This is a genomic window from Bifidobacterium imperatoris, assembly GCF_002860405.1.
In the GTDB taxonomy this organism is placed as follows: Bacteria; Actinomycetota; Actinomycetes; order Actinomycetales; family Bifidobacteriaceae; genus Bifidobacterium; species Bifidobacterium imperatoris.
On record NZ_NMWV01000011.1, the window covers coordinates 111,255 to 212,523 of the forward strand.

General features: G+C 55.4%; 101 protein-coding genes and 5 tRNA genes (1 of these 106 running past the window's edge). 94 read left to right on the top strand and 12 right to left on the bottom strand.

Annotated features, from left to right (window positions below; genetic code table 11):
- The 7 genes from Tam1G_RS04695 to Tam1G_RS04725 all read left to right on the top strand — a co-directional run.
- On the top strand, positions 1-479 hold the final stretch of the coding sequence (locus Tam1G_RS04695) for a taurine ABC transporter substrate-binding protein (RefSeq protein WP_165781906.1). It extends 610 nt beyond the left edge of the window; the window shows 479 of its 1,089 coding nt (coding positions 611-1,089); the start codon falls outside the window, past its left edge; it ends in the stop codon at positions 477-479.
- 12 nt (positions 480-491) lie between these two features.
- Positions 492-1,340, top strand: a complete 849-nt coding sequence (locus Tam1G_RS04700; protein ID WP_207553097.1) for an ABC transporter ATP-binding protein — start codon at positions 492-494, stop codon at positions 1,338-1,340.
- A gap of 87 nt (positions 1,341-1,427) precedes the next feature.
- Positions 1,428-2,045 (top strand): 16S rRNA (guanine(966)-N(2))-methyltransferase RsmD, encoded by a 618-nt coding sequence (gene rsmD / locus Tam1G_RS04705; protein WP_165781907.1) that lies wholly within the window; start codon positions 1,428-1,430, stop codon positions 2,043-2,045.
- A 4-nt stretch (positions 2,046-2,049) separates the two neighbouring features.
- On the top strand, positions 2,050-2,982 hold the full coding sequence (locus Tam1G_RS04710; protein ID WP_242689706.1) for an AraC family transcriptional regulator: 933 nt from the start codon (positions 2,050-2,052) through the stop codon (positions 2,980-2,982).
- A gap of 188 nt (positions 2,983-3,170) precedes the next feature.
- On the top strand, positions 3,171-4,439 hold the full coding sequence (locus Tam1G_RS04715) for an MFS transporter (protein WP_242689707.1): 1,269 nt from the start codon (positions 3,171-3,173) through the stop codon (positions 4,437-4,439).
- A gap of 154 nt (positions 4,440-4,593) precedes the next feature.
- The gene (locus Tam1G_RS04720; protein WP_101625646.1) at positions 4,594-5,619 is read left to right on the top strand and encodes an alpha/beta hydrolase; all 1,026 of its coding nucleotides are present in this window, start codon (positions 4,594-4,596) and stop codon (positions 5,617-5,619) included.
- Between the two features lie 55 nt (positions 5,620-5,674).
- Positions 5,675-6,682 (top strand): alpha/beta hydrolase, encoded by a 1,008-nt coding sequence (locus Tam1G_RS04725; RefSeq protein WP_101625647.1) that lies wholly within the window; start codon positions 5,675-5,677, stop codon positions 6,680-6,682.
- 85 nt (positions 6,683-6,767) lie between these two features.
- On the opposite strand, the gene Tam1G_RS04730 is transcribed toward Tam1G_RS04725, so the two are convergent.
- Positions 6,768-7,790, bottom strand: coding sequence for a tRNA (guanine(37)-N(1))-methyltransferase (locus Tam1G_RS04730; RefSeq protein ID WP_101625648.1), 1,023 nt, complete (start codon positions 7,788-7,790; stop codon positions 6,768-6,770).
- A 98-nt stretch (positions 7,791-7,888) separates the two neighbouring features.
- Between Tam1G_RS04730 and Tam1G_RS11650 the strand changes: the two genes are divergently transcribed.
- From Tam1G_RS11650 to Tam1G_RS04835, 22 genes are all read left to right on the top strand, one after another.
- On the top strand, positions 7,889-8,065 hold the full coding sequence (locus Tam1G_RS11650; RefSeq protein ID WP_165781908.1) for a hypothetical protein: 177 nt from the start codon (positions 7,889-7,891) through the stop codon (positions 8,063-8,065).
- 81 nt (positions 8,066-8,146) lie between these two features.
- Positions 8,147-9,706, top strand: coding sequence for a peptidase U32 family protein (locus tag Tam1G_RS04735; protein WP_165781910.1), 1,560 nt, complete (start codon positions 8,147-8,149; stop codon positions 9,704-9,706).
- Between the two features lie 242 nt (positions 9,707-9,948).
- Positions 9,949-10,929 carry a purine nucleoside phosphorylase YfiH/LACC1 family protein gene (locus tag Tam1G_RS04740; protein WP_101625650.1) on the top strand — a complete coding sequence of 327 codons (981 nt, stop codon included), beginning with the start codon at positions 9,949-9,951 and terminating at the stop codon, positions 10,927-10,929.
- 102 nt (positions 10,930-11,031) lie between these two features.
- Positions 11,032-11,856, top strand: coding sequence for an IspD/TarI family cytidylyltransferase (locus tag Tam1G_RS04745; RefSeq protein WP_242689708.1), 825 nt, complete (start codon positions 11,032-11,034; stop codon positions 11,854-11,856).
- A gap of 43 nt (positions 11,857-11,899) precedes the next feature.
- The gene (locus Tam1G_RS04750) at positions 11,900-12,577 is read left to right on the top strand and encodes a pyroglutamyl-peptidase I (RefSeq protein WP_101625652.1); all 678 of its coding nucleotides are present in this window, start codon (positions 11,900-11,902) and stop codon (positions 12,575-12,577) included.
- A gap of 173 nt (positions 12,578-12,750) precedes the next feature.
- Entirely contained in the window at positions 12,751-14,163 is a 1,413-nt protein-coding gene (locus Tam1G_RS04755; RefSeq protein ID WP_101625653.1) for a cell division protein, read from the top strand.
- A gap of 126 nt (positions 14,164-14,289) precedes the next feature.
- Complete coding sequence (locus Tam1G_RS04760) at positions 14,290-15,636, top strand: C1 family peptidase (RefSeq protein ID WP_101625654.1); 1,347 nt, start codon at positions 14,290-14,292, stop codon at positions 15,634-15,636.
- A 223-nt stretch (positions 15,637-15,859) separates the two neighbouring features.
- Positions 15,860-16,996, top strand: coding sequence for a 3-deoxy-7-phosphoheptulonate synthase (locus tag Tam1G_RS04765; RefSeq protein ID WP_101625655.1), 1,137 nt, complete (start codon positions 15,860-15,862; stop codon positions 16,994-16,996).
- Between the two features lie 91 nt (positions 16,997-17,087).
- Positions 17,088-18,311, top strand: coding sequence for a 3-deoxy-7-phosphoheptulonate synthase (locus tag Tam1G_RS04770; RefSeq protein ID WP_101625656.1), 1,224 nt, complete (start codon positions 17,088-17,090; stop codon positions 18,309-18,311).
- Positions 18,312-18,333: 22 nt separating this feature from the next.
- The gene (gene mtnN / locus Tam1G_RS04775; protein WP_101625657.1) at positions 18,334-19,047 is read left to right on the top strand and encodes a 5'-methylthioadenosine/S-adenosylhomocysteine nucleosidase; all 714 of its coding nucleotides are present in this window, start codon (positions 18,334-18,336) and stop codon (positions 19,045-19,047) included.
- A 327-nt stretch (positions 19,048-19,374) separates the two neighbouring features.
- The gene (locus Tam1G_RS04780; RefSeq protein WP_101625658.1) at positions 19,375-20,688 is read left to right on the top strand and encodes an MFS transporter; all 1,314 of its coding nucleotides are present in this window, start codon (positions 19,375-19,377) and stop codon (positions 20,686-20,688) included.
- A gap of 176 nt (positions 20,689-20,864) precedes the next feature.
- Positions 20,865-22,160 carry a sensor histidine kinase gene (locus Tam1G_RS04785; protein ID WP_101625659.1) on the top strand — a complete coding sequence of 432 codons (1,296 nt, stop codon included), beginning with the start codon at positions 20,865-20,867 and terminating at the stop codon, positions 22,158-22,160.
- 213 nt (positions 22,161-22,373) lie between these two features.
- Positions 22,374-23,078 carry a response regulator transcription factor gene (locus tag Tam1G_RS04790; RefSeq protein ID WP_033890565.1) on the top strand — a complete coding sequence of 235 codons (705 nt, stop codon included), beginning with the start codon at positions 22,374-22,376 and terminating at the stop codon, positions 23,076-23,078.
- A 352-nt stretch (positions 23,079-23,430) separates the two neighbouring features.
- Complete coding sequence (gene pstS / locus Tam1G_RS04795) at positions 23,431-24,558, top strand: phosphate ABC transporter substrate-binding protein PstS (RefSeq protein WP_101625661.1); 1,128 nt, start codon at positions 23,431-23,433, stop codon at positions 24,556-24,558.
- A 190-nt stretch (positions 24,559-24,748) separates the two neighbouring features.
- The gene (gene pstC, locus Tam1G_RS04800; protein ID WP_101625662.1) at positions 24,749-25,702 is read left to right on the top strand and encodes a phosphate ABC transporter permease subunit PstC; all 954 of its coding nucleotides are present in this window, start codon (positions 24,749-24,751) and stop codon (positions 25,700-25,702) included.
- The gene (gene pstA / locus Tam1G_RS04805) at positions 25,702-26,694 is read left to right on the top strand and encodes a phosphate ABC transporter permease PstA (RefSeq protein WP_101625663.1); all 993 of its coding nucleotides are present in this window, start codon (positions 25,702-25,704) and stop codon (positions 26,692-26,694) included. The genes pstC and pstA overlap by 1 nt, the downstream gene beginning before the upstream one ends.
- Before the next feature lie 47 nt (positions 26,695-26,741).
- A complete protein-coding gene (pstB, locus tag Tam1G_RS04810; protein WP_100493425.1) occupies positions 26,742-27,521 on the top strand; it encodes a phosphate ABC transporter ATP-binding protein PstB in 780 nt (259 codons plus the stop codon).
- 98 nt (positions 27,522-27,619) lie between these two features.
- Positions 27,620-28,939, top strand: coding sequence for a tyrosine-type recombinase/integrase (locus Tam1G_RS04815; RefSeq protein WP_101625664.1), 1,320 nt, complete (start codon positions 27,620-27,622; stop codon positions 28,937-28,939).
- Between the two features lie 1,027 nt (positions 28,940-29,966).
- Entirely contained in the window at positions 29,967-30,590 is a 624-nt protein-coding gene (locus Tam1G_RS04820; RefSeq protein WP_101625665.1) for a recombinase family protein, read from the top strand.
- Positions 30,587-30,841 (top strand): hypothetical protein, encoded by a 255-nt coding sequence (locus Tam1G_RS04825; RefSeq protein ID WP_101625666.1) that lies wholly within the window; start codon positions 30,587-30,589, stop codon positions 30,839-30,841. The genes Tam1G_RS04820 and Tam1G_RS04825 overlap by 4 nt, the downstream gene beginning before the upstream one ends.
- A 12-nt stretch (positions 30,842-30,853) precedes the next feature.
- Complete coding sequence (locus Tam1G_RS04830; protein ID WP_101625667.1) at positions 30,854-31,549, top strand: hypothetical protein; 696 nt, start codon at positions 30,854-30,856, stop codon at positions 31,547-31,549.
- 139 nt (positions 31,550-31,688) lie between these two features.
- On the top strand, positions 31,689-32,087 hold the full coding sequence (locus Tam1G_RS04835; RefSeq protein ID WP_033889589.1) for a hypothetical protein: 399 nt from the start codon (positions 31,689-31,691) through the stop codon (positions 32,085-32,087).
- Between the two features lie 1,371 nt (positions 32,088-33,458).
- On the opposite strand, the gene Tam1G_RS04840 is transcribed toward Tam1G_RS04835, so the two are convergent.
- Positions 33,459-34,853, bottom strand: a complete 1,395-nt coding sequence (locus Tam1G_RS04840; protein WP_101625668.1) for an NCS2 family permease — start codon at positions 34,851-34,853, stop codon at positions 33,459-33,461.
- A 251-nt stretch (positions 34,854-35,104) separates the two neighbouring features.
- On the opposite strand from Tam1G_RS04840, the gene Tam1G_RS04845 reads away from it, so the two are divergent.
- From Tam1G_RS04845 to Tam1G_RS04875, 6 genes are all read left to right on the top strand, one after another.
- Complete coding sequence (locus tag Tam1G_RS04845) at positions 35,105-35,821, top strand: hypothetical protein (RefSeq protein WP_033890557.1); 717 nt, start codon at positions 35,105-35,107, stop codon at positions 35,819-35,821.
- A gap of 327 nt (positions 35,822-36,148) precedes the next feature.
- Complete coding sequence (gene rplJ / locus Tam1G_RS04855; RefSeq protein ID WP_033890556.1) at positions 36,149-36,670, top strand: 50S ribosomal protein L10; 522 nt, start codon at positions 36,149-36,151, stop codon at positions 36,668-36,670.
- A gap of 105 nt (positions 36,671-36,775) precedes the next feature.
- Positions 36,776-37,159, top strand: a complete 384-nt coding sequence (rplL, locus tag Tam1G_RS04860) for a 50S ribosomal protein L7/L12 (RefSeq protein ID WP_033890555.1) — start codon at positions 36,776-36,778, stop codon at positions 37,157-37,159.
- 256 nt (positions 37,160-37,415) lie between these two features.
- On the top strand, positions 37,416-38,876 hold the full coding sequence (locus tag Tam1G_RS04865) for a variant leucine-rich repeat-containing protein (protein WP_101625669.1): 1,461 nt from the start codon (positions 37,416-37,418) through the stop codon (positions 38,874-38,876).
- An 8-nt stretch (positions 38,877-38,884) separates the two neighbouring features.
- Positions 38,885-42,520, top strand: coding sequence for a helicase (locus tag Tam1G_RS04870; RefSeq protein ID WP_101625670.1), 3,636 nt, complete (start codon positions 38,885-38,887; stop codon positions 42,518-42,520).
- Positions 42,521-42,522: 2 nt separating this feature from the next.
- Entirely contained in the window at positions 42,523-42,723 is a 201-nt protein-coding gene (locus Tam1G_RS04875) for a hypothetical protein (RefSeq protein ID WP_033890552.1), read from the top strand.
- Positions 42,724-42,737: 14 nt separating this feature from the next.
- On the opposite strand, the gene Tam1G_RS04880 is transcribed toward Tam1G_RS04875, so the two are convergent.
- The 3 genes from Tam1G_RS04880 to Tam1G_RS04890 form a co-directional block, all read right to left on the bottom strand.
- Complete coding sequence (locus tag Tam1G_RS04880; protein WP_101625671.1) at positions 42,738-43,433, bottom strand: SAF domain-containing protein; 696 nt, start codon at positions 43,431-43,433, stop codon at positions 42,738-42,740.
- A 190-nt stretch (positions 43,434-43,623) separates the two neighbouring features.
- On the bottom strand, positions 43,624-43,809 hold the full coding sequence (locus Tam1G_RS04885) for an FmdB family zinc ribbon protein (RefSeq protein WP_033890549.1): 186 nt from the start codon (positions 43,807-43,809) through the stop codon (positions 43,624-43,626).
- A gap of 100 nt (positions 43,810-43,909) precedes the next feature.
- The gene (locus Tam1G_RS04890) at positions 43,910-44,599 is read right to left on the bottom strand and encodes a 5-formyltetrahydrofolate cyclo-ligase (RefSeq protein ID WP_101625697.1); all 690 of its coding nucleotides are present in this window, start codon (positions 44,597-44,599) and stop codon (positions 43,910-43,912) included.
- A gap of 34 nt (positions 44,600-44,633) precedes the next feature.
- Between Tam1G_RS04890 and Tam1G_RS04895 the strand changes: the two genes are divergently transcribed.
- The 14 genes from Tam1G_RS04895 to dapC all read left to right on the top strand — a co-directional run bounded on the left by Tam1G_RS04895 (position 44,634) and on the right by dapC (position 58,758).
- On the top strand, positions 44,634-45,299 hold the full coding sequence (locus tag Tam1G_RS04895) for a GNAT family N-acetyltransferase (protein WP_033890548.1): 666 nt from the start codon (positions 44,634-44,636) through the stop codon (positions 45,297-45,299).
- Between the two features lie 38 nt (positions 45,300-45,337).
- Positions 45,338-46,642, top strand: a complete 1,305-nt coding sequence (locus Tam1G_RS04900; protein WP_033890547.1) for a hypothetical protein — start codon at positions 45,338-45,340, stop codon at positions 46,640-46,642.
- A 160-nt stretch (positions 46,643-46,802) separates the two neighbouring features.
- On the top strand, positions 46,803-47,096 hold the full coding sequence (groES, locus tag Tam1G_RS04905) for a co-chaperone GroES (RefSeq protein WP_033890546.1): 294 nt from the start codon (positions 46,803-46,805) through the stop codon (positions 47,094-47,096).
- A 223-nt stretch (positions 47,097-47,319) separates the two neighbouring features.
- Positions 47,320-48,339 carry an AAA family ATPase gene (locus Tam1G_RS04910; RefSeq protein WP_101625673.1) on the top strand — a complete coding sequence of 340 codons (1,020 nt, stop codon included), beginning with the start codon at positions 47,320-47,322 and terminating at the stop codon, positions 48,337-48,339.
- Positions 48,340-48,355: 16 nt separating this feature from the next.
- Positions 48,356-52,366: a transglutaminaseTgpA domain-containing protein gene (locus tag Tam1G_RS04915; RefSeq protein ID WP_101625674.1), complete on the top strand. Its 4,011-nt coding sequence runs from the start codon at positions 48,356-48,358 to the stop codon at positions 52,364-52,366.
- Between the two features lie 34 nt (positions 52,367-52,400).
- A complete protein-coding gene (locus Tam1G_RS04920; RefSeq protein WP_033890544.1) occupies positions 52,401-53,480 on the top strand; it encodes a histidinol-phosphate transaminase in 1,080 nt (359 codons plus the stop codon).
- 159 nt (positions 53,481-53,639) lie between these two features.
- Positions 53,640-53,721 (top strand) — tRNA-Tyr (locus tag Tam1G_RS04925).
- Between the two features lies 1 nt (position 53,722).
- Positions 53,723-53,794 (top strand) — tRNA-Thr (locus Tam1G_RS04930).
- A gap of 4 nt (positions 53,795-53,798) precedes the next feature.
- Positions 53,799-53,872 (top strand) — tRNA-Met (locus tag Tam1G_RS04935).
- A gap of 62 nt (positions 53,873-53,934) precedes the next feature.
- Positions 53,935-54,102 (top strand): 50S ribosomal protein L33, encoded by a 168-nt coding sequence (rpmG, locus tag Tam1G_RS04940; protein ID WP_007053013.1) that lies wholly within the window; start codon positions 53,935-53,937, stop codon positions 54,100-54,102.
- A 94-nt stretch (positions 54,103-54,196) separates the two neighbouring features.
- Positions 54,197-55,426 (top strand): UDP-N-acetylmuramate dehydrogenase, encoded by a 1,230-nt coding sequence (locus Tam1G_RS04945; RefSeq protein ID WP_033890543.1) that lies wholly within the window; start codon positions 54,197-54,199, stop codon positions 55,424-55,426.
- A gap of 107 nt (positions 55,427-55,533) precedes the next feature.
- A complete protein-coding gene (locus tag Tam1G_RS04950) occupies positions 55,534-57,060 on the top strand; it encodes an amino acid permease (RefSeq protein ID WP_101625675.1) in 1,527 nt (508 codons plus the stop codon).
- Between the two features lie 77 nt (positions 57,061-57,137).
- Positions 57,138-57,458 carry a ferredoxin gene (fdxA, locus tag Tam1G_RS04955; RefSeq protein WP_033890541.1) on the top strand — a complete coding sequence of 107 codons (321 nt, stop codon included), beginning with the start codon at positions 57,138-57,140 and terminating at the stop codon, positions 57,456-57,458.
- Between the two features lie 97 nt (positions 57,459-57,555).
- Positions 57,556-58,758, top strand: coding sequence for a succinyldiaminopimelate transaminase (dapC, locus tag Tam1G_RS04960; protein ID WP_033890540.1), 1,203 nt, complete (start codon positions 57,556-57,558; stop codon positions 58,756-58,758).
- A gap of 4 nt (positions 58,759-58,762) precedes the next feature.
- Here the strand turns inward: dapC and dinB are convergent, their stop codons facing one another.
- Positions 58,763-60,037 carry a DNA polymerase IV gene (dinB, locus tag Tam1G_RS04965; protein WP_033890539.1) on the bottom strand — a complete coding sequence of 425 codons (1,275 nt, stop codon included), beginning with the start codon at positions 60,035-60,037 and terminating at the stop codon, positions 58,763-58,765.
- A 143-nt stretch (positions 60,038-60,180) separates the two neighbouring features.
- On the opposite strand from dinB, the gene Tam1G_RS04970 reads away from it, so the two are divergent.
- The 9 genes from Tam1G_RS04970 to rpsI all read left to right on the top strand — a co-directional run bounded on the left by Tam1G_RS04970 (position 60,181) and on the right by rpsI (position 69,163).
- Positions 60,181-61,128: an EamA family transporter gene (locus Tam1G_RS04970; protein WP_033890538.1), complete on the top strand. Its 948-nt coding sequence runs from the start codon at positions 60,181-60,183 to the stop codon at positions 61,126-61,128.
- 78 nt (positions 61,129-61,206) lie between these two features.
- Positions 61,207-61,293 (top strand) — tRNA-Ser (locus Tam1G_RS04975).
- A gap of 442 nt (positions 61,294-61,735) precedes the next feature.
- Positions 61,736-63,022, top strand: a complete 1,287-nt coding sequence (locus Tam1G_RS04980) for a CapA family protein (RefSeq protein ID WP_423220481.1) — start codon at positions 61,736-61,738, stop codon at positions 63,020-63,022.
- Between the two features lie 117 nt (positions 63,023-63,139).
- Positions 63,140-64,159, top strand: coding sequence for a D-2-hydroxyacid dehydrogenase family protein (locus Tam1G_RS04985; RefSeq protein WP_101625676.1), 1,020 nt, complete (start codon positions 63,140-63,142; stop codon positions 64,157-64,159).
- Positions 64,160-64,180: 21 nt separating this feature from the next.
- Positions 64,181-64,825, top strand: coding sequence for an IMPACT family protein (locus tag Tam1G_RS04990; protein ID WP_033890535.1), 645 nt, complete (start codon positions 64,181-64,183; stop codon positions 64,823-64,825).
- A 21-nt stretch (positions 64,826-64,846) separates the two neighbouring features.
- Positions 64,847-65,491 (top strand): AbrB family transcriptional regulator, encoded by a 645-nt coding sequence (locus Tam1G_RS04995; RefSeq protein WP_033890534.1) that lies wholly within the window; start codon positions 64,847-64,849, stop codon positions 65,489-65,491.
- Positions 65,492-65,584: 93 nt separating this feature from the next.
- A complete protein-coding gene (malQ, locus tag Tam1G_RS05000) occupies positions 65,585-67,750 on the top strand; it encodes a 4-alpha-glucanotransferase (protein ID WP_033890533.1) in 2,166 nt (721 codons plus the stop codon).
- Between the two features lie 449 nt (positions 67,751-68,199).
- Positions 68,200-68,649, top strand: coding sequence for a 50S ribosomal protein L13 (gene rplM, locus Tam1G_RS05005; protein ID WP_033890532.1), 450 nt, complete (start codon positions 68,200-68,202; stop codon positions 68,647-68,649).
- 22 nt (positions 68,650-68,671) lie between these two features.
- Positions 68,672-69,163 (top strand): 30S ribosomal protein S9, encoded by a 492-nt coding sequence (gene rpsI / locus Tam1G_RS05010; protein ID WP_034534726.1) that lies wholly within the window; start codon positions 68,672-68,674, stop codon positions 69,161-69,163.
- 136 nt (positions 69,164-69,299) lie between these two features.
- On the opposite strand, the gene glgX is transcribed toward rpsI, so the two are convergent.
- Positions 69,300-71,990, bottom strand: a complete 2,691-nt coding sequence (gene glgX, locus Tam1G_RS05015) for a glycogen debranching protein GlgX (protein ID WP_101625677.1) — start codon at positions 71,988-71,990, stop codon at positions 69,300-69,302.
- Positions 71,991-72,106: 116 nt separating this feature from the next.
- Here glgX and Tam1G_RS05020 point away from each other — a divergent pair, with 116 nt between their 5' ends.
- Positions 72,107-72,508: a VOC family protein gene (locus Tam1G_RS05020; RefSeq protein WP_101625678.1), complete on the top strand. Its 402-nt coding sequence runs from the start codon at positions 72,107-72,109 to the stop codon at positions 72,506-72,508.
- Here Tam1G_RS05020 and Tam1G_RS05025 read toward each other — a convergent pair.
- Complete coding sequence (locus Tam1G_RS05025) at positions 72,493-73,635, bottom strand: ROK family protein (protein ID WP_101625679.1); 1,143 nt, start codon at positions 73,633-73,635, stop codon at positions 72,493-72,495. The two genes, Tam1G_RS05020 and Tam1G_RS05025, sit on opposite strands and share 16 nt — an antisense overlap.
- A gap of 432 nt (positions 73,636-74,067) precedes the next feature.
- Between Tam1G_RS05025 and adhE the strand changes: the two genes are divergently transcribed.
- The gene (gene adhE, locus Tam1G_RS05030; RefSeq protein WP_101625680.1) at positions 74,068-76,797 is read left to right on the top strand and encodes a bifunctional acetaldehyde-CoA/alcohol dehydrogenase; all 2,730 of its coding nucleotides are present in this window, start codon (positions 74,068-74,070) and stop codon (positions 76,795-76,797) included.
- Positions 76,798-76,881: 84 nt separating this feature from the next.
- Here the strand turns inward: adhE and Tam1G_RS05035 are convergent, their stop codons facing one another.
- Both Tam1G_RS05035 and budA read right to left on the bottom strand, forming a co-directional pair.
- A complete protein-coding gene (locus tag Tam1G_RS05035) occupies positions 76,882-77,742 on the bottom strand; it encodes a YwiC-like family protein (RefSeq protein ID WP_242689584.1) in 861 nt (286 codons plus the stop codon).
- A 73-nt stretch (positions 77,743-77,815) separates the two neighbouring features.
- Positions 77,816-78,583 (bottom strand): acetolactate decarboxylase, encoded by a 768-nt coding sequence (gene budA / locus Tam1G_RS05040; protein ID WP_101625698.1) that lies wholly within the window; start codon positions 78,581-78,583, stop codon positions 77,816-77,818.
- 18 nt (positions 78,584-78,601) lie between these two features.
- Here budA and Tam1G_RS05045 point away from each other — a divergent pair, with 18 nt between their 5' ends.
- The 30 genes from Tam1G_RS05045 (at position 78,602) to rplQ (ending at position 94,827) form a co-directional block, all read left to right on the top strand.
- The gene (locus Tam1G_RS05045) at positions 78,602-79,162 is read left to right on the top strand and encodes a hypothetical protein (RefSeq protein WP_165781909.1); all 561 of its coding nucleotides are present in this window, start codon (positions 78,602-78,604) and stop codon (positions 79,160-79,162) included.
- 734 nt (positions 79,163-79,896) lie between these two features.
- Positions 79,897-80,205, top strand: coding sequence for a 30S ribosomal protein S10 (rpsJ, locus tag Tam1G_RS05050; protein WP_003808013.1), 309 nt, complete (start codon positions 79,897-79,899; stop codon positions 80,203-80,205).
- Positions 80,206-80,222: 17 nt separating this feature from the next.
- Positions 80,223-80,864: a 50S ribosomal protein L3 gene (gene rplC / locus Tam1G_RS05055; protein WP_033890520.1), complete on the top strand. Its 642-nt coding sequence runs from the start codon at positions 80,223-80,225 to the stop codon at positions 80,862-80,864.
- Positions 80,865-80,870: 6 nt separating this feature from the next.
- Positions 80,871-81,530: a 50S ribosomal protein L4 gene (gene rplD, locus Tam1G_RS05060; RefSeq protein ID WP_033890519.1), complete on the top strand. Its 660-nt coding sequence runs from the start codon at positions 80,871-80,873 to the stop codon at positions 81,528-81,530.
- A 5-nt stretch (positions 81,531-81,535) separates the two neighbouring features.
- Complete coding sequence (rplW, locus tag Tam1G_RS05065; protein WP_033890518.1) at positions 81,536-81,832, top strand: 50S ribosomal protein L23; 297 nt, start codon at positions 81,536-81,538, stop codon at positions 81,830-81,832.
- A gap of 36 nt (positions 81,833-81,868) precedes the next feature.
- Complete coding sequence (gene rplB, locus Tam1G_RS05070) at positions 81,869-82,699, top strand: 50S ribosomal protein L2 (RefSeq protein WP_033890516.1); 831 nt, start codon at positions 81,869-81,871, stop codon at positions 82,697-82,699.
- Between the two features lie 15 nt (positions 82,700-82,714).
- The gene (rpsS, locus tag Tam1G_RS05075) at positions 82,715-82,993 is read left to right on the top strand and encodes a 30S ribosomal protein S19 (protein WP_003814508.1); all 279 of its coding nucleotides are present in this window, start codon (positions 82,715-82,717) and stop codon (positions 82,991-82,993) included.
- A 17-nt stretch (positions 82,994-83,010) separates the two neighbouring features.
- On the top strand, positions 83,011-83,370 hold the full coding sequence (gene rplV / locus Tam1G_RS05080; protein WP_100493466.1) for a 50S ribosomal protein L22: 360 nt from the start codon (positions 83,011-83,013) through the stop codon (positions 83,368-83,370).
- A 2-nt stretch (positions 83,371-83,372) separates the two neighbouring features.
- Positions 83,373-84,173, top strand: coding sequence for a 30S ribosomal protein S3 (rpsC, locus tag Tam1G_RS05085; protein ID WP_033890513.1), 801 nt, complete (start codon positions 83,373-83,375; stop codon positions 84,171-84,173).
- A gap of 6 nt (positions 84,174-84,179) precedes the next feature.
- A complete protein-coding gene (gene rplP, locus Tam1G_RS05090; RefSeq protein WP_033890511.1) occupies positions 84,180-84,599 on the top strand; it encodes a 50S ribosomal protein L16 in 420 nt (139 codons plus the stop codon).
- The gene (gene rpmC / locus Tam1G_RS05095) at positions 84,599-84,850 is read left to right on the top strand and encodes a 50S ribosomal protein L29 (protein ID WP_033890510.1); all 252 of its coding nucleotides are present in this window, start codon (positions 84,599-84,601) and stop codon (positions 84,848-84,850) included. Before rplP ends, rpmC begins: the two co-directional genes overlap by 1 nt.
- Positions 84,851-84,852: 2 nt before the next feature.
- Complete coding sequence (gene rpsQ, locus Tam1G_RS05100) at positions 84,853-85,113, top strand: 30S ribosomal protein S17 (RefSeq protein WP_007055338.1); 261 nt, start codon at positions 84,853-84,855, stop codon at positions 85,111-85,113.
- Between the two features lie 94 nt (positions 85,114-85,207).
- Positions 85,208-85,576 carry a 50S ribosomal protein L14 gene (rplN, locus tag Tam1G_RS05105; RefSeq protein ID WP_003829893.1) on the top strand — a complete coding sequence of 123 codons (369 nt, stop codon included), beginning with the start codon at positions 85,208-85,210 and terminating at the stop codon, positions 85,574-85,576.
- Position 85,577: 1 nt separating this feature from the next.
- Positions 85,578-85,913 (top strand): 50S ribosomal protein L24, encoded by a 336-nt coding sequence (gene rplX, locus Tam1G_RS05110; protein WP_033890508.1) that lies wholly within the window; start codon positions 85,578-85,580, stop codon positions 85,911-85,913.
- On the top strand, positions 85,910-86,482 hold the full coding sequence (gene rplE, locus Tam1G_RS05115; protein WP_007053039.1) for a 50S ribosomal protein L5: 573 nt from the start codon (positions 85,910-85,912) through the stop codon (positions 86,480-86,482). The genes rplX and rplE overlap by 4 nt, the downstream gene beginning before the upstream one ends.
- A 1-nt stretch (position 86,483) precedes the next feature.
- Positions 86,484-86,669 (top strand): type Z 30S ribosomal protein S14, encoded by a 186-nt coding sequence (locus tag Tam1G_RS05120; RefSeq protein ID WP_003814530.1) that lies wholly within the window; start codon positions 86,484-86,486, stop codon positions 86,667-86,669.
- Between the two features lie 88 nt (positions 86,670-86,757).
- Complete coding sequence (rpsH, locus tag Tam1G_RS05130) at positions 86,758-87,156, top strand: 30S ribosomal protein S8 (RefSeq protein ID WP_003829896.1); 399 nt, start codon at positions 86,758-86,760, stop codon at positions 87,154-87,156.
- A gap of 17 nt (positions 87,157-87,173) precedes the next feature.
- Positions 87,174-87,713, top strand: a complete 540-nt coding sequence (gene rplF / locus Tam1G_RS05135) for a 50S ribosomal protein L6 (protein ID WP_033890506.1) — start codon at positions 87,174-87,176, stop codon at positions 87,711-87,713.
- 1 nt (position 87,714) lies between these two features.
- On the top strand, positions 87,715-88,086 hold the full coding sequence (rplR, locus tag Tam1G_RS05140; protein WP_033890505.1) for a 50S ribosomal protein L18: 372 nt from the start codon (positions 87,715-87,717) through the stop codon (positions 88,084-88,086).
- A complete protein-coding gene (gene rpsE / locus Tam1G_RS05145; protein ID WP_034534734.1) occupies positions 88,083-88,811 on the top strand; it encodes a 30S ribosomal protein S5 in 729 nt (242 codons plus the stop codon). Before rplR ends, rpsE begins: the two co-directional genes overlap by 4 nt.
- Positions 88,812-88,816: 5 nt before the next feature.
- On the top strand, positions 88,817-89,002 hold the full coding sequence (rpmD, locus tag Tam1G_RS05150; protein ID WP_033890761.1) for a 50S ribosomal protein L30: 186 nt from the start codon (positions 88,817-88,819) through the stop codon (positions 89,000-89,002).
- A gap of 2 nt (positions 89,003-89,004) precedes the next feature.
- Complete coding sequence (gene rplO, locus Tam1G_RS05155) at positions 89,005-89,457, top strand: 50S ribosomal protein L15 (protein WP_034534735.1); 453 nt, start codon at positions 89,005-89,007, stop codon at positions 89,455-89,457.
- 191 nt (positions 89,458-89,648) lie between these two features.
- Positions 89,649-90,989 carry a preprotein translocase subunit SecY gene (gene secY, locus Tam1G_RS05160; protein WP_033890504.1) on the top strand — a complete coding sequence of 447 codons (1,341 nt, stop codon included), beginning with the start codon at positions 89,649-89,651 and terminating at the stop codon, positions 90,987-90,989.
- Between the two features lie 90 nt (positions 90,990-91,079).
- On the top strand, positions 91,080-91,640 hold the full coding sequence (locus Tam1G_RS05165) for an adenylate kinase (RefSeq protein WP_033890502.1): 561 nt from the start codon (positions 91,080-91,082) through the stop codon (positions 91,638-91,640).
- 157 nt (positions 91,641-91,797) lie between these two features.
- Complete coding sequence (gene infA / locus Tam1G_RS05170) at positions 91,798-92,016, top strand: translation initiation factor IF-1 (RefSeq protein WP_003808114.1); 219 nt, start codon at positions 91,798-91,800, stop codon at positions 92,014-92,016.
- Positions 92,017-92,037: 21 nt separating this feature from the next.
- Entirely contained in the window at positions 92,038-92,151 is a 114-nt protein-coding gene (rpmJ, locus tag Tam1G_RS05175; RefSeq protein ID WP_003814578.1) for a 50S ribosomal protein L36, read from the top strand.
- A 147-nt stretch (positions 92,152-92,298) separates the two neighbouring features.
- The gene (gene rpsM / locus Tam1G_RS05180) at positions 92,299-92,676 is read left to right on the top strand and encodes a 30S ribosomal protein S13 (protein ID WP_014484255.1); all 378 of its coding nucleotides are present in this window, start codon (positions 92,299-92,301) and stop codon (positions 92,674-92,676) included.
- A gap of 86 nt (positions 92,677-92,762) precedes the next feature.
- On the top strand, positions 92,763-93,161 hold the full coding sequence (rpsK, locus tag Tam1G_RS05185) for a 30S ribosomal protein S11 (protein ID WP_003829907.1): 399 nt from the start codon (positions 92,763-92,765) through the stop codon (positions 93,159-93,161).
- An 80-nt stretch (positions 93,162-93,241) separates the two neighbouring features.
- A complete protein-coding gene (locus tag Tam1G_RS05190; RefSeq protein ID WP_033890500.1) occupies positions 93,242-94,237 on the top strand; it encodes a DNA-directed RNA polymerase subunit alpha in 996 nt (331 codons plus the stop codon).
- A 92-nt stretch (positions 94,238-94,329) separates the two neighbouring features.
- Positions 94,330-94,827 (top strand): 50S ribosomal protein L17, encoded by a 498-nt coding sequence (gene rplQ, locus Tam1G_RS05195; RefSeq protein WP_033890498.1) that lies wholly within the window; start codon positions 94,330-94,332, stop codon positions 94,825-94,827.
- Positions 94,828-95,042: 215 nt separating this feature from the next.
- On the opposite strand, the gene truA is transcribed toward rplQ, so the two are convergent.
- The gene (gene truA / locus Tam1G_RS05200) at positions 95,043-95,957 is read right to left on the bottom strand and encodes a tRNA pseudouridine(38-40) synthase TruA (protein WP_101625683.1); all 915 of its coding nucleotides are present in this window, start codon (positions 95,955-95,957) and stop codon (positions 95,043-95,045) included.
- 160 nt (positions 95,958-96,117) lie between these two features.
- Here truA and Tam1G_RS05205 point away from each other — a divergent pair, with 160 nt between their 5' ends.
- From Tam1G_RS05205 to Tam1G_RS05215, 3 genes are all read left to right on the top strand, one after another.
- Positions 96,118-98,298 carry a circularly permuted type 2 ATP-grasp protein gene (locus tag Tam1G_RS05205; protein WP_101625684.1) on the top strand — a complete coding sequence of 727 codons (2,181 nt, stop codon included), beginning with the start codon at positions 96,118-96,120 and terminating at the stop codon, positions 98,296-98,298.
- Between the two features lie 116 nt (positions 98,299-98,414).
- Positions 98,415-99,215, top strand: coding sequence for a transglutaminase family protein (locus tag Tam1G_RS05210; RefSeq protein ID WP_101625685.1), 801 nt, complete (start codon positions 98,415-98,417; stop codon positions 99,213-99,215).
- 71 nt (positions 99,216-99,286) lie between these two features.
- A tRNA-Ser gene (locus tag Tam1G_RS05215) sits at positions 99,287-99,371 on the top strand.
- A 37-nt stretch (positions 99,372-99,408) separates the two neighbouring features.
- On the opposite strand, the gene Tam1G_RS05220 is transcribed toward Tam1G_RS05215, so the two are convergent.
- Positions 99,409-100,164 (bottom strand): hypothetical protein, encoded by a 756-nt coding sequence (locus Tam1G_RS05220; protein ID WP_101625700.1) that lies wholly within the window; start codon positions 100,162-100,164, stop codon positions 99,409-99,411.
- 254 nt (positions 100,165-100,418) lie between these two features.
- Here Tam1G_RS05220 and nusA point away from each other — a divergent pair.
- On the top strand, positions 100,419-101,269 hold an 851-nt coding region (gene nusA / locus Tam1G_RS05225; protein ID WP_101625686.1), incomplete at its 3' end, for a transcription termination factor NusA.

Consider the following 101,269-nt stretch of genomic DNA (forward strand, 5'->3'; position numbering starts at 1 on the left):
CCGCCGCGTGGACCCGCGGCGAAATCGATGCGGCCTGGGTGTGGGATCCGGTCTTGAGCAAGCTGAAGGCGGACGGCGGCGCCATCGTGACCTCCAGCGCGGCCACTGCAAAATCCGGTTCCGCCACATACGATATGGAGCTTGCTACCGACGCGTTCATCAAGGCCAATCCGAAGGTGATGGAGACCTGGACCGCCGTGGAGAATTATGCGGCTGGGCTGATCTCCAGCAAAGAGGCGGACTCCGCGGAATCTATTTCCACGATTCTCGGCAACTCGGTGGCTGATGTGAAAAAGCAGTTCAAGGGCTACACCTACCCGCAGGCCAAGGATCAAAGCGATATCTTCCACGGCCAGCTGCCAGGCATCTTCAAGGACACCGCCGAATTCCTCAAGACCCAAGGCAGTCTGGACAAGGTAAGCGACGACTACTCCAGCGTGCTGTACACCGATGCCATCGACCAAGTGGCCAAGCAGTAGAAAGGACTTATCATGGCGAACGACAACGTACTCACCTGGGGTGAGCTCACCGAGAAGAAGACGATGGATGACCAGGGCGTGGCCGTGGATATCCGCGGTGTCAATAAGCGCTTCGTTACCCAGCAGGGCGACCATGTGACTGCTCTGCACGATATCAATCTGACCATCAACAAACACGACTTCATTTGTGTGGTCGGTCGTTCCGGTTGCGGCAAAACCACGCTGCTTAACATGCTGGCCGGATTTGAAAAGCCATCAGACGGCGAACTGATCTCCGGTGGCGTGGCCATCAACGGCCCCAGCCCGAAGCGTGGTGTGGTCTTCCAGAAGCCGCCGCTCTACCCGTGGCTCACCGTGCGCAAGAATGTGGAATTCGGCATGAAAATGCAAGGTGTTCCGGCGGGCGAGCGCAAAGAGAAGGCTGATCACTTCCTTGACTTGGTGGGGCTGGCCTCCGCTGCCGACCGCCGTCCATACGAACTCTCCGGCGGCATGCAGCAGCGTGCGCAAATTGCCCGCGTGCTCGCCACCGAGCCGGACCTGATTCTGATGGACGAACCCTATGGTGCACTGGACGCCTTGACCCGCGAGAAGCTGCAGAACGAGCTGCTGCGCATCTGGCGCGAACGTCACAGCACGGTGTTCTTCATCACCCACAGCGTGGACGAGGCCATTTTCCTGGCCACTCGCGTGATTGTGATGAGCGCGCATCCGGGAACCGTGAAAATGGATATTCCGATTACGCTCCCGCGCGACCCTGATGATCCGGACAATATGGAGAAAGTGCGTGCCATGCCGGAATTCGTGAAGCTGCGGGAGGAAATCACCCAAGCCATCTACGTCCAGGACGATCAGGAGTAGTTCACGGCACTGCGTGGGCTCCTCTTGTCAGGGGAGCTGGCGGCGAAGCTGACTGAGGGGTAGTCTTCTCGCGCTAAGCTGGTGACCATGCGCGTAATTTCAGGACGATTCAAAGGTATGGCACTCGCCACCCCGAAAACCGGTACCCGGCCCACCACCGACCGCACTAAGGAAGCCATCTTCTCCCACTTGGACTCATGGGGAGTCTTGGATGAGGCTCGGGTTTTGGACCTGTTCGCTGGCACGGGCGCGCTTGGCATCGAAGCGTTAAGCCGCGGTGCTCGCGAACTGGTGGCTGTGGAAAGCTCCCGTCCGGCAGCTGCATTGATTGCCAAAACGCTGGCCGACCTCAAGAAGAACCGTTCATGGAGCGCCGATTTGCGCGCCCGCGTGCTGGTGAAGAAGGCCGAAGCAGTGGCAGACGGCTTTGGCGAGCCGTTCGATGTGATTTTCATCGACCCGCCATACGCCTATGAAACCGCGGCATGCGATCAGCTGCTCGCCGACTTGGCGGTTGGCAGCGCCACCCACGAGAGCACGGTGATTATGCTCGAACGCTCGATTCGCTCCGATGATCCCACTGCGCCAGAAGGCTGGGAGATCACCGAGCATCGCAACTACGGCGAAACTGCCGTGTTCTATATCGAACCGATTGCTGAATCTGCTGAGTTCGCTGAATCTGCGCCAGCCGAGCAAGGCGAGTGACACCATGTTTACTCCCGAAGCATCGCAGCGGATGTTCCATGTCGATCAAGACCTTGATTACGACTCGGTCATCGACGACGACCATCACGAATCATGGGGATGCTCGCCCATCTGCCCGGCCATTGTGCGCGTCCATACGGAAATGCCGGCACAGGATGTGCCATTGCATTGGCATCTGGGCAGTGAACTGATCTACTCCCGTCATGGGCGAGTGCACATATTCATCGACGGCGAAGAAACCACCATCGATGATGGACAGATATGCTTGATGAGTCCTAAAAGTCTGCATTCCATTCATCCCGACCCATACAAGGACGGGCAATGCTGCCTGTCCATCACCTTCGATGGTGAATATCTTTCCCGGTTGAACGCAGGCCTATCAAACCGCCATCTCGTGCAAGGTGTGCCGCTGGGGCGCGGCTGCGAACACACTGCCGACGAATTGGTGGATTTGTGCGAGCGCATGATCGACTGCGTATTCAGTGAATCGGACATGCAGCTCATCTGCATGAATGCCCTCCTGTATACCATCCTGAATCATCTCGATAAGGAATGGACGCTTGACAATGCTTCACAGCAGACCGCAACGGCTTTGGGAGAAATCCAGAACATCACCGACTATATGAGCACGCACTTCGCCAGCGATATCACCATTGCTCAGATTGCACAACGTTTCGGGTATTCACGCGAATACTTCTCCCGACTGTTCAAACGCTGCTCCGGCGTGACCCCAGACCAGTACCTGACCGAAATTCGTCTGCAGTCATCAGTGGATGATCTATTGAACGGCGACTTCACCATCGCGCAAATTGCCGAGCGCAACGGATTCTCCCATCCGCGCTCGCTGGCCCGCGCGTTTGCCGCCAGATTCGGCATGACTCCGGCCGCATTCCGCAGACATTATCGCGGGAGCGGCAACGCGGTCGGCGAACACTGATGTTGCAGTCATTTGATGATTGCGCTTTATGACACTGAAATGGTTACCCTCAAGTATGTCTTGATGGAACACGTCACAATGTGACGGATAAGGGTCAATTTTTTGACCAGTTGGCACTTCGTGTGCTCCGTATGCTGAAGACACATTTGCGAACGAGGCAAATCAATCACAAGCAAAGGAGCTTCAACATGAGCAACGAACCCGTGATCTCCGGTACTCAGGATGCCGTAGCATCACTGCCACAAAGTGGCGGTGCGCGAACCTTACTGAAAAGCGCAATCCTGTCGCTGTCCCTGCTGCTGTGCAGCGTTTCGGTGACGATGGCCGTGGTCTCCAGCCTCAAGCAGGACTTCCCGAATGCCTCCACTATGGAGCTGCAGTCATTCGTGAACGTGCCGGTGATCGGTGGCATCATCGCTACGCTGATTGGCGGTTTCCTGGCCAACAAGGTCGGTAAGAAGAACCTGTGCCTGTTGGGAACCCTGCTGTGCTTCGCCGGTGGTTTCCTGCCTATGTTCGTGCCGTCGCTTGCCTTCAAGATCGTGCTTCGTGTGATTTGTGGCTTCGGAGTCGGCCTGATTCAGCCGCTTTCCGCCTCTCTGATCGTCGACTGCTTCAAGGGGCGCGAAGCCGACACGATGATGGGTATTCAGTCCGCTATGGTGGGCTTGGGCGCCACAATCTTCTCCTCCGCCATCGCCGGCATCATGACCTTCGATTGGCACTACTTCTACTTCGTCTACTTCATTGCTCTCCTTGTGTTCTTCATTGTGCTCGTTTTCGTGCCGAACAGTGTGAACGAAATCGGCAAGGTGCACAAGGATGAGCAGTCTACCTCCGACAAGCCGAAGCGCACCAAGATGCCGTTCGGCGCTTACTTCGGCATGATTCTGCAGATCGTATTCGCCACCGGTTACGGCTTCTACACCGTGAACCTGTCCTTGGCTGCCGAGGAGACCGGTGTCATCACCGCTGTTCAGGCCGCCACCGTTATGACCGTTGTCTCCATCTCCTCCTTCATCGGCGGTTTCCTGTTCGGTTTCGTCAAGCGCTTCACCGGCATGTTCATCGGCATCATCGCCATCGCTATGGAGGCAGCAGGCTTGTTCCTGTGGGCTAACACCGCTTCTCTGGGCACATGGTATGTTGCAGGCGTGCTCTTCGGCGTCGGCTTCTGCTGGTTCATGCCGTACGTGAACTTCCTGGTCAATGAGCACACCGATCCGACCATCTCCGCACAGGCCACCTCTTATGCCTTCTTCGGTAACTCGGTCGGTTCCTTCCTGCCCACCTATGCGTTCGCGGCACTCGGTGCCATCACCGGGCTGACCAGCACCTGGAAGTCCCTGAACGAAGCCGGCGTCATGATGATTATCTGCATTGTGATGGTGCTTGTTTTCAACGCCTTCGACAAGAAGAAGCCGGCTGCTGAAGTTTCCGCCGAAGCCGCCAAGTAGGCCCGACTGGCAGAAGCTCACAATCAAATCAACGCTTGTGGCAGCAATGCCTCACCATTGAATTCCCAACCAGTGGCGGTCATTATGGCCGCCACCGTCATAACCACATTCTCATTTGTTCCCCATCCAAGCACTGAAGCTAAGGAAGACTACTATGAATAGTCCGCTGAATGGTTACGCAGCCCCTGATATCTCCTCCATGATTGCGCCGCCCTCTCCGCAACCGCTCGCCCCCGTTCCCACACCGATTCCGGAAACCAAGTACTTCCAACACACCGATGAAGTGCCGGAAGGCTGCATCGTACTCGATGAGCCCACTGAGGATTCCTTCGGCTACCCGGTGGATATGGAACAAGTCACCTATGTAACGCGCCAATTGGCGGACGGCACCTCCGTGGATCTGCCGCTGTGGGTGTTCACGCCGGGCGTGGACAACATGCCGGAAGGCGAGATCCCGGAAGGTGGTTGGCCGGTGATCGTGTTCGTACGCGGTTCGGCCTTCCATGAGCAGAATGTGCTCGACTACCTTAATTACTATGTGCGCATTGCTGAACGTGGTTATGTGGTGGCTGCCGTGAAATATCGTGCCAGCGACGACGCTCCGTTCCCGGCGCAGATGCAGGATTGCAAGACCGCGGTTCGCTTCATGCGCACCAATGCCGAACGCTTCCACGCCAATAAGGATCGTGTGGCACTCTGGGGCGACTCCTCCGGCGGCCACACCGTGCTGATGGCCGGTTTCACAGGTGATACTGTGCCGGATACGTCGGATTATCAGCCGGTGAGTGCTGAAGTGAAGTGCATTGTGGACTGGTACGGCCCGACCGACTTCGCCATGATGAACCATTACCCGAGTTCGCAGAACCATCATGTGCCTGAATGCCCGGAAGGTGTGGAAATCGGTGGCGTGGATGTGCTCGAACATCCAGACCTGAACAAGGCGGCTTCGCCGATGACCTACCTAAGCGCAGACCGTCCGACGCCGCCGACGCTGATCATGCACGGTGGTCGCGATCAGCTGGTGCCATTCAATCAGAGCTGCCGTCTGTATGCCACGATGAGGGCGTTGGGCAAGGATGTGACCTTCTACAAGCTCGATAATTCCTGCCATGCCTGCTACGGTTTCCGCAGCGACGCCGCGCTGAACATCGTGTTTGACTGGCTTACGAATCGTCTATAAACCGTTGTGCCAACTGGGAAAGTTGAGCCGACCCACACTGTAAAGAAGAAACACTATGACCACTATTGACATTGAATCCCAGGTTGCGCCGCCTGCCGCCCATCCTCTAGCCCCCATTCCGACACCGCCCAGCCAAGTGGCACAGTTCCCTCGCACCGAGGAACTGCCGGAAGGCTGCATCGTCATCGATGACCTCGATACCGACGATTTCCTCTACTCCACGTACATCACCCAGGAAACCTATGTGACCCGTACGCTCGGCGACGGCAGCGAACTGCCGCTCGGCGTGGATATCTACACGCCGTTCCACGACGACGGCAATATGCCGGATGGCAAGCCCGAATCCGGTTGGCCAGTCATCGTCTATATGCGCGGTGCCGCGTTCCACAAGCCAAATCCGTCCAGCTTCAACAGTCTGTACATCCGTCTGGCGGAAAAAGGATACGTAGTAGTTGTTCCCGAATACCGTCCGAGCGATATCGCTCCGTTTCCGGCACAGATGCAGGATTGCAAAACCGCCGTGCGCTACGTGCGAGCCAGCGCCGAACGTCTTGGCGTAGACCCCAATCGCATCGGCCTGTTCGGTGACTCCGCAGGCGGTCACACGGTGCTGATGGCCGGTTTCACAGGTGATACTGTGCCGGATACGTCGGATTATCAGCCGGTGAGTGCTGAAGTGAAGTGCATTGTGGACTGGTACGGCCCGACCGACTTCGCCATGATGAACTACTATCCGAGCTCCCAGAACCATGCGCCGGCCGAATGCCCGGAAGGCATGGAAATCGGTGGCGTGAACGTGCTGGAACACCCGGAGCTGAGCCGCAACGCATCGCCGATGAGTTATCTCGATGCCGACCGCGCGACGCCACCGACGCTCATCATGCACGGTGGTCGCGATTTGCTGGTGCCGTTCAACCAGAGTTGCCGTCTCTACGCCACAATGAAGGCCTTGAACAAGGACGTGACCTTCTACAAGCTCGGCAACGCCAGCCATGCCGCCTACGGTTTCCGCAGCGACCGTGCGGTCGGTCTGGTGCTGGACTGGCTTGCAGAGCGGCTGTAAACAGTAGTTGTTATTACAAGCAAGTGCGGTTCTCCCTGGTTGTTGGGAGAACCGCACTTGTTGTATGTATCGGCTTTGATCAATATCAGTTCAGCCTGCGCGGATGAGCGGCGGAAACCTCCCAGCCTAACGCCATCAACGTTTTACGGTCGGCCTTATCTAAAGCCTTGCAATCCAAGGCTTCGATAAGGTCCGGCCGTATTTCGTTGGTGCGAGTCAACGCTTCATCACGGCGGAAACGATCCACATTGCCGTGGTCGCCGGAAAGCAGCACATCCGGCACCTTTAGGCCGCGCCACACTGCCGGCTTCGTGTACTGGCGATGCTCCAACAACGCGCCTTCGCCGGTGTAGGATTCCTCCACAATCGAATCCGGGTTGCCCATGAATCCCGGCATCAGGCGGGTAATGGCCTCAAGCATCACGGAAACCGCCACTTCGCCACCGTTCAACACATAATCGCCAATAGAATACTCACGTACATCAACGCCTTGCGCGCGGTAGTAATCAGGAATGCGGGAGTCATAGCCCTCATATCGACCGCAGCCGAATAGCAGATGCTCGGCATGGCTCAGCTCAGTGGCATCACGCTGAGTGAACAGGGGAGCGGACGGGTTCGGGAAGATTAATACCGGGGCAACATGTGAGGTTTCAGACTCATCTGCCGGCAAGGAGGTTGCCTCGGCGTCCCCGGGCTTGTTCTCACTGCCGTCAACGATATCGGCGATTTCGCCGGCGTTTTCGGCATCTTCAATATCGTCATCGAAGGTGGCATCATCATGAATCTCGGAAAAGTCAAGTGCTTCCTCAACGGGGGAGTCCGCAAATTCAGAAGTGGGGAAAACGAGCTCGTCTGGGGAGTCGTCTTCGTTCGGGGTTGGCAAGCCGAGCAGCTCATCCAAGCATTCGGCCCATACTTCAGGCTTCATCACCATGCCAGCGCCGCCGCCGACCGGAGTGTCATCCACCGAATGGTGCACATCATGGGTCCAGTCACGCAGATTGTGTGCGGTGATTTCCAGCAGACCCTTGGACTGGGCCTTGCCCATCAGGCTCAGGTTCAGCACTTCAAAGTATTCGGGGAATACGCTCACGATATCGATCTTCATGCAACATAAGCCTACCGATACCCCTCCCGTTGCATGTGCCTCTTTCCGGTGCGATAATTGACAAGTCAGACAGTGTTGTCGAACAAGCGGAGGGTTACATGAACAACAATCGTTACAACTGGAAGCTGAGATTATTGCTGACCATCATGCTGATCGCGAATTTGGCTGCGGTGGTTGTGCTGGGACGAATCACCGGAAACTATCTAGTATGGCTTGCATTCGTTGTATCTGCGATATGTGCAGTGTTGATTGTTACTGACAAGTCAGCGTGGTAGCAATTGAGATAATAATCAGAAATCAGCTAGATAAAACGCATTACAGGCTTGTCGTTACACTATTGCGTGATGAATACGACGATGAGAATCCCCACACGCAAGAAGCCGGAAGTACTGTCTCCGGCCGGCAATTTGCGCGGTCTGAAGGCTGCGGTTGATTATGGTGCCGATGCCGTTTACTGCGGCGGCAAGGCTTTCGGGATGCGCTCGGCGCCAAAGAACCTGAGCCTTGAGGACTTCGAGGAAGGCTCCCGTTACGCGCATGAGCGTGGTGCCCGCGTGTACGTGACCTGCAACGTCCTGCCGCGCAACAATGAGATCGAGGCGATGCGCGAATACGTGGGTCAGCTCAAAGATACCGGTGTGGATGCGCTGATTGTTTCCGATATCGGCGTGATGATGATGGCCCGCCAAGTAGCACCGAATCTGGAACTGCACGTTTCCACTCAGGCCGGCGTGACCAATTATCAGGCCGCTAACGCATTCTATGAACTTGGCGCTCGCCGCGTGGTGCTGGCTCGTGAGATGGATTTGCAGGCCGTGCGCGACATCCGCGCGAACATTCCGGACGACCTCGATATCGAATGCTTCGTGCATGGTGCGATGTGCATGGCCTTCTCCGGCCGTTGCCTGTTCTCCAATTACCTGACCGGACGCGACGGCAATCATGGCGAATGCGCGCAGCCATGCCGTTGGAAGTATTCGATTGTGGAGGAGAAGCGCCCCGGCCAGTATTTCCCGATTGAACAGACCGAGGATGGAGCCTACCTGTTCAACTCGCAGGATATGAACATGCTCGGCCACTTGGATGATCTGATCGATTCCGGTGCCACGAGCCTCAAAATCGAAGGTCGTGCGAAGAGCGCTTACTATATTGCCGCCATGACCAACGCCTATAAGACCGCGGTGAACGAATACATGATTCAGCGAGGCTTCGAGGATGCCGATGGCATGGTGCTGAAGCCCTTCCATGATCAGGTGATTCGTCCGGGCGACCCGGACTTCGGCAAGTCCGATGAGGCGGATGCGATCATGCGCAACGCTGATAAGGCGTTTGCCGGAGTTGCCGATGAGGGCTATGAGCGTGTTGAAGCTGTTGATGCCGCCACTAGGCCGGAGCCGGATGGCATGAGCGCCCACGCTCGCTCAACCCGCCGCAAATCCAATACCGCAGCGGAAATCATCGAAAGCGACTGGAAACATGCGGCGGTACGCCCTGCTCCGCACGTCGAGCTGCCCGAATGGCTGCTTGAGGAGACCGACAAGGTGGCCCACCGTGACTATTCCACCGGTTTCTACTATCCGGAACACAAGGTGACGCAGAACACTGACCGTTCCGCCTACTTCCGTTCATGGTTGGTGGTCGGTGAAGTGCTGAGCTGGAGCGCCGATGAAGGCGGTCGTGTGACTTTGATGAGCCGAAACAAGATTGAGCCCGGTCAGGAGGTTGAATTCCTGCTGCCAGGTGAGCGCCCACTGGTGTTCACCGTGCCGGAAGACGGCTTAAGGGATGCCGAAGGATTGCCGGTGCCGGCCATCAACAATCCAGCGCATGTGTTCTCCATGCCTTGCCCGCATCAGGTGCCGGTCAATGCAGCTATCCGTTCCCGCACCAAAAAGCCCACATTGAAAGCCGAATAGTCGCATCCAATCAGCGTCCTGTTTTTCAGCGCAAATATCTTAGGAAATAATCCCACACATCCCGAATTTCTTGCACTGAGATGATGTCAGCGCAAGAATTTCGGGGAAACAACCTTGTTTTCCGGAAATACTTGTACTGACGAACACTCAGTGCAAGAAATTCGGGAGGATTGGGTTGTTCTCCGGAATTACTTGCGCTGAATTACGGTAGACATGGTTGTGACAACAGAGAAAGTACGGAAATGACCGAATACAGTGACGAAATCCTTGACTCCAGTGCCATGAGCTCCACTGACCGCAATGGCCGACCGATTCCGGTAACCATTCCTATCGCATTGGCCCCTGGCATTACCGTGGTCTACACCACGCGCCTCGGCGGCCTTTCCACCGGAGACTATGGCAACCTGAACTTGGGCGGTAAGTCTGGCGACGATCCAGAAGCCGTGCTCTCCAATCGCATTGCTCTGTCCGAAGCAATACATGCGCCGCTGTCCCTGGTCAGCCAAGTGCATTCCGGCATCGCCGTTGATATTGATGAACCGGGTCATGAGTCCAACACGGAGTTCGGTTTTGACGCTTCCGGCACTCACGGCGAAGAGCCTAGCACGGTTATCGAAGCAGACGGCCAGGTGACCTCCCGTCCGGACATCGCCCTCGGCATGTTCGCCGCCGACTGCCTGCCAGTATTGATGGCCGATCCCGAAACCGGCATCATCGGAGCCGCACATTGTGGCCGCCGTGGACTGGAACGTGGCATTATCGGGGCCACAGTGGAATTGATGCAGAGCAAAGGTGCCGATCCGAGCCGCATCATTGCCACCCTCGGCCCACGCATCTGCGGCGATTGCTATGAAGTGGGCGACGAAATCGCCGACACCTTTATCAAGCGATTCCCACTGACCAAAACCCAGACCCGCTTCGGCGGTGCAGGCATCGATATCGCCGAAGCAGCAATGATCGATCTGGCATTCGCTGGCGTACATCAGGTAGTTGATTCGATGCCACGCGTGCATGCCGCCACCGAATACCTTGAGGAAGACGCGGAACTCGCCGAACTGTGTCGTACCGACGGCGAAGGCCCCGCTGAACTGGCCGAACGCATCGGTAACATCAGCCGCAGCACGTGCACGCTGGAGAATCCGCTCTGGTATTCGCATCGCCGTGCCGCGCTCGCCGGCAAGACCCACGAAGGCCGCCTGCTCGCCCTCATCGTGCGTCACTAGCGCGCACATTCCGTGGAGAAGATGTGAGGCAGGTCACGAACGGGCATGCCTCACCCTACGGTGGAGCCTATGACTGAGACTGAGAGAGCAAACGAGACTGCAATGAATACGACAGTTGGCGAGCCCAAGCCGCAAACCATGCCCGTGGTTGCCGTGGTGCTGGCTGCAGGATTCGGTACCCGATTCGATCCGGAGAATCCCAAGCAGCTGGTGTCCGTTGGTGGCAAGCCAATAGTGTGCTGGAGCATCGAGGCGTTCGAACGTTGTGCACGCGTCAGTGACATCGTTGTGGTGGTCAATAGTAAGGTTCGCGAAGAAGTCGAATCATTGATTGATCAACAAGGCTACGGCAAAGTGCGCGTAGTCATCGACGGTGGCGCCGAACGTGTGGATAGCACTGCTGCCGCTTTGGATACCTTGGTTCAAGCTGGTATTCCGGATGATGCCAAGATTCTCATCCATGATGCTGTTCGCCCGTTTGTCGCCCAGTCTGCCATCGATGGATCCATCGATGCGCTCGACCAGTTCCAGGCAGCCACCGTGGCCTATGCGTCCACGGATACAGTGTTGCTTACCCAGGATCTCGGTGATTTGAAAGTCGTCAAATCGGTGCCTGACCGTCCGAATACATTCCGTGCACAGACCCCGCAATCCTTCCGTTTCGCTACGATTCGCAAGGCGTACGAGCTGGCTGCTGAAGACCCTGACTTCCACCCCACGGACGATACGCGAGTGGTGGTGGATTATCTGCCGGATGTGCCGGTGGCCATTGTTTCAGGCGCGGAAACCAACTTGAAGATCACTACGCTGGAAGATATTCCTACCGCTGAGCGCATTGCGGAGCAGTTGGAGGGCTTCAATCCCAAGGAAGCCGCTCGTGCGCGCATGCATGCCCTGCTTGCTCAGGCTGCCGGTCAGATGCGCTAATTACTAATGCTAAGGGCTGAGCTCAGGCGTTAGACTAGGCATTATGCGTGAACTCAATGTGGTGATTTCCGGATTCGACCATTATGATGGCGTGGACGTCAACCCGGCATATGAAGTGCCCAAAGCTATTGCCGAGCAAGGCTTAGGCGCGTCCGCGGGAGCCGATGATCCGTTGAATGACGTCCATGTCACCATTCATGCCGTACAGCTTCCGGTGAGTTTTGCGAATGCTTGGCCCACGTTGAAGGAGGCTATCGAGGCCGCAAAGCCGGATATCGTTATTGCTACCGGGCTTAAGCATTCGGCGCGTAGCGTCATGCTGGAGCGTTGCGCCACGAATCTGATGGATGCCGAACGCCCGGATGCGGACAATGTGATTCCTCGTCGCAAACCGATTGACCCGAATGGTCCGGCCGCGTATTGGACTCGCTTGCCATTGCGTTCGATTCTGCAGGATTTCACCGATGATTCGATTGCGGCATCCTTAAGTTCGGATGCCGGTACCTTTGTGTGCAACTCGCTGTTCTATAACCTGCTTAATTGGACTGCTACGCAAGAGCGTGTGCTGGCTGGATTCGTGAGTTTTCCGCCCGTGCGACCAGCCGGCTCCACCCAGCATGGTTTGACGCTTGACCAGCAGATTGCTGCTGGGCGAGATGTGGTGCGCGAGGCCGTGCGTTACTATCTCAAACCTTCCAGCTCTGACATTCTCATTGCGTAGCTTCCATGAGCTGTCCGCATTGCGGACTGGGAGGCGCGTCAACAAGCGCAAAACTAGAACATCATTCGCACGCATTGTAACGATTGCATATCAATGGGTGTCTCTATTACGCTCATGCGCTACAGTGCATGAGGACATGCCAAAGGCTTATGGATGTGAAAGGATATTCAGCCATGGTGGATCGTTTCCCGGTGGTGCTGCGAGGATATGACAAAGAGAAGGTCGATTTAGCGTTCGATGCCGCCCAGGACAGCTTGAATCAAGCTCAGAAGACGCTGGCCAGCATGCGTGAGCAGATTGCCGCGGATGATGATCGCATTTTGCAGTTGCAGGCTCAGTTGCAGGAAGAGCGCAACAAGAAGCCGCAGAACAACAGCTTCGCATCGCTGGGTGCCAACGCTCAGCAGATGTTGGCCTCCGCTGAGCAGACCAGCACCGAGCTGCTCAACCGTGCCAAGCAGGATGCCTCCGCAACCCGCATGGCTGCGCAGGCTCAGGCGGAAACTTTGATTAATAACGCCAAGCTGGATGCCCGCCATATTCTCGACGACGCCAACGCCAAGGCTTCCTCCATCCTGCAGAACGCGAATAATCAGGCTGATTCTCTGACTTCTTCCGCTAAGGAGGAAACCGATCAGCTGCGTTCCGAGACCACTAAGAACATCACCGAGCAGCGTCAGGCCGTTGAACTTGAGCTCAGCAACGCCCGTGAAGAGCACAACAAGAAGCTCTCCTCCGAGCGTGCCACCCAGGAACGTGAGCTCGCCGAGATGAAGGCCGAAGCCACCGCTAAGATCGCCGAGCAGCGCAAGAGCGCCAACGAAGAGATTTCCAAGCTGAAGTCCGACTCCAATGACCAGATTGAAGCTGCTCTGGCCGAGGCCAACAAGAAGCTTGCGGATGTGCGCGAGCAGGTTTCCAAGATGATGACTGAGGCGCAGCGCAAGGCCGGTGAAATCATCGACACCGCCAAGTCCAAGGCTCAGGAAATCACCGACGAGGCTGAAGTCAACCGCACGAACACCATCAGCCAGGTGAGCGCCGAGGTGGAGCAGATTCGCTCCGATATTGCCGCACAGCAGGATGAGGCCACTAAGAAGGTCAACGAACTGCTCGCTCATCTTGAGGAACGCCGCCAGGCTGCCAAGAAGGAAGCCGATGAGCTGGTCAGCCAGGCCAAGACCACTCGTGAAGAAGCTGATTCCTACGCTGCCAACAAGCGTCAGGAGGCGGATGCTCAGGCTGCTGCCATCGTGCATAAGGCTGGTGAGGATGCGGATGCTCAGGTTGAGGAGCGTCGCGCTGCCGCTCAGAGCGAACTTGACAGCTTGAGCAAGCACATCGCTGATCTTCAGGAGCGTGAGGCCACCATCACTCAGCGTGTTTCCGAGTTGCGTTCCATGTTCGCTCAGGCCTTCTCCGGCTTTGCATTCGACGCGGTCAAGAACGAGAACGCCCAGTCGCTGCCGGTTGTCAACCCTGTTCCTGAACAGCATGAGGCTGAAGCCGAGTCCGATGAATCGGCGGAAGATACGGAATCCACGCAAGCCATTGAACAGCAGTCTGAGGGTGAATCCGAAAACTAAGGATTAATGACAAGCCCTCGACTACACTGCTAGAGGCAAAAGAACTGCGGCACCTGTGCACTTTCGCCAGGTGCCGCGTTCATTGTAATTGCGCCACAAGCGCACCTATCCGAAGAAGGAGTAGACATGAGTGAACTGACGCCGTTGACTGGCGAAGCGCTGAACGCTCTGCGTGACGAGTTTGATGCTGATGGCACCAGCCGTCTGGCCATGAACGCCGTGACCGCAGCCGGCATCGAAAAGGTGGCCCGCAACTATGATCGAGCCCGCCTGCTGCAGCGCCGCTTCTCCACCGTGGTCGACAACGGCGAAGCCACCCACCAGGATCGTTCCGGTCGCTGCTGGTTGTTCAGCTCCCTGAACGTGGCTCGTTTCATCGCCAAGAAGAACATGAACCTGAAGGAGTTCGAGTTCTCCCAGAACTACGCGATGTACTACGACAAGCTGGAGCGCGTCAACTACTTCCTGAAGGATATGGCTGCGCTGGTTGAGGCTGGTGAGCCGTCTGATTCCCGCTTGGTGCAGCACCTGCTCGCCGATGTGATGGGTGACGGCGGCCAGTGGACTATGGCCATGAACGTGTACAAGAAGTACGGTGCCGTGCCGAAGGACCTGTTCCCGGAGACCGAATCCTCCAAGAACACCCGTGAAATGAATGTGCAACTGCGCGCTCTGCTGCACACCGCAGTGGCGCACATGTATGCCGTAGCTGGCGATCAGGCTGCCATCGACCAGATTGTTGCCGATACCACCGCTGCCGGCCACCGTATTCTTACCATTCACTTGGGTGAGCCGCCGGTCTCCTTCGACTGGGAGTGGACCGACAAGGACGGTGAATTCCATCGTGACGGCGAGATCACGCCGGTTGAGTTCTGGAAGAAGTACGTGGGCCCGGCTGGTCTCGAGGATTACGTGTGCCTCGTGGACGATCCGCGTGCCGAGCATGCCAAGGGCAAGAAGATCGGCATCGAGCACTTGGGCAACGTGGCTGGCGGCGACGCCACCGAGTACCTCAACGTGCCGAACCAGTTCATGAAGGACTGCGTCAAGCAGATTTTGGTCGAGCAGGGCATCCCGGTATGGTTCGGTGCTGACTGCCACCCGTTCATGGATCGTGAGAATGGTGCCTGGGCCACCGACCTGTTCGAGTACGGCAAGGTCTATGACTTCGACTTCGACCTCGATAAGGAAGCTCGCGTGCGTTTCGGCGATTCCGCCATGAACCACGCTATGGCTTTCGCCGGCGTTGATGTGGCTGACGACGGTTCCACCCGCCGCTGGCGTGTGGAGAACTCCTGGGGCTCCAAGATCGCTGACAAGGGCTACTTCACCATGTCCGACGATTGGTTCACCGAGTACGTCTACGAGGTGGCCGTCCCGAAGACCATGCTCCCGGCCGAATATCAGAAGGCCCTCGAGGAGCCGGCAACCATGCTCCCCGCATGGGATCCGATGGGCGCATTGGCCAAGTAGCACGCGAAGCGTGCGTCGGCCAATGCGAGAAGCCGGAAATAGAAAACAGTCCAGTGGACTGTTTTCCCGGCTTCCGGCCGACAGGCCGACTATGGAGCGCCTGATAAGCAATCACGCCCGACCGTCCATAAAACGGCCGGGCGTTTCCATATCTACCTGCGCGCAGGTAGACTTACCATTCCGCATGCTTACATCAATCAAGAGATAAGAGAGGAGAGTCGGCATGGCAGCACTTCGTGGTCCGGATAGTTCCGAGGACGAACGTCGTTTGGGGGAGCAGGCCGTCTTTCCTGAGACGGTTGATGTCAATATTCGTCAGCTTGACCCGATCCCCGCGCCTCGCGCATTCCTGAAGGAGCAACCGCTCACCGATGAGATGAGCAATCTCGTGCTGCACTCCCGCCAGGAGATTCGCGACGTGCTCAATGGCCGCGACGATCGTCTACTCGTCATCGTGGGTCCGTGCTCCATTCACGATCCCAAGGCAGCTCACGAATATGCCGAAAAGTTGGCTGCCGTCAAGCGCGAGCTGGAAGACCGCCTCGTCATCGTGATGCGTGTGTACTTCGAAAAGCCGCGCACCACCATTGGCTGGAAGGGTCTGATCAACGACCCTGATTTGGATGGTCGCTTCAATATTCGTAAAGGTATGTGGCTGGCCCGCAAGGTGCTGACCGACGTACTGAGCCTTGGCTTGCCTGCCGCTACCGAATGGCTCGACCCCATCACCCCGCAATATATCTGCGATGCGATCAGCTGGGGTGCCATTGGCGCGCGCAACACTGAGAGCCAGGTCCACCGCGAGCTGGCCAGCGGCCTATCCATGCCGGTTGGTTTCAAGAACTCTACCGACGGCTCCATCAAAGCCGCCGCTGACTCCTGCTACACCGCAGGTTTTGAACATCATTTCCTGTCTATTAACCTGGACGGCCGTGTTATTTCCGCTGAAACCAAGGGCAATCCGGATTGCCATTTGGTGCTGCGCGGTTCCAGTTCCGGCCCGAACTACGATGCCGAGTCGGTGCGTAAGGCTCTGGAAGCATTGAAGGCATCCAAGGCCTCCGGTCCGAGCCGGTACGGTTTGGTCATCGATGCCGCGCATGGCAACTGCGGCAAGGACGAGGTTCGTGAGGCCGAAGTCGTTGAGGAGATTGCCGAGCGTCTTGCCAAGGGTGAGCAGGGCATTACCGGTGTGATGATGGAAAGCTTCCTTGTGGGCGGCCATCAGAAGCCGGCGCCGCTCGATCAGCTGGTCTATGGCCAGTCCGTTACCGATTCCTGCGTACCGTGGGATCGTACGAACGAGCTGCTGCACACGCTGGCCGACGCCGTCACTGCTCGTCGCGCGTTGCGGCAGTAGCACGATACGTTATCGATTGATTCTGTTCTTGCCGCTGTTGCCGCTATGGTTAGGTATCCTTGGTGTGGATTAGTCACAAGGAGTACAAGACATGCAGCAGCAGCAAGGCGCAGCCAACCCATTGCAGGTTGGGCCGCAGCCGTTGAATACGCCTGAAGAGCTTCGCGCGATTCGTCAGGCTATGGGCGAGGGCAAGAACCCTCTTATTGCTACGGACGTGCCGCGTTGGGAAGACCAGGTCGGTGTTAGTCGCATCATCAACCGTCGAGTTTTGGAGCTTGAGCCGCTGCCAACTCCGGCCCAGGTGCTTGCCGAGCTGCCGCTAACCCCTGAAGCTCAGGAGATCGTCGCTTATTCGCGTGACGAGATTCGCGCATGCCTCTACGGCCAGGATGATCGTCTGCTGGTGATTGTCGGCCCCTGTTCGGTGCACGACCCCAAGGCGGCACTCGATTATGCGCATCGTCTAGCCAAAGTGATGAAGGAAACTGAGCGTGAGCTGCTCATTGTGATGCGTGTGTACTTTGAGAAGCCGCGCACCACTGTAGGCTGGAAGGGCTTGATTAACGACCCGGACATCGACGGTAGCCACCATATCAAGAAGGGTTTGTTGCTGGCGCGCAAGACACTGCTTGGTGTGCTCGGCGAAGGTTTGGCTGCGGCCACCGAATTCCTCGAGCCGACGAGCCCGCAGTTCATCGCCGACGCAGTGAGCTGGGGTGCTATTGGTGCGCGTAACACCGAAAGTCAGGTGCATCGTCAGCTGGCCAGTGGTTTGTCGATGCCGGTGGGTTTCAAGAATGCAACTGATGGTTCGGTAAAGGCTGCGGTCAACGGCTGTTTTGCCGCGGCTCAGCAGCACACGTTCTTCGGCATCGACCATTTGGGACGCGCTTGCGCCGTAGAAACGCTCGGCAATCCCGATTGCCATGTGGTGTTGCGCGGCTCGATTCATGGACCGAACTATGACGCTGAATCCGTGACCAAGGCTATGGAAACGATTCGCGATGAGATGCCGGCCGAATCTGCTGCCGCTCACGGTTTGATTGTGGACTGCTCGCATGGTAACTCCGGCAAGGATGAGCATCGTCAGGCTGAAGTTGTGCGTGATATCGCCCGACGAATCGCAAACGGGGAACGCGGCATCACCGGCATCATGATGGAAAGCTTCATCGAAGGCGGCAATCAGAAGGCCGCACCGCTCGATCAGCTGGTGTACGGCAAGTCCATCACCGATAAGTGCATCAGCTGGCCTGATACCGAGGCGTTGCTGCATGAACTAGCCGAAGCCGTGGCCGCACGCCGCTGGAAGTAGAAACGTAAGGAAGGAGCCTAGTATGGGCATGAAAACCGTTGCAATCATTGGTGCTCTCAATGAGGAAGTGGCGCTGATCGCCAAGTCCCTAACGCATGTCACCCACGTCAACAAGGGTAGCCTTGATATTGCCGTAGGCACTGTGGACTCCTTTGGAGCTGACGTGATTAAGGTTGCGGCGACTGTGGGCGGTATGGGCTTGGTTAATGCCGCCGCCACCGCTCAGCTGTTGATTGATGAGTTCAATCCTGATGCCGTGATTTTCAGCGGTATCGCTGGCAATCTGAACAAGCATCTGCACATCAATGATGTGGTGCTTGGTGGCACGTTGCGTTACCTCGACACTGACATGCGCTTGGTGGGGCAGTGGAAGCCCGGCACTGAAGACAAGCCGGTCACGGAGTTCTTCTCCGATCCGAAGCTGCTGGAGGTTGCCGATCAGGCACTGAGCAATGCCGGCATTACGCATATCACAGGCATTATTGCGTCCGGCAATTACTTTGTGGATACTCCAGAAAAGGTGGAGGAAGTCATTCGACTGACCGGTGCCGATGCTGTGGAGATGGAAGGTGCCGCTGTGGCGCAGGTCGCCGCACGCAACGAGGTGCCCGCGCTGATCATTCGTGCGCTGTCTGATAACGCGGATACGGATTACGAGGTATTCAAGGAATTCGATATTTCCGAATACGCAAATACCGCTGCAGGCCTTGCCGTGGATATCGTCAAGCGTCTGTAGTTTTCGAAACGTATCTGCTTCTCTTCGATGAGAAGCCAACCGATGGAATGATGAGAGGCTCACATAGCAGTGGGCCTCTTTTGATATGGATGACCATCTCACCGATTTCACTATGTGAACTCTCTCGCCTTCCTTGCCGGCATGTGGGCCATACTCGAGCATCAGGCACAGCGATGTGTGGAGAACGTTGCTGTGGCCACAAGCCGTAATAGCTCTTCTTCCACTTGCCTGTCGTTGTGCTCAATGCTTTGAGCCAAGCAATACATCGATTGCGAAGGCCATGCTGCACGAAAGATATGTACTCGCAGCATGATGAAGAGAGGGATTATGTCTGCAACTGCTACTGCGGCCACCAAGGAACCGGTGAAGAAGGATTCGGTTCCTGAGATCATCGCCGCATCTATGGTCGGTACGGCCATCGAATTCTACGATAACTACTGTTACTCCATCGCAGCCGCCAGCTACTTCGGCATGGTGTTCTTCACCGAGGTCGCCAAGTCCAACCAGGCGCTGGCCACGCTGATGGCATTCGTCACCTTCGCTGTCTCCTTCCTCGCCCGCCCGTTCGGCTCCATGCTGTTCGGCCACTTTGGCGACAAGATGGGTCGTAAGAAGACGCTGGTCATCGCCCTGATGACTATGGGTATTGCCACCTTCCTGGTCGGCTGCCTGCCGGGTTACGACCAGATTGGCGCTTGGTCCGTGGTGATTCTGTGCATCTGCCGTGCATGCCAAGGCGTCGGCCTCGCCGGCGAATGGTCCGGTGCTGCACTGGTGGCCACCGAGAACGCTCCTGCCGATAAGCGCGCCCTCTACGGTTCCTTCCCGAACCTCGGCGCCCCGATTGGCTTCTTCTGCGCCTATGGCCTGAACCTGCTGCTCGAATCCAACTTGAGCCAGGAACAGATGGTGGCTTTCGGCTGGCGTATCCCGTTCCTGTGCTCCGCAGTGCTCGTGGCCATCGGCCTGTACGTGCGTGCCCGCATGTCTGAGACCCCGGTGTTCCAGAAGGCTTCCGATGAGAAGCGTACCTCTAAGCACCCGCTCACCGATTTGCTGCCGTACTGGAAGGAAGTACTCCTCGGCACCGTGGCTATGGGCATCACCTACACCCTGTTCTACATCCTCGGCACCTGGTCTCTGGCTTACGGCGTCAAGGGCCTGAAGTTCACTCAGGGCGAGTACCTGCTCATGCAGATGACCTCCGTGATCTTCTTCGCAATCTTCATCATCATCTCCTGCGTGTACGCCGATAAGATTGGCCGTAAGAAGGTGCTCATCGCAGCAACCTTCTGCACGCTGGTCTTCAGCTTCTTCACCCCGCTGCTGCTTGTTCACTCCGCTGCTCACATCATGATCTTCCTGTGCGTCGGCTTCGTGTTCATGGGTAGCCTCTTCGGACCGTGCGGCGCTTACCTGCCTGAGCTCTTCCCGGTGCATGTGCGTTACTCCGGCGCAGGCTTGAGCTACAACCTGGCCGCCATCTTCGGTGGTGCTTTCGCCCCGACCATCGCCCAGGCTCTGGTTACCTCCAAGTTCGGTGTTGCCGGTGTGGGCTGGTACATGGCCATCATGGCTGCTCTCGCATTGCTTGCCCTCTTCCTGATCAAGGAGAGCAAGGACAAGGATTACGAGCTGTGATCGCTCAATACTGACGAATTCCCGTTGAACAGGAATCTCTGCAATGGCGTCATCCCCTTCGGATGGCGCCATTTTTTATGAAACATCGGCAATTGAGCCGAGCGGCAAATGAACAATAGGCGAACTTACGTAGTTTGCATGGCAAGCTACGCCTACCTCGTTTTACTCTAGAAACCATGAATGTCTGGCAGATCATCATTGTTGTGGCGATTGTTGCGCTGGCGTTAGCGTGGGCCATCGTCATCGCATACGGCAAAGGGCGCGCAGCTGGTCGCGTGGCAGCGCAGGAGGCTATGGCTGCGGATGAGGACGCTAAATCTCTGTTTGGCGATGATATTCCCGTGCGTCCTACCGAACGACGCCTGATTGAAGTGCTGCCAGAAGCGGTTATTGTCACGAATCGCAATGGTCTCGTGTATTATGCCAGCCCCGGCTCGGTGCCGTTTGGACTTGTGTCCGGCAAACGCATCAATTCGCGTGAAGTCGAGGATATTCTTACCCAAGCCGCATCCGATGGCGGTGTCCGCGAACGTGAAGTTCAGCTGCCTTTGGATCGTGGCCCGTTCCCTTCGCTGACCGGAAAAGGTATTGAAGCTGGTCAGCTGAGGCCGTCGAATACCTTGTATTTGCGTGTGCGTATTGGCGATATTGGTGATGATCTGTACGCCATTTTTATCAGTGATATGTCCGAGCAGCGCCGTTTTGAAGCGGTTCGCCGTGACTTTGTGACCAATGTGTCCCATGAGCTGAAAACTCCGGCTGGTGCTATCTCACTGTTGGCTGAAACCATTACTGATGCGGCTGATGATCCGGATGCGGTGCGTTACTTCTCCGGGCGCGTTTCCAAAGAATCCGCTCGCCTTACTGAATTGGTGCATCATCTGATTGATTTGCAGAGAGCACAGAGTTCTCAAGGCGAGGTGAACGCCAAGCGTATTTCCGCATTGGCTGTGGCGCGTGCGGCCATCGCTGACAACCAAGTGCAAGCCGAAGCCCATCATGTTGAGATTCGCTTGAACGCAAACGGTAAGCCCGAGCCTATCGACTCCAGTGACGAAACACCTGAAGATGCGGAGCATGCTAAGAATCTGACGATTCTGGCTGATGCTGATGCCATGCAAACTGCGGTAAAGAATTTGGTGGAAAACGCCATCCATTATTCTCCCGAGCACACCACTGTGGCAGTTGACGTAGGCCAGCGCGACGGCAAAGTCACCATTCGCGTGGTCGATCAGGGCATCGGCATTCCCGAAGAATCATTGGATCGTATTTTCGAGCGCTTCTACCGCGTCGATCCTGCGCGTTCGCGCCAAACCGGTGGTTCGGGTCTGGGGCTTGCCATCACCAAACATTGTGTGCAGGAGAACGGCGGGCGTATCTCGGTATGGTCGCGCCAAGGCGAAGGTTCAACCTTTACTATCGAACTGCCTGCCGCGCCGGAGAGCGGCACATCCGAGTCACATAGTGAATAGCAGCTGATCATTTCGATGGACATTGCTTGGGGTGCTGACAGGCATGCAACCGACTGTGATGATTGGTGTTTGCGCCATTGCGCTCAGTGCGTAGCGCAAACCAATAAATTACGTACTTTAGGCAAACAGCAGGCTAACAGGGAATAGATGGTTACGATGGTATCTGAGATTTTTGCGCCGACTCGAACGGGCACTTACCCGAGAAAGGCAACTATGACACGTATTCTTATCGTCGAAGACGAAGAATCCTATCGCGAACCACTGGTCTACCAACTTACACGCGAGGGGTATGACGTGTCTGCTGCAGCCACCGGCGAAGAAGGCTTGGAGCTTTTCACCAAGGGCGGCATTGATCTGGTGCTTCTTGATTTGATGCTGCCGGGCATTGACGGCACGGCTTTGTGCCGCCGCATTCGTGAGCAAAGTCGCGTGCCGATTATCATGCTCACCGCCAAAAGTGCTGAAATCGATAAGGTGGTTGGTCTGGAAATCGGCGCCGATGATTATGTCACCAAGCCGTACTCCTTCCGTGAGTTGCTGGCTCGCATTCGTGCCGTGCTACGCCGCAATCAGGCCACCGCGCAGGCAGCGGGTTCAGTAGATGATGATATTCCGCTGGTGTGTGGCGACATTTCCATGCAGGTAGGTCAGCATCAGGTCACGGTGCGCGGCGAAACTGTTTTCTTCCCTCTGAAGGAATTCGAGCTGCTGGAATACCTGATGCAGAACAAGGGTCGTGTAATGACCCGTCATCAGCTGATTGATCGTATTTGGGGCTCCGATTATGTGGGCGATACCAAGACTCTGGATGTGCATGTCAAGCGCGTGCGCTCCAAAATCGAGGAGGATCCGGCACATCCCAAATACCTGACCACCGTGCGTGGCTTGGGATACAAAATCGATACTCCTGCTGAGTAATCAGGATTACTATTTCTACTCAGTGCTACTTAAGAAAAGCGGCCTTTATCGGCCGCTTTTTTCGTAGTACATCAGCGCTTTGATTTCTCTATCGAGGGACCGGCTGAGAGGTAGTTACATCAGATGACATATCAATTCGCCGCTAATCGCTGTGCACAACTGCAAACTACGTAGTATTTACGTAGTTTCATATATCAGCAAGTGTTCATCTTCTGTTTACTGATTTCGTTCTGTAGCCCCCGAAATCGCCAATACGCTTGTAGTTGTCACAAAAGACCGGGTGATGTGCGGCAATTCAAACATCGCTAAACATTGGCCCGAGATTTATTGATAGAGGGAATAAGAAATAATCATGCAGAAGAACATTTTCGTTCGCTCCCTTGCCGCTCTGTCCGGCATCGCGATGCTCGCCACCGTCGCTGCCTGCGGCGATAACACCGCTTCTAACACTAACTCTTCTACCGAGTCGACCACCAAGGCCGCTCCGATTTCCGGCGACTTCCAGGGCGCTGGCGCTACCTCTCAGCAGGCTGCTGTTGAGGCTTGGATCGCTGGCTTCCAGAGCACCAACCCGGATGCCAAGATTGCTTACAACCCGACTGGTTCTGGCGCTGGCGTGACCACCTTCCTGACCGGTGCTACCGCTTGGGCTGGTTCCGATAAGGCTCTGTCCGATGACGATATCGCCAAGTCCAAGGCTGTCTGCGCTTCCGGCCAGGCCTTCGACGTGCCGGTTTACATTTCCCCGATTGCTATCGTCTTCAACCTGAAGGGCGTTTCCGACGCTGGCAAGCACATCAACCTTGATGCCACCACCGCTGCCAAGATCTTCGACGGCAAGATCACCACTTGGAACGACCCGGCCATTCAGGAACAGAACAAGGACCTGACCCTGCCGAGCACCCCGATCACCGTGGTTCACCGTTCCGATAAGTCCGGCACCACCCAGAACTTCGTCTCCTACTTCAAGGATCAGGCTCCTGACGCTTGGACCTACGACCTGTCCGAGAACTGGCCGAACGAAGTTGGCCAGGGCGCTAAGGGTACTTCCGGCGTGATCTCCACCGTCAAGCAGGCTGATGGCACCATCGGCTATGCTGACTTCTCCCAGGTTGGCGACCTCGGTACTGCTGCTATCAAGGTTGGCGACTCCTACAACGAGATCTCCGCTGAGGCTGGCTCCAAGGTTATTGAGGATTCCCAGCTCGACGAAACCGCTACCGGTGAGAACCGTGTGGTCGTCAAGATCAACCACGCCACTGAGGCTAAGGGCGCTTACCCGATCGTGCTGGTCTCCTACGACATCGTCTGCCCGGCATACAAGGACACCAAGCAGGCTGAGTTCGCCAAGGCTTGGCTGACCTACGTCACCTCCGACGAAGGCCAGAAGGCTGCTCAGGATGCCGCTGGTTCCGCTCCGCTGCCGTCCAGCCTGACCTCCAAGATCAGCAAGTCCATCGAAGCCATCAAGACCAAGTGAGCCACGCGGGTTCCATCCGCATGAATCATTGATCCGATAACTGAATAAGACCACAATGGTCTAAACTTTGAGCCGCAGTCGTAAGTATCACGGCTGCGGCTCAAAGCGGGTCAAGGGGCATGCGCCTCGCGCGAACCCTGACCGACCTCATCCTTATCAATTTCCTTCGTTCATTCGCTAAGGAGAATCCGTGAGTTCGCAAGACAAAACGGCTCTCGCACCATCGGGCGGCAAAACTGCCGACAAGGTGTTCCGCGGTGTGGCATACGCCTGCGGCATCCTGATCCTTGTGGTGCTTGCCGCCGTGTTCCTCTTCCTCTTCTTCCGCGCGTGGCCGCTGATTGGCGGTGACCAGGCTGCCAACAGTGAGACCATCTCCAGCTTTACCGGTGGCAAGGCTTCCAACTTCTGGGGCTATGTGCTGCCGCTGCTCTTCGGTACGGTGCTTGTTTCCCTGCTGGCCCTGCTGATCGCATTCTTTGTCTCCATCGGCATTGCACTGTTCATCTCCCACTACGCCCCCAAGAAGATTGCTACCGGTTTGAGCTACGTCATCGACCTGCTCGCCGCAATTCCTTCCGTTATCTACGGTCTGTGGGGTGGCTTGATTCTGGTGCCGGCCATCTACCCGTTCTGGAACTGGGTAGCCAACCATCTGGGCTTCATCCCGCTGTTTGAAGGCCCGGCCGCCAATCCACAGCGCACCGTTGCCACCGTTGCCGTGGTGCTCGCCGTTATGGTGCTGCCGATTATCACCTCCATGTCCCGCGACATCTTCCTCCAGACCCCGACCCTCCAGCAGGAAGCCGCTTACGGTCTGGGCGCAACCAAGTGGGAAATGATCAAGCTGGCCGTAATTCCATTCGGCAAGTCCGGCATCGTTTCCGCTTCCATGCTGGCCCTCGGTCGTGCTCTTGGTGAGACGATGGCTGTGTTGATGATTCTGTCTCCGGGCCTGAGCTACTCCATCAAGTTGCTGCAGGCATCCCAGAGCCAGACCATCGCAGCTAACATCGCCGCCCAGTACCCTGAAGCCAACGATCTCGGCGTGTCCGTGCTGATTGGAACCGGTTTGATTCTGTTCCTCATCACGTTCATCGTGAACTTCGTGGCTCGTAAGATCACTGAGAAAGCGGGTGCCTGATGGCTGAAGAAACCAAGAAGAAGAACCTTGACGGTGCGCCCGTCATCGACTTCGATAAGTTCCGTCCTTCCCGCTCCTCCGAGCAGCGCCGCAACATCAAAGACAAGGTCATGTCCGGCATTATCGCCTTGGCCTTTGTGATTGCCTGCATTCCGCTGGTCTCTGTGCTGTGGACCACCATTGTCAACGGCGCCAAGCGTTTGAACCTCAACTTCCTGAGCTTCAACATGACCGGCGTTGTTGGTGGTAATCAAACTCCGTCCGGTGGCTACGGTGGCGTGCTGCACGCCATCATCGGTACGTTGGAAATTACCGGTGGCGCAATGCTCATCTCCATCCCGATCGGCATCATGTGCGCTGTGTACCTTGTTGAGTACGCGCATGGTGGCAAGCTGGCCATGACCATCTCCCTGCTGGTCGATGTGATGAGTGGTATTCCTTCCATCGTTGCAGGTTTGTTCGCATTCTCGATGTTCACCATCGTGTTCGGACCGGGCACCATCAACGGTTTCGAAGGTTCTGTGGCATTGTCCCTGCTGATGTTGCCGACCGTGGTCAAGTCCTGCGAGGAAATGCTCAAGATTGTGCCGAACGATTTGCGTGAGGCTTCGCTGGCTCTCGGCGTTACCAAGCAGCGCACCATCACCAAGATTGTGCTGCGCACCGCACTGCCAGGCATCGTTTCCGGCTGCATCCTCGCCATCGCCCGTGTGATTGGCGAAACCGCTCCGTTGCTGATGACCGCTGGCTACATCGCTAGCACCAACGTCAACCTGTTCGCTGGCCAGATGACCACCCTGCCGGTGTATGTCTACCAGGAATACTCCAAGCTCAACGCCAACTGCCCTGCCGGCGCAGACGCCACCTGCGTGACCACCATCCCGATGGAACGCTCCTGGGCCGCCGCTCTGGTGCTGATTATCATCGTGCTGCTGCTCAACCTCATCGGCCGTTTGGTCGCCAAGGTCTTCGCAGTCAAGACCGAGCGTTAAGCGCAATACATAATCGTCATAAGACCAAAGAAATATAAGGAAACATCATGGGACAACGTATTGACGTCAACCACGAGAACATCTACTACGGTGATTTCCTTGCTGTAGAAGATGTGAACATCAACATCGAGGCCAACAAGGTCACCGCCTTCATCGGACCTTCCGGCTGCGGTAAGTCCACGGTGCTGCGCACGCTCGACCGTATGCACGAGCTCATCCCCGGCGCTCACGTTGAGGGTGAGGTGCTGCTCGAGGGTAAGAACCTGTACGACAAGGACGTGGATCCTGTCTCCGTCCGTCGTGACGTCGGCATGGTCTTCCAGCGCCCGAACCCGTTCCCGACCATGTCCATCCGCGAGAACGTGCTCGCCGGTGTGCGTCTGAACAACAAGCACATCAGCAAGTCCGACGCCGATGATCTGGTTGAGTGGGCTCTGCGTGGTGCCAACCTGTGGAACGAGGTCAAGGATCGTCTGGACAATCCGGGCATCGGCCTTTCCGGTGGCCAGCAGCAGCGTCTGTGCATTGCCCGCGCTGTGGCTGTGCACCCGCAGGTCGTGCTGATGGATGAGCCTTGCTCCGCTCTGGACCCGATCTCCACCTTGGCTGTTGAGGATCTGATTAACGAGCTCAAGGATGATTACACCATCGTGATTGTTACCCACAACATGCAGCAGGCAGCCCGTATCGCAGACTACACCGCCTTCTTCAACCTGAAGGCAGTCGGTCAGCCGGGCCACCTCGAATACTTCGCGGACACCACCACGATGTTCAACAACCCGCAGAACGAAGAAGCCGAGCGCTACATCTCCGGCCGCTTTGGCTGATCCGTGAAGCGAACAGCCCGGTGGAACTATGGAATCATTGCAATAACAGTGGTTCCATAGTTTCATGCAGTCTTGAATGGTTGCTAAACTTGTTGCTTATGAAACCATTCCAAACAATGCATAACAAAAGAATACAATGGTGTTGTAAATGGAAACAAGACGGCGCGTACCGTTATGTTTACGATGATAACAAAAAGCGTTGTATAGAAAAACAACTCGCACGAGTGGCAAAACTGGGCAAAATCAGTGTTGATGAACCAGTAGTTAAGAAACCAGTACCTGTTAAAAAACCAGTACATACCATTGATTTTGTGTTTTATGAGCGGTTGGAATCAATGGATAAAAAGCATGAAATTAGTGAAAAGCATTATAAGAACACTAACAACATGTATAAGAAACACATAAAACCATATTTATCAGATATGGATATCAGTATTGATTCAAAAACTTTAAACAAGTATTTCAATGAATTAGAAACAACTGATAGTAATAAGAACAAGATTTATAAGCTATTGCATGCATTGTTTGAATATGCAATTAAGAACGGTTATATCCAGTTCAATCCTACAAACAGTGTTAACAAGCCAGCATATAATAACAAAACCCGTGCATTGGAAATAGATAAAACAAATCAGATAATACTAACATTAAAAGGTATTATCAATATGCTGTCTTATGAGCAATGCAAGTACCATGAATACTACAACATGTTTTTATTGCTCACATTGGGATTAAGAGCCAGTGAACTAATAGGATTAACACAAGAATCATTGAATTATGCTGATAGTAGTTTAACAGTATCAACACAATTAAGAAAAGAAAACGGCGCTTACTATTTGAAATTAGGAACAAAAGGCAAACTAACAGATTTTCATTCAAGAACAATACCAATCGGCAGTCAGTACAAACAAGCAATACTTGATGAAACCAATAAACATAAAGACGCGGTTTCACTACCTGTTAAATTGAATGATGAATACATGCAAAATGAAACAAGGCATGCACTGTTCATCAAGAATAACAAACCGTTTGATTATAACAATCTAACTTACATATGGAAAAGAATACAAGATGAATACCATCGAATTATGCTACATGATGATACTAAACCAACATACATAAGATTGCATGCATTTAGACACATGGCAGCTACACAATTAGCAGAACAAGGCGAAAACATTCAAATAGCACAAGCAATCCTTGGACATATGAACCCGTCCATGACCGAATACTATACGCACTTAACAGCGTCCATGATGAAAGCAACGGCGGAACGATTTGAAAACAACATGCTACACGAAATGACAAGTTTGAACTATGGCATAGAACAAGCAATGAACATAGATACCATGTTAAACGAACAAAAAGGGGTCATAGAACGGCGTTCACACACTGACACGACTAATGACATGGATTGATAAAGAAAAGGCCAGCATGGGCGCTTACAGGCTTTTTTGAAACGGCCGCGTAAAGGTCCATGCTGGTCCTACTGTTCTTGAATGATGAATGCTAACAACACTGTTAACCACTAACACATAACTATATATATATCTATAAGTAATAAAAGGTCTACCAACAGCGTCTTATTCTTGTTGGATTTACACGCTATCAATGATTGCATTGATACAGTTTATTTTTAATGGACGGCTCCGCCTTGTACCTCTACACGCCTGGCTGATTTTAACAACCGTCCTACTTACAACCAACACATATACCACCATCGACCATCCGATTGATTGCAAGCCCCCGCGTTTCGGATTACCACTAACAAGAACAGATACAAACAAACTATTCAATGCCAGTTTCTAACAGGCTGATTCAAACGCTGTAATCATATGAGCTACTTTTAAGACAATCGTCCGCTTTTGCAGGCATCCATTACAATTCTTGAACCATTCAAAATCCTACGCCTATCAATCAAACAATTGTTAGAATTAATTGTTTGTATCAATGACTTGCATTCAGTTTTCGCACTGATGTGAAAAACAGCCTGAACTTACTTTTATGGGATTTGTCAGGGATTCACCAATTAAACCTGTTCTATAAAACAAGAACTCCGGCGTGCTCCACCATTGCTATGAAATTATACTAACAACTTAAAACAGGCCTCTTCAATAACAGTATAAACCATTATCTTAATCCGACCAGTCCAATTCAATGGACGCCGTTGTTTCAAGTTGTAATCAATAATATCACATTCAAACATATTTATGAAAATGAATTATCAGCAGGTTATCTATCAAACACTGTTTTTGGTTCAAAAATAGCACTATCAAAAGTTTACAACATTTGATAGATAGATATAGATAGATAAAAGACAATATTTAATCAAAAAACATGTGATTTTAAGAAAAAAATCAAGATTTTTCAAAAAATATCAAAAATGTATGGATTTTGATTGATATTAAATAATTGAAACTTAATACAACTTTAAAGGGGGTTTATATGAAATATGGATATATAAGAGTTTCAACTAACAAACAAACAAAATATGGTTATTCACTTGATTATCAAAAGGACGCCGTTGTAAAGGCGGGCGCGGAACATGTGATAGCAGATGAATCAGTAAGCGGTAAAAACATGAAACGACCCGGTTTCAACACATTACAAATTGCATTACACCCGGGGGACACTGTTATTGTTCACTCACTCGACCGTTTAGGTAGAAACTTTAAAGACATAGTAAACATAACAGACGATTGGAATAAAAGGAATATAACACTCATAGCTCTTAAAGAGAACATTGACACCAGTACACAAGTTGGAATCACTTACTTACAAATCATGGCATCAATAGCACAACTTGAACGGCGCATGATTATTGAACGAACAGAGGCAGGCCGTAAAAAGGCGCATGAACAAGGTAAGACAACCAACCGCCCACCAACTTGGACTGACAAGGACGCATTGAAAGCACTGGATTATAGAGAAAACAAGGATTTTGATATCTGTGATCTATGTATCAAGTTCAAAAAGTCAGAGGCCACGATTTTTAGAATGCTACGCCGCGCAAGAGAAATCAAACAAAATGAAAACACTACCACTGACAAACAGGACGAGCAAAAATGAGAAACAAGAATAATAAAAAGTCAACAGATAAAGACAAACCATCACTAATGGTAAGTGCAACACTGTTAGCACAAACATTCAACGCCGATTATGAACTCATGCTAACAGCCATGCAGTTCTACCCGAATAGAACAAAACCAACATGGCAAAAGTTGATTTACGACGGGGCTACAAACGGTTTAACGGCTAATCAAGTGTTAGAACAAATCATTACAAAAGGTCAGCCAATGGGATTGATAAAGAGAAAATAAAAGGGGGCATGCATGAAAAAGAAAAAGACAATAACAATACTAATTGCAATAATGACAACACTGGCAGTACTCACAACAGCATTAATCATTAACATCAAACAAGCAAAAGCAGCAGGCATCTGTTCCAACATAACTGATTGCAATGGTTTCTATTATGACTTGAACGGCACAAGATACAACGCGGATGGAATGAAACAGATTGCAGATGATATCAGTAAGAATGGTAATAAAAGTGAATGGTATGACATCATCTTGAATAACAGTGGCAGTGGCAGGATTCTCATAGATAACAAACAATATGATGTATCAATGCCATATGGAATGAACACTGATGATAAAGCAAGCGACCCCAGTAAGAAAACAGCCTTGACATTTGAAATATACTCATATTCAAAAAACAATCCTGAACTGTTCGCAATAGATACGACAAAAACAGCATTGTCAACATGGCGTGATTCTGAATTAAGAAAGAAAGTCAACATCGAGGTTTTTAACAAACTACCAGTCGACTTACAAAAGAACATAATACCAACCGTTGGAATGAGAAACACAATATACCAATCAGCTAATTGCAACATGGTCGGCGTATATTGCAATCCACTTGAATCGGATATAAACAACACGGCAACCATTGACAAGATTCACATATCAACATATTCATACCAACAAGGTAAATACCTGGGCGGTTATTACATATTCAACATGTGATTATGGGAATAAAACTCACATCATGCCAGTTGAATAATGTAGCACAAAAAATCATGCACAAGATTTATACGCACGATTAAAAACATGCTAACATTGAAAACAACTACGAACGAATAAACACAAGAGAACGGATTAAGTTATGTTAGAAAACAAACACTTAAATGATAATGAAAACGACCAGTACGATGATGTCATTCAAACCATCATTGACAATAATGAGGGATGGAATGATAGCATACCAGCTGATGAATCAGATTTGTCATGGTTTGAAACCAGTACCATCAAGGAACTAATGGAATGGATGAGTGATGAAATCAACATCTACTATGAAAACATTGATGAATATGATGAACCTGATGATGATGAATTAGAACAATACAAACAAGCCACTAAGTTTCTTGAAAATCTATATACAAGAATCAAAAACGAGCTTACAAACAATGTTCAAACATCCAATTATTATGGATTCAATGACAAAAAAGAGTTTGATGAATTAAGTCAAGTGATGGAATCTTACGACTGGATTACTATCAAATAGCTATATGGGATTCGACCTTTTCAGATGTCAACTATGATGTCAACTCGAATGTCATATTAGATGTCATGCAATAGTGATGTATGAATAAGTAAGAAACCGCTTTAAAAGTGGTTTCTTATTTTTATATCCACAAAAAAGCCAAACAAACAAACCAATAAATAGAATAGATGAATTACATAAACAGCAGTGAATAAAAATGCTAACAATGACAGGCATTGAACGCACTTATATTAACTACTGGATAGCTTTAAGAACGCAGCGGCGAAAAACGCCCTACCACTCTCGCAACTATTACATTCATCACCGTAATTTATGATGGTTGTGTTTGAATCGTGTGCTGAAAATGCTGGACGCGTGTCATTTTATCTTTTTATTTTTCTTTTTTCAATTTATTGAAAACGGGTTGCAATAAAACCATGCACACATGATATTACAAAAGTAAGTGAAGGAATATATACTAACAACTTATAAGTTTCTCTATACAACAAACAGTTTCAGTAATTGATACCAACCCCCGGCGTTCAAACCGGGGGTTCATTCATACACGGTCCTAAAACTCACAAAAAGGGGTCATAGAACGCCGTTCATGTAAAACAGGTATCATTTCATGCTCATGCTAACAGGGGCACCAGTGGCCGTTTGAATAAGTTTTTGAAAAACCATGCAATGATTAACAGGGGGCATGCAATAAAACAATGCTCACATGATATTAAATAATTGTAATGACTTGTACCCCTAATCAAATCATTATGTATGTCTTATATTGGCTTGATATAATTAAAAACAAACAAAATGAAACCACGGCCTCGACCCCGTGGTTTTACTTTATCTGATATCTGATATTCAAATAATGTAAATTGAAAACTCATAAATATTTCTTCTATGAATGAACCCCCGGTTTTAACGCCGGGGGTTCATTTTATGTGTTCATGTATAGTAGCCCACAAACCCCGTTTTTCTTGATTTTCATCGGCGTGTTCGCTTATATGCACTGATAAACCAGCTATAATAAACGACATCGATTCTAAGAACAAGAATGGTTGCTAAATATGGTTGCTACTTAAAACATCCCTGAAAACCGTTGGAATTATTGATAATCAAAATCCCGGTGGGCTGTTCGTAGGATCGGCCCGAGCGAGGAGGTAGCCGAGCGAGGGTGGGTTAGCCCGCCGTCAGGCGGTCCGTTCTTGCTGGATTGATCCGTGAAGCGAATAGCCCAGTGGGCTGTTCGCTACCGCTTGGCAAGCATAGAAAAGCCCCGCAGTCGGAAGATTGCGGGGCTTTCCCGTTGCACTGGCTGGAGTTATGGCGGAATAAGAAATCCCCGTAAGCGATATGCTTACGGGGATTTCGCGTTACTGAGTCAAACGATTACAGAATCGCCATGCAGACGAAGTCCAGGATGAACAGTGCGGAGACAATCCACAGGATCGGGTGCACTTCCTTGGCCTTGCCCTTGCAGGTCTTCACGATGCAGTACATGATGAAGCCACCGGCGATGCCGTAGGAGATGGAGTAGGAGAAGGCCATGAATACGGCAGCGAAGAACGCCGGGATAGCGTCATCGATGTTGGCCCAATCGATTTCCTTCAGCGATGCAGCCATCATGCAGCCCACAATCACCAGCACACCTGCGGTGGCGGCGGACGGCACGGCGGAGATCACCGGAGCAAGGAAGGCGGACAGGGCGAAGCAGATGGCCACGACCACGGAGGTCAGACCAGTGCGGCCGCCTGCTGCGATACCAGCGGAGGATTCCACATAGGTCGTGGTGTTGGAGGTACCGCAGATAGCGCCGATGGAGGTGGCGATGGAATCAGCGAAGAGGGCCTTGTCCATCTTGGAGGAGAAGCCGTGGCCGTTCTCCAGAGCCTCTTCATCAGCGGCGGAGAAGATGCCGGTGCGGCGGCCGGTGCCGATGAAGGTGCCGAGGGTGTCGAACGTATCAGACATCGAGAAGGCGAAGATGGTCACGATGACCAGCGGCAGCTTGGCCGGGTCGGAGAACAGTGCCGGGAAGCCATCGGCGGTGAAGATGGCGCCGAAGGTCTGCGGCAGCTGAGAGAAGGTCTCGGAGATGGAAACCGAAGAGCCAAAGTTGGTCACGCCGAACGGAATGCCCGCCACGGTGGTGATGGCGATAGCCAGCAACAGGCCGCCCTTCACCTTCATCACGGTGAATACGATGGCCAACACGAGGCCGATGAGGAAGACCCACAGCACCTTATCGTTGAAGGTGGCGAGGCCCGGGGTTGCAGCCACGGCGCCACCCTTGGCGGCAGCCTTCGGGTCGCCCGGGGTGAACTTGATAAGGCCGACGTTCAGCATGCCCACGTAGGCCACGAACAGGCCGATGCCGCCGCCGATGGCCTGCTGCAGCACCTCGGGGATGGCCATGATGATCATCTTACGAATCTTGGTAACGGTGATGAGGATGTTGATCAAACCGCACAGGAACACCATGCACATGGTCTGCTGCCAGGTGAAGCCCAGGCCGAAGCACACCGTGTAGGTGAAGAAGGCGTTGAGGCCCATGCCGGCTGCCTGTGCGTATGGCACGTTGGCGAACAGACCCATAACGAGGGTGCCGATGATGGCTGCGATGATGGTGGCAAGGAACACGCCGCCCCACGGCATACCGGTTTGGGACAGAATCTGCGGGTTGACGACGATGATGTACGCCATTGCGAAGAACGTGGTCAGGCCGGCCAGGATTTCGGTCGAAGCCGTCGTGTTGTTCTCCTTCAAATGGAAGAACTTCTCCATTACTCTCTACTTCCTTGGGTTGTGCGGGGCTTGGCGCGTGAGCTGATACGCTCCGGTTGCCCCGGCGAGAATTGCGACTCGCCCTGATTGGCCTGGCCGCACGCGTATGGTGCATCCACCCAATCAGAACCATCGTTGATTATAACCGGTGCATATATCGTGAATTTCGCAGGCGGGTGCAGCCGAAGCGCGCACTACACTGAAGGCAGTCATAAGGCAGTTCAGTTGTAGATATAAAGGAACGGGGAAAGATGGCAAAGGCACCGGTGGAAGTCAGTATTACTTCATGGCGTAAGAACACAGTGAAACCCGGTCAAGAGCATGGGCGTGTGCTGTTGATGCCGGGCACTGGTTACAACTGTGACCGTCCGCTGCTGTACTGGTCTGCACAGGCCTTGGCCGAGAATGGTTGGCGCATCGACCGTATGAATGTGCGCAATGCTTCGGATGATTTGTCGACCGTGATTCCAGTGCTGAATAATGCCATTGATGGTTGGGTTGACTCGGTGGAGGCTGACCGACTGCTGCTTATCGGCAAGTCGCTTACCACGATGACTTATCCGCATGTAGCCTCCCACTATGGGTTGCCGTTCGTGCTGTTGACTCCAGTGCTGCATCACGCTGATTTCGATCCGTCCGCGCGCGTGATTCCGGTTCCCGCGGTAGGTGATGACATCGTTGGAGAAGATGAGGCCCCCAGCGTTGATGAGGCAGCTCAGGTGATTCGTTCCGAGCATGCCGGAGACTCGCATGCTCGTGGTTCTCGATACGACGGCCCGGCGCCTCTGATTTGCGCCGGTACCGCCGATCCCTTCTATGATCGCATCCGCGCCAACGCACTGACTCCGCATGTGCACGAGTATCCGGATGCCAATCATTCGATTGAGGTGCCGGGTCATTGGCGTCGTTCGCTGGACTATTTAAAGGAAGTGACTGCTTCGGTGGCCCAATACGCCGCCACACTGTAATCGATTCTGAAAAATGTACACTGACGGTCGATGAGCGTACATTTTTTGGGGAAAGGCTACATTATTGCGACACGCCGAAGTGCGGATTGTCGCCAACCGCACGTAAATTAGCAGACCGTAAACCACAGACCGTTGGTTGAAGTGCGCGTGAGTGCATTTCCGAAGTTTGGTTCGCCAAGCCAACGCAGGTTGAGAGATATAAGCCCGTAAAGGGCTCGTGCAAGTCACTTCACGAGATTATGTTGCTCTGCCTGCGTGCAGGGCTTTTTTGTTGCCCAGCTTAAGCGTTCCGGTTTCAAATCAACGGCCGATTTAGGAAGGAACGCCATGAAGAGGCCCGAAAAGGAAGCGGTGGTCGCACAGCTTACGGAACAGTTCCGTAACGCCGATGCTGTCTACCTGACCGAGTACCGCGGGCTTACCGTTCCGCAGGTTTCCGAACTGCGCGAAAAGCTAGGCCGCGATACTTCCTACACTGTGGCTAAGAACACGCTGGCACGCATCGCCGCCAAGGAAGCGGGCATTGAGGGTCTTGACGACCTGCTCAAGGGCCCGACCGCCATCACCTTTGTGAAGGGCGACTTCATCGAGGCTGCGAAGGTCCTGCGTGATTTTGCCAAGACCAACAAGGCTCTCGTTATCTCGGGCGGCTATGCCGATGGCACCGTCTACGACGGCGAGGGTGCAAAGAAGCTGGCAGACATGATGTCTCGCCCGCAGCTCCTGTCCAAGTTCGCTGGCGACCTCAAGGCTACCACTGCCAAGGCCGCTTACCTGTTCGTCGCTCTGCCGACCAAGGCTGTGCGCACGATCGACGCTCTGCGCGAGAAGCAGGAAAAGGCAGCTTGATTTCCATGCGGCTTGCCGCATGAATAATTCGGAAAACAAACAAAACATTGAGACGGTGCGTCCACCAAGTCGCGTAGACCGCCGCCAGAATGAAAGGAAGCCATCATGGCTAAGTACACCAACGAAGAGCTCCTGGAAGCTTTTGGTGAAATGACCCTCGTCGAGCTCTCCGAGTTCGTCAAGGCCTTCGAAGAGAAGTTCGACGTCGAGGCTGCTGCTCCGGTCGCTGCTGTTGCTGCTGCTCCGGCTGCTGGCGCTGGCGCTGAGGAAGAAGAGAAGACCGAGTTCGACGTCGTCCTGACCGCTGTCGGCGACAAGAAGATCCAGGTCATCAAGGCTGTCAAGGCCATCACCAACGCTGGCCTGGCTGAGGCTAAGGCTATGGTTGACGGCGCTCCGAAGGCCATCCTCGAGAAGGCTAAGAAGGAAGACGCTGAGAAGGCTAAGTCCCAGCTGGAAGAGGCTGGCGCTACCGTCGAGCTCAAGTGATTTTGGCGGCATAAGCCGCACATCACAAGCGTTTAGCTTAAGGAACCCCGCACCTAAACACTTAGGTTGCGGGGTTTCCCGTATTTATGCGGGTTGAGCTTGCGCATAATAAGGGTGTCACGGCGTATTGTATTGCGTTGAGGCGCTGCAATACGAAAACTTGGCAACTCTTCGTCTGATAATTCGCGAAAAATCAGCACAAGATGACACAATTGCACGTAATGTGGTCAGTAGTGTGTTTAGGAAGGCGGTCACGGTGAGCGAGTGGACGGTGCGGATCAATGGGGTTGATCAGGTCAGCGTCAAACCTGGCAATAGCTTGGAGATAGGTCGCAAGCCTCTGCGCCCCCTGGCTGCCGATGGCAATGCGCGTTTGGATGTGGCCGATCAGACCAAATCGATGTCGAAACGCCATGCTCTGCTCACGGTGAAGGAGAACGGTTCCGCCAGCGTGCGTGACCTTGGTTCTACCAATGGTTCCTATGTAGTGCGCGACAATGGTGATTTGCTGCGTCTGCCGCCGAACGCTGATTTTCTGCTGCCTGTATCTCCGATGCGCATGCAGTTTGGCGATGTCCCTGCCGATTTTATCCGCATTGATAATCCTGAAGACGGCGACGAGAACCAGTCGGTGCCGGATCTGTTCGGATATGCTGCGTCTGATGCACCGCAGGAACCTGATGCCGCTGATATGTCTGTGGACGATATTCTTGATTTGCGTGCCGGTGAACCCACTGCCATCTTCAGCGCCGCCAGTGTTCAGCATAAGGTTGATGAGCTTGAACTAGGCAGTCTTAATATTGTCCAGCTGAATCATAAGCCTGAAGAGCCGGTCTTGCCGCGAGACTTGTTTGCTGATGCAGAGGCTCAGCAGCAGGAAGATGAAGAGGCGCGCAAGGCAAAGGCCGCAATGGAGGCCGTAGCATTGCCAGAGCAGCCGCAATCGAAGCCGACGCTTCGCCCTGGCGTGCGGATTTCCGGTCTGGTGCCAGTTGACGCGATTGCCCACCCCGTGCGCACGGCGCATACTGAGCCGGTCGCGGATTCCGAGACCTCTGTAGCACCGGCAGATGAGCATGCTGCCGAATCGCAGTCGGAATCCGAACAGCCAGCATCGCAAACGGACACTGCTGAGCAGCCGGAGCCAGCCGAGCCGCATGACGCTCAGCCTGAAACGGTCGAGCCTGAGGCATCCGCAACCGAAGATACAACTGATACGCCGTCCGAGGATTCACAGCAGGATTCACAACAAAATGAATCGGACGAGTCGACTGAATCCTCTCCATCGCAGGCCACTGATCCACAGTCATTGGTTTTCGTGCCGATGGAGGAACAGTCAGGTGAGCATGAAAGCTCAGCTGATTCCACACCATCAGTGTCCACTGATTCCACGGAATATAGCGATGCCGCAGGCACCTATACCCCCGCCTTCGAACCGGGGTCGGTGTTCGAGCGTGTGGCCAAAGGTGAGCTTAAAGCCCAAGAACCAGTGGTTGAAGTCGATGGATTGAACTCCAATGATGCGAAAACCACGCAGGATTTCTCACTGCAATTCGAAATCGCGCGTCATCCGGAACTGCTGGTGTTCCTGGCTATGAACCCATACCTGTATGACGATATGTACGCTTGGCTTGCCGCTCGTGGCGAAGCCGATATTGACGAAGCTCTGGCCCACAACAAGGGCTATCAGGAATACCGCGAAGCGGTTGGAAAGTGAGCCGGGAGATGACTCAAACACAAGATCAGCATGATCAGAACACGGCCAATGCGGTGCTTGGCCTGAATCGTATTCGTGGCTGGCGCGACCGGTACCGCGCCATGCTGGCTCCTTCGCCCTTGGAGGATGTGAACCAGCTTGTGGCCAAACTGGATATGACCCATGCCCATCCTTCCGGCAACGCGCAACTGTTCGCGTCGGGTCATGTGCGTCTTGACTCGCTGTTCCGTGATACCGGCATGCTGAAGGCGGCAGAGCGTCATCTCACACGCGTGCTGGACGATCAGACCGCCAAGCGCCGTATCGCCGGTGTTGCGGAACTGTCCATAGCCGTAGGTGTGGCTACTTGGAAAGGCAATGCGCTGCCGGTGCTGCTCTACCCAGTGACCGTGTTCGTGCCGAAAGAAGGTTCCGCACCGACCATTCAGTTCGCTGGACGTGCCACACTGAACAGTGCGTTCGTCAATGTGCTGCGTGAACAGCGCGTGTATTTGGATGAGGATTCCTTATTCGATGTCTCCAGCTACGAGAGTGGTAAGCCGGACACCTCCGCTTTGTTCGCCCGCATCATTGCTGAAGCGCATGATTTTATTCCTGACTTCACCATTGAGCGTCATGTCGTGCTTGGTTGCTTTATGGATCCGTCGGCGCTGATCGTTGCCGAAAGCCAGCAGATTATCGATCAGTTGGAAAATGGTGCCACCGGCAATGTATTGCTTGATGCGTTGGCTGGCGATGAGAGCGCTCGCGCATCCTTGAAGGATACGAACCCGCCGCAGTACAGTCCTTTCGACTCCGACCCGCATTCCGAGTTCGAAGTTGGTGATGTGGATAATACGGTGCGCTATGCCGCTTCTTTGGCAGCTGCAGGTCACAGCATCGTGGTCGATGGTTCCTTCCCCAAGGGCGCTGCGGAACAGTCTGTGGCGATTGCTTCACGTTGCTTGATGAGCGGCCGCTCCGTGCTGTATGTGCCCGGCGTCACCGAACAGAAACGTCGCTTTATGCAGGCGGCATCAGCGAATGAGCTCAAAGCTCAGTTGCTTGACGTTGCCGATGAGCATGCCAATGCCGTGATCGATAAGCAGCTTATTTCGGCAGTGGGCTTCCAGCCGGGTGTTGCTACCCAGCGATTCGATCAGCTTGCGGATGAGCTTGTGGGCGTGCGCTCGCGTTTGACCCGTTATCTGGGCGATCTGCACGGTGTGAACGAGAAGTGGAATGTTTCCGCATACGAGACGATTCAGAATCTGGCTCGTATTTCGGTACTGCCGACCCATCCAGCCACCCATGTGAGGCTCCGCGAGCAAAGCGCGCTCACCGTTGGCGGCGATATGGAAGCATGGATCAGCAAGCTTGAACGTGCCGGAGAACTCGGTGAGTTCACCATTGGGCCCAAGGACACTGCTTGGTACAAAGCTAATCTGACCACTGAGGATCAAGCCATTGACGCATATCAGCGCGTGGATGATTTGCTGCGTCGCTACCTGCCAGCCACTCGTGAACAGGTGACGCGTACAGTGCAGACCTGTGGATTCCCCATTCCTACTACGACGCGTGAATGGGAACGCCAGGTCACAGTGCTGAAGAACCTGAGGCGTGTGCTAGATGTGTTCCAGCCGGAAATCTTCGAACGAGACATCGATTCGATGATCGAAGCCACCATGCCCAAGGCGCAGCGTAAGGCCGAAGGCACGTCAATGGGCTTCTGGGAGCGTCGTCGTCATATCAAGGAAGCCAAGTCCCTGCTGCGCGTTGGCGCACAGGTGGAGGACCTGCATGAAGCCCTGAAGGTAGTGGCCAAGCAAGGCGAACAGTGGCGTCAGTTTGTGCCTCATGGCGGCTGGCCGGTGCTGCCTACGAAGCTGGACGACATCATCACCACGCTTGATGGTCTCCTTGGCAATATGACCTCTTTGGATACCGTGCTGGCCACTACGCCTATCGGCGGCAACCTGGAGACCGCGGACTTCAATACTGTTGAAGAGCGTCTTAAGGCGTTGCTGGACGACCGTAAAGCTCTGGACACGTTGCCTGAGCGCTGCCGTTTGGAGCAGGAGCTCGCCGCGGTGGGCTTGACCGAACTCGTCAATGATCTGACCATTCGCCATGTGGGCGTTGATCAGGTGCGTGGCGAATTGCAGCTGGCATGGTGGACCACGGTGTTTGACGATATCGTCCGCTCTTCGGCAATCATCTCCAATCAGGATGGTTCCGCACTGCAGACCGCATCAGACCGATTCATTCAGGTCGACGTGGAACATGTGCGTTCGGTTGGGCCGATGGTGGCTCAGGAATCGATGCGTCGCCTGTGTGACATGCTGTTCTCCCGCACGCAGGAAGCGAACCAGCTGCATACGGTGCTTGCCGGCCGCTCTAATGTGACGTTGAGCCGTATTCGCCGAGATCACCCGGAAATTCTGGCAGCGGCAAAGCCGATTATCGTTGCCGCTCCAGGCACTTTGGCTGCATTGACCGAGCCCGGTGTACTTGCCGATGTGGCTATTGTCGATGCATGCGCACATATTCCGTCGATTGAACTGCTCTCGATTCTGAGTCGTGTACGTCAGGTTGTGGTTATTGCGCATTGCGCCACGGTGACCAGCGAATCGATGAAGGAATTGATCGGCATGCTGCCTCATGTTGAGGTGGTGGCTCAGCCATCCTGCCGCGCTCCGCGTCTGGCTGCATTCTTGGAATCCGAAGGCTATGGGTCGGTCGGCTATGACGTAGCTACCGAACCGGCTACTGGTGTGGTGCGATTCCATCGCATTGAAGCCAACGGTGTTCCTGTAATGTCCAGTGGTTTGGTGGAATCCAGCCAGCAGGAAATCGAAGAAGTGGTCCGTATCATCACCGAACGTGCTGCCAGCTTCACAGTGGTGCCATCGCGGTATATCCTCGCCGTTGTGGTGTTGACCGACGTGTTCCGCACTCGGTTGGGTGCCGAATTGAAGTCTTTGGCTTCCAAGAACAAGCCAATGGGACGATTCCTGCGCCATGTTCGTTTGGTGCCGTTGCGTGATGTGGCTGGTACTCAGGCCACGGACGTGATTATCTCGATGTGCTATGCCAAGACCGTGCATGGCCGTTTGCTCCAGCAGTTCGGCGTGCTCGAAAATGATGGTGGCCGTGGCATGTTGCTTGACGCATTGGCATTGGCTGACCGCAATCTGGATATTGTGTCTGCCTTCGGTCCGGAAGATATGGATGATGAGCGTCTGCATCAGACAGGGCCAAGATTCCTGAAGACCGTGCTGACATGGGTGAGCCAGCTGGACGACCGTCCGGTGCTGCCGGTGCGTGCCGCTGTTGGAGACAATGTGCTGTTTAACGATATTGCCGATCGTTTGCGCGCTCGTGGCCTCGATGCGGCGGTGAACTACGGCTTCGATAAGGGCATTAAGATCCCGCTGGTCGTTGGGCTGAAGGACAAGCCATTTGCGCTTGCCGTGGAAACCGATGACGCCAATTTCATGTCGGTGCAGTCCACACGCCGTCGCCATCGTCTCAGCGGGCAGAACCTCATGTCCTTGGGATGGAACGTCATGACCGTATGGAGTGTTGCCGCGTTCGTGAACCCGGATAAGGAAGTCGACCGCATCGTAGCTCGCATCAGCGATATCTACCGTGAGGTTGAATAACGATGGCTGAATATTCAGCAACACGACGCACTCCGCGCAAACATAAGCGTGTGGTGATGAAGGGTACTGAGCGGTTTGATGCTGATGGTGTCAAACTCGAGCCTGGAGACATGCAGACCGCTCAGCAGCGCCAAGCCGACGATGACCAGCGCATCCTCGGCGAGTTGCCGCCTCACTGGGCTGTGTTCAATGAAAAACAGTAACGATAGCAGCTGGGTCAGTGCATTACAGCCATGATTGCTCCTGTTTCCTGAAGTTGCATCACCTGTGCCGCAGCACTCGGCGCTATAGCAAACGACACCAATTGCCCACCATCCGTATACGATGTGTCGGCAGTTTTGTTGATGCCCATAACCAGTGCGTCCTCGGCGAGTACGCAGCTTTCTTTTTGCACAGCAGCTCGTGAAGCATCAGTCGTATCCGCCTCATCGTTCTGCGAATGCTGCTCACTTTGGCAACCCACAGCAGACACCAATTGCACATGATCTCCGGGAGTCAAATCACCGGCTGTGCTGGTCAACCGCACTTCCAGAACAGTGGTACCTTTCGGTGCCACCGGAGCGTTACGCGCCATCTGTTTCAGTATCGGATCGCCGTTCGCTATATCGGTATACGCGATTCGTCCAGTCGCATCCTCAACCGAGTCAAGCATCGAAGCGCTGACGGCGGACGGAGAAACATAGCGAATCATCACATCCGAAGCGCCAATAGTGCCGCCTCGCGCAATATCGCGGACTGCCACCACAACAGGCGCTGTTGCGATATGTGCGGTTATGGCTTGCAAGCCAAACAATACGGCGAATCCCGCGCATGCAGCCGCCGCAATACGCCGCAGTGTATACCGCATGCGGCGCTGACGCAGCGAGCCGGTGGGCGGAAGCTTGCGCTTTGAGAATACAGAAAAGGTCACCATACGTTCATGGTGACCTGAGTACTTCCGGTAGCGCAAGCTCAACCGACCTATGTGGTTCTAGCTTGCCGAGTTATCCACATTCTGCGCCATTTTCGAGGATTCATTCGACGTTTTGCCCCGCCACGCATACAAAAGCGGGGCATTTCAGCGGATGAACCGCGAAAATGCCCCGCTTTAGCGACTTACTGGCTTACTTACCGGACTTATCCGTGCGGTAGAAGCCGTGACCCTTGAACTCGATCGGTACAGCCGAATACACCTTGCGTACCTGTTCCTGAGCGCACTTCGGGCACACGGTAATTGGGTCATCGGAGAATGACTGCTGTTCGGTGAAATCGTAGCCGCAGTTCTTGCAGCGGTAATGATAAGTAGGCAACGGATTCCTCCACACAAATACAAACAAACGCGCACGGCTCAATGCCATGCCAAGCAACCGTTCATATCCTAGTCATTGCCCTGACAGTTCAGCCACCGGATTATTGGACGGTGAACATGTGATATCCACTTGGCGTAAGCACAGCGTCTGCGGGAACATCATGCGGCTCGGCCGGCAGGTCATCCTCCAGAACCTCCCACGGCCAACAGACGGCAACCAACGGACATCCCGGTTGGCGCGCAGCCAATGCGCGGTCATACCAGCCGGCTCCGCGCCCCAAACGGAAGCCCCTCGAGTCAACGCCAAGAGCCGGAGCGAATACCATATCGGCCTGAGTCAAAGCCTCAGGCGGCAATACAGCGCCATCAGGCTCATCCGGACGCAAATGGCCATGTCCATCCACGGCGCGCAAATCATCCATCGACTGCAGCACGCTCCAGCCTATTTCCAATCCGGACCCCAGCTTCGGCACAAGAACCCTGCACCCTCGCTCCAACAGCCAAGTAAGCAGCGGGCGGGTCTCGATTTCAGTACCCATCGATACGTAAGCCGCCACGACGTTCCCCTGGCAAACCCGCTGCATGAATGGCTCGGATGCAAACGCCTGCGTGAGCGTTCGGACCAGCGAGTGGCCGGCGTCGAGGCGCTCCCGAACAGAAGTGAGCCTACGTCTTGCCAGAGCCTGATGCCGCAGCTCGAATTTATCAGCGGCTTCAGCCGCGGCCTTGTGCGCTGTTGAAGCAACAGCCGCCTGCTTATTCGCTGTGTCCGTAATCTCTACACCACTCATATCGCACAACGTAGCACGGCTACAATAAGGGGCCGTGTCAGTATTCCAGACCATTAAAGAGGCGTTCCGGCCGGATAATCAGATCCGCATGCCGCGCCTGAGCCATCCCGGTTGCCCTATTGTGTTGCGCGCACTCACTATGGATGATGAGGAAGCGTGGAACGAAGTGCGTTGGCGTAATAATGATTGGCTGGCACCTTGGGAATCCGGCGACCCGATGCATGGGGGAATCATCACCTTCAACCAGTGGTTGCAACGCATGCGTCGCAATGAGCAGCATGGCACCGGTGCGCTGTTCGCCATTGAATATCAGATGCGTATTGTCGGCCAGATTTCGTTAGGGGCCATATCGTATGGATCCATGCGCACCGGAGTGGTGGGGTATTGGGTTGATCAGCGTTACGCGGGGCGCGGGTTTGCGCCGATGGCTCTCGCCATGTTGGCTGATTGGGCGCTGACCGACCCATTCGGCCCCGCCTTGCATCGATTGGAAATCGCCATTTTGCCTGAGAACGCTCGATCGCTGGCTGTGGTGCGCAAGATTGGCGCGCATCATGAGGGGCTTCGTGAACGGTATATGTATGTAAACGGTCACTGGCGCGACCATGTGACGTTCGCCTTGCTGGCCGAGGATGCTGGAACGGGATTCACGGCGCGTCTGCTGCAATCGCGTTCATCATCCGACACGCCCGGCGAGTAACCCACAAGTTCGTCGGGGCGTCTCCTATTCTTGACTCTATGGGTTACGAGTCACTAAGCACTGTTATCGTGCTGGTGATCGCGGTGATTGTTATTGCCGTATGGCTGCCTGCACGTACGGCCAACGGTATGAAGCGTGCAGCCGAACACCGGCAGGATCGCTACTCGCCCTCGCTGCGCATTGTGGAAGCGGAGGACGGCAGACGGTTCGGCGATGTCAAGCCGCGTGAGGCGAAAGGGGCAGCAATGCCAGCATCTACAACGTCAGCGAAGCTGACACCGGCGCATATTGCACATGTGCGTGAGCTGCGCAAGCAGTCCATTAAGCGTCGTCAGATTCTGGTTGGTGTATTGCTCGCTGTGACGGTAGTGGTGCTGGTGCTTGCCTTTGCTCTGCATTTCAGCCCGCTGTTCGCGCTGATTCCGTTTGCCTTGACTCTTGTAGTGCTTGCTTTGGGCGCGAATGCGGCACGCCACGCTCGCGAATGGGAGCGTAAGGTGCATCGCTATGAGCAGTCGCGTAGGCGCTCGGCTCAACTGGCTAAGCGCCAGCAGCAGAAGGCCGCGGTCGAGGCTGCGAAGGCTGAATCCTCTGCAGCAAAGAGTGTGACTGCTGCTCAAGCTGTTGCACAGGCGGAACATCAGTCCAATGCCAATGATGAGGCTTCTACTGAGGTGATGGAACAGCGTCAGATTCGCCGTGTACTGCGTGCCGCGGAAGCTGAACAAGCCAAGGCCAAAGCGTTGCGTGAGGCCGCCGCCCAGGCTAAGTCCGAGGACGCCAATGTGCAGAGCTCGGCATCTGCATCTGATGCGGGAACAGCTGCGAAATCCAATATCGTTGACAAGCCTTCACTTACTGTTCGCGACGAGCGTGACCAGGAATCCGCCGATGCGACGTCTGAATTGACATCCGTCAAGCCGGCTCGTGCGCTGGATGTGTTTGATATGGCCGCATCTCAGGATCTTATTTCCTTCTCGCTGGGAGAGCCGCGTAATGAAGGCAATGCTCCGGAAAGCTTGGAGATCAAGTCCACGCGTCAGGTTTCCAAGGCTGAACCTGTGGATGTTGAAGTTGCGCACAAGCTGATTGATGAGGCTCGTGCGGTGAAGGCCGCTGACGATGCCCAGGCTGCCGCTGCGGAAGCAGCTGCTGACACCAATGCAGAAGATGCAGCTGTTGCCGATGACAAGAACGCTGAGCAGAACGCGGACAATGCGCCAGCTGAGGATCAGGAATCCTTCAATGAGCGTGAGGCCCATGCCGAAGTGGAAGCCCCGGCTGCCACTTCCGAATCGCTGAGCGTAGGTCTTGATTCGATTCTTGCCCGCCGCGGTAACTGATTTTCTCTCACAGCGTTAGCACTCGAGTTGGCAGAGTGCTAATAATCGCGCTACCATGTGTCCTAGCGCAAAGGGACAACGCAAGTGATCGTCAGCCTCTTGAGGCGTTCTGGCGCGGCATTATCGAACTGAACTACAAGCAGATACGAGGTGACCCACAGTGTCGATTAAGCTCACACCGTTGGAAGACAAGATCATCGTCAAGCAGGCAGAAGCCCAGACCCAGACCGCATCCGGCCTGTACATTCCGGACAACGCCAAGGAGAAGCCGCAGCAGGGTGAAGTGCTGGCCGTTGGCCCGGGCCGTCGTGACGACAAGGGCGAGCGCATCCCGATGGATGTCAAGGTTGGCGACAAGGTGCTGTACTCCAAGTACGGCGGCACCGAAGTGCACTACGAGGGTGAGGATTACCTCATCATCGGTGCTCGCGATGTGCTGGCCATCCTCGGCTGAGCTAGCTTACGCAGCTAGATAGCGCGAACATAACGCTTTTTATCCCGGTTGTTCTTCGTGAACGGCCGGGATTTTGCATACTTCTCATGCTCATAGCGTATTTGAGCCTGCAGGTGGGGTACACGTACACTGGATAGCGGAATACCGGGCACTATCTTTGCCTGTATTCCGGTGCGCCGCACGTCCGTTGGTCGGCGGTGAAGTCCCTATGGAAGAGGCTGCCATGACTGTTCCCGTCAATCCCACTGCCAACGCTGTTACTCAGCCGGTTGAAGCTGCTCAGGGCGATGCAGAAGCCGAAGCTCCGTCTGCTGCGGCTCTTGTGCACATCGCCGATGCTCTTGCTTCCGCATTATCCAGCTCTCGTGAAGTCATAGATCTTGTGGTCACTACATTTGCGGCTGGCGGTCATTTGCTGCTTGAGGATGTGCCGGGCGTTGGCAAGACCACATTGGCGCGCGCTATGGGTCAAGCCATTGGCGGGCGAGCGCGCCGTATTCAGTTCACTCCTGATCTGCTGCCCAGCGATTTGACTGGTGTGAGCATTTATTCTCGGGATTCGCATGAATTTGAGTTCCACCCTGGACCATTGTTCGCCAATATCGTTATTGCCGACGAAATCAATCGCGCGAATCCTAAAACCCAGTCCGCCATGTTGGAGGCAATGAGTGAGGGGCAAATCAGTGTGGATGGCAACACGCATACGTTGCCGAATCCGTATCTGGTGATTGCCACGCAGAATCCTATTGAGTTGGAAGGCACGTATCCGCTGCCGGAAGCCCAACTTGACCGTTTCATGACATGCTCGAGTTTTGGCTACCCATCTGCCAAGGCGGAGGCGGCAATGCTGACGGCTACCGACTGGTCCAATCCGTTGGAACGTGTCGCTCAGATCTGCAGCGCCGAGGAGGCCGGGCGGTTGCGCGATGCGGTTCGTACGGTGGTTATTGCCGATGCGGTCGCTGACTATATCGTGGCGCTGACTCGTGCGACTCGCATACGTGAAGATGTACGCTATGGTGCTTCGCCGCGTGCCAGCCTGCATCTGGCAGCAATGGCTCGCGCTCGCGCATTCATCAATGGTCGTGATTATGTGCTGCCGGATGATGTGCAAACGTTGGCGGTTCCCGTTTTGGCTCATCGACTGGTTTTGGATGATGCCGGTTTCGGTTCCAGTGATTTGGAACATGCACGACAGATTATTGCCGATATTGTGTCCAGTACGCCTGTGCCTCGCGCCTAACGGTGTGTGAGTATCAATGATGGTTACGCGCAGACGATTACAGCGGCAACATTTCCGCAGACACGGACTTATTCGTCCGACTATTGGCGGGCTGGTCCTGCTGGCTGCGGATGCCGCAAGTTGTTTCGGCGGCCTGCTGCTGGATGAACGCACGCTGATGGATGTGTCCATTGCCATTGCGGTATTGTTCCTCTGCTCAGTAGTGATGATTGTGCTGCAATGGTTCGGTGTACTGGCCATAGGACACCCGCGGTATCGCCGGCAAATCGAGCAACGGGACCAATCTGGGCGCGTAGTGGCGCGTATTACAGGTGAGCCGCCAGCAGATCGACGTGGACGATACGTTACCGTCAACACATTGGTGCATTGGATAGCTCCATTGGGGCTGATTGCGGCAACCCGAATCATGCCGATAACGGATGAAACCTTGATATTGCCGCAGGTTCAAGCTGCTACGGATGATGCCGGTATTGCGGCTGATACGAGACAGGCCGGCATAAGCCATCAGGAGTCATCCGGCGGTGTACGCTCCTACGCTCCCGGCGATCCATTGAAGCTTATTTCCTGGAAGCACACGGCTCGGCGCGGCGAACTGATGACGCGTGAGACTGGGCGTAATGCTCGCCCCGCACTTATCGTGGTGCTGCATACCGATGTGAGCGCCCAACGGCTCGATGTTCAAGTGGCTTCCGTGCTGCCTATTGTGCGTGCGGCGGGAAAGCGTGGCCAGCGCATCATCGTCACAGACGGCGTTCAATCGCATGAAGGAATAGCGAACGTTGACCGATTCCTGGCTGCAGCGTGCCCTGTGGAATCGGGGTCGGCGCCGTCCCGTGAAGCGGTCGTTCGGCGTCTCGCTGCCCAAGGTCCGTCGCTTGTGGTTGATGCGATGGAGGTGCAACCCCTTGTAGTGGAGTTTGCCCCCAAGAAAACGATTCCAAGCGAGTCTTTCTCGTCTACAAGGGGCTGGCTTCCCCTGCTCATCTGCTTTATTGTCGCTCTCAATGCACTGAGAGGCCTCATCGAGCCAACAGGCATGTGGATATGGTTCGCCGCAGCCGTCTTCATGGTGATTGCCGCGGGAAGTACGATGCAGAGTGCGTATTTGGCGAATCATATTCACCGTCCGCGATGGGTGATCGATACGCTCAGAATTGCGATGTTCGCCATAGCGGAAGCGCTGGCCGTCGCAGTGCTTTCCGTGATTCATCTGCACGATACGCTTGCGCAAATCTGGTCGAAGGGCAATCTGGCTGCGAATCTTGCGGATTCGTGGAGCTCATATATAAGCGCTGTAACCAGTGGCTTCAACTCGCTTAATCTGCAATTGCCGCCATTGAAGGTTGTGGGGCATGCGGATTTATTCCTGCTGATACTTGTTGCCGCTGCAGGTCTGCTGATTCGTTTCGTGCTGCTTTGGCGCGCTGCCCAGCCTGTTATGGCCGCTCTGCCGGTGGTGGCGTTGGCCGCGGATTATGCGCTCGCCGGCCATACGGCACCATTGTGGGCCATTGGTCTGGTGATTGCGTCCTTCCCGCTGCTGCTTTGGTCCGCGCACCCTGAACGCACGCATCCTGATGCCAAGCTTGAGACCAACCTGCGAGGTCGTAAGGATTCTGCGTCACGCAGCATCCTGAAACTCACCCCGCTATTGGCTGCCGCGCTCGCCGTTGCCATCACTCTGCCGCTTACAGCACCGGCCGCCGACTTGGCGTATCGGGTGCCATTGTCCATCGGCGAAGGCGGCGGTATGTTCACTTCGAACACCGTCAGCCCGATGATTGATTTGAAGCGAAACATCACCGCCGGATCGGATACTACGGTGCTGACGTATCAGTCGTATAAGCGCAGTTATCTGCGACTGACCACACTGGATAACTTCGACGGTGACTCCTGGGGATACGACCGTGAAATTGCGATTGACGCCGGACTATACGGTTCGGGTATCCAACTTGGTCGCAATAGCGAAGACGAGCTCACTCGTGAACAGCGACGCGGTATGAACCCCTTAAGCTTGTACATGTATGTCCTCGGGTACGGCGGCTACCAGGTAGTCACTACGAACCAGAACACGCTCGAACAGTTCATGGTGAACGCCACTGTGCGCATCGACACACTCAAATCACGGTTCCTGCCAGTTCCCGGCATGGCTACGTATGTGGAAGGTGCGGGCAGCGACTGGCTTATGTATCAGGACGGCACGGTATACAACCGTACGTCAGGAACATCCGCGGACACCTCGTACACCGTTTTCGGTACCGACATCGATCCCATCACGAATTCAAGCGGATTCAGCAAGTTGTCCGTAATCACGGATGCGAAAAACAGTCTGATGGGGAACCGGACTTCTTCCAGCAACGAAGAGAAGCAGGCCTGGCAGCAAGCGCGACGGAACCTTGCCGATACGGGACTTGCTAGTGTGCAAGGCAATCTGTTGATTATTAATGCCGCTATCGGCTCCGACGGTGCGATTACCGGGCCGTCAGGCTGGTATCTAGGAAAAGTCATTTATGGTGGCGGAGAGACGCAAACCGTCAACGGCCAGGTCATTAACATGCCGAGCGGCATTGTTTTCGACGACACCGTAGTCAGTCAACTGGGCTTCGGGCGAGACGATTACGTTATCGGCGCAGGAGAAGCGAACGCTTTTGTTCTCGCTATGCCCATTACCGACGCGGTGGTCGCACAGCCCATGAACAGTAGCGTGTCCACGTTCTACGGTCAGGATATGTGGGAGCGACAGGCCATTGAGACGTTACGGCAGACGCATTCGGAACTTGCCGCGTTCTCGGTCATGCCCGGTAGTGAAGGCGACGTGAGTAATCCGTTCATCGAACAATTGCAGCAGTACGCTGAGCGCAGCGATAAGCGGGCGCATACAAGCCGATATACGGCACTGCCCAAACAGCTGCCGGCCAATATTCGTTCCGTAATCAAGCAGGCGCAGGCGGATGGGATACCCGTCACCGGCTCCAGCTACGACGATCAGGCGCGCGCGATGCGCTGGCTGGTGGAATACTTCACCAATCCCGAGAACCATTTCACGTATTCGCTTGACGCCCCGGACGGCGACGGGCGGAATAATCTGGAGGTCATCAATGATTTTCTGGATTCGGAAAACGGACATTCGGGATACTGTCAACATTACGCTTCGGCTTTAGCGGTACTTGGGCGTGCGCTGGGTGTGCCTACGCGCATGGTGCTTGGGTACAACGCCGGTGTGGAGCCACGTAGCGAAGATGGCTTTTTCACCGTGCAGTCCAAGCAACTGCACGCATGGGTGGAAGCCTATTTGGATGGTGTGGGTTGGGTGCCGTTTGACGTGACGCCGGCCACCACAGAAAACGGTTCTGCCTCCTCGGACGCTGATTCCAGCGCTAACACCGCTGACTCCTCGAATGACGCTGATGTTCCAGAAGTGACGATTTCCCCGGATCCAAGCTCACCGGAATCATCCGAGGAAAACGGCAATACCGATGCAGCACAATCCTCCAAAGCCGCAGGCAATGCCTCCAAACAGCACACCACTGACGAGGCTGCTCATGATTCCGGAAACACTTGGAATGCGATAACCGATTGGTATGCGGCCAAGGCGATATGGGTGCGTGTGCTGCTGCTCGCGGCAATAGCGGTGGCCCTATTCGCAATAGGTTGTGCGGTACCGCGATGGTTGCGTTGGGTGCGCCGGCGCCGGGTACTGCGCATCGTGGCTCGTGCCCAAGCCCATCCGGATGACGAAGAATTGACCAGTAATGCATGGATGGCTGTATGGCGGTTGATTCGGCGAGAAGCACGTCGAACAGTTCGCCGTCATGCGCGGCATGGTGCTATCAGCCGTAATCAACAGCTGATTACGCATCCCAAACCCACCGATACCGACTTGGATATTGCCCAAGCCATAGCGGCAGAAGATCCGGCACGTGCGGACATGGCGCTCGCCGCAGCCCGCAATGCCACTGCTGCCGCGTTCGGCGGGCGCAGCGAACATATTGGACTGTTGAAAACCGCGCAAATTCGGGCTTTATAAGTAGCGGAAAAGAAAAACGGTATAGGATGGGGCCATGAGTTTCAAACATCGCAGCATTATTGACACCATCCCCTCCTACAAGCAGGGCAAGCCGGCTCCCAAGGTTGAGGGCCAGCGCTCCTTCAAGATTTCCAGCAACGAGAATGCATTCGACCCGCTACCCAGCGTGGTCAAGGCCATTGAAGGTCACGCGTTGCCGCACCTGAACCGCTACCCGGATATGCGCGGTTGGGCTGTGGTGGAGCGTCTGGCCGAGGAAATCGGCGTCAAGCCGGAAAACATCGTGCTCGGTTGCGGCTCCACCGAGGTCATCACTCAGCTGGTGCAGCTAGTTGCAGGCCCCGGCGATGAAGTCGTGTACCCGTGGCGTAGCTTCGAGGCCTACCCGATTATCGTGGCCGGCGCTGGTGCCACCAGCGTACAGGTGCCGAATCTGCCGGACGGCTCGCACGACATCGATGGTCTGATCAACGCGGTCAACGAGAAAACCCGCTTAGTTATCGTCAACAACCCGAACAATCCGACCTCCACTTCCGTGGCTGCCGAAGACGCGCATCGACTCATGGAAGCAGTGCCTTCCGACGTGCTCGTATTGTTCGATGAAGCATACTTCCAGTTCAATACGGATGCCGATACGTCCGTGGCTATGGATCTGTTCCGTGAATTCCCGAACGTGGTGGTGGCCCACACCTTCTCCAAGGCATACGGTCTGGCCGGTCTGCGTATCGGTTATGGCATTGCTCCGGAAGACGTGATTGACGGTATGCGCAAGGTGGCATTGCCCTTCGGCGTGACCGATGTGGCTCAAACCGCGGCGCTCGCCAGCCTCAACGCCTACGATGAGCTGACCGATCGAGTGAAGTCGATTATTTCCGAACGCAACCGTGTGGTGGCTGCGCTGAAGGATCAGGGATGGGAATTCCCGGAGCCGTACGCGAACTTCTTCTGGCTGCCGTTGGGGGAGAAGACGGATGAGGCCGCCGCGCAGTTCTTGGCTGCTGGCCTGTCCACGCGCGTCTTCTCTGGTGAAGGCATTCGCATCTCCATCGGAGAAGTGGAGGCCAACGATCTGGTCATCGACGTATGCGCCAAGCTTAAGGCTGCTGGTTTCTAACCGATTTTCCTTGAAAATTCAAGGAAAACAGCTCCAGTAACGGGTAGTGGAAGCTGTTGCGACACGCCGAAATCGTGTCTAAAGTTGCGCGCGTCCGCCAGATGTGTTTATATATCCGAGTTGCCTGTTGAGGTCGAACACCGCAGCGGGAAACAGACTGGCGGATTTCCCAAGCGGTCAAAGGGAGCTGACTGTAAATCAGCCGCTTCGTGCTTCAGTGGTTCGAATCCACTATCCGCCACGCCCCGATAGCTCAGTGGTAGAGCACTTCCTTGGTAAGGAAGAGGTCGTGAGTCCAATTCTCACTCGGGGCTCTCTGGCGGGGTAGCTCAGCTGGCTAGAGCGTACGACTCATAATCGTAAGGTCAAGAGTTCGAGCCTCTTCCTCGCTACAAACTGCGCCCGCTAACCGGTGGGCGCAAATTATACCTAGTAAACACAGAGGTGAATGAGAATGGCTAAGAGCGCCGACATCCGTCCGGGCATCACGCTGGCCTGCACCGAGTGCAAGGAGCGCAACTACATTACGACCAAGAATCGTCGTAACACCCCAGATCGTCTTGAGCTCAAGAAGTTCTGCCCGCGCTGCGGCAAGCAGACCGTGCACCGCGAGACTCGTTGATCGCACGATAATAAACTTCAAACCCAGCCCATGTGGCTGGGTTTTTTCGTATCATTTCACTCCGTATTTTCCACAACCGCTAGGATAGGAAAGCATGACTAGCTTTGCAGACATCACCACTATGGGTGTGGGTGGAGAAATCGCCCATTTTATTGAGCCGACCACACGTGTTGGCCTGATTGAGGCCGTTGAAGATGCTGATTCCAAGGGCCTGCCATTGGTGGTAATCGGCGGAGGCTCAAATATGCTGATTGCCGATGAGCCGTTTAACGGTGTGGTAGTGCGTGACGCGCGCAAGCTCATCACTGTTCCGGACGAGGCAGCCCCAGTGGAAGGGCAGGACCGCACCGTGCACGTCAACGCCGAAGCCGGCGCCAATTGGGATGATTTCGTGGCCTTTACCGTGGAAATCGGGCTCGAAGGTGTAGAAGGACTTTCCGGCATTCCCGGTACGGTTGGCGCCTCCGTGGTGCAGAACATCGGTGCTTACGGTCAGGAAGTGGCCACATCGGTGGAATCAGTGGAAGTCTGGGATCGCAAAACCAAAACCACGCGTGACCTGACGTCCGAAGATCTCCACTTCGGCTATCGCTACTCGGCGCTCAAGGCCAGCATGTACCAGGCTCCCGGAGTGCCGGCGAACGAATTCTTCCCGACCCCGCGCTATGTGGTACTCTCCGTCACATTTGCGCTGACCCATTCCGAGCAAGGCACTGTGGGGTACGGTCAGCTCGCCAAAGCACTCGGCGTTGAAGTCGGCGATCGTATGTCCACCAAGGATATTCGCGAAGCAGTACTCAATGTGCGTGCTGCCAAAGGCATGCTTGAGGATCCCACGCGCTATGCGCTGCCGGCAATGGCTGATGCCAAGCGTGAGAACAATGTTCTGGCTGATTTGCAGCGTTTGTCTGCGCTTAATGAAGCGGCGCACATCGAGCCTACCGAAGATGGTCTGCCTGCTCCTGACTACAATCGCCACAGCTGCGGCTCGTTCTTCATGAATCCTATTCTGCCTGCCGATCAGGCGAAGAACCTGCCTGAAGATGCGCCACGTTTTAATGCGACTTTGCCGAACGGCGACCCCGGCATCAAGACTTCTGCCGCATGGCTGATTGACCATGCCGGATGCCATAAGGGCTTTGCCGTTGCCTCCGATGCTCCGGCCAGCCTCTCCACGCAGCACACGTTAGCGCTTACCAATCGCGGAGGAGCTCGGGCCAAGGATATTGAGCAGCTTGCTCACACAGTGCAGCAGCGCGTACGTGAGGCATTCGGTATCGAGCTGGTTCCGGAGCCGGTGTGCGTTGGCGTACTGAATAAGTAGGTGTAGGGAAGTTACCGATAGGTAATAGACAAGTCACGTAGCCTCTTCTATACTCGTTTTGTTGTTTTTGCGTGCTCAGGTGCGCTCTAGAGGAAAGAGAAGGCTTTATGCAACTGTTCCGTACGAAATCCGTCGAACAGACCATTGCCGAAACAGGTGAAGAGGGCCGCAAGCTCAAGCGCAACCTGACTTGGTGGGATCTGTCTATTATGGGCGTGGCCGTCGCCGTGGGCGCCGGCATCTTCTCCGTGGGCGCGCAGGCAGCTGCCTTCCACGCGGGTCCGGCCGTGATCATCAGCTTCCTGATTGCAGGCATCGTCTGCGGCGCTGCAGTGATGTGCTATGCCGAGTTTGCTTCGATGATTCCGGTGGCCGGCTCCGCCTACACCTTCACCTACACCACGGTGGGTGAGCTGATGGCGTGGATCATCGGCTGGGATCTGATTCTGGAAATGCTCATGGCAGGTTCCGTGATCTCCAAATATTGGGGCGTCTACCTCAATGACTTCATGAGACTCATGGGTTGGAACGCCAACACCAACCTGACATTCGGTTCTTTCCACATTGACGTGGCGCCGATCATCATCGTGGCGTTCTTCACCACCCTGCTCGTCTTCGGCACCAAGATCGGTGCCCGCGTGGATGGCGCTATGACCGTGCTCAAGATCGCCATCGTGTTCTTCGTGGTGATCGTCGGCTTCTTCTACGTCAAGGCCTCCAACTTCACGCCGTTCATTCCACCGGCAGAACCGGCATCCAGCGTGCAAAGCTCCACGGCCGTTTCCGGCGTGATGGGCCAGCCGCTGTGGCAGTGGGCCACCGGCATGGTGCCGTCCATCTATGGCGTGCCGGGCATCCTCTCTGGTGCGGCACTTGTGTTCTTCGCCTTCATCGGTTTCGATGTGGTGGCCACCGCTTCCGAAGAGACCAAGGATCCGCACAAGAACGTGCCGCTCGGCATTGGTGTGGGCATGGCCCTGATCATCATCATGTACATGCTCGTGGCCATCGTGACCACCGGCATGGTCTCATACAAGGAGCTCGCCCAGCAGGATAGCCCGTCGCTCGCCACTGCATTCGAGTTGGTCGGTGCCAACTGGGCGGCCAAGATCATCAGCTTCGGCATCGTTCTGGGCCTCGCTACTGTGGTGATGGTGCTGCTGCTCGGTCTGACCCGTATCGTCTTCGCCATGAGCCGTGACGGCTTGCTGCCTCGCAGCCTGTCCAAGACCGGTAAGCATGGCACTCCTGCTGGCCTGCAGATTGCCGTGGGCGTTGTGGTGGCTCTGGTCGCCGCTCTGTTCGATATCGGCGTGCTCTCCGACATGGTGAACATCGGTACACTCTCCGCCTTCACGCTGGTGGCCATCTCCATTCCGATCATGCGCAAGAAGCGCCCTGATTTGCCTCGAGCTTTCAAGATTCCGGGTAACCCTTGGGTGCCGATTTTGATTGGCTTGGCTAACCTGTGGCTGATGCTGAACCTGACCGTGCTCACCTGGATTCGTTTTGTGGTGTGGCTTGTGGTCGGTTTTGCCATCTACTTCGGCTACGGTTATCGCCATGCTCGCCTTGGTACTGGTGAACTAAGCGAAGAACTTTCCGCTGAAACCGATAAGGCCATCAACGGCTGATGCGTTTGCTGACGCTGCGTCAAAGCGTCCGGCCGCGAGCCTAGAATTGACACAGCGTTATTTTCAAGGAGGATTCCATGCCATACGTTGTTGCTCAGCCTTGCGTGGATGTTAAGGACAAGGCTTGCGTGGACGAGTGCCCGGTCGACTGCATCTACGAGGGCTCCCGTTCCCTGTACATCAATCCGAACGAGTGCGTTGACTGCGGTGCATGCGAACCGGTGTGTCCCACTGAAGCCATCTTCTACGAGGATGATCTGCCGGATGAGTGGGCTTGGTACAAGGATGCTGCAGTCAGCTTCTTTGCCGAAGTGGGCGATTTGGGCGGTGCTTCCGCCAATGGTCCGATTGGCAAGGATCCCGAGCAGGTGGCTGCACTGCCTCCGCAGAATCAGTGATTACTGAGCGAATGCCGATCACACATCTCGAACCCCCGACCTCTCTGGCCGGGGGTTCGTCGTATCTTAAGAGAAGCGCTTCGAAGAAAGGGTTCCAATGGGCTTCCACGCATACTCATCCCCGTACGACTGGTCTCGCATCGCCAGCTACAAGGCCACGGCAAAAACCGTACCTGGCGGCATGATTGATTTATCGGTCGGCTCTCCCGTGGACCCCGTGCCCTCCAGCGTGCAGCAGGCGCTCATCGCAGCAGCCGATGCTTCCAATGCACATGGCTATCCGGTCACCGCTGGCACCGCGGACCTTAAGGCTGCTATCAATGATTGGTTCCGCACCATGCGTGGTGTGGATTTGAAGTCCATCAATGCTGCAGCTGTGCCAACTGTGGGCTCCAAGGAAGCTGTGGCATTGATGGCCAGCCTGCTGCATCTGGATTCTGGAGATGTAGTGGTGCAGCCCAAGGTTTCATACCCGACCTACGAAATCGGCACCCAACTGGCTGGCGCTACCGTGCTCAAAGTTGATGACGTGACCGATGTTGATTCGTGGGCCAACGTGCCTCATGTCAAAGCCATTTGGATCAACTCACCATGCAATCCCACAGGTGAGGTCATAGGAGCGGATTGGCTCGCGGACATCGTTGCCGCAGCCCGACGCATCGGTGCAGTAGTGCTGTCCGATGAATGCTATGCGTTGATGGATTGGCGTTCAGTACGTTCTTCTGCTGGAACGCTCGAGAATACCGAACCGGAATCCAATGAGCCGGCTGCCGTTGACCGGTCGTTTGCTTTGTCCGCCACACCGTGCGCTTTGAACCCACAGGTTTGCGAAGGCTCGGCGGATGGCATCTTGGTGCTGTATTCGCTTTCCAAGCAGTCGAATATGGCCGGTTATCGTACGGCATTGATTGCTGGCGACTACCGTCTGATTCGCGAGATGAGTGAATACCGCAAGCAGATTGGCGAGATTATTCCGGGCCCGGTGCAGGCAGCGATGGCTGCAGGTCTGCGTGATTCCGCATCGGTGCATCAGCAGTGGACTCGCTACCATAATCGTCTGTCGGCACTGGTCGAGGCGCTGAAAGCATACGGTTATGATTCCGTGCGCATGCCTGCCGGCGCACTCTATGTGTGGGTGAGAGCCAAGTCCGGCGACTGCTGGACCGATATGGCCAAGCTTGCCGAAATCGGCATTATTCCAAGCCCTGGTGAGTTCTATGGCGCCCCTGCATATTTGCGTTTCTCCGCCACCGCTACTGATGAGGCCGTCAAGGAAGCCTGCCAACGACTCGCAGCATAGCTTCCTATGCCCCGAATTTCACGGCTCCGCTGCCGAACTTGCGGCGTACAGCATCAAGCGCTGCCTCGGCGTCATGCCGACGCGCCTGTGTAGTGCTTCCGCGTGCGTTGACGCTCTCTTCGAGCATGTCATCCAAGGAAGGTTGCACGGCGGTGGAAGCTGCCTCACTGAGTGACGAGGTGCTCATGCCGGCCAATCGAATTAGTTTCGGCAGCATACTATCCGGCCCGGTGGCAAGTGGCATGCCGAGCATAATTTTCAGTTGCCGCACGCATTCGGGGTACAGTATGCCGGCCGTATCGGTCGGGCGTTCCATCGTAAACGACCGGGTCTGATAGCTGAGATCAGCAAATCGAAGCTTGACGGTAAGCGTGCGCGCCACCAAACCCTTACGCCGCAAGGTGCCGGCCACTTCATCGCAAGCCGACCGCAGCAGATCGCACACCACGCGCATATCGCGCGTATCCTGCATCAGCGTGCGTTCCGAGCCGATGGATTTCTCCTCGCGCACTGTTGTAACCGTGCGTGAATCCAAACCATGAGAGGCGGCCCACAGGCCACGAGCCGCTGCCGCCGATCCAGTGGCGCGAGTTAGCGTTGCCTCATCCATACGAGACAGCTCCGCCACCGATGCAACGCCCCAAGCGTTCAGACGTTTTTCCAGCGAAGGGCCAATACCGGGAATGCCGCGCAATGGCATCATTTGCACAAACTCAGCGGAACGGGAAGCGGGAATGAGCAGCATGCCATCCGGTTTGGCGTTCGTGGAAGCCATCTTGGCCACCAATTTATTAGCCGCGATGCCGACCGAACAAGTCACGTGAAAGCGTTGAGAGACCTGTTCGCGAATCCACGCGCCAATCGCGCTTGGCTTGCCCCACTGCAATAGTGCAGCGGATACGTCCATATACCCTTCGTCCACGGAAACCTGCTCAAAGCGGTCGGTGACAGTCAGGAACACCTCGTGCATAATGCGATGCGACATCATGCGGTAGTAACGCATATCCACCGGCAGAAAGATACCGTCTGGGCATAATTGGTGTGCGCGGGCAGCCGGCATGGCTGAATTGATGCCGTACCGTCGTGCCTCGTAGCTTGCAGCCGAAACCACTGCGCGCGGCCCGGTGCCGATAATCACCGGCTTACCTTTCAGCTCGGGATGCCTTGCCACTTCAAGCGAGGCATAAAACGCATCCATATCAATATGCAGCACTGTGCAGCCGGTCTCGTCATGACCCCAGTCGCGTTTGGCGGCAGCCAGCCTTGGTGCAGTGCTCATGCCATTCATTCTAGGCCCGCGCCGAGCCCTGAGTAGTGTTCACTATACGCACATATATGGTCCAATTCCATCTTCGAGTTCATATCTTGGCGAAGTTCATGCGAGTCCGGCACTGTCCCGGCCAAGCGAGTAGCGTGAAGTCTATGAAGAAGGCAGTGGTCAGTATCCTCAATCGTGTTCCTGTTGTGCTTATCGTGATTGGAGAGGCACTGGTCATCTACACGGCCACGGCCATCGCCAAACTTGCGTTTACCCAGCTCGACCCACTGTATTCAGTCTGGTATCGCGTAGGATTCATGACCCTGTTACTGCTCGCTTGGCGCAGGCCCTGGCAGCGCGCCAAGAGAGACAGGCTGTTCCGACGCAGCGCTCGCAGCTGGGGATTGGTGGCGTTGCTCGGATGTGCATTGGTGCTGATGAACACCATGTTTTACGTAGCTATCAGCAATATGGATATGGGTATTGCCGTATCCATTGAATTCATTGGGCCGCTTTCGGTGGCGGTGATTACCGGTCGTAGCTGGCGTGAGCGGCTAGGTATCGGCATTGCTGCTATCGGCGTGGTGCTGCTCGCCGGTATTTCGCTATCCAATCCGGCTAGCAATGGCAGCTTCCTGATTGGTTTGATCGCCATTCTTATCGGTGGCTCGATGTGGGGCGTGTATATCGTCACTGGCCGGCGTGTGGCTGCCGGAGGTAATTCTTTGGACAACCTGTGCATTGCAGTGACCATTGGTTGGATTGTGCAATCATTGTTCTTGGGTGTACCGGCTGTGGAACATGTGATTTGGCCAAAATCAGATGCAACATGGGCTCTTGAGCCGGGTGGTTCGCTGAAGCTTCTGGCGTTGCTGTTTGTGATTTCATTAATGGCTTCGTTCATCCCATACGTGGTGGAACAGATTACGTTGCGGCGCACTACCTCTGGAGCGTTTTCCGTTATGCAGTCCATTAACCCTGCTGTGGCGGTGGCCGTAGGTCTTGCCTTTGGCGAGATTCCAGGCATTGGGGAACTCGTAGGCGTGGGTTTGGTGATATTCGCAGTGATTGTGACCTTTTCCGGTGATGCTGCGCCGGCACAAGGCAAGTGAAAGAAGTTGGTCATGTACGGCACGCCGTATCCGCGGTTCGTGGTACAGTAATGTGCTGTTGCGCTCAGTGTGCAACGTGGAGTCATGCCTGAGTGGCCGATAGGGGCACCCTGCTAAGGTGTTAGTCGCGTAAGCGGCTCGAGGGTTCGAATCCCTCTGACTCCGCAACCAAGGGTTTTGGGTATTCGCTCAAAACCCTTTTTTCATGCCGAAAACGGCGGAATAACGCCGGTTTCAAGCCATTTCGTCGGGTCGTTTCATGTTTGTAATCGTGTGCAGTGCGGCAGGGTTAGCCACAAGATAGCCGGTAAATAGAGCGGTAATTAAGGAATTCATATGCGAACAGTAGACGGTAAGCATCCGCTAGATAGCGGAGCCGGAGGTACGCCATTGTCCGCCCGTCTCCACGGTTTATTCTAGCGATACCAAAACCGCGGCACGACGGCAAAAGACCATCATTTGACCGGAATATGTCATATTCTGGCCTTGAGAGAATGAAGAGTCACACGTTTAAGGATGAACGCATATGGGGCATATCAGAGGGCAAGGGCAGCATAGTGCGGTTCCCACGCCAAGGGCACGTCTGCTAACAGTTATTGCATGTGCGATGGTATTGGCTGTGGCGCTGGGCTTGGGAATCTGGTTGGGAACCAGCCAGCAGCATGCTCGTTTGGCGTCAACAAGTCAAGCACAGCAGAAGACGAGCGGTACCTCGCCATCTGAGCTTAACAAATCCCAGAGCGCTCCTACTCCGGTTGCCGAGCATCATGGTAATTCACCGGATTGCCCGGATCAGGATTGCATCGCGCTGTTGGTGAACGGTGATTTGCTGTTCCATGCCGGTTTGTGGAATCAATTCCGTGGTGCGAATATCAACGCAACTGATGGCACAGCGTTTAACTTCGACCCGCTATTCGAGCCGATGAAGCAGTACATTCAGGCATCGGATATCGCTGTATGCAACTTCGAGACTCCGATATCGCAGCGTGGCGGCCCTTACTCGGCATATCCGGTGTTCAATGTTCCGCCTGAAGTGGCGGACGCTGCCCGTAACGTGGGATATACCGCATGCACGCATGCCACCAATCATTCATGGGATCAAGGTGCGGATGGCATTGCCAGGCTCTGGGACACGCTTGAGGCGGACGGCATTGCACAAACCGGTTCCTATAAGACCGAGGAGGATTCGCTTAAACCACTGGTCATCGATTCTCCGACCGGCGGCGGCAAGCTCGGCCTGATTTCCGGAACGGTATCGTTGAACGGGCAGGTTGCGGATGCGGATTGGCGCGTCGATCGACTGCGTGACACGGACGATCCCCATCATGAGAGCGATATTCAACGCGCGGTGGATAAAGCGAACAAGGCGCGTGAACAGGGTGCCGATATCGTGGCCATCGCCATGCATTCCGTGGTGGAATACATTGATTATGCGGATTCCTGGCAGGTTACCGAGGCTCATGAGCTTGCGGACACTGGTGCTTTTGACGTGATTTACGGTGCTGGATGCCATTGCGCTCAGCCCATCGAAAACTATAACGGTACGTGGATTATCTATGGCCTGGGCAATGCGGTTACCGAAAACGCATCTGCTGAAACCATTGTGAACAATCAAGGTGTGACCGCTCGTATTCAGTTTGCCGGTAAGAAGGGCGTCAAAGGTTCTTGGCGCGTGAACCGTATCGATTGGTTGCCGACCGCGAATCAGCAGCAGGGCACGTACCGATGGTGTCCGATTTCCAGTGATCATCCAATAGGCACCTGTTGGTCGGAAAGTCAGGATGCTCAGGTGCGTCAGCGCATATGGAATGTCATCTACTCTATGGGCGCTGATCAGAACGTGGTACGCGAATGGAATCTGACTGAGGAGCACGCAGCTCAATCGAACAACTGAGGCTCTTGTTCGGGCAAGACAGTAGCGGGTTGAACCGCGCGTTCAACGTTGCCTGATCTGTTGTCTGCCATTGATTGCCGTGTGGGTTTCTCCCGCCGCCCGCCTAAGGTGGTGGCCATGACCGAGATTTTCGAAACGCAGCCTGAGCGTACCGATTTGCCGCTAGTGGTGATGCCTTCCGTATTGGAATCAATGATTGAACCCATCAAAGAGCATTTCCCTGCGCTCAACGATGTGGCTCGCGTGCGCATGTTCGAGGAGTTCACCTCGGATGAAGCCGTGATTGCCGAACGCGTCACCGATGCTGATGCGCTTCTTGTGGGCGGTTATCATATCTCGGATGATTTGCTGCACACGCTTAGCGAGCACAGTCATATCAAGTGCATTGTTTTCTGTGGCACCGGCGTAGCCAGCTATATCAATCTTGATCTGGCGCGTGAGCTGAAAATCCGTGTCTGCAATGCTGAGCATTACGGTGATCATGCTGTGGCTGAGCATACGTTTGCGCTCATGCTGGAGTTGGTGAGACGTACCGGACGATTGGATGCCGATGTTAAGGCTGGTAATTGGGCGTGGGCTGGTGGCGATGGTTTGCAGCTGGCCGGTCGCAAGCTTGGCATTATCGGACTTGGCGGCATTGGATCCACGGTGGCTGGCATTGCGCGTGCGTTTGGTATGCAGGTCAGCGCCTGGAATTCACATGTGCCAGTCGAACATTTCGAACGTTCTGGCGCTAAACCGGTTGACGATCTTAACGAGTTGATTGCGGATAGTGATATCGTTTCGGTTCACCTGCCGTTGAATAATGCCACCCGAGGCATTATCACTGCCGAAAACCTCGCGCATCTGAAACCAGGCACACTGTTCATCAACACCGCTCGTTCTGAAGTCATTGAATCCGGTGCCTTGCTCGCGCGCCTGAATAAAGGCGACATTCCAGCGGGGCTGGATGTTTTCGATCATGAGCCGCTTGCCGCTGCCGATCCCATCTGCCATGTGCCCGGCATTGTGCTCACCCCACACGTCGGATGGCGCACAGACGGTGCATTCAGGGAGCTCACCCGTCAGATGATTCAATGCCTAACCGCTTATTTTGCTGGTGAGGATTACAACGTCGTTGTTTCCGAACGTGGATGATCGCGCGAGACGATAACGCTTATGCAGACGATTCTGAACACTCCTGAAGCTCCCGCGCATGATGCGCTGGTCGAGAAGAAAAGCGAATTCATCGGCGATGCCGCGCATGTATCCTCGCTCGAGGAAGCCGTCGCTTTTGTCAACACCATTCGCGAGCAGCATCCCAAGGCTCGCCATGTGGCGTATGCCGCTATCTGCGGAGGTGCGGACGGCAGATTATCCGAACGCATGAGTGACGATGGTGAACCGTCCGGTACCGCAGGCAAGCCGATTCTCGATGTGCTCAAACAATCCGGTACCACCGACTGTGTGGTGGCGGTAACCCGTTATTTCGGCGGTATTCTGCTTGGTTCAGGCGGTTTGGTTCGTGCGTATTCATCTGCCGCATCATTGGCGATGAAAGCGGCGCAAGTGGCGCATATTATGACCGCGCAGCGTTATCGAGTTCGCTTGGAATATCCGCAGCTTGCCAGATTCCAACAGTTGTTGGCTCAAGTCGATGGCAGTCAGGAAGACGAAAAGTACACGATGAATGTAGAACTGACTGCAGTTGTGCCGCTCGAATCCACTGCCCGATTTGAAGACCGTGTGCGGGAAGCATTCAATGCCGCAGTGGTACCTGATCTTTTGGATCGCATCAACATCCCCGTACCTGTACAAGCCTGAGTATTACTAAGCTGGAGAACTATGACTGACCAGAATGAGAACGAACAGCAGCCTGCAGATGATGCCTCTACGGCAGAGGCTAAGACCTTCGAGCCATTGACCGTTGCGTATGAGCGTCTGCGTCATTCCACCGACTCTGCTGAACTTTCCGAATTCGCCCGTCGCCCTCTGCCGGATCGATCCAATCAGGCCGCATTCTCTCGTGCGACCGCACTGCTTGAAGCAGTGGCAGGCAACCGCCACACCCCTGTGGAAGACCGTGTCTTTCTCGCCACCACCATGCCGTTCCCGAATGTGCTAGTCAAACTTTCCGAAGATCCTGAGGCTTCGGTACGTCAGGCTGTGGCCTCCAACGAAGATGATAAGAACTGGCTGGTAGGGCGTTTGACCAAGGACCCGGTACCTGCGGTACGGGACCATGCATTGCGCAACAAGCGCACGAGTTGGAAAATGCGACTCGAAGGTGCTCAGGATCCAAATGCCGATGCCGAGACTCTTGATTATCTCGGTGCACTGGGTATCGAACTTGAGGAAGGCGCTCCGGCCGTCCTTGCGTCAATGGTTCGTCGAGCAGTGGCATTGAACCCAAATACTTCTGCGGACATGTTGAAGAAATTGGCCAACGACCCCTCTCAAGAGGTTCGTAATGCCATTGCAGAGCGGTAAATCATGCAAATCAATTGAATAACAGGGAAATTTCGTCTCATTGACCCATTTGCATTACAGTGTGGCGCGCGTAAAGGGCGTTAGACTGGGGCTATGAGTGAGAACACCGAGAATGAAGAGCGGCTGGCACGCCCGCTGATTCGTCTGGCCAAATTGGTCGGCATCGGAACCAGTTACGTGGGCATGAGCCATGATTATCATGAAATCGACGATGAAGTCCTGATTGAAATACTAGCCGCTCTGGGCATTGAGGCCCGAGATGAAGATAGTCAAGATGCTGCCATCAGGCGCATCCTGAAAGAACGTTATTCCAGACTGGTAGCCCCCACGGTGCTGCATACCGCAGGCGTGGAAGACCAGGTGCTGGTGAACACTGGAATTCTGGAGACTCCTAGTGCCACCATCACATTGGAAAATGGCGAAACTTATACCGGCACCGTGGGTGTTGGTCCAGGTGATGGTTCACAGGCTTTTGATCTTGGTGACCGTTTCGTTTCTACGGCGGCGCTGATTATTCCTGCCGATGTGCCGGTCGGATACCATAAGCTGCACGTTACGGTTGGAAACCGCACGCAGGATGCCACGCTGATCAGTGCACCCAGCAAGGTGGATCTCATCGATCCTATGAAGAACGGCAGCTTGTGGGGCTGGATGGCTCAGCTGTATTCGATTCGCTCCTCCGGTTCTTGGGGCGTGGGCGATTACGAAGATTTGAAGGCCATGCTGGTCGATGCCAAGAAGAAGACCGGTGCCGACTTTATTCTCATTAACCCGGTCCATGCGGCCGAACCGGTTTCTCCGCTCACTCCATCCCCCTATTTGCCAGTAAGCCGCAGACTGGTGAACTTTACGTACATCCGTCCGGAGTCAGTGCCGGAATATGCGTCGCTGCCGGCTGAGGCCAAGCAGCAGGTGGATGCGTTGCATGCTGATGTGGAACCACTGAACGGTGATTCCCAGCTCATCGATCGTGATGCGATGTGGCGTAGCAAGATGCATGCCCTGTGGATTATCTTCAAAGCTGGTCGTACCGCTGAACGTCAAGCCGCTTTTGACGAGTTCAAGGCCAACAGTGGTTCCGATTTGGAAGCATATGCCACCTGGTGCCTGTGCTATGACAAGTGGGGCGCTCCTACCGATGACAAGAATGGCTGGGAGCAGGCGCTGAATCGTGATTCTCAGGAGATTGCCAACCTGAAGAATCAGTTCCCGGACACTCTGGACTTCTACCGTTGGCTGGAATGGAATGCCGCGGAACAGTTGGCCGCCGCCCAGCAAGCCGCCAAGGATGCTGGTATGCATATCGGCATCATGTCTGATATGGCGGTTGGCGTTCACCCATATGGTGCCGATGTGTGGTGGAATCCAGAGCGTTTTGCCAAGGGAGCCACGGTCGGTGCGCCGCCGGATATGTTCAACCAGCAGGGCCAGAATTGGAGTCAGCCGCCGCTGAGCCCGCTTGATCTTGAAGCCACCGGATATCAGACCTACCGCAATATGGTGCACGATATGTTCGCCCGTGCAGGTGCTGTGCGTATCGACCATATTTTGGGTCTGTTCCGTCTGTGGTGGATTCCGGAAGGTCATTCCGCAATGGATGGTGCCTACGTGTACTACAACTCGAACATTATGCTTGGCATTCTGGCGATTGAGGCCTCCCGTGCCAATGGTGTGGTGGTCGGCGAAGATTTGGGCGTGGTGCCTGAATATGTTGCTGATTCGCTCGCTGGGCACGGTATTCTTGGCTGCGCTGTGGAATGGTTCGAACAATACGATGGTGTGTTCCGCAAGCCGTCCGAGTACCGTCCGTACGCTTTGGCTTCGGTGAACACTCATGATTTGCCGCCGGCTGCAGGCTACCTCGAATACGAGCATGTGAAGATTCGCGAACGTCTGGGTCTGCTGACCGGTCCGGCTGAAGAGTTTGAGGCTTCGGCCAGGGCTGAGCAGGATTCCATGATTGCCATGCTGGTTGATCAGGGTTATCTTGACCCTGCATATGCTGAAGACCGTGAAGCTCACGAGGCGCAGATCGTGGACGCACTGTACCGCGCACTGAAGGGTGCACCGTGCAAGTTGTTCGCCGCTTCCATCACGGATGCCGTGGGGGAGAAGCGCGCACAGAATCAGCCTGGTACGAACAATGAGTACCCGAACTGGCGTATCCCGTTGGCGGATGCCAAGGGCAATGTGGTGCCGCTTGAGTCCATCTTTGACACCCCAGGAGCCCAACGTTTCGCCCAGATCTTCAATAGCTGATTTGTAATACTCTGGGTATTCGTCTCATTGCCGGCGCTGATTGCATTCCAATCACAGCGCCGGCATTTTTTGACCGTTTCTAACCGTTCTGACTGTAGGTTTTTGAACACCGACTGTAGGAATATGAACACCGACTGTAGGTTTTTGAACGAAAAACGTTGGAAATCCTACAGTCAGTATTCAAAAACCTACAGTCAAGGTTTATGGATGGCGCGGAATCGGCGCGCATAGGTGCGTATTGCGGCCGGCGTGTGAAATGTCAGTAGTGGCGATATACTAGTGGATTGTTGTGTTTCCCTAAGGGGTCCTTCAAAGCGCTATCCCACTCGCCATCGAGGACTTTCAGGGAGCCCACGGATAATGAGGTTCAACGCTTTTTGGATGCGGTCCTAACCAAACCACGCCAAGCAGCCGAGACCCGGAACACAATATATAGAAAAGGTACTCCAGTGAAAACTTTCACTCCGAAGCCAGCTGATCTGACTCACGACTGGTACATCGTCGACGCCACCGACGTGGTGCTGGGCCGTCTTGCCTCCCAGGTTGCAACCCTGCTGCGCGGCAAGAACAAGCCGACCTACGCTCCGCACGCTGATCTCGGCGATTACGTCATCGTCATCAACGCCGACAAGATCGCTCTCACCGGCAACAAGATGGGCAAGGAACTTTACTCTCACTCCGGTCGTCCCGGCGGTCTGCGTCGTGACTCCTACGCCGAGCTGCTTGAGAACAACCCTGAGCGCATCATCAAGGCCGCTGTCAAGGGCATGCTGCCGAAGAACCGTCTGGCAAAGGTGCAGCTTGATCGTCTCCGCGTCTTCCGCGGTGCCGAGCATCCGCACACCCCGCAGCAGCCGAAGACCTTCGAGATCGCTCAGATCTCGCAGCAGGCCAAGTGAAACCTGAGAGGAGATAGATATCATGGCTGAAAACACCAACGACTCCCAGGTTGTCGAGACCGAAGAGGAGCTCACCAACTACACCACCGAGACCAACGCTGGCGCTGGCACCGGCACTTCCGCTATCGAGCCGGGCTACGGCACCGGTCGTCGTAAGGAAGCTGTCGCCCGTGTCCGTCTGGTTCCGGGCACTGGCAAGTGGACCATCAACGGCCGCACCCTGGAGGAGTACTTCCCCTCCAAGCTGCTGCAGCGTGAGGTCAACTCCCCGATCGTTCTGCTCAAGCTCGAAGGCAAGTTCGACGCTATCGTCCTCGTTGACGGTGGCGGCACCACCGGCCAGGCCGGCGCTATCCGCCTCGGCGTTGCCCGCGCTCTGAACGCCATCGATCGTGATGCTAACCGCGCTACCTTGAAGAAGGCTGGCTTCCTGACTCGCGACTCTCGTGTCGTCGAGCGCAAGAAGGCTGGTCTGCACAAGGCACGTCGCGCACCGCAGTTCTCCAAGCGTTAATTTCGCTACGAACTGTTTCTACCGAGCACAAAGAACCCCTCGTGGATTACCGCGAGGGGTTCTTTGTATATGTTGTGTATGCTGAAAACTCTCGATGTGCGCGGCATATACAAACAGTACGCCGCACACATCGAGGTCAGTTCTGAACCTGCTTCATAAGAGTGATGCTCAATGACGGCATCGTCCACACATTGGAGCCATCAGAACTATCGGTTGCGGCCACAGGCTTGTCATTGTTGACAATCTCTGCAGAAGAACGTCCAACGGCATTAAGCGCCTCAGTTACACGCAGCAGCTGCTCAGTTTCCAGCAACTTTTGGTCTTGGTCTTGCGAAGCGTCCTTCTTGGCAGCAGCAGTGCCGGTTTTCTTGGTCACTGGGAATTCTGCAGTCTGTGTGGATTCCTCGTCGCTTGTTCGAGTAGTATGCGACTGCACGGATCGCGGCTGGCTGCTTGGAACGGTAGCCTCGTCATTGTTGCCCTGCGCGGTGGCGGCAGCCTTTGCCCTCGCTTCTTCGGCCAAGCGTCGCACGGTCTCATCGGCGTTCTGCACATGCTGCATCCAGACACTGATATCCTCGACGTCATGGTCGGCAATAATATGGCCATTTTGACCTGGCCACAGGCCATTGACCTCAGCCGAGCACCACTTGGGAATCCATGTGCTGTCGCTGGGCAAATGGAAGTCACGATTCTCGGCCACGCCGTTCACCACAATGCATACGTCCACTTCTGTGTTGGAAAGCAGACGCATTGTGAAGCTGCGGATACCAAGATCGAACCAATCACGTTCAACAGGCGAGGAGCCATCGGGAAGGAACCATTTCACACGGCTGGAAGGCTTGAGCAAGCCAAGCTGAGTGAGTCGGGTGAAGAAGTCCTCATGATGGTACAAATCCAACGATTTACGAAGCGATACCAGATGGGAAACCGTCTCCAAACGCCGCATTTCACGGGTCTTTTGCGGCGAATACAGCCAATCCCAGTTCAACCAGGTCAGCTCATTGTCTTGGCAGTAAGCATTATTGTTGCCGTCCTGGGTATTACGGAATTCGTCGCCTGCAAGCATCATTGGGGTACCCAGCGAGAGCAGCAGCATGCCAGTGAGGTTCATGGCGGCCTGCTCGCGTGCGGCAATGATTTCAGGCTCGGTCGTTACGCCTTCCACGCCAAAGTTGGCAGAATGGTTATTGGAGGAACCATCATTGTTATGTTCGCCGTTGGCCTCATTGTGCTTGGAGCGATATCGCGTCAAATCAGTCAGTGTGAAGCCGTCGTGGCAGGACACAAAGTTGATGGATGCCGTAGCGCCGCGTCCCGGATCAGTAGCATAGAGGTCAGCCGAACCGCACAGACGCGTGGCCATCTCCTGCAGACTGGTACGGCCGTAATCCATGCTGCCGTCAACATCTTCGAGCCAGAAGGTGCGGGCTGTATCACGGAAGCGGTCGTTCCATTCAGCGAACGGGATGCCGAACTGGCCGGTACGCCAGCCAAGGTTGCCCAAATCCCAGGGCTCCATAATGAGCTTCAAATTACCGAGCAACAGATCGGAACGCAGTGCGTAGAGGAACGGATGATGCTGTGTGAACTCGCCGTTCAGTCGGGCCAAAGTAACGCCCAAATCGAAACGGAATCCATCAATGCCAATGCGCTTGGCCCAATAGCGGAGCGAATCTACAGCAAACGTCACCACATGGGTGTTGGTGAAGTCGAATGTATTGCCACAGCCGGTAGTATCTTCCAAACGCCCGGCGTTGGACTTCTGATGGCGGTAGTAGGCCAAATCATCCAGACCACGCCAGCACACGGTCGGGCCTTCCACGCCGCCTTCACAGGTGTGGTTGTACACCACATCCATAATCACCTCAAAGCCGGCTTCATGCAGTGCACGCACCATGTCGATGACTTCCTGGCGTACAGCTGTGGCACCCTTTTCTTGCGCGGCTTTAGTGGCGTAAGTCGGTTCGGGGGAGAAGTAGCTTAAGGTTGAGTAGCCCCAATAGTTCTTGCGGCCGTGCTCCTGAAGGAAGAGCTCATCCTGCTTAGCTTGGATTGGCAGCAGCTCGATGGAGGTAACTCCCAAGTTCTGCAAGTAAGCCAATGTGATGGGATGCGCAAGGCCCGCATAGGTGCCACGAAGTTCCTCGGGCAGCCACGGCGCATTGGCGGTGAAGCCTTTGACATGCATCTCGTAAATCACGGTTTTACGCCACGGCACATGCGGATGATCCGGGTCGCCTTCGTGCTTATGCACATCGCGGTCATCAATGGCCACAGACACCGGCACGTGACCCAGTGAATCGATGGTGCTCATCGCACCATACGCTGAGCCGATAACCTTTCGATCCTGCACCGCGCATTGATAGGAGAAGGCGGCAGGATCAAGATTCATGGAGCCTTCAATACCCTTGCCATAAGGGTCAAGCAGGAACTTGTATGGATTGAAGCGCACACCGTGCTTCGGGTCCCATGCGCCGTCCACGCGGTAGCCGTATTGCATGCCATCCCACGCCTTGGGCAGATGCACATACCACAGGCCGTAATTGGGGCCGGTCATGCGGAACAAAGTCTCGCGTAAATACAAATGTTCCAGAATGCGTGTGCAGACCGGAAACTCATGGATTTGCTGAATAAACGACGTATTCGGATCTGAAAACAGGCGAATGGCGTCTTGGAAGAACGCGCTGGGCTTATCGATTGGCTCAAGCACGCAGAGCCATACCTGATCGGCGGTTTCTGAACGGACCACGACGTCCGCTCCACCGTCATCGGTGAAGTACAAACCTGGGCGGGTGGCATAACGATGCAACGGTGGATTTCTCATACACCCATTGTAGGCGTGGGCCAAGGCGTACGGTCGATTGAGCTGTTATGGTCATATGTTGTCGTATTCTTGAGTATGCCTGAGTATGCCGCAGTTCATGTTCAAAGGAGAGCACTATGGCCAAGCCGATGACCGCATTCACCACTGATTTACAGCATTCCGGTATGCCGACTGAGCATTTGGATGAGACCATCGAGTTTTATACCAAGGTGCTCGGATTTGAACTGCTTGGCGTATTTCCGAATGGAGACAATCGCTGTGCGTTCTTGAAGTACGGTCATTTGACCATTGAAACGTGGGAGGGTGATCCGGCACCGGGCATTGCAGGTGCGATTAACCATTGGGCTTTTGATACGCCTGATATTGAAGCGGCTTGGGCAAATGCTCAGGAGTTGGGCCTCAAATGCCGGGAAACCGAGATTCAATCCATTCCGACATTCTGGGAACATGGTATTCGGTATTTCAATGTGTTTGGGCCCAATGGTGAAACCATCGAGTTCTGTCAGATTGTGAAGTGACTGGAGAATAGTTCGTTGAGATACTGCTGAGAGTATCGTAATGCGGCGCCGATGATGTCTTGGTCTTCGGCGCCGCAGCTTTTCCGTACAGTAAAATGCTCGGTGCCAAATGGGCTGCGTTGAACGATTCGATTGCGTAATTCATCGATTTCGACATCGGACAACAATGCTGCAGCCTCCCCACCTATGATGACATCTCCTGCAACGATGGACCGCGCGTTTACGATGGCTTGTGCTACATAATCAAGCCATTGGCTCATGCGCTCGCGATGATGCCGCTCACCTTGTTCAAGCACGCTGAAGAAGCCAGGAATGCTTTCGTAATCCTCCGGTAAGGTCTCCAGCGAGCAGTATGTATCCATGCATCCTAGCTGACCGCAGTAGCAGGGACGGCCGTTTGGTACAAGAATCATATGTTCGATGGTGCCGTTGCATTGATTGGCGCCCTGATGCAATTTACCGTCGATAATCAACGCTCCGCCTGGTCTGCGATCAAGATAGAGACAGAGAGCGTCTTGTATGCTGGGGTCGAGCCACAGTTCAGACATGGCAGATGCGTCTGAATCATGAATCATCAGGCACGGGTGATGCACTGATTGGGCAAGAGTGCTGAGCGTGAGACCGGTATTGCCCATGACTGGGCCAAATGTTACCGATGCGCCATCTGGGGAGATAATGCCGCGGATAGAAAAAGCGACTCCCAGTACGTTGCCGAATTTTCGTTCGATGTCGGCAGCGAAGTTATCGATGATGCCGCCAATGCGCTGGTAATAGATATTGGAATTGCGGTACAGAAGCGCGGTGTTGCTTTGGGCGACCACTGTTCCGTAGAGGTTGACTGCGTATAGTCGCAGGTCGTGCGGGTACATGCCTACGCCGATGGCAATGCAATGATTGGGATTGAAATCATATCGCTGAGCTTTACGCCCGCCTGTGGAGTCCTGCAGATTGCCTTTGAGCGCGATGTTTGTTGATTCAAGGGCGCGAAGGTTCTGTGTGATGGTAGGCAAGCTGAGTCCGAGCTGTCGTTCAAGGTCTTGTTTGGTGGCGTATTTGTTGGTGTAGAGATATTGCGCGATGGCACTGCGGTTATGAGCCTTGACTTGAGTGGGCGGCAATGCCTTCATAATGTCCTCCATCGGGCTGATTTTCACAGTGCAATACGGTAACCAATCGAGCACGTTCTGCAAAGACGTGAGCAATCGTTGAAATTCCTGATATTACGAGCACTTATATAAACACGTTTTATGAAAATATGCAAGATGGGATAACTTTTAGAAAAGCACTTTTAAAAAGTTGCCGGGAAAGAGACTCGATGAGGTTGTGATATTTGCGATAAAACGCACAAAATCGCTCAAAAACCCTTGTTTTAGCCTGTTTTTTGCTTCAAATAGAACAGAAACTAACAAAATAGAGTCAAATATAAACATGAAACGCCGTCAATTTTGTGCGCATGCAGAGCTAAATACCCTTCGGTATATTGTGACTCAGGTCACAGCGACTGTGACACAACAGAATACTTTGCCAAACACCCCAAGTTAGATCGAGGAGGACCCACATTGGCAGAAGCAAAGAAGGTCGAAGCCACTAAGCCGACCCCGGAAGAGAAGCAGGCCGCAGCTGAGGCTGAGGTCAACGCGCTGGTTGAGAAGGCGCAGAAAGCACTGGTTGCTTTCGAAGATCTGGATCAGAAGCAGGTCGACCGCATCGTAGCTAAGGCATCCATTGCCGCCCTGAACAAGCATCTTGTGCTGGCCAAGATGGCCGTGGACGAGACCGGCCGTGGCCTCGTGGAAGATAAGGCCACCAAGAACATCTTCGCCTGTGAGCACGTCACCAACTACCTCGCCGGCCAGAAGACCGTTGGCATCATTCGCGAAGACGACGTAATGGGCATCGACGAAGTCGCCGAGCCTGTCGGTGTGGTCGCAGGCGTCACCCCGGTCACCAACCCGACCTCCACCGCCATCTTCAAGTCCCTGATTGCCCTGAAGACTCGTTGCCCAATCGTCTTCGGCTTTCACCCGGGTGCACAGAAGTGCTCCGTCGAAGCCGCCAAGATTGTGCGCGATGCCGCTATCGCAGCCGGTGCTCCTGAGAACTGTATTCAGTGGATTGAGCACCCGTCCATCGAAGCTACCGGCGCTCTGATGAAGCACCCGGGCGTGGCTACCATCCTCGCCACCGGTGGTCCGGGCATGGTCAAGGCTGCATACTCCTCCGGCAAGCCCGCCCTCGGTGTGGGTGCCGGCAACGCTCCGGCCTACGTCGACTCCGACGTGGACATCGTGCGTGCCGCCAATGATCTGGTGCTCTCCAAGCATTTCGATTACGGTATGATCTGCGCCACCGAGCAGGCCATCATCGCCCACAAGGATGTGTACGCTCCGCTCATCAAGGAGCTGAAGCTGCGCAAGGCTTACTTTGTCAACGCTGAGGAAAAGGCCAAGCTCGAGCAGTACATGTTCGGTTGCACCGCTGGTTCCGGCCAGACCCCGAAGCTCAACTCCGTGGTGCCGGGCAAGTCCCCGCAGTACATCGCCAAGGCCGCAGGCTTCGAAATCCCGGCAGACGCCACCATTCTGGCAGCCGAGTGCAAGGAAGTCTCCGACAACGAGCCGCTGACCCACGAGAAGCTCGCTCCGGTACAGGCCGTCCTGAAGGCCGACAACAAGGAGCAGGCTTTCGAAATGTGCGAGCAGATGCTTAAGCTCGGTGCCGGTCACACCGCAGCCATCCACACCAACAACCAGGAGCTCGTGCGCGAATACGGCGTTCGTATGCACGCCTGCCGCATCATCTGGAACCAGCCTTCCTCCCTCGGCGGCATCGGTGATATCTACAACTCCATCGCCCCGTCCCTGACCCTGGGCTGCGGCTCCTACGGCGGCAACTCGGTTTCCGGCAACGTTCAGGCCGTGAACCTCGTCAACATCAAGCGCATTGCTCGGAGGAACAACAACATGCAGTGGTTCAAGATCCCGCCGAAGACCTACTTCGAGCCGAACGCCATCAAGTACCTGCGTGACATGTACGGCATCGAGAAGGCCGTCATCGTGTGCGATAAGGTCATGGAACAGCTCGGTATCGTCGACAAGATCATCGACCAGCTGCGTGCACGCTCCAACCGCGTGACCTTCCGCATCATCGACTACGTCGAGCCGGAGCCTTCCGTCGAGACCGTCGAAAAGGGCGCCGAGATGATGCGCGAGGAATTCGAGCCAGACACCATCATCGCAGTCGGCGGTGGTTCCCCGATGGATGCCTCCAAGATCATGTGGCTGCTTTACGAGCACCCGGAAATCGCCTTCTCCGATGTGCGTGAGAAGTTCTTCGATATCCGCAAGCGCGCCTTCAAGATTCCGCCGCTGGGCAAGAAGGCCAAGCTCGTGTGCATCCCGACCTCTTCCGGCACCGGCTCCGAAGTGACTCCGTTCGCTGTGATCACCGATCACAAGACCGGCTACAAGTACCCGATCACCGACTACGCCCTGACCCCGTCCGTGGCCATCGTCGACCCGGTGCTGGCCCGCACCCAGCCGCGCAAGCTGGCTTCCGATGCCGGCTTCGATGCCCTGACCCACAGCTTCGAGGCTTACGTGTCCGTCTACGCCAACGACTTCACCGACGGCATGGCGCTGCACGCAGCCAAGCTCATCTGGGACAACCTGGCTGAGTCTGTCAACGGCGAGCCTGGCCTGGCCAAGACCAACGCTCAGGAGAAGATGCACAACGCCGCTACTATGGCCGGCATGGCATTCGGTTCCGCATTCCTCGGCATGTGCCACGGCATGGCCCACACCATCGGTGCTCTGTGCCACATCGCCCACGGCCGCACCAACTCCATCCTGCTGCCGTACGTGATTCGCTACAACGGTCAGATTCCGGAGGAACCTACCTCTTGGCCGAAGTACAACAAGTACATCGCACCGGAGCGTTACCAGGACATCGCCCGCAACCTCGGCATCGACACCGGCAAGACCCCGGCCGAAGCCGTTGAGAACCTGGCGAAGGCAGTCGAGGACTACCGCGACAACAAGCTCGGCATGAACAAGAGCTTCAAGGACTGCGGTGTGGACGAGGACTACTTCTGGAGCGTGCTTGACCAGATCGGCATGCGCGCCTACGAGGATCAGTGCACCCCGGCCAACCCGCGCATCCCGCTGATCAACGACATGAAGGACATCGCTGTGGCTGCATACTACGGCGTCTCCCAGGCCGAAGGTCACCAGATTCGCGTCGAGCGCGAAGGCGAGGCTGCCACTGAGGAAGCTTCTGAGCGCGCCTGATTGCAGATTCGTGCCTGACCGCCTATAGGTCATAAAAAGAGCCCGTCCATTTCGGACGGGCTTTCCTTGTTTTCGAAGAGATACTTATATCGCAATCAGTGCATTGGCAATAATGCAACCGAAAGCAATCAGACTAGTGAAGCATTCAGTAACGCCAACAATCACGGGCTTAATAGTGTGTTTGCGCGCAATCAACGGCAGTGCCATTGCGCGAATCAGCAGAATCACGCCTAATATCACCAGATACCAGCTCAGGCTTGCAGCAGCGATCCACCAAGCCAACAGAGCGATATGCCAAATCCAGGAAGCGGCCACATAGGAACGTTTGCCGCGTTCGCGAATCATCGTCTTCACAAACAGCACCGAGCCGAACTGGGTTGCGGCAAAGCACAGAGTCAGTACCAAGCCGGGGAGCGAAACCTGCGGAACGCTCGGCGAATTTGCTGCATAATGCAGTGCGATCATTGCCATCAAGCTTGCAGCAATCACGGCTGCGGCATTAGACCAGAGCGACCGCTCACGGCGGAACCATGCGCCGGCGAATGCCATCGCAGCCAATACCATATATATGGGAGCCCATGCGAGCACATCGATGTGCATTATCAAGAAGGGTGTGCCTACCGCGGCAAGAACAATGCAGTAACCAATAACCGGAGGCAAATATCGTGTCGCACAATGCGATTTCAGCCATCGAGCAGCAGCGAACTCGACGCAATAACACAATGCCCAGCACAGCAGAATCCACCAGCCGGCAATGCTTAGGGCAGCATCGGGTTTGGTGATTGACCACACTGAACCGCATATCGTACCTGCGAGCGCAGGCGCCAACGCCATCACCCAAGCACCCGGCTGATCGGGAATCCAGCCACGGGCGGTTGCACGTCGTATTCGTTGCGGTTGCGATTGCATGACGTGTTGGCGGCATGGGGGGATTGGTTCGCTCATATATATAAGGTATCAATCCAAGTATTTGTAGGACAAGGGTGCGGAAGGCGAGTAAGTCAAAAGGATATGAGTACTAGTTTGCGTGCGTATCGCCTTCAGCGCTGGTAATCGCTTCGGCGATATTATCTTGGCTGAAGTCATGGTTGCGGTATTCGGGATCATCTACTGGCAAATGTGTGACCAAGGTATCGAATACCTGACTGTAGATTTTGCCGTGGCTGAGCACCGCGTCAAGCACATGGCCCCCGAAGGTATGATCATCGGCAAGGAAATGTTCATGGAATCCGGCTACGGCGGCGCCGTGGAACATCACGGGGGAGAAGTAACCAAGCATGGTGCCCGTCACATCATGGCGTAGGAATATGGCCTGCCGGTCGGCTACCTCAAGCAACGTGGGGTAAGGTGCCTGCTGTTTGATGACAGCACGGGTTTTCATAAAGCTGAACGTGCCGTGCACCTTCACCGAAAAGAACGTATTGGCGCGTCCGTTGGCTTCCACAATGCGTTTGTTCAGCTCTTCGAGGCCGATATCTTCACGCTCGCACTGATATTGGAACGCCGCACGATGCGAATTGGCGAACGGCATCGTGAAATCATTCGGAACCTGCTGTGCAATACCGGACTGTCCGACCTTATAGGCCACACCATCGAGGATGATGAGCTCGCCGTCCAGTCCTTCCCCGGTGCCGATGCCGGTGTCGCCATGTTTGAGCAGCTCACCAATGGTGGTTGTGCCTTCCAGAAGACCAGGCACCAGCAAAGCCAACGTGCCATGCTGATAGAGCACATTGGCACCATGCTCGGTAATCGGATGAATGTTCTTGGCCCGTGATTGTGTCACGATGTTCACCCTAATGCAGTGCTGCTCCGCCCACAATTGCCGATATATAAAAATGGAGGTGACTTCCGTCACGTTCTGCAGCGTTGTAGTGAGTTCTTTATGCTGTGTAAGCGACTTATCAAGAAGAAGGAATTGCTCGATTATTGTGCTCAACGCCAAGGCCGAGGGAAAGCCAATGCGCTTCGGGCTCTGAACTATGCCACTGGTCGAACCGAAAACGGTGGTGAGGCATATGCTCTTGGTGTCATGTTGGATGGCGGACTTGCGCAGCCATCGTTGCAGGAGGAGATTACTTATCCCTTTGATCTTGGGCACCGTGATCGTGTGGATTTTGCATGGCATACGAGGGAAGGGCATTTGATTGTTGCTGAATTAGATGGTCGTGTGAAGTATCGAGATCCCTCGATGTTTCGTGGCGGTGATTTGTCTGCCACGATTATTGCCGAAAAAGAGAGGGAGGAGAGAATTCGCCTCGTTGCTGATGAAGTCGTTCGATTCTCGTTCCGGGAAGCTATGGAGCGGCAGCCGTTAATAAGAAAGCTCATTCATGCAGGGGTGCCTGTGAACGGTGCATTATGAGTGATTGTGGTGCATGATATCTGGTGTGGAACGTGCTCTGCGTAATTTCGACGTTCGAATGTCTCATGGTGAGTTGTGTCGCGCTGATGCTGTTCGGCCGGGTTTTGGTCGGGGCTAGGTGGATGATCGGCCCATTTGGCCGATTTGGTTTGTTTGATTGTGCCAAACGGTGCTGTTTTGCCTGCAGATGTGAGTGCGCATATATAAAGTGCAGGTAAAAGTGATCGTTTTATCCGCCGTAGATGACGGTCCCTCCTTGTCCAGAAATAGCTGCAGGCAAAGCATGCATAATTAGAGCCGTTAGTTGCAGGTAAAAAGAGTCTTTAATCATGATTGCAGGTATTTTATGGTGAGTTGGAGCCAGAAATTGGGTGTAAACCGACATGAAACACCTGCAACATAACTAAGAAAGTACAAAATACCTGCAGCAGGTGGAGGGGCTGTATCCATTTGACTGCTCAAGATGGAGGCAACACGCCCAAGATTCAGAGCCAAGGATTTAGTCCCGCCTCAATGGTTCAATAAACAAGTTGCCTGATTTGGGCTCGCAAATTGGAATTAAAAAAAGCGAGCGCGGGCTGGAGAAAACACCGCAGGGTGTAGACCAGAAGCCGCGCACTGATGTCGGATGACCGCCAGAGGACGTATGTCCAAGGGAGGCCATGCGCGCCGGTGCCCTGAAGAAGCAGGTTGGTAAACAGTACAACGAATATCGCTAGAAAGGGCGGACGGCAATGGCGGGACAGAAAATCCGCATCAGGCTTAAGTCCTATGACCATGAGGTCATCGACCAATCGGCGAAGAAAATCGTCGAAACGGTGACGAACGCGGGCGCAACTGTGGTTGGCCCCGTTCCGCTGCCGACTGAGAAGAACGTTTTTGTTGTTATTCGTTCTCCTCACAAGTACAAGGATTCTCGCGAGCACTTCGAGATGCGCACTCACAAGCGCCTCATTGACATCGTAGACCCGACCCCTAAGGCCGTGGATTCTCTGATGCACATCGATCTGCCTGCAGACGTCAACATCGAGATCAAGCTGTAAAGGGAGGAGGAAGCATTATGTCTAATCGCAAGGCTCTGCTGGGCAAGAAGCTCGGCATGTCCCAGGTGTGGGACGAGAACGGCTTCTTCGTGCCCGTTACTCTCGTCGACGTGTCCACCAACGTGGTGACCGCCGTTAAGACCGAGGAAACCGACGGCTACAAGGCTGTCCAGCTCGGCTACGGCGCCATCGACCCGACCAAGGTGACCAAGCCGCTCGCCGGCCACTTCGCCAAGGCTGGTGTCACCCCTCGTCGTCACCTCGTTGAGGTGCGTACCGACGATGTCGATCAGTTCGAGGCCGGCCAGGAGCTGACCGCCGAAGTGTTCGCTGAGGGTGCAGAAGTCGATGTTACCGGCACCACCAAGGGTAAGGGCTTCGCCGGTACCATCAAGCGTTGGGGCTTCAAGTCCTACCGTCGTTCTCACGGCTCTCACAAGAACGAGCGCCGTCCTGGCTCTGTGGGCGCATGCGCTACCCCGAGCCGCATTCTCAAGGGCAAGCGTATGGCTGGCCGCATGGGTCATGTGACCGCCACCACCCAGAACCTGACTGTTGTCTCCGCCGATGTGGAGAACGGCATTCTCGCCATCAAGGGCGCCATTCCGGGCCCGAAGGGCGGCATCGTTCTCGTCCGTTCGGCAGTGAAGGGAGCCTGATAAACCATGGCAAACGTTACTCTGAACGTCACTGACGCCAAGGGCCAGGCCGCTGGTACCGTTGAAGCTCCTGCTGAGATCTTCGGCGTTTCCGCTGAGGACGTGCAGGCTCACGTCCCGCTGATTCACCAGGTCGTTATCGCTCAGCTCGCTGCTGCTCGCCAGGGCACCCACGCCACCAAGACTCGTGGCATGGTTTCCGGCGGCGGCAAGAAGCCGTGGAAGCAGAAGGGCACCGGTCGTGCTCGCCAGGGCTCCATCCGCGCCCCGCAGTGGTACCACGGCGGCACCGTGTTCGGTCCGCAGCCGCGCGACTACTCTCAGCGCACCCCGAAGAAGATGAAGGCCGCAGCTCTGCGCTACGTGCTTTCCGACCGCGCCAACGCCGGCCGCGTTGCCGTTGTGGACTTCGGCATCACCGATACCCCGTCCACCAAGGCCGCTCTTGCCGCTCTGACCCCGGTCACTTCGGACAAGTTCGCCACGGTTGTGTTCACTCGCGACAACATCAACGAGTGGATGTCCGTGCGTAACATCCCGACCGTTCACCCGATTTTCGTCGATCAGCTCAACACGTACGACGTGGTTACCGCTCAGTACGTGGTCTTCACCAAAGAAGCTTTCGAAGCTTTCGTGGCTGCTAAGACCGAGCCGAAGGAGGCCTGATTTAGATGGTCGCTATTCACAAGCCCGCATACGACGTGATCCTGAAGCCCGTCGTCTCCGAGAAGAGCTACGCCGCTTCCGATCGTGGCCAGTACACCTTCGTGGTGGCCAAGGATGCGAACAAGGTTCAGATCAAGCAGGCAATTGAAGAGATCTTCAAGGTCAAGGTGACGAACGTCAACACCCTCAACCGCGCTGGCAAGAAGCAGCGCACCCGCACTGGTTTCGGCCAGCGTGCTTCCCAGAAGCGCGCCATCGTGACCGTTGCCGAGGGCCAGACGATCGACATCTTTGGCAACTGAAGGCTAGCCGAGAAAAGTTAAAGGAAGAACTACATTATGGCTATCCGCGTTTACAAGCCGACGACTGCAGGCCGCCGCAACGCGTCCGTTTCGGATTTCTCCGATTTGACGCGCTCCACGCCTGAGAAGTCGCTGGTTCGCAAGAAGTCCAAGACCGGCGGTCGTAACTCTTACGGCCGTATCACCTCCCGCCATCGCGGCGGCGGTCACAAGCGCCAGTACCGTCTCATCGACTTCAAGCGTTGGGACAAGGACGGCGTGCCCGCAAAGGTTGCTGAGATCGAATACGATCCGAACCGTTCCGCTCGTATCGCCCTCCTGCACTTTGCAGATGGCGAGAAGCGCTACATCATCGCACCGAAGGGCATCAAGCAGGGCGACGTCATCGAGACCGGTGCCCAGGCTGATATCAAGCCGGGCAACAACCTGCCGCTGGCCAACATCCCGACCGGTACCGTGGTCCACAACATTGAGCTGAAGCCGCTGGGTGGCGCTAAGATCGCCCGCTCCGCTGGTGCTTCCGTGCAGCTCGTCGCTAAGGATGGCGCTTACGCTCAGCTGCGTATGCCGTCCGGCGAAATCCGTAACGTCGATGCTCGCTGCCGTGCAACCGTCGGCGAAGTCGGCAATGAGGATCACGCCAACATTCAGCTCGGCAAGGCTGGCCGCGCTCGTTGGATCGGCCACCGTCCGATTACCCGTGGTGAGTCCATGAACCCGGTTGACCACCCGCACGGCGGTCGTACCCGCGGTGGCAAGCCGCCGGTTTCCCCGTGGGGCAAGGGCGAGGTTCGTACTCGTCGTCCGAAGAAGGCTTCGAACAAGATGATTGTTCGTCGTCGTCCGTCTGGCAAGAACCGCAAGTAAGGGAGTATCGAGAAGATGACTCGTAGCATCAAGAAGGGCCCCTTCGTCGACGCCCACTTGCAGAAGAAAGTCGACGAGCAGAACGAGAAGGGCACCAAGAACGTCATTAAGACTTGGTCTCGTCGTTCGATGATCACCCCTGATTTCATCGGACACACCTTCGCCGTTCATGATGGTCGCAAGCATGTGCCGGTGTTCGTCACCGAAGCCATGGTTGGTCACAAGCTGGGTGAGTTCGCCCCCACGAAGACCTTCAAGGGTCACGTGAAGGACGACAAGAAGGCCCGCCGCTAAAGGATAAGGAATAGAACATGGAAGCTAAAGCAATCGCTCGTCACGTCCGCGTGACGCCGCGCAAGGCTCGCCGCATGGTCGACCTCATCCGCGGCAAGAAGGCGACCGAAGCCGTCACCATTTTGAAGTTCGCCCCCCAGTCTGCAGCCCTGCCGGTTCGCAAGACCCTGGAGAGCGCCATCGCCAACGCTCGCGTGAAGGCCGACAAGGCCGGCGAGCCGTTCCGCGAGAACGACCTGTACATCAAGGAGACCTACGTTGATGAAGGCGTGACCCTCAAGCGCTTCCGCGCTCGTGCTCAGGGCCGTGCAGCTCGCATCAACAAGCGCACCTCCCACATCACGGTCGTCGTGGCTAACAAGGAAGGAGCCCGCTAAAGATGGGTCAGAAGATCAATCCGTTTGGCTACCGTCTGGGCATCACTGAGAACCACCGCTCCAAGTGGTTCTCCGATTCCAACAAGGCCGGCGAGCGCTACCGCGACTTCGTCCTGGAAGATGATCAGATCCGCAAGGAGATGAACAAGGACCTCGAGCGCGCTGGCGTGAGCAAGATCGTGATCGAGCGCACTCGTGACCGCGTTCGCGTGGATATTCACACCGCCCGTCCGGGCATCGTGATTGGCCGCCGTGGTGCCGAAGCTGAGAAGGTTCGCGCCAAGCTCGAGAAGATGACCGGCAAGCAGGTTCAGCTCAACATCTTCGAAGTCAAGAACGCCGCGCTGGATGCCCAGCTCGTCGCTCAGGGCATCGCAGAGCAGCTGACCAACCGCGTCACCTTCCGCCGTGCAATGCGCAAGGCTCAGCAGGACGCCATGCACGCTGGTGCCAAGGGTATCCGCATCAAGCTCTCCGGCCGCCTCGGCGGTGCGGAAATGAGCCGTTCCGAGTTCTACCGCGAGGGCCGCGTTCCGCTGCAGACCCTCCGCGCCCTCATCGATTACGGCTTCTTTGAGGCTCGTACCACCTATGGCCGCATCGGCGTCAAGGTGTGGATCTACAAGGGCGACATGACCGAATCCGAGTTCGAAGAGCAGCAGGCTCAGCAGAACAACCGCCCGGGCCGTCGCGGCGATCGCCGTCCGCGCCGTGGCAACCGTTCTGCCGCCCAGCAGCAGTCCGCAGCCAAGGCTGAGGCTCCTGCAGCCGAGGCCGCTCCTGCAGCAGAAACGAAGGAGTGAGCAAGAATGCTTATCCCCAAGAGGACTAAGTACCGCAAGCAGCACCGCCCCGTGCGTTCTGGCATGTCCAAGGGCGGCAACGAGATCAACTTCGGTGATTTCGGTATCCAGGCTCTTGCCCCGGCTTACGTGACCAACCGCCAGATCGAAGCTGCACGTATCGCCATGACCCGCTACATCAAGCGTGGTGGCCGCGTGTGGATTACGATCTTCCCGGACCGTCCGCTGACCAAGCACGCTCTCGGCGCCCGAATGGGTTCCGGTAAGGGTGCCCCGGAGTTCTGGATTGCGAACATTCGCCCTGGTCGCGTGATGTTCGAAATCGGTGGCGTGTCTGATGACATCGCCAAGGAAGCTCTGCGTCGCGCCATCGACAAGCTCCCGATGAAGTGCCGCATTATCGCACGTGAAGGTGGTGACATCTGATGGCTAACGGTACCGCTGAATACTCCATCAAGAATCTGAACGAGAAGACCAACGCGGAGATCGAAGACTTCCTCAAGAAGTCCAAGGAAGAGCTGTTCAACCTGCGCTTCCAGCACGCGACCGGTCAGCTCGACAACACCGCCCGTCTCAAGGCTGTCAAGCGTGACATTGCTCGCATGTACACTGTGCTTCGTGAGCGTGAGCTTGGCATCAGCCAGGAGCCGGCCGCTACCGAATCCAAGGAGAAGTGATTATGGCTGAAGAGCGTAACTTCCGTAAGGTTCGCCGCGGCTACGTCGTGTCCGACAAGATGGACAAGACGATTACCGTCGAGCTCGAGCAGCGTTCGACCCACCCGCTGTACGGCAAGGTCGTTCGTTCCACCAGCAAGGTCAAGGCCCATGATGAACACAACGACGCCCACATTGGCGACCTCGTGAGTATTATGGAGACTCGGCCTCTGAGCAAGACCAAGCGCTGGCGTCTCGAAAGCATTATCGAGCGCGCTAAGTAAGTAAAGTTCGGCAAGGCTCGCCATTTACCGGGGCGCTACGGGAAACCAAAGTGCCCCGGTAAATGGGGAGAACCAGCTCGGCTAAGGAGAATCAATGATTCAGCAGGAAACGCGGCTTCATGTCGCCGACAACACGGGTGCGAAGGAACTCCTCGCCATCCGAGTGCTCGGCGGATCGAAGCGACGCTATGCCGGCATCGGCGACGTGATCGTCGCCTCCGTCAAGGACGCCATTCCTGGCGGGTCGGTCAAGAAGGGCGATGTGGTGAAGGCTGTCGTCGTCCGTACTGTCAAGGAATCCCGTCGTGCGGACGGTTCCTACATCAAGTTCGACGAGAACGCTGCCGTTATTCTCGGCTCCGGCCGTGAACCGAAGGGCACTCGTATCTTCGGACCGGTTGGTCGTGAACTGCGTGAGCACAAGTTCATGAAGATCGTGTCCCTCGCCCCGGAGGTGATCTGACATGGTAGCCAAGATTAAGAGCGGCGATCTGGTCAAGGTCATCCGCGGCAAGGACCGTGGTAAGGAAGGCACCGTCAAGCAGGTGCTCTCCAACGACCGACTGATCGTTGAAGGCGTTCAGATCGTCAAGAAGCACGTGCGTGCTACCCAGCAGGGTCAGCAGGCTGGCATCGTGGCCACCGAGGCTCCGATCCATCGCTCCAACGTGATGGTCATCGACCCGGAGACCAAGCAGCCTACCCGCGTGGGTGTCACCATCAAGGAAGAAGCGCGTGACGGCAAGGTCAAGACCGTGCGTGTGCGCGTTGCCAAGAAGTCCGGAAAGGAGCTGGCATGACCGATACCACTGTCGAAGCGCCGGCCACCCCGCGCTTGAAGGTCAAGTACAACGAGCAGATCATTCCTGAGCTCGAGAAGGAGTTCAAGTACTCCAACCCGATGCAGGTTGCTCGCGTCCAGAAGGTCGTCGTCTCTATGGGCGTCGGTGCCGCAGCTCGCGACTCCAAGCTCATCGAAGGCGCTGTCAAGGACCTCACCCTGATCACCGGTCAGAAGCCGAAGATCACCAAGGCTAAGAAGTCCGTCGCTCAGTTCCACCTGCGCGAAGGCCAGGCCATTGGCGCATACGTCACCCTGCGTGGCGATCGTATGTGGGAGTTCCTGGATCGTCTGCTGACTCTGGCGCTGCCTCGTATCCGCGACTTCCGCGGCATCAACGGCCACCAGTTCGATGGCCAGGGCAACTACAACTTTGGTCTCACCGAGCAGTCCATGTTCCACGAGATCGATCCTGATTCGATCGATCACGTGCGCGGTATGGACATCACTGTTGTGACCTCCACCAAGGACGACAAGGAAGCCTACGCACTGCTTAAGCACCTCGGCTTCCCCTTCAAGGAGAACTGATATGGCAAAAACCGCTCTTAAGAACAAGGCGGCCGGCAAGCCGAAGTTCAAGGTCCGCGCTTACACGCGCTGCCAGGTCTGCGGTCGTCCCCACTCCGTCTACCGCAAGTTCGGCCTGTGCCGCATCTGCCTTCGTGAGAAGGCTCACCGCGGCGAGCTGCCCGGAGTTACGAAGTCCAGTTGGTAAACATCGACGCTGAAGGTCCGCGGCCCGTTCCGCCCGTAAGGGCGGAACAGCGGCGGAAACCACGGCGAGAAAGGGCATGAAGCCCAAAATGACAATGACAGATCCGATCGCAGACATGCTGACGCGTCTGCGTAACGCGAGCGCGGCCAAGCACGAAACCGTGGATATGCCGTACTCGAAGTTCAAGGCGAACATCGCCGAGATCCTGAAGCGTGAAGGCTACATCAAGGACTTCACCGCCAAGGAAGCCAAGGTCGGCCAGACTCTTGAGGTCACCCTCAAGTACGGTCCGAACGGTGAGCGTTCCATTCAGGGCATCAAGCGCATCTCCAAGCCGGGTCTTCGCCGTTACGCGAAGTCCGACTCCCTGCCGATGCCGCTCGGTGGCCTGGGCATCGCCATCATCTCGACTTCCTCGGGACTGTTGACTCAGAAGGAATGCCTCGACCGAGGCATTGGCGGCGAGATTGTCGCCTTCGTGTGGTGAGAAAGGAGAGCTGAAACATGGCATCGCATATTGGTAAGCTCCCCATCGCCATTCCTGCTGGCGTTGAAGTCAAGATTGAAGGTCAGAACTTCTCGGCCAAGGGCGCCAAGGGTTCTGATTCCTACGTGATTCCGGAAGGCGTCTCCGCTGCTGTCGAAGGCAACGAGATCATCGTTACCCCGGCTGATGACCTGCGTCCGACCCGTGCAAAGCACGGTCTGGCTCGTTCCATCATGGCCAGCATGGTCAAGGGTGTACACGATGGCTACTCCAAGACCCTCGAGATCGTCGGCACCGGTTACCGCGCCGTCGCCAAGGGCCAGGGCATCGAGTTCTTCCTCGGCTACTCCCACACCATCACCGTCAACCCGCCTGAAGGCATCACGCTGAAGGTCACCGACCCCACTCACGTGGTCGTCGAGGGCACCGACAAGCAGGCCGTGGGCCAGGTTGCCGCCAACATCCGCAAGCTGCGCGCTCCGGAACCCTACAAGGGCAAGGGCGTCAAGTACGCCGATGAGCGCATCCTGCGCAAGGCTGGAAAGGCTGGTAAGTGATATGAGCGTTGCAATTCTCGGAAAGGGCAAGAAGGTCGCCCTCAAGCGCCGTCACGCACGTATCCGCAAGCGCATCTCCGGTACCGCCGAGCGTCCGCGCCTGGTGGTCACCCGCTCCAACCGCCACATGGTTGCCCAGGTGGTCGACGATACCAAGGGCATTACCCTGGTGTCCGCCTCCACCCTGCAGGCCGACTTCGCCGGCTTCCAGGGCACCAAGGTTGAGGCTGCCAAGAAGGTCGGCGAGCTGATCGCTGACAAGGCCAAGGCTGCCGGCATCACCGAGGTCGTCTTCGACCGCGGTGGCAACAAGTACACCGGTCGCGTCGCAGCTGTGGCTGAAGGCGCCCGCGAGGGAGGTCTTGCACTGTGAGCGACAACGAAGCAAAGGAAACCCAAGTGGCTGAAGAAACTCAGAACACTGTGGCGACCGAATCCAACAACGAGGACCGCAAGGGTCGTCGTGGCCAGCGCGGTGAAGGCCGTCGTGGCGAGCGTCGTAACCGTCGTGAGGAAAACCGCGGCGACGAACTGCTCGATCGCGTGGTGACCATCAACCGTGTGTCCAAGACCCACAAGGGTGGTCGTACCTTCAGCTTTGCCGCCCTCGTGGTGGTTGGCGATGGTAACGGCACCGTGGGTGTCGGCTACGGCAAGTCCCGTGAAGTCCCGGCCGCCATCGCTAAGGGCCAGCTGGACGCCAAGAAGCACATGTTCTCTGTGCCTCGCGTTCGCGGCACCATCACCCACCCGGTTCAGGGCCACGATGCTGCAGGCACCGTTCTGCTGCGTCCGGCTGCCCCGGGTACCGGCGTAATCGCCGGTGGCTCCGTGCGCGCCGTCATGGAATGCGCCGGCATCACCGACGTGCTGTCCAAGTCTATGGGCTCCGCCACCGCTGTGAACGTTGTTCGCGCTACTGTGGACGCCCTCAAGCAGCTTGAGGAGCCGGAGGAGATCGCCGCTCGTCGTGGCCTCTCCCTCAACGAAGTCGCTCCTGACGCCCTGCTGCGTGCCCGCGCCGAAGGCATTGCCGAGGCTCGCAAGGCTCGTGAAGAGGCTGCTGCCAAGGCTGCCGAAGAGAAGGACGGTGAGTGATTATCATGGCTAAGAACCTGAAGATTACCCTGCACCACGGCCTCGTGAACCGTACCCCGGCTCAGCGTGCTACCGCCAAGACCCTCGGTCTGAACAAGATCGGCAAGACCGTTGTCCGTCCGGACACCCCGGCTAACCGTGGTCTGGTGAACGCCGTGCGTCACCTGGTCACCGTTGAGGAGGTTGACTGATTATGGCAGATAACGAAATCCTGCAGATGCACGACCTGAAGCCTGCTCCGGGCGCCAACAAGGACCGCACCCGCGTGGGCCGCGGTGAAGGCTCCAAGGGCAAGACCGCCGGTCGTGGCGCCAAGGGCCAGACCAAGCGCAATCATGTGCGTCCTGGCTTCGAAGGTGGCCAGCTGCCGCTGTACATGCGCCTGCCGAAGCTCCGTGGCTTCAAGAACCCGTTCAAGGTTGAGGCTCAGGTCATCAACATCGCTAAGCTCGTGGAGATCTTCCCCGAGGGCGGCGACGTGACCGCAGCTGACCTGGCGGCTAAGGGTGCCGTTCGCGGCAACGCCCCGGTCAAGATTCTGGGCGAAGGCGAGACCACCGTTGCTTTCAACCTCAAGGGTGTGAAGGCTTCGGCTTCCGCAAAGTCCAAGATTGAAGCTGCTGGCGGCTCCATCTCCGAGGACTGAGAGTCCTACGGGGAGCTGAAATAGCTCAGTAATAAACCCCCGATCGCCGATTGGTGAGCGGGGGTTTATTTGTATAGTCTGATAACAAATCTCGAGACATCGGTGTTTTAAGTAGGTACGTTAGACTATGCTCGTTCGATAGTTTGTGTATTTCGCGTGCTTTGTCGCACGTTATAGGGGAGGAAACCCAGGTGAGGACACTAATCCAGGCCCTGAAGACCAAGGAACTCAGGAAGAAGATTCTCTTCGTCCTGTTCATCATCATCATTTACCGTATTGGATCGTTCATCCCAACCCCGGGCGTGGATTACAATGTGGTCAACTCCTGCATGTCTAAGATTGGCAGCACGTCCCAAGAGAACTTCATCGGATTGGTGAATCTCTTCTCCGGTGGCGCAATGTTGCAGCTGTCCATCTTTGCTTTGGGTGTGATGCCGTACATCACCGCATCCATTGTTGTGCAGCTGCTTCGCGTGGTTATTCCGCGCTTCGAAGCTTTGCACAAGGAAGGACAGTCCGGCGAGGCCAAGCTCACTCAGTACACGCGTTACCTCACCATCGGTCTGGCTGTGCTGCAGTCCACCACCATTCTGGTTACCGCCCGCTCCGGCGCGCTCTTCAACTACCAGTGCGATCAGGTTATTCCTGACGGTTCCGTGTGGAACCTTGTCGTGATGGTACTTGTTATGACCGGTGGCACGGGCTTCATCATGTGGATGGCAGAGCTCGTGACCGATAAGGGTATCGGTCAGGGTATGTCCATCTTGATCTTTATGTCCATCTGCTCCGGCTTCCTGCCTCAGCTGTGGGAGATTGGTTACGGCACCAACGGCACCGATGGTAATTGGGGTAAGTTCGCCATCGTGGTTTCCGTGCTCGTCGTCATCCTGATCTTCGTCGACTTCGTGGAACTGTGCCAGCGCCGCGTGCCGGTTCAGTACACCCGCCGCATGATTGGTCGCAAGATGTACGGTGGCTCCTCCACCTACCTGCCGCTGAAGATTAACATGTCCGGCGTTATCCCGCCGATCTTCGCATCCTCCATTCTGGCCATCCCGACGCTGATTGCTCAGTTCGGCAAGTCCGACCAGTCTTGGGTCAAGTGGATCAACTCCAACCTGGCAAACACCACTTCCGTGTGGTACATCGCACTGTACGCACTGATGATTGTGTTCTTCTGCTTCTTCTACACCTCGATTACCTTCAACCCGGACGAGACCGCAGACAACATGAAGCAGTACGGTGGCTTTATCCCCGGCATTCGTGCTGGCAACGCCACTAGCCGCTACCTGACCTACGTGATGAACCGTCTCAACACCGTGGGTGCCGTCTACTTGCTGTTCGTGGCACTGATTCCTACCGTGTTGATTATGGCTCTTGGCCTCAACGCCCAGCTGCCGTTCGGCGGTACTACAATCCTGATTATTGCCGGCGTCGGCCTCGATACTCTGCGTCAGGCCAAGGCCCAGACCGAGCAGTTCCAGTACACCGGCTTCCTGCTTGAGAACGTGGATCACGTCGAAGGCAAATAGTCTGTGACGATGACGGCACGATAGGTCAAATAGACCGTCGTGCCGTTTTACGTAACTCATAACCAATAACGAAACACAAAGGAGACCACCATGCGTCTGCTCATCATGGGACCTCAGGGCGTTGGCAAGGGCACTCAGGCCGCTCTGCTCGCCGAGCACTTCAATATCCCGACCATCTCCACTGGCGATATCTTCCGTTACAACATCAAGAACAAGACCGAACTGGGTCTTGAAGCCATGAGCTACACCGACAAGGGCGAGCTGGTTCCGGACTCCCTGACCAATAAGATCGTCAAGGATCGTCTCGCCAAAGAAGATTGCGCCAACGGCTGGATTCTTGACGGCTACCCGCGTAACGCTGCCCAGGTCGAAGCCCTAGACCAGATGCTCGAAGAGCTGGGCACTCCGCTTGATCATGTCGTGGCTCTCGAAGCCGATCGCGAAGTGCTGCTGGAGCGCATGAAGAAGCGTGCCGCCGAGCAGGGCCGCGCCGACGACACGCCGGAGGCCATTGCTAAGCGTCTGGAAACTTACGAGAAGGAAACCGCCCCGCTGCTGGACATCTACAAGTCCCGCGGCCTGCTGGTTCTCGAGAATGGCGTCGGCGAAATCAGTGAAATTAGCCAGCGCATCATTTCCGATTTGAAGTAATCGATACGATTACCATAGAATCTTTTCCGTACCCCTGTGCGACACGCCGAGTGTTGCACAGGGGTACCTCTGTATACGCCCTTGTATATATTTGACATTTGGTGTGTCTTCGTATGCACCCGTAGTAATTCGTCCAACGATAGGAAACCAGAGGCACATGGCAAAAGACGGTGTGATTGAAGTCGAAGGTCAGGTAGTGGAGGCATTGCCGAACGCGATGTTCCGCGTTGAGCTCGAAAACAAGCACATCGTGCTCGCCACTATCTCCGGCAAGATGCGTAAGAACTACATCCGCATTCTGCCTCAGGATCGCGTGGTGCTTGAAATGAGCCCCTACGACCTGAACCGCGGACGCATTACGTACCGCTATAAGTAAAGGTACAAGTAAAGGATAACCATGAAGGTCAGCCCTAGTGTGAAGCGAATCTGCGAAAACTGCCGCGTGATTCGTCGTCACGGCCGCGTCATGGTGATCTGCACCAACCCTCGCCACAAGCAGCGTCAGGGCTGAGAGCAGATTCTCCAGCGGCACAAGTAAATAAGGCACTCACTCACAGTGCTTCCCGAAAGGGAACGACACTGAACCACGGGTACGTAGGCCCGTGCCGGATTACCGGGCGAGCGGGTGCAAGACCTACGGCAACAAGAAGGAATCGCAATGGCACGTCTTGCCGGAGTCGACATCCCCAATGAGAAGCGCATCGAGATCGCCCTCACCTACATTTTCGGTGTGGGTCGCACTCGTGCCAAGGAAACGCTTGCCGCGACCGGTATCAACCCGGACATCCGCGTCAAGGATCTTACCGACGAGCAGCTGATTACGCTGCGTGACTACCTCGAGGCCAACTACAAGATCGAGGGCGATCTGCGTCGTGAAATCGATGCGGACATTCGTCGCAAGATTCAGATCAACTGCTACCAAGGCCAGCGTCACCGTAAGGGACTTCCTGTGCGCGGTCAGCGCACCAAGACCAACGCTCGCACCCGCAAGGGCCCGAAGCGTACGGTCGCCGGAAAGAAGAAGGCCACCAAGTAAGAGTGGCATGATCCGAGCCACGGGATGAATGCCATCCCATCGCCCGGGCACAATCAACAAAGTTCGTTACTAGGAAACGAGGGTCAATGGCAGCTCCAAAGCAAGCCGCTCGTAAGCCTCGTCGTCGCGATCGCAAGTCGGTCCCGGTCGGCCAGGCTCACATCAAGTCCACTTTCAACAACACGATCATTTCCATCACCGATCCGTCCGGCGCTGTGGTGTCCTGGGCCTCCGGTGGCGATGTCGGTTTCAAGGGCTCCCGTAAGTCCACGCCGTACGCTGCTGGTATGGCTGCCGAGTCCGCTGCTCGCAAGGCAATGGAACACGGTGTCAAGAAGGTCGACGTGTTCGTCAAGGGCCCGGGTTCCGGTCGTGAAACCGCTATCCGCTCCCTGCAGTCCGCGGGCCTCGAAGTCGGTTCCATCACCGACGTCACCCCGCAAGCCCACAACGGCGTTCGTCCTCCGAAGCGTCGTCGCGTCTGAGCACTCAGCAATACCAAATCAATCCAAAACCGCTTAACCGGTGAGTGCACCACCGAGTTCAAGCTGAAAGGATAACCACAGTGCTTATTGCACAGCGTCCGACTCTGACCGAGGAATCCCTGAATCCGCAGCGCTCCCGCTTCACCATCGAGCCGCTCGAGCCTGGCTTCGGCTATACGCTCGGCAACTCGCTGCGTCGCACGCTGTTGAGCTCCATCCCTGGTGCGGCTGTGACCTCTGTGCGTATCTCCGGTGCTCTGCATGAGTTCACCACTCTGCCGGGCGTCCAGGAAGACGTCACCGAGATTCTGCTCAACATCAAGGGCATTGTGCTCACCAGCGAATACGACGAGCCTGTGGTCATGTACCTGCGCAAGAGCGGCAAGGGCGAAGCTACCGCCGGGGATATCACCCCGCCGGCCGGCGTCACCATTGCCAATCCGGATCAGCACATCGCTACCCTCGCTGAAGATGGCGAGCTCGAGATTGAGTTCACCGTCGAGCGTGGCCGCGGCTATGTGCCGGCTCAGATGAACAAGCAGGACAATGGTGAAATTGGCCGCATTCCGGTTGATTCCATCTACTCCCCGGTGCTCAAGGTGAGCTACAAGGTCGAGGCCACCCGTGTGGAACAGCGCACGGACTTCGACAAGCTCATTCTGGACGTGGAGACCAAGCCCGCCATCTCCCCGCGTGATGCGGTGGCTTCCGCTGGTTCGACCCTGGTGGAGCTCTTCGGCCTGTGCCGTGAGCTCAACACTCAGGCCGAAGGCGTTGAAGTTGGTCCGGCCCCGGTGGCCGAGGAGACCAACCCTGAGATGGCTGTTCCGATTGAGGACCTCAACTTGACGCAGCGTTCTTACAACTGCCTCAAGCGCGAGGGTATTCACACCATCGGTGAGCTTGTCTCCCACACCGAGCAGGACCTGCTCGACATCCGCAATTTCGGTATGAAGTCGATCGATGAGGTCAAGGAGAAGCTGCAGGCTTTGGGCCTGAGCCTCAAGTCCTCGCCGATGGCCTTCGACACCAATAATCTCGAAGGTGGCACTTTCTTCTCGCCGGAAGACGAGTGATCTGCCTCTTTTGACAAACCGTCCGTAATGGCATGCGGATGTTCGGGCATATGCCCACCTGCATGCCAGGCGGATAATAAGGAGTAAACCCAATGCCTACACCTAAGAAGGGCCCGCGTCTGGCTTCCAGCCCTGCGCACGAGCGCCTCATGCTGGCAAACATGGCGACCAGCCTGTTCCAGAACGGCCGCATCACCACCACTCTGCCGAAGGCCAAGCGTCTTCGCCCGCTGGCTGAGCGTCTGATCACCTTCGCCAAGCGTGGTGATCTGCACTCCCGTCGTCGTGTGATGCGCGTCATCCGCAACAAGTCTGTGGTGCACGTTCTGTTCACCCAGATTGCCGAGCAGATGGAACAGCGTGAAGGTGGCTACACCCGTATCGTCAAGATTGCTCCGCGCGTTGGCGATTCTTCCCCGGCTGCCATCATCGAGCTCGTGACCGAGCCGGTGGCTAAGAAGGCTGTCGTGAAGGAAGCTGAAGCTGCTACCAAGGTTGCTGACGAAGCTCCGGCTGCTGAAGCTGCTGCTACCGAGGCTCCGGCTGAGGAGACCGCTGCTGCTGAGGCTCCGGCCGAGAACGCCGAGTGAGCATCTCGCTGAATTAGCGCTTAGCTAAGCAAAGAGGGTTGGAATCCAAGTGATTCCAACCCTCTTTCGCATATGCGCACATAAAGCTTTGTATTTTTCCACGGTGTGGCAATTTTCCCACGGTGTGGTATTGCAAAACGGCTTTATTCTGCGGTTTATGCTGTTCCGCAAATAAATGGTTTACCACGCCGTGGAGCTTTTGCTGCATGGTGAGCTTACGGCAGTGTGCGCACGGCGCGGATGGCTTCGGCTCGCGTGGCCAACTGGTCATCAGCAGGATAGGCAATGTGTTCCAACGTCAATCCCTGCGGCGCAATCGGACCACTTGATCCCTCGCGCACCGGTTCAGCCATTTTTCCGGCGAACCAATCCAAAGATTTACGGCCGGAGCCAACCTTGACGCATGAACCGACCAAAGAGCGCACCATATTGCGCGCAAAGGCATCGGCCACAATCGTAAATACCAATAAACCAGACTCCAACGAAGGTGTCCGATACGCTTCACCCATCGCCAAACCATCCGGTACCAGTGGAGTAGCCGGCACCCGCCTCCAATATGCGGTTTTCACCTCTCGTATCGTCGTACCTCCAGGATTCGGCGTTGCAAACGAGCCAAAATCATGCAGCCCTATCGTCATTGCTGCAGCTTGATTCATCACATCGATATCCAGCGATTCATCCACGCGCAGTACACAGCCTCGCAACCGCGGATCAACCTCACTTGAGCGATCGGCCACGCGATACACATATGTGCGTTCCAAAGCAGAGAATCGTGCATCAAAACCATCTGGTGCCACGGACACCTGATGAATCACAATGTCAGCAGGCAGTACAGCCTTCAAACGTCGTGCCAAAGCCTCGCAGACCGACACATTCATATGACCCATGCAGCGGGCCAGCACATCATCGCTGACGTCCAAATGCGCCACCTGATGCGAGGCATGCACGCCGGTATCCGTGCGGCCGGCCACCGTGAGGCGCAACGGTTCATCGGCATCATTTACAGGCACTCGCAGTACTTTATGCAACGCGTCTTCAATCGTGCCCTGAACGGTACGAAGTTCGGGCTGGCGAGCCCAGCCGAAGAATCCGCCGCCATCATATGCAAGGTCAATTCGCAGTCGTGTCATAGCCCACCATCTTAACGAGAGTAGCGCCGCAAGTGACCTGCCCGTAACAAACCAGCACATTTGATGAAACGGTGCGGCCCTAGGTTATAACCATCAAACCCAGTCGCGGTGGGTAGGCGTGAGCGCGCGCCAAAGCCGCAACAGCAAGGAGCATGGCACGATGATTGAATCAGCCGCACACAAGCTGGCCCATGAATTGGTGAACCGCCGCGAAGCGATCAACCGTGAGTTGTCTCGAAACGGTGTGCGTTTCGGCATTTACAAGAACAACGAGTATCACGACCGACTGTTTCCTTATGATCCGGTTCCGCGCATCATCGAATCCGATGAATTCGATGAGCTGGAGAAGGGCTTGAAGCAGCGCGTCAATGCGTTGAACGCCTATCTGAAAGACATCTATTCGGACAAATCAATTATCCACGATGGCGTAGTGCCGGAAGAATATGTGTACACTTCGGCTGGTTACTTCCCACAGGTGAACGGCGTCACCCCTCCCGGTGGAATTTTTGCGCATATCGCTGGTGAGGATCTGGTGCAGGGCGAGGACGGCCGCTGGTGGGTGCTTGAAGATAACCTACGCATTCCTTCCGGTGCCAGCTATCCACTGTTCGTGCGCGATATTGAACGCCGTATCTCTCCCCGACTGTTCCGCGATGTGCGTATTCGAGATAATCGTGAATACCCTCGACTGCTGCGCAAAGCTATGGATTTCGTCTCCACTGAAGGCATCGCTGTGGTGTTGACTCCAGGGCGCTACAACTCCGCGTTCTTCGAGCACGCCTATTTGGCGGAGAAAACCGGTGCCGCCCTTGCTTTCCCTGAAGATCTTGAGGTTGTGGACAACAAGGTGTTCTTCCTTGACTACGCTGGCAAGCGTCACCGCGTAGGCGTGGTATATCGCCGTTTGTCCGATGAGTATTTGGATCCGTTCGCTTTCAACCCGGATTCTGTGATTGGTGTGCCAGGAATCCTGTCCGCTTACCGTGCAGGCAATGTGGCCATTGTCAATGCGCCTGGTAATGGTGCTGCGGATGATAAGGCCATCTATTACTTCGTGCCGCAGATGATTAAGTACTACCTCGGTGAGGAGCCTATTCTGCACAATGCGCCCACGTATATGCCGATGTTCGAGGCCGACCGCAAGGAAGTACTCGATCGTATGGGTGAGCTGGTCATTAAGGATGTGGCTGAGGCCGGTGGCTATGGTGTGGTGTTTGGTTCTTCGCTGGACGCCGCCGCACGCGAGGAACTGGCCGATCGTATCAAGGAAGACCCGCGCCGATTCATTGCGCAAGAGGTCATCCAGTTCCGTGATATTGATGTCGTTGACCCACAGACTGGTGAAATGTCGCCGCGCAAGTGCGATCTACGCGCCTTCGTGGTGACCGGTAAGAGCACGCACGTATGGTATTCCGGCCTGACTCGCTACTCGTCTGTGCCCGGCCAGATGATTGTGAACTCGTCTCAAGGCGGCGGCTTCAAGGATACTTGGGTGTTGGCTCCTGAAACCGGCGTGGAACATGAGCTCGGTGCCGAGGTGCAGATTGCGAACCTTCTGAGCCAGTCCCGCCACCATTCACTCTCCTTGGTGACCGCCTCCAAGGCGGACAACCTGTATTGGCTGGGCCGATACACTGAACGTGCCTTCACTACGTTGAACCAGTTCTTCCCGTTCTATGACCGCGTGATGGATACTGATGTGGATGCCTTCCGCCCGTTTGCTCATGCGCTTGATCTGCCTGAAGACTTCGAAGACTTCGACGAGTTCGTCAAGAGTTTCCTTTACGACGGCTCCAATCCTGATTCCGTGCGTTCTGCGGTCACCGCAGCATTCAATAATGCGGTGATTCTGCGCCCGGAGCTGAGCTCTCGTTTGCTGCAGTATGTGGAACTGGCCATGACCAACATCACCGACGCAGCCAAGAAAGCCGCCGATGCGGATGATATTTACAATCAGCGCGACATCGCCGACGACATGCTCGCCTTCTGGGGAGGCATTGAAAACTCGCCGGTCGATCCCACACTGAAGGCGTTCGTATTCATTGGTAAGTACTTGGAGCGTATCGACCTGTATACGCGCTTCGGTCTGTCGATGGAAGAAATGGATGCTCCGCTGAGGAAGCTCGCGTCTTATTCGATGGTGCTAGACGGTATGCCATTGCCGAGCTGCTTCGCAGATGGCTTGAGCTGGCTGGTGGGCCAGCTGCCGGCTCGCGGCTACGATCAGGTAGCTACGCTGCTCAAGAAGTATCTCGATGACTATTCGGGTCGTGTCAGCGCTTTGGCAATCAAGGACATGGGCTCGTTGAGCGCCATGAATATGGACGCCAAGCGCTTCTGACGCGTTGCAATGCTATGGTGAGATGCGGCAGGCTGGGCTACTCATAATAATGGAGCTTTGCGAGCCGCATCCACTGGAATTGCATCACCTATATTGCTGATATCGCAGGAGAAGTTGTGAAAAAACTCGTATTCGACTATGAGATGAAGCTCTCGTTCAGCTCTCCTGTTACCGATCATCGATTCCAACTGCGTTGCATTCCGGCTACCGGCCCTCGCCAGCAGGTGATTGATGTGGAGGTTAAACTCCAGCCTGACGTTGAACTTGATACCACGATTGATTCCTTTGATTCCGTGGTCATGACAGGTTTTATTCCTGAGCCGCATGATGTGTTCAGCTATTCGGTAACTGGTATTGCGTTTGTGGACAACGCGCACATCAAGAAGGAAATCTACAAGCCGCTGTACCGCTTCAATTCCGCCTTGACCATTCCAGGCCCATGCGTGGAAGCGATGATTGATATGTGTGGCAAGCGTCTGGCCAAGCTCCCGGAGGACGCAACTCCAGTGCAGCGCGCCGTTGAAGTGATGGACGAAGTCTATAAGGCCTTCGTGTATACGCCAGGTTCCACGACGATTCGTACCACCGCCGAACAGGCGCTCGCTCAGCGCAAGGGCGTTTGCCAGGATTATGCTCATGTGATGCTCTCGGTATGCCGCCATGTTGGGCTCACCGCCCGATACATTGCCGGCTTGCTTGGTGGAGAAGGCGCCACTCATGCGTGGGTGGAGGTCTATCAGGGCGGGCGTTGGATCGGCTTGGATCCGACTCATAACCGCATGGTTGACGATAACTACATCACCATCGCTCATGGTCGCGATTACCGTGATTGCATGCTCGATATCGGTATCTTCTCTGGATATAACGTCGATCAATCCCAATGGGTCAATGCTTCAGTGCATGAGCAGATTTCGTGATGAGCGACAAACCCGACTTGCCTCGTCGGCAAAGTATGGCATAATAAACAAGTTGCCTTTATGGGCAGCATGGATGAATGTCCGAGCGGTCTAAGGAGCACGCCTCGAAAGCGTGTGAGGTGAAAGCCTCCGCGAGTTCGAATCTCGCTTCATCCGCCTGTAAGGGTTCCGGTTTCCGGGGCCCTTTTTGCGTTTATGAGTTTCGTTGCTCAAACAATGCGGCATCGCTGCTGGGATAGCCGAGCTGCATGGCCGTATAAGCATGCTTGGCCACCAATGCAGCCAGAATCATCGTGGTATCGGTATCAGGCTTCGCTTTGGTACTGGTTACGGCCTCTATCTCGGCGCGGGCGCAATCCATTTCGATAGCTGCCGTGGTAGGTACGTTCTGCTCACTGGCTTTGTCCGCAATGGTGACCGGATTGGCGAGCAGATTTTCGATGGCATACACCTTTTGACGAGGATCGGTATGCGCTGAGGAGTGCATGGTGTCAGCTAAAGATACCAATTGCTGGGCTGCGGTTTTGTGCATATCGCTCAACGGCAAGGTTGCTCCAGCGGTTGTTCCGCGCGCGGCAAGAACTTCGATAGCGAAGCCGGCACGGTCTTCAGCAAGAGCCATAGCATCTAGTGCCGATGCACTGATGGAAGCAGTGGTGACACCATCAAGTCGAGCAGGAGTCACCTCAGGAGCAGACTGGCCATACTTATCCGCCAATAGAGCAACTACCATCTTGGATTGTGCGTTGCGCAAAGCGCCTTCGGCAAAGCGGTCCGTGCAGTGGCCGGCAACATCAATCCAAGCCAATGGCGCGGCAAGCTCGGTGACGTAATACTGCAGTTGTGGCGTACCTTGAGACAGCGTATTACCGGCGCGTGCCGTGGTCAGAGCTTTTTCGCAGGGACTGAGCTGCTGTTCGGCTTCGGCTCGCCCAGCCAGACGAGGCATAGAGCATGCGGATAATGCGCACAGCATGGCACCGGTGCATAGTGCGGCCACTAGTCGTTCGCCGTGGCGTTGGGCATAACATATGACAGATGATAGAGCACTCCCGATGTGTGGGTCTTCACTCCTGCGAAAGGCGGTGCAGGGCGATGCCGAATCGGAACTAGGGGAGTGTGTCTGCATGGAAAACTAGACTAATAGCAAACTGTGACCATTCAAGGCCATGCGCCACATAACTTCATAGGAGGTACGGATCGATGGAACTGGACCTGACAGGAATGCACAAGCTCGCAGCCGAGCAAGGAATCGAACCGGAGACTCTTGATGAGGCGCTGGCTGAAGCTCTTCGCCTCGCCTACCTCAAGACCCCGCACGCGGCCAAGCATGCGCGCGTGGAGCTGGACGAGCGTTCCGGTAGCTTCACCGTGTGGGCCGCCGACGAGATTCCGGTGGAACCCACTGAAGAAGACCCGTACCCTGCTCCGAAGCTGGGTGAAGAATATGACGACACCCCGCATGATTTCGGCCGTCTTGCCGCTGCCACCGCGCGTCAGGTCATCACCCAGCTGTTCCGTAAGGCAGAAGATGAAAAGATCTTCGGTGCATTCTCCGGTCAGAAGGGCAAGCTGATTACCGGTATTGTGCAGCAGGATGTTTCCGATTCCTCTAACGTGCATGTGGCTATGGGCGATGTTGAAGCCTTGCTGCCTCGCCGCGAACAGGTGCCGGGTGAGCGTTACCGCCACGGCGAGCGTATTCGCGTATATGTGGTGAACGTGGCTCGTGGTATTCGCGGCCCGGAAATCGTGGTATCTCGCTCTCATCCGGAGCTGGTACGTAAGCTATTCGAGCGTGAGGTGCCGGAACTGGTTTCCGGTGCTGTGTCCATCATGGCCATTGCTCGTGAGGCTGGCGCTCGCACCAAGATTGCCGTCAAGGCCAACACCGAGGGCGTGAACCCGAAGGGTGCACTGATTGGGCCCGGTGGTTCCCGCGTGCGTGCGGTGATGGAAAACCTTGGCCCGGAGAAGATTGATATTGTTGACTACTCCGATGATCCGGCCAAGTTCGTGGCCGCTGCGCTTTCCCCGGCTGTGGCAACCGGCGT

Coding starts and splice junctions, on each gene's coding strand:
- rplQ (WP_033890498.1), top strand. CDS start 94,330: ATGCCTACACCTAAGAAGGGCCCGCGTCTGGCTTCCAGCCCTGCGCAC.
- rplD (WP_033890519.1), top strand. CDS start 80,871: ATGGCAAACGTTACTCTGAACGTCACTGACGCCAAGGGCCAGGCCGCT.
- Tam1G_RS04815 (WP_101625664.1), top strand. CDS start 27,620: ATGAAACCATTCCAAACAATGCATAACAAAAGAATACAATGGTGTTGT.
- Tam1G_RS04720 (WP_101625646.1), top strand. CDS start 4,594: ATGAATAGTCCGCTGAATGGTTACGCAGCCCCTGATATCTCCTCCATG.
- Tam1G_RS04765 (WP_101625655.1), top strand. CDS start 15,860: ATGGCAGCACTTCGTGGTCCGGATAGTTCCGAGGACGAACGTCGTTTG.
- Tam1G_RS04910 (WP_101625673.1), top strand. CDS start 47,320: ATGACTGTTCCCGTCAATCCCACTGCCAACGCTGTTACTCAGCCGGTT.
- Tam1G_RS04750 (WP_101625652.1), top strand. CDS start 11,900: ATGCGTGAACTCAATGTGGTGATTTCCGGATTCGACCATTATGATGGC.
- Tam1G_RS04845 (WP_033890557.1), top strand. CDS start 35,105: ATGGCAAAGGCACCGGTGGAAGTCAGTATTACTTCATGGCGTAAGAAC.
- rpmJ (WP_003814578.1), top strand. CDS start 92,038: ATGAAGGTCAGCCCTAGTGTGAAGCGAATCTGCGAAAACTGCCGCGTG.
- Tam1G_RS04890 (WP_101625697.1), bottom strand. CDS start 44,599: ATGAGTGGTGTAGAGATTACGGACACAGCGAATAAGCAGGCGGCTGTT.
- Tam1G_RS05120 (WP_003814530.1), top strand. CDS start 86,484: ATGGCAAAAACCGCTCTTAAGAACAAGGCGGCCGGCAAGCCGAAGTTC.
- Tam1G_RS04820 (WP_101625665.1), top strand. CDS start 29,967: ATGAAATATGGATATATAAGAGTTTCAACTAACAAACAAACAAAATAT.
- Tam1G_RS04740 (WP_101625650.1), top strand. CDS start 9,949: ATGACCGAATACAGTGACGAAATCCTTGACTCCAGTGCCATGAGCTCC.
- Tam1G_RS04700 (WP_207553097.1), top strand. CDS start 492: ATGGCGAACGACAACGTACTCACCTGGGGTGAGCTCACCGAGAAGAAG.
- rpsH (WP_003829896.1), top strand. CDS start 86,758: ATGACAATGACAGATCCGATCGCAGACATGCTGACGCGTCTGCGTAAC.
- Tam1G_RS05020 (WP_101625678.1), top strand. CDS start 72,107: ATGGCCAAGCCGATGACCGCATTCACCACTGATTTACAGCATTCCGGT.
- Tam1G_RS04735 (WP_165781910.1), top strand. CDS start 8,147: ATGAGAATCCCCACACGCAAGAAGCCGGAAGTACTGTCTCCGGCCGGC.
- Tam1G_RS04870 (WP_101625670.1), top strand. CDS start 38,885: ATGACTCAAACACAAGATCAGCATGATCAGAACACGGCCAATGCGGTG.
- rplB (WP_033890516.1), top strand. CDS start 81,869: ATGGCTATCCGCGTTTACAAGCCGACGACTGCAGGCCGCCGCAACGCG.
- malQ (WP_033890533.1), top strand. CDS start 65,585: ATGAGTGAGAACACCGAGAATGAAGAGCGGCTGGCACGCCCGCTGATT.
- rpsQ (WP_007055338.1), top strand. CDS start 84,853: ATGGCTGAAGAGCGTAACTTCCGTAAGGTTCGCCGCGGCTACGTCGTG.
- rplP (WP_033890511.1), top strand. CDS start 84,180: ATGCTTATCCCCAAGAGGACTAAGTACCGCAAGCAGCACCGCCCCGTG.
- Tam1G_RS04900 (WP_033890547.1), top strand. CDS start 45,338: ATGGGTTACGAGTCACTAAGCACTGTTATCGTGCTGGTGATCGCGGTG.
- Tam1G_RS04760 (WP_101625654.1), top strand. CDS start 14,290: ATGAGTGAACTGACGCCGTTGACTGGCGAAGCGCTGAACGCTCTGCGT.
- Tam1G_RS04880 (WP_101625671.1), bottom strand. CDS start 43,433: ATGGTGACCTTTTCTGTATTCTCAAAGCGCAAGCTTCCGCCCACCGGC.
- infA (WP_003808114.1), top strand. CDS start 91,798: ATGGCAAAAGACGGTGTGATTGAAGTCGAAGGTCAGGTAGTGGAGGCA.
- fdxA (WP_033890541.1), top strand. CDS start 57,138: ATGCCATACGTTGTTGCTCAGCCTTGCGTGGATGTTAAGGACAAGGCT.
- rplJ (WP_033890556.1), top strand. CDS start 36,149: ATGAAGAGGCCCGAAAAGGAAGCGGTGGTCGCACAGCTTACGGAACAG.
- rpsS (WP_003814508.1), top strand. CDS start 82,715: ATGACTCGTAGCATCAAGAAGGGCCCCTTCGTCGACGCCCACTTGCAG.
- Tam1G_RS04915 (WP_101625674.1), top strand. CDS start 48,356: ATGATGGTTACGCGCAGACGATTACAGCGGCAACATTTCCGCAGACAC.
- Tam1G_RS04825 (WP_101625666.1), top strand. CDS start 30,587: ATGAGAAACAAGAATAATAAAAAGTCAACAGATAAAGACAAACCATCA.
- Tam1G_RS04755 (WP_101625653.1), top strand. CDS start 12,751: ATGGTGGATCGTTTCCCGGTGGTGCTGCGAGGATATGACAAAGAGAAG.
- Tam1G_RS05205 (WP_101625684.1), top strand. CDS start 96,118: ATGATTGAATCAGCCGCACACAAGCTGGCCCATGAATTGGTGAACCGC.
- rplO (WP_034534735.1), top strand. CDS start 89,005: ATGGCAGATAACGAAATCCTGCAGATGCACGACCTGAAGCCTGCTCCG.
- rplW (WP_033890518.1), top strand. CDS start 81,536: ATGGTCGCTATTCACAAGCCCGCATACGACGTGATCCTGAAGCCCGTC.
- dapC (WP_033890540.1), top strand. CDS start 57,556: ATGGGCTTCCACGCATACTCATCCCCGTACGACTGGTCTCGCATCGCC.
- Tam1G_RS05165 (WP_033890502.1), top strand. CDS start 91,080: ATGCGTCTGCTCATCATGGGACCTCAGGGCGTTGGCAAGGGCACTCAG.
- Tam1G_RS04980 (WP_423220481.1), top strand. CDS start 61,736: ATGGTATTGGCTGTGGCGCTGGGCTTGGGAATCTGGTTGGGAACCAGC.
- rsmD (WP_165781907.1), top strand. CDS start 1,428: ATGCGCGTAATTTCAGGACGATTCAAAGGTATGGCACTCGCCACCCCG.
- Tam1G_RS04920 (WP_033890544.1), top strand. CDS start 52,401: ATGAGTTTCAAACATCGCAGCATTATTGACACCATCCCCTCCTACAAG.
- mtnN (WP_101625657.1), top strand. CDS start 18,334: ATGGGCATGAAAACCGTTGCAATCATTGGTGCTCTCAATGAGGAAGTG.
- Tam1G_RS04715 (WP_242689707.1), top strand. CDS start 3,171: ATGAGCAACGAACCCGTGATCTCCGGTACTCAGGATGCCGTAGCATCA.
- rpmD (WP_033890761.1), top strand. CDS start 88,817: ATGGCTAAGAACCTGAAGATTACCCTGCACCACGGCCTCGTGAACCGT.
- pstB (WP_100493425.1), top strand. CDS start 26,742: ATGGGACAACGTATTGACGTCAACCACGAGAACATCTACTACGGTGAT.
- rpsC (WP_033890513.1), top strand. CDS start 83,373: ATGGGTCAGAAGATCAATCCGTTTGGCTACCGTCTGGGCATCACTGAG.
- rplE (WP_007053039.1), top strand. CDS start 85,910: ATGACCGATACCACTGTCGAAGCGCCGGCCACCCCGCGCTTGAAGGTC.
- dinB (WP_033890539.1), bottom strand. CDS start 60,037: ATGAGCACTGCACCAAGGCTGGCTGCCGCCAAACGCGACTGGGGTCAT.
- Tam1G_RS05035 (WP_242689584.1), bottom strand. CDS start 77,742: ATGAGCGAACCAATCCCCCCATGCCGCCAACACGTCATGCAATCGCAA.
- truA (WP_101625683.1), bottom strand. CDS start 95,957: ATGACACGACTGCGAATTGACCTTGCATATGATGGCGGCGGATTCTTC.
- glgX (WP_101625677.1), bottom strand. CDS start 71,990: ATGAGAAATCCACCGTTGCATCGTTATGCCACCCGCCCAGGTTTGTAC.
- Tam1G_RS04945 (WP_033890543.1), top strand. CDS start 54,197: ATGACTAGCTTTGCAGACATCACCACTATGGGTGTGGGTGGAGAAATC.
- Tam1G_RS04745 (WP_242689708.1), top strand. CDS start 11,032: ATGAATACGACAGTTGGCGAGCCCAAGCCGCAAACCATGCCCGTGGTT.
- Tam1G_RS05025 (WP_101625679.1), bottom strand. CDS start 73,635: ATGAAGGCATTGCCGCCCACTCAAGTCAAGGCTCATAACCGCAGTGCC.
- rplL (WP_033890555.1), top strand. CDS start 36,776: ATGGCTAAGTACACCAACGAAGAGCTCCTGGAAGCTTTTGGTGAAATG.
- Tam1G_RS04785 (WP_101625659.1), top strand. CDS start 20,865: ATGAATGTCTGGCAGATCATCATTGTTGTGGCGATTGTTGCGCTGGCG.
- Tam1G_RS04995 (WP_033890534.1), top strand. CDS start 64,847: ATGACTGACCAGAATGAGAACGAACAGCAGCCTGCAGATGATGCCTCT.
- rplN (WP_003829893.1), top strand. CDS start 85,208: ATGATTCAGCAGGAAACGCGGCTTCATGTCGCCGACAACACGGGTGCG.
- Tam1G_RS04840 (WP_101625668.1), bottom strand. CDS start 34,853: ATGGAGAAGTTCTTCCATTTGAAGGAGAACAACACGACGGCTTCGACC.
- Tam1G_RS04770 (WP_101625656.1), top strand. CDS start 17,088: ATGCAGCAGCAGCAAGGCGCAGCCAACCCATTGCAGGTTGGGCCGCAG.
- Tam1G_RS04950 (WP_101625675.1), top strand. CDS start 55,534: ATGCAACTGTTCCGTACGAAATCCGTCGAACAGACCATTGCCGAAACA.
- rplX (WP_033890508.1), top strand. CDS start 85,578: ATGGTAGCCAAGATTAAGAGCGGCGATCTGGTCAAGGTCATCCGCGGC.
- rpsJ (WP_003808013.1), top strand. CDS start 79,897: ATGGCGGGACAGAAAATCCGCATCAGGCTTAAGTCCTATGACCATGAG.
- rplF (WP_033890506.1), top strand. CDS start 87,174: ATGGCATCGCATATTGGTAAGCTCCCCATCGCCATTCCTGCTGGCGTT.
- rpsK (WP_003829907.1), top strand. CDS start 92,763: ATGGCAGCTCCAAAGCAAGCCGCTCGTAAGCCTCGTCGTCGCGATCGC.
- Tam1G_RS04725 (WP_101625647.1), top strand. CDS start 5,675: ATGACCACTATTGACATTGAATCCCAGGTTGCGCCGCCTGCCGCCCAT.
- rplC (WP_033890520.1), top strand. CDS start 80,223: ATGTCTAATCGCAAGGCTCTGCTGGGCAAGAAGCTCGGCATGTCCCAG.
- rpmG (WP_007053013.1), top strand. CDS start 53,935: ATGGCTAAGAGCGCCGACATCCGTCCGGGCATCACGCTGGCCTGCACC.
- rpsM (WP_014484255.1), top strand. CDS start 92,299: ATGGCACGTCTTGCCGGAGTCGACATCCCCAATGAGAAGCGCATCGAG.
- Tam1G_RS04970 (WP_033890538.1), top strand. CDS start 60,181: ATGAAGAAGGCAGTGGTCAGTATCCTCAATCGTGTTCCTGTTGTGCTT.
- Tam1G_RS04835 (WP_033889589.1), top strand. CDS start 31,689: ATGTTAGAAAACAAACACTTAAATGATAATGAAAACGACCAGTACGAT.
- Tam1G_RS04710 (WP_242689706.1), top strand. CDS start 2,050: ATGTTTACTCCCGAAGCATCGCAGCGGATGTTCCATGTCGATCAAGAC.
- Tam1G_RS04985 (WP_101625676.1), top strand. CDS start 63,140: ATGACCGAGATTTTCGAAACGCAGCCTGAGCGTACCGATTTGCCGCTA.
- Tam1G_RS04990 (WP_033890535.1), top strand. CDS start 64,181: ATGCAGACGATTCTGAACACTCCTGAAGCTCCCGCGCATGATGCGCTG.
- pstA (WP_101625663.1), top strand. CDS start 25,702: ATGGCTGAAGAAACCAAGAAGAAGAACCTTGACGGTGCGCCCGTCATC.
- Tam1G_RS05220 (WP_101625700.1), bottom strand. CDS start 100,164: ATGCCTCGTCTGGCTGGGCGAGCCGAAGCCGAACAGCAGCTCAGTCCC.
- Tam1G_RS04780 (WP_101625658.1), top strand. CDS start 19,375: ATGTCTGCAACTGCTACTGCGGCCACCAAGGAACCGGTGAAGAAGGAT.
- rplV (WP_100493466.1), top strand. CDS start 83,011: ATGGAAGCTAAAGCAATCGCTCGTCACGTCCGCGTGACGCCGCGCAAG.
- rpmC (WP_033890510.1), top strand. CDS start 84,599: ATGGCTAACGGTACCGCTGAATACTCCATCAAGAATCTGAACGAGAAG.
- Tam1G_RS04790 (WP_033890565.1), top strand. CDS start 22,374: ATGACACGTATTCTTATCGTCGAAGACGAAGAATCCTATCGCGAACCA.
- Tam1G_RS11650 (WP_165781908.1), top strand. CDS start 7,889: ATGAACAACAATCGTTACAACTGGAAGCTGAGATTATTGCTGACCATC.
- Tam1G_RS04730 (WP_101625648.1), bottom strand. CDS start 7,790: ATGAAGATCGATATCGTGAGCGTATTCCCCGAATACTTTGAAGTGCTG.
- pstS (WP_101625661.1), top strand. CDS start 23,431: ATGCAGAAGAACATTTTCGTTCGCTCCCTTGCCGCTCTGTCCGGCATC.
- Tam1G_RS04875 (WP_033890552.1), top strand. CDS start 42,523: ATGGCTGAATATTCAGCAACACGACGCACTCCGCGCAAACATAAGCGT.
- rplR (WP_033890505.1), top strand. CDS start 87,715: ATGAGCGTTGCAATTCTCGGAAAGGGCAAGAAGGTCGCCCTCAAGCGC.
- rpsI (WP_034534726.1), top strand. CDS start 68,672: ATGGCTGAAAACACCAACGACTCCCAGGTTGTCGAGACCGAAGAGGAG.
- Tam1G_RS04830 (WP_101625667.1), top strand. CDS start 30,854: ATGAAAAAGAAAAAGACAATAACAATACTAATTGCAATAATGACAACA.